This is a genomic window from Rhizobium binae, from assembly GCF_017357225.1.
GTDB lineage: Bacteria > Pseudomonadota > Alphaproteobacteria > Rhizobiales > Rhizobiaceae > Rhizobium > Rhizobium binae.
The window spans coordinates 114880-230222 of the sequence record NZ_CP071607.1 but is presented as its reverse complement, the minus strand read 5'-3'; the positions used below and the strand labels follow the sequence as shown (position 1 = coordinate 230222).

The window sequence follows — 115343 nt, the reverse complement described above, 5'->3', positions numbered from 1 at the left end:
ACAACGAATTGTTTAAAAAGCGCAAGACCATGCTATGGGTGTTGCTGTTGAACGAGAGAAATGGCGATGACCAATCCACCGCAGTTTACCTGGGACGATCTGCAGTTCTTCCTCGCCGTCGCCCGCACCGGGCAGCTGTCGACGGCCGCCCGGCAGCTGCGCTCCAGCCATGCCACCGTTTCGCGGCGCATCGACAGGTTGGAATTCACCCTCAAGGTCAAGCTGTTCGAGCGCAATCCGCGCGGCTATGTGCTGACCGCCATGGGCACGCGCTTCGTTGAGACGGCCGAGCGGATGGAGCAGGAGACCGAGCGCCTGCGCACCGACCTCGCCGACGGCTCGATGGCGCAGCGCGGCCTGGTGCGCCTGAGCGCCCCGGAAGGTTTTGCCAATTTCTTCTTCGCCACCGTGCTGCCGCGATTTGCCGCCCGGCATCCGCATCTGGCGCTCGAGCTGGTGACGATCCAGCAGATCATGTCGCTGTCGCGCAAGGAGGCCGATCTGTCCGTCGTGCTCGACGAGCCGAAGGGCGGGCCCTATTTCGCCGAGAAGCTGACCGACTATCATCTGCAGATCTACGGCTCGCGCGACTATCTTGCCAAGGCGCCTGGTATCACCAGCCGCGACGACCTGCTTGAGCACCCCTTCGTCAGCTACATCGAGGAGATGATTTTCGCGCCGGGCCTGGATTATCTCAGCGATGTGCATCCGCGCATCAAGCCGCAGTTCCAGAGCTCCAGCATCTTCGCGCAGCTCACCGCCACCCGAAACGGCCTCGGCCTCTGCATCCTGCCCTATTTCTTCGCCAGCCGTTATCCCGAGCTTGTGCGGGTGCTGCCCGAGGAGATCGACCTCAAGCGCCAGTACTGGATCACCTGCCATCGCGACCTGAAACAGGCGCCGCGCGTGCGCGCTGTCATCGATTTCCTGCGTGAGGCCGTGCGCGGCGAGGACGCGCGTTTCGTGCCGCCCTATATCACTGCCGCCGGCCCGCAGCGCCGATCGGACGCAGAAACGTGATTATTTGAGGAACTCGGCCCGGTGCGGCGTGAACGTATCGATCAACCGGCCGTTTTCCAGTGCCTTGACGCCATGGACGAGATTGGGCGGCACGATGAAACTGCCGCCCTGCTCGAGCACCTCGGTCCGCCCGTCGATCGTCACTTCGAAGCTGCCCTCGGCGACATAGCTCGCCTGGATATGTGGATGCGAATGGGCCGCACCGATGGCGCCGGTTTCGAAGGCCACCTCCACCATCATCATCTCGGGCAGATAGGTCATGATGCGCCTGGTAACGCCGGGCTCGGGATTGACCCATTCGGCGCCTTCGGCCGATACGAACAGATCGCTTGACGACATTTCCGTCTCCTCGTTCCAAAATCGATGGCGGGCAAAGTGGAGCATGCCGGCGCATTTGAAAAGGTGGCGCGCCCTGTCTTTCGACACGGCCGCCGTCTGTTGACGCGGTCGGCTGGCGGGTCTATGCGACCTTCAGCGAGGCAAGCCTGAATCGTGGGTGAGGAGACGCCGCCATGCAGCATACGCGCGAGGTTTTCGACTGGGCCGATCCGTTCCGCCTGGTGGAGCAGCTGACCAACGAGGAGCGCATGGTGCAGGACACCGCCCATGCCTATGCGCAGCAAAAGCTCGCGCCCCGCGTGCTCGACGCCTTCCGCAATGAAAAGACCGATCCCGCAATCTTCCGCGAAATGGGCGAACTCGGTCTGCTCGGCCCGACGATCTCTCCCGAATACGGTGGCGCCGGCCTCGGTTACACTGCCTACGGGCTGATCGCCCGCGAGGTCGAGCGGGTCGATAGCGGCTATCGTTCGATGATGAGCGTGCAGTCCTCGCTGGTGATGGTGCCGATCGACACCTTCGGGTCGGAGGCGCAGAAGCTGAAATACCTGCCGAAACTGGCCGCCGGCGAATGGATCGGCTGCTTCGGCCTGACCGAGCCCGATCACGGCTCCGATCCCGGCTCGATGGCGACACGCGCCAAGAAGGTCGACGGCGGCTACAGCCTCACCGGCTCGAAGACCTGGATCTCGAATGCGCCGATCGCCGATGTCTTCGTCGTCTGGGCCAAGACCGAGGACGGCCTCATCCGCGGCTTCATCCTCGAAAAGGGCTGGAAGGGGCTTTCTGCCCCCGCCATCCACGGCAAGGTCGGCCTGCGCGCCTCGATAACAGGCGAAGTGGTGATGGATGGGGTCTTCGTGCCCGAGGAAAATCTGCTGCCCGGCGTCACCGGCCTCAAGGGGCCGTTCACCTGTCTCAATTCGGCCCGTTTCGGCATCGCCTGGGGCGCGCTCGGGGCTGCTGAGGATTGTTATGCCAGAGCACGGCAATACACGCTCGAGCGCAAGCAGTTCGGCCGGCCGCTCGCCGCCAACCAGCTGATCCAGAAGAAGCTCGCCGACATGGCGGCGGAAATCTCGCTCGGCCTGCAGGGCTGCCTGCGGCTCGGCCGCATGAAGGAGGAAGGCCATCCGCCGGTGGAGCTGACCTCGATCCTCAAGCGCAACAGCTGCGGCAAGGCGCTGGAGATCGCGCGCGCGGCCCGCGACATGCTCGGCGGCAACGGCATCTCCGACGAATTCGGCATCGCCCGCCACCTCGTCAACCTCGAAGTGGTCAACACCTATGAGGGCACGCACGACATCCACGCGCTGATCATCGGCCGGGCAATCACCGGCATCGCCGCCTTTGCGAACTAAAGCCCCGGCGCGGCAAGGCGAATTGCCACGCGCCTGACAATATGCAACCTTCCCTCTCGCGGCACGACGCCGGCAATGAGGGGGATCGCGCATGTTTCTGCTTCTTGCATTGCTGATCGGTGTCATCTCCGGCCTTCGCACCATGACGGCGCCGGCCGCCGTCGCCTGGGGCGCGGCGCGCGGCTGGCTCGATGTCTCGCAGACGCCGCTTGCCTTCATGGGTTACCGCTGGACGCCGTGGATCTTCACGATCCTCGCCGTTGTCGAACTGGTCGCAGACCAGCTGCCGTCGACGCCGTCGCGCAAGGTGCCCATGCAGTTTGCCGCCCGCATCGTCTCCGGGGCGCTTGTTGGTGCGACGATCGGGGCCGCCAGCGGCCTGCTCTTCGGCGGGCTGATCGCCGGCGTGATCGGCGCCGTCATCGGCACCTATGGTGGCGCCGCCATACGCGCCAGGCTTGCCGCTTCCTTCGGGAGAGATCTGCCGGCCGCCTTGATCGAGGATGCCGTCGCCGTCATCGGTGCGGCGCTGATTGTGGGGGTCATGTCATGAAAAACTTCGACGCCATCGTCATCGGCGCCGGCCAGGCCGGCCCCTTTCTTGCCGCCCGCATGGTCGAGAAGGGCATGAAGGTGGCGTTGATCGAGCGCAAATTCCTCGGCGGCACCTGCGTCAATGCCGGCTGCATGCCGACGAAGACGCTGGTCGCCAGCGCCCGTGCCGCCCATGTCGCCAGAAGTGCTGCCGCCTACGGCGTCAATATCGGCGGCGAGATCGCCATCGACATGAAGGTGGTCAGAGCCCGCGCCGAAACGGTGACGATGAATGCCCGCAACGGCCTGATCGGTTGGTTTGCCGGGATGGACGGTATCAGCGTGATCTATGGTCATGCGCGCTTCGAGGGACCGAAGACCGTCAGCGTCAACGGCGAGACCCTGACCGCGCCGCGCATCTTCCTCAATGTCGGCGCGCGACCTGTCATTCCCGAGCTGCCTGGCATCGATGACATCGACTACCTCACCAGCACCTCGATCATTCAACTCGACACGCTGCCGCGGCATCTGGCAGTCATCGGCGGCAGCTATATCGGGCTGGAATTCGCGCAGATGTATCGCCGCTTCGGCGCCGAAGTCAGTGTCATCGAGCACGGCCCGAAGCTCGCTTCGCGCGAGGACGAGGATATATCCGATGCGATCGCCGAGATCCTGCGTTCAGAAGGCATCGGCGTCCATACCGACTCCGGCAACATCGCCTTTGCTGGAAACGGCAAGGGGGTGAGCGTCATCGCCGGCTCGGCGGAGATCGATGCGAGCCATGTGCTGATCGCCACCGGCCGAAAGCCGAATACCGACGATCTCGGCCTCGATGCCGCCGGCGTTGCCACCGACAAGCGCGGCTACATCACGGTCGACGACAAGCTTGCCACCAATGTCGAGGGCATCTTTGCGCTCGGCGACTGCAACGGCCACGGCGCCTTCACTCACACGTCCTACAATGATTTCGAGATCGCCGCCGCCAATCTTCTGGACGGCGACAACCGCAAGCTGTCGAGCCGCATCCCCGCCTATGCCCTCTACATCGACCCGCCGCTCGGCCGCGTCGGCATGACCGAGAAACAGGCGCGCGGGTCTGGACGCCGGATCATGGTCTCGACCCGGCCGATGAGCCGCGTCGGCCGCGCCAATGAGCGCGGCGAGACCAAGGGCTTCATGAAGGTGATCGCCGACGCCGAGACCAAGGAAATTCTCGGCGCGGCGATTTTGGGCATCGAGGGAGACGAGGTGATCCACGGCCTGATCGACGCGATGAATGCCGGCACGCCCTATCCGACGCTGAAATGGTCGGTGCCGATCCACCCGACGGTGTCGGAACTGATCCCGACACTGCTCGGCGATTTGAAGCCCGTTTGACGGTTACCTGACGCTTCGGGAACAGGTGGGGGCGAGCCGTCATGTCTATTGAACTGCTGATCGAGAATTACGGCCTGCTGGCGATCTTCCTGGGTGCGGCCATTGAAGGCGAAACGGCCGCCTTCCTCGGCGGCGTCGTTGCCCATCGCGGGCTGCTGAGCTATTGGGCGGCGGCATCCGCGGCCGTGGCGGGATCCTTCGTCGGCGATCAGTTCTGGTTCTTCGCCGGCCGTTACGCCACTCGATGGGGCTTCGTCCGCCGGCTGATGGAGAAGCCGGCGCTCACCCGCGCAACCCGGCTTCTCGAGAAATATCCGACCGGATTCATTCTTGCGTTTCGTTTCCTGGTGGGATTGCGGACGATCAGCCCTGTCGTCATCGGGACCACACGAATACCGGGCGGCAAATTCGTCGTCCTCAATGCCGTGGCCGCCCTGGCATGGGGGCTGCTCTTTACGGGGCTCGGCTACCTCTTCGGGCACGGCGTCCAGCAGATCTTGGGCCATCTTCCCCTCCACCGCCATCTGCTGATTGCTGCCGGAGCGGCGGCTGTCGTTGCAGCCGCCGCCTTTGCCTTTCGCAAAATGAGACCAAGTGCGCGCCACTCGTAGAGGCGGGCACTTACTCCATGACGATCTGCAGCTTCACGTCGCTCGGCCGGGCCTCGACGGCGCGATCGAAGGCCTTGATCGAATCCTCGAATGTGAAGGTCTCCGATATCAGCGGCTTCAGGTCGACGCGGCCCGAGGCGAGCAGCGCGATCGAGCGCTCATATTGATGCGCGTAACGGAACACCGTCTCGATGCGGATCTCCTTGGTCGTTGCCGTCGAGACGTCGAAACCAACAGGGTTGACCGGCAGGCCGACGGCGACGATGACGCCGCCCGGGCGCGGCAGCGCCATGATCGTCTCCCAGGCCCTCGGCGATCCGGAGCATTCGAAGACGACGTCCGCACCCCAGCCGTCGGTCAGTCGGGCGACTTCCTCGATCAGGTTCTTCTCGCGAATGTTGACCGGGATGACACCCTGGTACTGCGCGGCAATATCGAGCTTCGGCTGGGCGAGATCGGCGACGATCGCCCGGGCACAGCCGCCGGCAAGCGCCGCGATCGCCACCATCGTGCCGATCGGGCCGGCCCCGAGGACGATGGCGGTGTCGCCTGGCGCAATCTTTGCCTTGCTCGCCGCCTGCATGCCGACGGCGAAGGGCTCGACCATGGCGCCTTCGGCGAAGCTGACATTGTCGGGCAGCTTGAACGTATAATTGGCGGGATGCACGACCTCCGGCGTCAGCACGCCATGGATCGGCGGCGTCGCCCAGAAGGTGACGGCGGGATCGATATTGTACAGACCGAGCCGGCTCGCCTTAGAATTCGGATCGGGAATGCCGGGTTCCATGCAGACGCGATCGCCGACTTTCAGATGTGTGACGCCACCCCCGACCTCGACCACCGTGCCAGCCGCCTCATGGCCGAGCACCATCGGCGCGTTGACGACGAAGGGACCGATCTTGCCATGGGTATAATAATGCACATCCGAACCGCAGACGCCGACGGTATGAATCCTGATCTTGACCTGCCCGGGCCCTGTCTCGAGCGGCAGATCGATATCGCGAAGCGCAAGCTCATGCTGGTGCTCCAGCACCAGCGCACGGACTTTGGTCATGATCGGTTTCCTTCCCTTTTGCCCCGCGATTCAGCGGGTGCCGTCGATACGGACTATAAGACCGTAAGCGGCGGCAATTCAATCGCACCAGACAAGCTTTTGCTCAACATGTGATGAAATGCCCATTTTCTATAATCCGAAAGAGTCGCGTTTCCAGACCTCCGCATGATTCCGGCCGGAACCGTTGGGGAGTACAGTCTCAGTTCCAGATCCCCGCAATCAGGACAGGCAAAGAGATGAAGAGCGGCACGACGATATCGAGGTCATTGCGACAATTCTGGCAGCGTCTTGTGGATCTGATCGCCGCGCTGCCGAAAGGCCGTCAGCCGCGGCCGGTGCGCGTTATCGCAAAAACTAGGGATCGAAATCATCCTCCACAGCGTTAAAGTGATGCGTCGGCATGGCGTCGCGGAAGCATGACGGCTCCGGGCACATGCGGATCGGCACGATAAGGAAGACCATCATGAAGTCGATTGTGTCATTCTGTCTGTTTGCCTGCCTTTTCTTCACCGCGGGTGAGGCGTCTGCGGCCCTGGAGCAGGCATCCCTCCCGCCGCCGCAGGAGGAAGAAAGACTGGCGCCGGCCAACCTCGAACTCACCTTCACCGGCCCGGTCGATCTTGCCCGTTCCACGGCCGTGCTGCTCGACGCCGAGGGTACGGTGCTTCCCACAGGCAAGCCGTTTCTCTCCGGCCCCGAGGAATCGATCTTCAAGATTCCGCTCGATCCTGCCATGGCGCCCGGCCTCTATACGGTCGACTGGCGCGTGCTCTCGATGGACGGCCGCAGCGCCGAAGGCAAATACCAGTTCCGGGTCGATCCTTAGCTCGCTTGCGGAAAAGCATTTATAAGATTTTTATATTGATGGCCCTTCGGCCGTCTCGAACCTTTATGCCCTCCGGCTCCATATTCACAGCTGAGAGATCGAACGATCATCTCCACGCCAGAAAGCATGAAAGGCGGCCCTTCCAAAGAGAAGGGCGCCCTTTGTCTTGTCTGACTCCAAGAAAGCAACAGGAGTCACGATCATGATGGATATCATTCTGCTTGGCACCGCGATCATATTCTTCGCGCTGTGCTTTGCCTACACCAGAGCCTGCGACAGGCTGTAACCGGAGAAACGACGATGACCCTCGATTATGTCTTGAGCGGTGCCGTAACCGTGTTTCTTACCGTTTACCTCACCTACGCTCTCCTTCGCCCAGAACGCTTTTGAAGAGAACCGGCGCTTCTGAGATCGCTCATGCGCGACCGGGAGCCAGCCAGGTATTGAAAGTTTACCTCCATGACCCTCAACGGATGGCTTCAGATCCTGCTTTATTGCGGGATCGTCCTCGTGCTCGTCAAACCGCTCGGCGGTTACATGACCCGTGTCTACAACGGCGAGCGCACATTCCTGTCACCCGTCCTCGTTCCGATCGAACGGGGGCTTTACCGCGTTGCCGGCACCAGCGAACGCGAGGAGCAGCATTGGACCTCCTACGCCTTTGCGATGCTGCTATTCAACTTGCTCGGCGTCCTCTTCCTCTACGCGCTCCTGCGCCTGCAGGACATCCTGCCCTATAATCCAGCCGGCATGGCCGCCGTCCCGACGGACCTTTCCTTCAACACCGCCGTCAGCTTTACCACAAATACGAACTGGCAGAATTACGGCGGTGAAAGCACCATGTCGTATCTGGCCCAGATGGCCGGCTTCACGGTGCAGAACTTCCTCTCCGCTGCCACCGGCATGGCCATCGCCGTCGCCTTCATCCGGGCCTTCGCACGGGCGTCCGGCAAGGCGATCGGCAATTTCTGGGTCGATATGATCCGCAGCACGCTTTATATCCTGCTTCCCACCTGCATCGTACTGACGCTCGTCTATGTCTATCTCGGCGTGCCCCAGACACTCGGACCCTATGTCAATGCGACGACGCTCGAAGGCGCGCAGCAGACAATCGCCGTCGGCCCAGTCGCCTCGCAGCTCGCGATCAAAATGCTCGGCACCAATGGCGGCGGCTTCTTCAACGCCAATTCCGCCCATCCGTTCGAAAACCCCGATGCGATATCCAACCTTATCCAGATGGTCTCGATCTTCGCGATCGGCGCGGCGCTGACCAATGTCTTCGGCCGCATGGTCGGTAATCAGCGTCAGGGCTGGGCGATTCTTGCCACGATGGGCGTGCTGTTCGTCGCCGGCGTTATCGTCACCTATTGGGCTGAAGCAGCGGGCAACCCGCTGATGCACGCCTTTGGTCTCGGCGGCGGCAACATGGAGGGCAAGGAAGTCCGCTTCGGCATTGCCCTGTCCTCGCTGTTCGCCGTCATTACCACGTCCGCCTCCTGCGGCGCGGTCAATGCGATGCACGGCAGCTTTACTGCGCTCGGCGGCCTTATCCCGCTGATCAACATGCAGCTCGGCGAGATCATCGTCGGCGGTGTCGGTGCGGGCTTTTACGGTATTCTGCTGTTTATCATCGTCGCCGTCTTCGTCGCCGGCCTGATGGTCGGCCGCACGCCGGAATATCTCGGCAAGAAGATCGAGGCGAAGGAAATGAAGATGGCCGTTCTCGCCATCCTCTGCCTGCCGCTCGCCATGCTGGTCTTCACCGCAATCGCTTCGGTTCTGCCGAGCGCCGTCGCCTCCGTCGGCACGGCCGGCCCGCACGGCTTCTCCGAAATCCTCTATGCCTATACCTCGGCTGCGGCCAATAACGGCTCGGCTTTCGGCGGCCTGACCGGCAACACGCCCTGGTACAACGTGACACTAGGCATCGGCATGCTGATGGGCCGCTTCCTGGTGATCATCCCGGCCCTTGCCATCGCCGGCTCGCTGATCGCCAAGAAGACGGTTCCGGCCTCGGCCGGCACCTTCCCGACCGACGGTCCGCTCTTTGTCGGCCTGCTCGTCGGCACGATCCTGATCGTCGGCGGCCTGACCTTCTTTCCGGCCTTGGCGCTCGGCCCCGTCGTCGAACACCTGGTCGCGATCGCCGGCCAAACCTTCTGAGGCGATGCCGTGATCATCCGCCACAGGCTTCGCCACGCTTCTCTTCCACGTCCCGGCGCGCCGGGACGTGGAGACAGCCCGAGGCTACAGGCCTCCGACATCATTCTGCTGATGACGGCAGGCCTGCTCGTCGCCGCGGCGACCTTCAAGATCTTACAGGGCTAACCGACATCGGTCTGCCATCCTCGTTTCAAAGCTGGAGTCTCTTATGAGCCAGGCAAAATCCGCGAGTATCGTCGATTCTCGCATCCTAATTCCGGCCGTCGGCGCCGCCTTCAAAAAGCTCGACCCGCGCGCACTCGCCAGAAACCCGGTGATGTTCGTCGTGGCCACGGTCTCGGTGCTCACCACCGTGCTTTTCCTGCGCGACCTCGCGGCCGGCAACGGCAATCTCGGCTTCTCCTTCCAGATCAATCTCTGGCTCTGGTTCACCGTGCTCTTTGCCAACTTCGCCGAAGCCGTCGCCGAAGGCCGCGGCAAGGCGCAGGCCGATTCCCTGCGCAAGGCGCGCACTGAAACCCAGGCGAAGCTGCTCACCGGCAACAACGGCAGCGACTATCGTATCGTGCCGGGCACCAGCCTCAAGGTCGGCGACGTCGTTCTCGTCGAGGCGGGCGACATCATCCCGTCGGACGGCGAGGTCATTGAGGGTGTCGCCTCTGTCAATGAAGCAGCGATCACGGGCGAATCCGCCCCCGTCATCCGCGAATCCGGCGGCGACCGCTCGGCAGTGACCGGCGGCACGCAGGTGCTGTCCGACTGGATCCGCGTGCGCATCACCGCGGCGGCCGGCTCCACCTTTCTCGACCGGATGATCTCGCTGGTTGAAGGTGCTCAACGCCAGAAGACGCCGAACGAGATCGCACTCAACATCCTGCTTGCCGGGATGACGCTGATCTTCGTGCTCGCCACCGCGACGATCCCGAGCTTTGCCATCTATGCCGGCGGCTCGATCCCGATCATCGTGCTCGTCGCCCTCTTCGTCACCCTGATTCCGACGACGATCGGCGCGCTGCTGTCGGCGATCGGCATTGCCGGCATGGACCGTCTCGTCCGCTTCAACGTGCTCGCCATGTCCGGCCGTGCCGTCGAAGCTGCCGGCGACGTCGATACGCTGTTGCTCGACAAGACCGGCACGATCACGCTGGGCAATCGCCAGGCGACCAGCTTCCGCCCGGTCCGCGGCGTTTCCGAACAGGAACTTGCCGATGCCGCCCAGCTTGCCTCACTGGCCGACGAAACGCCGGAAGGCCGCTCCATCGTCGTGCTCGCCAAGGAAAAATATGCGATCCGCGGCCGCGACATGGCGAGCCTCAAGGCGACGTTCGTTGCCTTCACCGCCCAAAGCCGCATGAGCGGCGTCGATCTCGAAGGTGCTTCGATCCGCAAGGGTGCGGTCGATGCTGTGCTCGCCTATGTCAACGGCGACACACCCTCGAAGAACGGCAGCGAAGTGATGCGCGATCTGCAGTCGATCGCCGACGAGATCGCCAAATCGGGCGGCACGCCGCTCGCCGTTGCCCGCGACGGCCGGCTGCTCGGTGTCATCCAGCTGAAGGACATCGTCAAGGGCGGCATCCGCGAGCGTTTCACGGAGCTGCGCCGTATGGGCATCCGCACCGTGATGATCACGGGCGACAATCCGCTGACGGCAGCCGCCATCGCCGCCGAGGCCGGCGTCGACGATTTCCTCGCCCAGGCAACGCCGGAGATGAAGCTGGCGCTGATGCGCGAGGAACAGGCCAAGGGCAAGCTCGTCGCCATGTGCGGCGACGGTACCAACGATGCGCCGGCACTCGCCCAGGCCGATGTCGGCGTCGCCATGAACACCGGCACGGTCGCCGCCCGCGAGGCTGGCAACATGGTCGACCTCGACAGCGATCCGACCAAGCTGATCGAGATCGTCGAGATCGGCAAGCAGCTGCTGATGACACGCGGCGCGCTGACGACCTTTTCGATCGCCAACGACATCGCCAAGTATTTCGCCATTATCCCGGCGATGTTCCTGACCTTCTATCCGCAGCTCGGTGTGCTCAACATCATGGGACTGTCGACGCCGCAAAGCGCCATCCTCTCGGCGATTATCTTCAACGCCCTGATCATCATCGCGCTGATCCCGCTATCCTTGAAGGGCGTGCGCTATCGTCCGATCGGCGCCGGGGCGCTTCTGTCACGCAACCTGCTGATCTACGGCCTCGGCGGCATCCTCGTGCCCTTCGTCTTCATCAAGGCCATCGACTTGGCCGTCGCCGCCCTCGGCCTCGCCTGACATCAAGGAGTTGACAACAATGTTGAAAGAATTTCGCCCGGCGATCGTCATGATCGTCGCCACCACCGCCATAACAGGCCTTCTCTACCCGCTTGCCATGACCGGTGCGGCCCAGGCGCTCTTCCCCACCCAGGCGAATGGCAGCCTGATCGAGAAGAATGGCCAGGTGATCGGCTCGGCGCTGATCGGCCAGGCCTTCACGACAGACAAATATTTCCACGGCCGCCCGTCGGCTGCCGGCGACGGCTACGATGCCGCTGCCTCCAGCGGCTCGAACCTCGGCCCGACCAGCCAGAAGCTGATCGACCGCGTCAAGGGTGACTATCAGGCCGCGAAAGCCACGAACCCGGACGCGGAGGTGCCCGCCGATCTCGTTACGGCCTCCGGCAGTGGCCTCGATCCCGATATTTCGCCCGAAGCCGCCTACTTCCAGGTGGCCCGCGTCGCCAAGGCACGAAACCTTGACGAAGCCAAGGTCAAAGCGCTGGTCGACGGCGCCGTCCAGGCCCGCGAACTGGGAATTCTCGGCGAACCCACCGTCAATGTTCTGGCGTTGAATCGGAGCCTTGATGCTTCTATGACTGAGTGAGTTTGGCAGCTTCACTACGGGCTTGGCGAAAAGGCCAACTCCACTCTCCGTCATCCTCGGGCTTGACCCGAGGATCCATGCCGCAGCTACCAGTGGATGCGGCTGTGGATGCTCGGCTCAAGGCCGAGCATGACGGAGGGTGGGGCGGGCGTATGCACCATTTACGGCGCGGACTCCCGTGTCAGGGCACGCCATCCACCAATTGAACCAAACAATGCCGGGATCTCGGCTGCACTGAGTTGATGAGGGATACGGAGACGTAGCGCATTCTCGGTAGCCGTTCGCAGAAAGACCACACGCATGCCAGACGACAATCGCGACCAGGCCGGCAGGCCCTCGCCCGACGCGCTTCTCGAAAAAGCCCGGGCGGAGATGCGCGGCCGTCTGAAGATCTTCCTTGGCGCCGCTCCCGGCGTCGGCAAGACCTATGAGATGCTGATCTCCGGCCGCGCCAAGCTCGCCGACGGGCTCGACGTCGTCATCGGCGTCGTCGAAACCCATGGCCGCAAAGAGACCGAGGCGCTGGTCGCCGGCTTCGAGATCATCCCGCGCGTCCAGATCGATTATAAGGGCCGGGCGCTCGAGGAGATGGACCTTGACGGCATCCTTGCCCGCAGACCGGATCTCGTGCTGGTCGACGAACTCGCACATACCAACGCCGAGGGCAGCCGCCATCCGAAGCGTTACCTCGACGTCAAGGAATTGCTCGATCGCGGCATCGACGTCTATACGACGCTGAACATTCAGCATGTCGAGAGCCTGAACGACGTCGTCTCGCAGATCACCCGTATCCGAGTGCGCGAGACGGTGCCGGACTCGATCATCGATCTCGCCGACGATGTCGAGATCATCGATCTGACCCCGGATGATCTGATCAAGCGTCTGCATGACGGCAAGGTCTACATGCCGCGCACCGCCGAGCGGGCACTGACCAATTATTTCACCCCGGGCAATCTGACGGCGTTGCGGGAACTGGCGCTGCGCAAGACCGCCCAGCGCGTCGACGACCAACTGCTGACCCATATGCAGGCCCACGCCATCTCCGGCCCCTGGGCGGCGGGCGAACGCGTCCTCGTCTCGGTCGATCATCACCCGCGCTCGGCCTCGCTGGTGCGCTACGCCGCCCGCATGGCCTCGCGCCTGCGCGCACCCTGGGCCGCCGTCTATATCGAGACCAACCGCTCGATCAACCTCAGCGAAGCCGAGCGCGATACGATCGCCTCGACGCTGCGACTTGCCGAACAGCTAGGCGGCGAGGCGATCACCATTCCCGGCCGCGAGGTGGCGGAGGAACTCGTCCGCCATGCCACCGCCAACAACGTCACCCACATCGTCATCGGGGCGCCGAAGAAGCCGACATGGCGCGACTGGTGGAACCGCTCGATTACCGACGAACTGATCCGCAAGACCGGCGAGATCAGCGTCCATGTCATCTCGGGCAACGAGAGGGACGGCACCACCGCGCGCGGCATCAAGGCCGCCGCCACTGCACCGAAGCTGGATTTCAGAGCCTATCTGCTGGCGACCGTCTATGTCGCCGTCGCGCTCGGCGTCAGTATCGTGCTCGACCAGGTGCTTGACGTGCGCAACCTCGCGCTGGTCTTCCTGATGGCGGTGCTGAGCTCCGCCGTCCTGCATGGGTTGCGGCCGGCGCTCTACAGCTGCATTCTCGGCGCGCTGTCCTTCAACTTCTTCTTCCTGCCCCCGCGCTACACGCTGACAATCAGCGATCCGGAAAGCGTGCTCGCCTTGTTCTTCTTCCTGGGCGTTGCCATCATCGCCAGTAACCTGACCGCGACCGTGCAGCGTCAGGCCGCCGCCGCCCGGCAGCGGGCGCGCACGACCGAAGATCTCTATCTCTTCTCGAAGAAGCTCGCCGGCACCGGCACGCTCGACGACGTGCTCTGGGCGACCGCCTTTCAGCTTGCCTCGATGCTGAAGGTCCGCGTCGTGCTGCTGCTGCCCGAGGAAGGCAGCATCGCCGTCAAGGCCGGTTATCCCCCTGACGACACGCTCGACGAGGCCGATATCGCCGCCGCCCGCTGGGCCTGGGAGCACAATCACGCCGCCGGCCGCGGCGCCGATACCCTGCCCGGCGCCAAACGCCTCTACGTGCCGCTCAGAACCGGGCGCGCTGCCGTCGGCGTCATCGGCCTCGACAGCGACCGCCGCGACGGGCCGCTTCTGACGCCCGAGCAGCAGCGCCTCCTCGACGCGCTGGCCGACCAGGCGGCCCTTGCCATCGAACGCGTCCAGCTCGTCGCCGATGTCGACCGGGCAAGGCTGGCGGCCGAAGCCGACCGGCTGCGTTCGGCCCTGCTCACCTCGATCTCGCACGACCTGAAGACACCGCTTGCCGCAATCCTCGGCGCCGCCGGCACGCTGCGCGATTATTTCGCCTCGATGCCGGAGGAAGATCGCAGCGACCTGCTGTCCACCGTTGTCGACGAATCGGAGCGCCTCAACCGTTTCATCGCCAATCTGCTCGACATGACCAAGATCGAATCCGGCGCAATGGAGCCGAATTCTGCGCCGCACTATGCCGGCGACATCGTCGGCACGGCGCTGGCCCGCGCCGCCAAGATCCTCGAACACCACAAGACCGAGATGAGCATTCCCGCCGACCTGCCGATGGTGCGGGTCGACCCGGTGCTGTTCGAGCAGGTGATCTTCAACCTGCTCGACAATGCCGCCAAATACGCGCCCGAGGGATCTGTCATCCACATCGAAGGCTGGGCCGATGCCGACAATGTCGTTGTGCAGGTTTCGGACGAGGGCCCCGGCATCCCGCCGGCCGACCTTGCCCGCGTCTTCGACACCTTCTACCGGGTGCGCAAGGGCGATCAGGTGCGCGCCGGCACCGGCCTCGGCCTGTCCATCTGCCGCGGGTTCACAGAGGCGATGGGTGGCACGATCACCGCCGGCAACCGGAGGGGCCGCACGGGCGCCGTCTTCACTATCCGGCTGCCGATACCCAACGACATTCCGAAACTGGATGAACTCAAATGACCGGTTCAGCCGTCAAAATTCTCGTCGTCGACGACGAGCCGCCGATCCGCAAGCTGCTCCGCGTCGGCCTGACCGCGCAGGGCTATGAGGTGCAGGAGGCGCCGAACGCCGAAAGCGCCCGCCAGTCGGTCGCCGATCACATTCCCGACCTCGTCGTGCTCGACCTTGGCCTGCCCGACACACCGGGCTATGACCTCTTGCAGCAGTGGCGCGACGGCGGGCTTTCAATGCCCGTCGTAATCCTCTCCAGCCGCACCGACGAGGCCGGGATCGTCAAGGCGCTGGAAAGCGGCGCCGACGACTACGTCACCAAGCCTTTCGGTATCAATGAGCTCGGCGCCCGCATCCGCGTGGCGCTGCGTCACCGGCTGCAGCAGCGAGGCGAAAAGGCGATCTTCCAGACCGGCGGGCTTTCGATTGACCTTGTCAAGCGTATCGTCAAGGTCGACGGCGAGGAACTCAAACTGTCGCCGAAGGAATACGACATCCTGCGCGTGCTAGCCCAGCATGCGGGCAAGGTGCTGACACACCAGTTTCTTTTGAAGCAGGTATGGGGGCCGGCAGCCGACGTGCAATATCTGCGCGTCTACATCAGACAAATCAGGCAAAAAATCGAGAAGATACCGGATCAGCCGCACTATATAACCACCGAGACCGGCGTCGGCTACCGGCTCCGGGAACCGGACTGATATCCCCCTCCCCCGTTGCCGACCTTCGAGCCGATTATATCGAGAATGACATGAACCTTCCCAACATCATCCGGCCGGAACACACTTTCGTTGGCGTGTCGGCTCCGACGAAATGGCGGGCGCTGCAGACCATTGCGGACAAGGCGGCCATCGCCTTTTCGGTCGACGCGCAGATCATCCTGAAGGCGCTCGAAGCCCGCGAGAAGCTCGGCTCCACCGGGATCGGCAACGGCATCGCCATTCCGCATGCGGCGATCGACGGCATGAGCAGCCCGCGCGGTCTGCTCCTCCGCTTTTCCCGGCCGCTGGATTTCGAGGCAATCGACGATATCCCCGCCGACATCGCCGTGGTGCTGCTTTTCGGGGAGAACAACCGCGGCGAATATCTGAACGTGTTGTCGGCCATCGCGCGGCGGCTGCAATCGGACGGCGTGCTTGCCGCCATGCGCAAGGCAAGGACGGCCGACGAATTCTATTCCGATTTCATCGCCGATTCCCGGGTATGAAAAAGGCGCGGCCGAAGGTCGCGCCCGCTCGTCTGCGATCAGACGATCTTAGAAATCGCGCTGGAAGCGCAGGAAGCCGAACACTTCGTCGTCGCCTTCATCCTCATCGTGATACTGCACGCTGAGCTTCGAGCGCAGGTCGTCGACGATCCGGTAGTCGATCGTGACGCCTGTGGTGTAGGCGCTGCCGCCGGTGAAGCCGTTGCCGTCGTCCTCAAGGGCGATGTTTTCGAAGTACTGGAAGCCGGGGGTGACCGACCACTTGTCGTTGATCTTCAAGGCGTATTCCGCTGCGATCGTCCACTCGGACTCTTCGTAGTAGTAGTTGGCGCCGCTTGCCCAGACGCCGGCGATGCCGAGCGTGCCCGGGCCGATATCGGCGTAGACGATACCACGCACCGCGACTTCGCTGGTGTCGGTGTCGTAACCGGCAAGCAGGTAAGCGCTGATGGCGCCGGCCTTGTAGGAGACCTGGCCCGCGACACCGAAGTTATTCGGGCCTTCGCCGGGTTTGGTGGCGTAGTCGTCTTCCAGTTCGTCGACCGAGAGACCGGCGGCGAAAGCGCCGTTCTCGTACTGGTAACGGATCGAGTTGTGGGTCGTTTCGTTGCTGGCGAGCGTATCGGTCTCGCCGCTCATGTCGTCATCCCACCAGCTGTAGAGCTTACCGACGCGGAAACCGGCGACGTCGATGTAGCCTTCATCCAGCAGCGCCTCCTGATCGGAAGCATTGTCGACGTTGTAGCGCAGCGTGATGACGCCGGTCAGCGTGCCGTATTCGGTGTCGTTCTTGGCCTGGAAGGTGACCTGGCCGCGAGTCCAGAAGTCTACGTCGGAATCGCCGGAGATATGGTCACCGAACCGCACTTCCGTACGGATGTAACCGCCGATCGAAAGGCATGTTTCCGTTCCCGGAATATAAAAATAGCCGGTGCCGTAGGCGTCGCAAACGCGAACATATTCCACGGGCTCGGGTTCCGCCGCCACGATGGCGTCGGCCGCACGTGCTCCGGTGGCCGCGGCAAGGGCGGCAACGGAGGCAAAAAGGATAGTTCTGATATTCATTTGAATGGCCCTAACAGGTTGGAATGCGAGGCGCATTTCAAGGGATGCCCCCACGTAGCGGTCGGCAAATACGACCGCACCGGCGCCATATAGGAATCCGCAAGTGTCATCGCGGCAAAATGCGGGCAAAAATCAGCATCGCTGGCGTTGCTTGAGAGGGAACTGTGGCCAAAAAAACACGGTTGTGCGGCAGGACGGCGGCGGCCGGGCGATTGGCCGCGGCCAACTTCGGCACGTCTATTTCAAAATTTCTCCCTAAATGGAATGATATTCCAACCACCCGGCAGAAGGCGGAAGATGTTTCGTTTCATTATGCGACTAACTTGATAGAGTTAAGACAGTAAACAGGAGGGTCCCCATGCAGACACAAAGGTTCACCCGGCTCCTCGCGGCCGCGGTCGTGGCAGGCAGCTTCGTCGTCGGGAGCATTGCTCCTGTATTGGCAGATCAGGCGCTGCTCAACGTCTCCTATGATCCGACCCGCGAATTGTATAAGGATTTCAATGCCGCCTTTGCCGCCAAGTGGCAGAAGGACACCGGCGAAGCCGTGACGATCAAGGCCTCGCATGGCGGTTCCGGCGCCCAGGCCCGTTCGGTCATCGACGGCCTCGACGCCGACGTCGTCACGCTGGCGCTCGAGGGCGACATCGACGCGATCTCCAAGGCGACCGGCAAGATCCCCGCCGACTGGAAGACGAAGTTTCCGAACAATTCGACGCCCTACACCTCGACCATCGTCTTCCTGGTCCGCAAGGGTAACCCGAAGGGCATCGAGGATTGGGCCGACCTGGTGAAGGACGATGTCCAGGTGATCACGCCGAACCCGAAGACCTCGGGCGGCGCCCGCTGGAATTTCCTCGCCGCCTGGGCATGGGCCAAGCAGGCCAATGGCGGCGATGACGCCAGGGCGCAGGATTACGTGACGAAGCTGCTGCAGCATGTGCCGGTTCTCGACACCGGCGCACGCGGCGCAACGACCACCTTCGTTCAGCGCGGTCTCGGCGACGTCCTGCTTGCCTGGGAAAACGAAGCCTATCTCTCGCTCGAAGAGCTTGGTCCCGACCAGTTCGAGATCGTAACGCCGAGCTTCTCCATTCGCGCCGACCCGCCGGTCGCCGTCGTCGACGGCAATGTCGACAAGAAGGGGACGCGCAAGGTCGCCGAAGCCTATCTCAGCTACCTCTATTCGGACGAAGGCCAGAAGATCGCCGCCAAGCACTATTACCGGCCGATCAAGCCTGATGCCGCCGATCCGGCCGACATCGCCCGCTTTCCGAAGCTGACCCTCGCCACTATCGATGACTTCGGCGGCTGGAAGGAAGCGCAGCCGAAATTCTTCGGCGATGGCGGGGTATTTGACCAAATCTACAAGCCGGCCCAATAATAGATTTCATGAGAGCACATAGCCCCACTCGGTGGCGGTTCAGGCGGCCGAGCGTCATTCCGGGTTTCGGAATGACGCTCGGCCTTACCTTGACCTGGCTTACCCTTCTGATCCTCATTCCGCTCTCCGGCCTTGCCGTCCGGTCGAGCGCGCTCGGCTGGGAGAAATTCTGGTCGATCGCGCTCGATCCGCGCACGCTGAACGCACTGCGCATGAGCTTCGGCACCGCCTTCATCGCCGCGGTCGTCAATGCCGTGTTCGGCATCATCCTCGCCTGGGTGCTGGTGCGTTACCGCTTTCCGGGCAAGCGCGTCATCGATGCGATGGTAGACCTGCCCTTCGCACTGCCGACCGCGGTCGCCGGCATCGCGCTGACGACGCTTTATGCGCCGAACGGCTGGATCGGCCAGTTCCTGACTCCGCTCGGCATCAAGATCGCCTTCACGCCGGCCGGCATTGTCGTGGCTCTGATCTTCGTCGGCCTGCCCTTCGTGGTGCGCACGGTGCAGCCGGTCATGGAGGAGATCGACAAGGAAGTCGAGGAGGCCGCCGCGACACTCGGCGCGAACCGCTTCCAGACGATTTTCCGCGTGCTGCTGCCGGGGCTGGCGCCGGCGGTGCTCACCGGTTTTGCGCTCGCCTTTGCCCGCGGCGTCGGGGAATATGGTTCGGTCATCTTCATCGCCGGCAACCTGCCGTTCAAATCGGAGATCGCACCGCTGCTGATCGTCATCAAACTCGAAGAATATAATTACGCGGCGGCGACCGGCATTGCGGCTATCATGCTGATCCTTTCCTTCGCCATGCTGCTCGTCATTAACCTCATCCAGAGCTGGAGCAGGCGGAGGTACGGCTATGGCGCTTGATACGAACGCGCGACCCATCAAGCTGCGTTCGGTGACCACGGAACACCGGATCGCGCGCTACAGCCTGATCATCCTGTCGCTGGTCTTCCTGCTACTGATCCTGCTGCTGCCGCTTGCCGCCGTCTTCGTGGAAGCCTTCCGCAAGGGCGCCGGTCCCTTCATCGAAGCGCTGCAGGATGCAGAGACCTTCTCGGCGATCCGCCTGACGCTGATCGTCGCCGGCATCAGCGTGCCGCTCAATCTCGTCTTCGGAGTTACCGCCGCCTGGGCGATCGCCAAGTTCGAGTTCAAGGGCAAGGCCTTCCTGACCACGCTGATCGACCTGCCGTTCTCGGTCTCCCCCGTCATCTCCGGCCTGGTCTTCGTGCTCCTCTTCGGCGCCAATACCTGGCTCGGCCAGTGGCTCAGCGCCAACGACATCAAAATCCTGTTCGCCGTTCCGGGGCTTGTCCTGGCCACCATGTTCGTCACCTTCCCCTTCGTCGCCCGCGAATTGATCCCGCTGATGCAGGAACAGGGAACGGCCGACGAGGAGGCAGCGCTGTCGCTCGGCGCCAGCGGCTGGCAGACCTTCTGGCATGTGACGCTGCCGAACATCAAATGGGGCCTGCTCTATGGCGTGCTGCTCTGCAACGCCCGCGCCATGGGCGAGTTCGGCGCCGTCTCGGTGGTCTCGGGCCATATTCGCGGCCTGACCAACACCATGCCGCTGCAGGTCGAGATTCTCTATAACGAGTACAATTTTACCGGCGCTTTCGCCGTGGCCACGCTTCTGGCCCTGCTGGCGCTCGTCACCCTGGTTTTGAAGACGCTCCTGGAAATGCGTTACAGCGCGGAGATTTCCGCCAGCCGGCGGCACTGAAGGATTTGCAATGGAAGTACGCGTTCAAAACATTCGCAAGGAATTCGAGCGGTTTCCGGCGCTGCACGATGTCTCGCTCGACATCCGCTCCGGCGAGCTGATCGCCCTGCTCGGCCCTTCGGGTTCCGGCAAGACGACATTGCTGCGCCTGATCGCCGGCCTGGAAAGCCCGACGGAAGGGCAGATCTTCTTCGGCGACGAGGATGCCTCGAAAAAGACCGTGCAGCAGCGCAATATCGGCTTCGTCTTCCAGCACTATGCCCTCTTCCGCTACATGACGGTGCTCGACAACGTCACCTTCGGGTTGAGGGTCAGAAAAGGTGCGCGGCGTCCTGCCAAGGCCGACATCCGCCGGCGGGCGCTGGAACTGCTCGACCTTGTGCAGCTTTCCGGCCTCGAGGCGCGTTATCCGGCACAGCTTTCCGGCGGCCAGCGTCAGCGCGTGGCGCTTGCCCGCGCCATGGCGGTCGAACCGAACGTGCTGCTGCTTGATGAACCCTTCGGCGCGCTGGACGCTCAGGTGCGCAAGGACCTGCGCAAATGGCTGCGAGAGATCCACGACCGCACCGGCCACACCACCGTCTTCGTCACCCACGACCAGGACGAGGCTCTGGAACTCGCCGACCGCGTCGTCGTCATGAGCCAGGGTGCGATCGAGCAGGTCGGTACACCCGATGAAGTCTACGATTACCCGAATTCTCCCTTCGTCTTCGGCTTCATCGGTCAATCGAACTGCCTGCAGGTCGAAATCGCCGACGGCGACATCCGCTTCGACGGCCGGTCGCTCGGCCTGAATGCCGAGGGCGAGCCGGACGGTCCCGCTCAGCTTTATTTCCGCCCGCACGATGTCAGGCTCTGCGAATCAGCGGAAAATTGTATTGCCGGCCAGCCGGTCTCCAGCCGCCGCGTCGCCGGCACGCGCCATATCGAGCTGGATATAGGCAGTGACCGACCAAATATCGAAATCGAGCTGCCGCCGAGCGAGGCCGACAGGCTCGACCGCAACCGCGTCGCGTTCAAGCCGACTCGGTGGAAGCTGTTTCGCACCTGATCTCGATTGCGCGCGTCTGCTGACGCAAGCACCGGCCCGGCTTAATAATTCGTTAACCCTCCGGATTTATGCAGCACGTGGTCGCACGGATCAGCCGGAATCACCCTTGGCGGGAGTCCATCTGGCTTATTGTGATCTGAGGTTGTTTGTATTTCAGTCATGTGACGAGTAAAAGATTGTGCGCGTTAATCATAAAGGGCTGGACTAATCCCATAGGAGGCACCTGGCGTTGAGGGCGGAGATTTCCTTTGGAAAATCCCTGATCGGGATTTTATTCGTAGGACTGGCAGCCGCAGGCTGCACCACAACACCGAAGCCGGCGACGACGCCGGCAAAGACCAAGACGACACAGGCTAAACCGGCGAAAGTCACTTTCAATTATACCGCTAAGGATCGCGACTGCCTGAAGCGCGCGATGTATTTCGAGTCGCAGCATTCCGACGAGGATGGCTATCTGGCCGTCGGCACCGTCGTCATGAACAGACTGACGTCAGGTGCCTATCCTCAATCCATCTGCGGCGTCGTCGCCCAGGAAAGGCAGTTTGCGCCCGGTGTCATGACGCGCGAAGTCAAGCCACAGGCCGAGCCCGAGCTTGCCACCGCGGCCGATGCGATCTTGCTGAAGGGTGCGCGCCATCCGGCAGTGAAGGATGCGATGTTCTTCCACACCGACGGGCTGAAATTTCCCTACGACAACATGCACTATGTGGCGGTCGCCGGCGGCAATGCCTTCTACGAGAAGCGCGACTCCAACGGCATGCTCGAAACGCCACCGCCGCTGCCCTCCTACGAAGTGGCGATGAATTACGTGCCCGGCGAAAGCATGCTGCCACCTCAATTCGAGGCGCTGATCCCGTCGGCCGTTCCCGTTCCTCTGCCGGCGCCCGATCCCATGGCCACGGCGAGCACGGCGCCGATGCGGATAACCGCGCCGGTGACCGCACCGGTGACGCCGCCGGAACCCTCGATCGCGCCCGAACCGGGAATGCCGATCGCCATCCCCACGCCCCGCCCCGCCTATGACAGCGTCATGCTGCGCGGAAGCATCGCGACAAACGGCGGCTAGGCCCGCCGTTCCCCAGAACCGACCTCGGTCGCGCTTGAATGTATTGCAGCCGTCCTGGCGGCGACGCGACCGCCGAGGCCTCCCTGCTTTCCCTGGACGGGTTGATCGGGGATGAACCGCCAGTACTTGCCCCTGAGAAACGCGTCGGGCTGCGGATCGAGCGCTTATCCGATTCAGACGCCTCTTAAGCGCGCTCTTCCCAGACCCTCGCAAGCTCAACGATCGTTTTGACGGCCTTTTCCATGTCCTGGCGGCTGACCCATTCGAGCGGTGAGTGGAAGGCATGGCCGCCGGCGAATATGTTCGGGCATGGCAGCCCCATGAAGGAGAGGCGCGAACCGTCGGTACCACCGCGGATGCTGCCGCGCACCGGTGTCATGCCGGCTCGGCGCACGGCTTCAAGCGCGTTTTCGACGATCTCCGGGTGACGGTCGAGCACCGTCTTCATGTTGCGGTACTGCTCCGTCACTTGGAAATGAGAGGTCGAGCCGGGATAGGCAGCCATCACCTCCTTGACGATGGCTTGGAGCATGGCCTCCTTTTCAGCCAGCCCCTCCTCGGAGAAATCGCGGATGATAAAGCTCAGCGATGCCTTTTCCATCGAGCCGGTCACGCCGACCGGATGAATGAAGCCCTGCTTGCCTTCGGTGGTCTCCGGCGCCACCTCCTTCGGCAGCCGATCGATGATAGCGCCGGCGATCCTTATGGCGTTCTCCATCCGGTCCTTGGCAAAGCCCGGATGGATCGCCACGCCTGAAATGCTGATCTCGACGCCATCGGCCGAAAAGGTCTCGTCCTCGATATGGCCGGCCGTCTCGCCGTCCATCGTATAGGCGAAGTCGGCGCCGAGTTTCTTCAAGTCGACCTTGTTGACGCCGCGGCCGACCTCCTCGTCGGGCGTGAACAGGATCTTGATCGTCCCGTGCCGGATATCGGGATTATCGACGAGAATCTGGGCCGCGGTCATGATTTCTGCCAGCCCGGCCTTGTCGTCGGCGCCGAGCAATGTCGTTCCGTCGGTCGTGACGATGTCGTTGCCGATCTGGTTGTTAAGCTCGGGATGCTCGGCGACACGGATGACCCGGCTCGGATCACCGATAAGCTCGATATCGCCGCCGGCGTAGTTCCGCACGATCTGCGGCTTGACGCCCGTGCCGGTAAAATCGGGCGCCGTATCCATATGCGAGCAGAAACAGATGACTGGCACCGCCTTCTCGCTATTTCCGGGAATAGTCGCATAGACATAACCATGTTCATCGAGATGCGCATCTGCAAGGCCGATCGTCAGCAGTTCGTCGACCAGAAGCCGGCCAAGATCCTTCTGCTTTTCGGTGGTCGGCTGCATCGACGAGGCGGGATCGGATTGGGTGTCGATAACGACATAACGGAGAAAGCGGTCGAGAACAGTGTCGGTCATGGCATCCAGTCCAGTACAATCATCTGACGATATAGCCCTCGCGGGCGAAGCGGCAAAAGTTTTTTCCGCTCGGCGAATGCTTCTAGCGCCGCAGCCGTTGATAGGCGATCATATTTGGCGGGGACGGACAGTCCCCGTCCGTGCCGGCTGGCGGCAAGCGCCCCTGCCTTTTCAGGGATTTGGCCATCGCTCGGCATTGGAACAACGATGACCGCTATTTCGTTTGAGGACCGAATATCCGGGAACAGCCATGGCCAGCGACAAGCTATCGAGCTACCGATCGAAACGCGATTTTCAGAAGACTGCTGAGCCCAGCGGTGAGCGGCGCATCAAAAAGAGCAACCGCCGCCGCTTTGTCATTCAGAAGCACGATGCGACACGTCTGCACTACGACCTGCGGCTCGAGCTCGACGGCGTGTTCAAGAGCTGGGCTGTCACCAAGGGCCCGTCGCTCGATCCGCACGACAAGCGGCTGGCGGTCGAGGTCGAGGACCATCCACTCGATTATGGCGATTTCGAAGGCACGATTCCGAAAGGTCAGTATGGCGGCGGCACAGTCATGCTGTGGGATCGCGGCTATTGGGAGCCGGAGGGAAGGATGAGCCCTGAGCAAGCCCTTCGCAAGGGCGATTTCAAGTTCACGCTTGACGGCGAGCGCTTGCACGGGAGCTTCGTGCTAGTGCGCATGCGTAGCGATCGCGAGCGCAGCAAGCGCACCAACTGGCTGTTGATCAAGCATCATGACGAGTTCTCGGTGGAAGAGGACGGTGCCGCTATTCTGGAGGACAACCTCACCTCGGTGGCCTCGGGCCGCAGCATGGAAACGATCGCAGCCGGCAAGGGGAGCAAACCGCAACCCTTCATGGTGGAGGGCGGCAAGGTCGAGGCCGACGCCATCTGGGACAGCAATCACGGACTGGCCGCCGACGGGCGGGAGGCGAGTGGCGGGAAGCGCACCAGCGCTGCGACGGCGGTTGATCTTCCGAGTTTCATCGCGCCGCAGCTTTGCGAGAAGCGGGAGCGGCCGCCTGGCGGGGACGGTTGGATTCATGAGATCAAATTCGATGGATATCGCATCCAGATGCGCGTGCTCGGCGGCGAAGCGACGTTGAAAACCAGGAAAGGTCTCGACTGGACGGCCAAGTACCCCGAAATCGCCCGGGCGGCGTCAGCCCTTCCGGATTGTATCCTCGATGGCGAGATCTGCGCTCTCGACAGGCACGGTGCGCCGGACTTCGCCGCGCTGCAGGCCGCGCTGTCGGAGGGCAAGACCGGCGACCTCGTCTACTTCGGCTTCGACCTGCTCTATGACGGCGGCGAGGATTTTCGCCTCAAGCCCCTTATCGAGCGAAAGACGCGGTTGCAGGAGCTCCTCACGGAGGCCGACAATGATCCCCGTATCCGCTTCGTCGAACATTTTACCGGCGGCGGCGACGCCGTCCTCAGGTCGGCATGCAAGCTCTCGCTGGAAGGCATCGTGTCAAAAAAGGCCGATGCCGCCTACCAGTCCGGTCGAACGGAAAGCTGGGCGAAGTCCAAATGCCGTGCCGGGCACGAGGTGGTCATCGGCGCCTATGCCAAGACCAACGGCAAGTTCCGTTCCCTTCTCGTCGGCGTTTTCAGCGACGATAACTTTGTTTATGTCGGCCGCGTCGGGACCGGCTACGGCGCCAAGAAGGTCGATACGCTGCTTCCGAAACTAAAGGCGCTGGAAACGGCGAAGTCGCCGTTCACTGGAACCGGCGCTCCGAAGAAGCAGGCTGAAGTCGTCTGGGTGAAGCCCGAGCTCGTCGCCGAGATCGAATTCGAGGGCTGGACCGCCGACGGTCTTGTCCGGCAAGCGGCCTTCAAAGGATTGCGCGAAGATAAGCCGGCCAGGGAAGTTGAGGCGGAACGTCCGCCAAGGTCCTCTAAAGCCGAGGTTGCGGCGCCGGCTCCGGGAGCCGAACAGAGATCAACGCGCCGGAAGGGTCAGAGGGCCGATGTCATGGGCGTGCTCATTTCCAACCCCGACAAACCATTGTGGCCGGATGCCAACGACGGTGAGCCGGTAACAAAGGAAGAATTGGCCCGCTATTACGAGGCGGTCGGCGACTGGATGATCGACCACATCAGGGGCAGGCCCTGCTCTATCATCCGTGCCCCCGATGGAATTGGTGGCGAGCAGTTTTTCCAGCGTCATGCGATGCCGGGGCAATCCAAACTGCTCGAGTTGGTCAAGGTGTTCGGCGACAAGAAGCCATACCTGCAGATCGATCGCATCGAAGGGCTTGCCGCGGTCGCCCAGATCGCGGCGGTCGAGCTTCATCCATGGAACTGCGAACCCGGTCAACCGGAAGTGCCTGGTCGTCTGGTCTTCGATCTGGATCCCGGACCCGATGTTCCCTTTTCCACGGTTGTCGCGGCTGCCCGGGAAATGCGCGACCGGCTGGAGGACCTCGGATTGATCAGCTTCTGCAAGACGACCGGCGGCAAGGGCCTGCATGTCGTGACCCCACTTGCCATCCATAAGCGCAAGCCGTTGTCCTGGCCTGAAGCAAAGGCCTTCGCGCACGACGTCTGCCAGCAGATGGCCCGGAGCAACCCCGATCTCTACCTTATCAAAATGACGAAGAGCCTGCGGGGCGGTCGCATTTTCCTTGATTATCTGCGCAACGACCGCATGGCGACAGCAGTGGCTCCGCTCTCCCCTCGAGCCCGCCCAGGCGCGACCGTGTCCATGCCTCTGACGTGGACGCAGGTGAAGTCAGACCTCGACCCCAAAAGGTTCACGGTCCGAACCGTGCCTGCCTTGTTATCGAAGTCGTCCGCCTGGAAGGATTATTGTGACGGGCAGCGTCCCCTGGAGCAGGCCATCAAGAGGCTCGGCCGCACCGGCAAACATGCCGCCTGACACCGCCAGGAACAGAGGCCTCAGTTGGTGTGTGCGAGATCTTAGAGCCTTTCCGGGCTAGATTGAATCATTCTGTTGGCTCAAGCGGAGTCGGATGGTCGACCGGCCGGCGCGTGTCGTAGCCCAGCCCTACGGCCAAGCCGGCCGGTCGATCAGCCGGCCCGTTTCAGCCAACCCTCCCGCAGATTTGCTCGGCAAATCTGCAAGACTCCAGAATCGCCGGACGCACTTATCGCTTAGCCACGGCGAAGCGGTGCGGCCGGTGGGCCGGGCATGTTTCCGCCAGGATCAGAGGCGATTGGCTCGGACGTACCTGGGGGTATGCCCATCGCCAATCGCCTTTGCCCTGACGAAAACCTGCTCCGGCAGAATGCTTCAATCTAACCCGGAAAGGCTCTAATCGCCCGCGGAACTTCCTGTGGTCGCAGGGGCGTCAGTCAGATCAATGACGGCAGCATTATCCTGGATCTCGCGAAGGCCCTTATATGAGGGGTGGCGGAGGCTGCCCTCGCGCGTCCAGCCGCGAAACTCGATTTCGGCGATGAGGGTCGGCTGGGAAAAGACAAGCCGCTTTCCTTTCAGCGGCACGACAGGTTTTTTCGTTTGGAGACGATTCAACGTCTTGCGCAAATACTCCGCCTCCGTTCGATCGAACCCCGTGCCGACCGCTCCGACATAGATCCAATCTTGACCCTTGCGACCCGCAAGCAAAAGACTGCCGAGCCCGCCGCGGGTGGTGGCGGATTCCTCGTAACCGACGATCATGAAACTGTCGCTCTGAACGCACTTGATCTTCTGCCAGTCCCCGAGGCGACCACTCCGATAAGGGCTGTTACTGCGCTTCGCAATGATGCCTTCCAGGCCAAGATGGCAGGCGTGCTCAAGCAGTTCCTCGCCGCCCAGATCCAGGTCTTGCGAGAACCGAACGGCGCCATCGTCGGTGCCGGGAATCAGATCTTGCAGAAGATGACGGCGGACCGAGAGCTCGGTGCGCGTCAGGTCGTGGCCGTCGAGGTACAGCAGATCGAAGGCGTAGAAGACGGATTCGGTCGAGATCCGCTTGCCGCCCCTGCCGCCGAGCGAGCGCTGCAACGCTCCAAAGTCGGAGCGACCCTCTTCATCGACGACGACGGCTTCTCCGTCGAGAATGCAGCTCGATACACCGAGCTCTCTTGCCCCCGCGGCGATAGTTGGGAATCGGTGGGTCCAGTCATGGCCGCCGCGGGTGAGGATGCGGATGCTCTTTGGCTCGATGTGGATCGCCAATCGGTAGCCGTCCCACTTCACCTCATAAATCCAATCCGGCCCTTGCGGCACCGTTTGCTTCAGCAGCGCCAGGCAGGGCTCCACTCTGGACGGCATTGCATCGAACGGCAGGCTTGGCTGGTCGGGATCACGCCGGCGGACAGGTCGAGATTGTATCGAAGAACTGGACTCGCGAAGGAGGGGGGCCGAGCGCTGCCGTGGTCTGGTCATTGCTCAATTCCTGCCGGATCGGTTCTCGGCATCGACGGATTTGCGCAGCGCTTCCATGATGTTGATGACGTTGCTGGGGGCCGGCTCTGCCTTTTCCCTGCCCTTCGATTTTACCCTGGCCGGCTTCTTCATCAGTTTCTTCTTGGACTCGATGATGTCGAGCAGCCTATCCTGCACGGTGTCGGAGGCCATCTTCGGGTTCCAATGCTGCGTCTGCTTCTTGATGAGCTGCTGAACCAGCGGCATCATCTGGCTGTCCGCCGGTTGATCGTCCACCCGTTCGAAGTAGCTCTCCGCGTCGCGCACTTCGTCACCGTATCGCAGCGTCCAAAGGACGATGCCCTTACCGCGCGGCTCCAGCATGACGGCGCGCTCGCGGCGTGCAATCACCAGCCGCGAGATGCCGACCATGTCCTCAGCCGCCATCGCATCGCGAATCACCGAGAATGCCTCCTGGCCGACCGGATCGTCGGGAGAAAGATAGTAGGGCGTGTCGAGCCAGATCCATTCGACGCTGTTGCGCGGCGCAAATACTCCGATATCGATCGTCTTGGTGCTTTCGAGCGCAACGTTCTCCAGTTCCTCGTCTTCGAGCATGACATATTCGTCCTCGCCACGCTGATAGGCCTTCACTTCGTCTTCATCTTTCACGTCCTTGCCGGTGACGGCATCGACATAGTGGCTGATGACGCGGTTTTGCGTTGCGCGATTGAGCGTGTGAAAACGTACCTTCTCGTTTTCGGAGGTGGCCGGCATCATCTGCACCGGGCAGGTGACGAGCGATAATTTCAGATACCCTTTCCAGTATGGCCGGATCGCCACGGCAACCTCCGATCACCCGGCGCGGCGCTGATGAGCGCCGCCGGGGCTGCGAGATTTCGGCGCCGACGCGCGTGCGGACTTCTGCCTGACCTTGCCGGCATTGGCATTTGCAGCGGTACGCTTCGTCTTCGCCGCGGTCGCCATGCCGGCGCTTTCGCGCAGTGCCTGTAACAGGTCGTTCGGTTTCGCAGCCGGCGCGGCCTTTTTCTTCGGAAGGGTGCGGCCTTCGATCTTGGCCTTCACCAGTTCGGCGACGGCCGCTTCGTAACGGTCGTCGAATTCCTTCGGATCGAACTCGCCCTTCTTGGTGTTGATGATGTGCTTGGCGAGCTCCAACATCTCGCCCTCGATCTTGAGATCCGGCATCTCCTCGAAAGCCTTGTCGGAGGAACGGACTTCATAGTCGAAGTTCAAAGTGGAGCCCACCAGCCCTTTGCCAAGGGGTCGGATGAGAAGCGTCCGCAGGCGCCGGAACAGCACCGTGCGGGCGATGGCCGCAACCTTGGCCTTCTTCATGCCATCCCTCAGGAGCTTGAAAGCGTCGCTGCCCATCGTGTCGGGGGCCAGATAATAAGGCTTGTCGAAATAGACGTCGTCGATCTCGTCACAAGGAATAAACGCCTCCACCTTCAGCGTTTTGTCGCTTTCGGGGATGGCGGCGGCGACCTCCTCGGGCTCGAGGACAACGTAGCGACCATCTTCGATCTCGAAACCCTTGACCTGGTCCTCGCGTTCGACCGGATCGCCGGTCTCGCCGTCCACGAATTCTCGGCGCACCCGATTGCCGGTCTTCCTGTTCAGCGTGTGAAACGCAATCCGCTCGGATGTGGAGGCGGCGGTATAGAGCGCCACGGGAAAAGCCACCTCCCCGAACTTGATAAAGCCTTTCCAATTCGCTCTCGGGGCAACCATTTCGTACGCGCTCCTGCCGCAACCAGTGCGAGTCAACCGAATCACTTTACGATTGGTTCCGAATCAAAACGAATCAAATTTCAATAGCTTAGCCAAAATGATTCACGCGTTTTCCGAGTCTCGATCATCCCCTTGAATCTGATCGATCTTTTTCACGCCGGGTGCTTTCTACGATTGTAACAACCAGGAGACGGGGCCGCCTGAGGAGTGGTTTTGGTCCTCGACGGCTCAATCGATCCGTTGTCCTTCGCCATCGAAAACATGCAGATATTGCGGCGGAAAGGCGACGTCGACGTTCGGCCCCGCCTTCAGCGCATCGCGGTCGAGCGTAAAGATCTTGAACGGCAGGCCGTGAAGGGCGAGGTGCAGGATGATGCCGAAGCCGGTGGGTTCGACGAGCTCGACGTCGGTTGCAAGCCCGGTTCCGTCATTCGTCATTAGCACATGCTCGGGCCGGATGCCGAGCGTCACCCTCGCGCCGTCTTCAAGCGGCAGCGGCTTTGCCAGCGGCACGATGGTGCCGTCCTTCAACTTCACGCCGCCCGCGACATAGCTGGCCTCGAGGAAGTTCATCCCCGGCGAGCCGATGAAACCGGCGACGAAAAGATTGGCGGGGCGGTCATAGAGTTCCAGCGGGCTGCCGACCTGCTGAACGACGCCGCCATGCATGGCAACAATCCGGTCGGCCAGCGTCATCGCCTCGATCTGGTCATGGGTGACGTAGATCGAGGTCGCTTTCAGCTCGCCATGCAGTTTCTTGATTTCGGCGCGCATCTGTTCGCGCAGGCGTGCATCGAGATTGGACAGCGGCTCGTCGAACAGAAAGGCCTTCGGCTGGCGCACGATGGCGCGGCCCATGGCGACGCGCTGGCGCTGGCCGCCGGAAAGCGCCTTCGGCCTGCGTTCGAGCAGCGGATCGAGGCCGAGCTTGGCAGCGGCAGCCGAGACGGCGCTCGCGATCTTCTCCTTGGCCGTTTTCCGGAGTTTCAGGCTGTAGCTCATATTGCCGGCGACATTCATATGCGGATAGAGGGCATAGGACTGAAACACCATGGCAATGTCGCGATCCTTGGGATGCCGCTCGTTCACTCTGGCGCCGGCAATCCGGATTTCGCCCGATGTGACATCCTCCAGCCCGGCAATCATGCGCAGTAGCGTGGACTTGCCGCAGCCGGAGGGGCCGACCAGCACGACGAATTCACCGTCCCGGATTTCGAGGTCGACGCCGTGCAGCACCTGCACATGGCCATAGGCTTTGCGGATATTCTGGATATCGATCGATGCCATTTGTTTAACCTTTGACCGCGCCGGCCGTCAGGCCCTGGACGAGATAACGCTGGATGAGCAGGAAGAAGAGGCCGGCCGGAATGAGCGCCATGACGCCCGCCGCCATCATCTGCCCGAAATCCACCGAGAATTTCGAAACGAAGGTAAGAAGCCCGACCGGGAAGGTCGCTGCATCATTGCCGTTGATCAGCATCAGCGCGAAGAGCAGCTCGCTCCAGGCCGCCGTGAAGACGAAGCCGAGTGTCGCGGCAATTCCCGGCAGGGTCAGCGGCAGGATGATCTGCCGGAAGGCCGTGAACTGCGTCGCCCCGTCGATCATCGCCGCCTCCTCCAAATCCTTGGGGATGCCGTCGAAGAAGGACTGCATCAGGAAGGTGGCGAAGGGCACATTGAAGGCGGTGTAGACGATGACGAGGCCGGTCAGGCTGTTGGTCAGGTGCAAGGGCGACAGGATCTTGAAGATCGGCGCGACCAGCATGACGAGCGGGAACATCTGGGTCAGCAGCATCAAGGCGACGATCCAGTATTTTGCCCTGAAATTGAAGCGCGACAGCGCGTAGCCGGAGAGCGAGGCGCAGATCGTCACGGTCACCGCCGTCGAGACCGAGACGATCAGGCTGTTCTTGAAGAAGGTCGGAAAGGCGCTGTGCTGCAGCACGAAGGCATAATGATCCCAGGTCGTGCGCGACGGCCACATGCGCACGCCTTCGCTATAGAGCAGATCGTTCGGCGTCACCGAGACCTTGAGCAGCCAGAACAGCGGGAAGAGCGCGAAGGCGATATAGCAGAGGATTGCCAGGCGGTGCGCAATGGTGGGAACGGCGGATCGTCTCATCGTCTCAATCCTTGTTCAGCAGCGTCTGCCGCAGCAGGATGATCAGCATCGAATAGGCGAGTAGCAGGGCCAGCAGCACCAGCGCGATCGCCGAGGCATAACCGAAATCGAGCCGCTTGAACGCCGTCGTGAAGATGTAGCTCGCGACGATCTGCGTGCGGTCGGCAGGCCCGCCATTGGTCATGACGACGATCAGATCGGCGAAATTGGAGATCCAGACGGTTCGCAACAGCACGGTGATGGCGATGGTCGGTGCCAGAAACGGCAGGGTGATCGAGCGGAAGCGCTGGAACCAGCCAGCACCGTCGATCGACGCCGCTTCATAAAGATCGCGCGGGATCGCCTGCAGGGCGGCCAGCAGCGTGATGGCGAAGAAGGGAATGCCCCACCAGACATTGGCAACGATCGGCCCCCACATCGCATAATTGGGATCGGAAAGGATATTGCCCGGCTCATGCATCAGCCCGAGGGCGAAAAGCCAGTGCGGGATCGGCCCGATAACAGGATTGAACAGCCAGGCCCAGTTGAGGCCGGCGAGAAAGGAGGGCACCGCCCAGGGCAGGAAGACCAGCGCCTGCGCGATCGCCCGGCCCGGGAACGGTTTGTCGAGCAGCAGCGCCAGGATGAGCCCGAAGACGAACTGCAGGACGACGGAGGCGCCAGTCCACCAGAGCGTGTTTCTCAGCGCCCCGTAGAAGGCGGCATCCGTAGAAAGCTCGCGGAAGTGATCGAGCCCGATGAAACCGCCGGAAAACGGGTTGAGCAGCTGGATGTCGCGGAAGGCGTAGGAAACGCCCAATGTCAGCGGCACCAGCATGACAGCGATGATCAGGATCAGGGCCGGGGCGCTGTAGAGATAGGGCTCCGAAGCGTCGGCAAGACGACGCAGCCACGGCCTGCGGTCGCGACGCATGTCGAGCATATCGGCGGAAATGGTCATCGGATTGCGGTTTCCAAATGTGCGAGTCAAGGCTTCGAATGCGCGTGCGGCCCCCTCCTCCGACCCTACGGGCTACCTTCTCCCCGCTGGGGAGAAGGGAACGGAGACGTTGCGGCATATTCCCTTCTCCACCACGGGGGTCCGAAGGACGGGTCGAGACCAGTGGCTCGACCCAGGTAGAGGTGGCGGCAGCCGGATGAGGGGGCCTCCAGCTCGAAGCCCCCTTCTTCCATTTACTTCTTGCTCAGAAACTTCTGCTGCGCCTTGGTCAGATAGTCCGCCCACTGGTCGGCCAGATCCTTGGCCGAGATATCGCCGAGCAAGGCCTGCTGCGAGGTTTTGATCGCCAGCGAATCCTTGAAGTAGGCGAATTCCTCGAGGTAGGTCGGCATGACCGTCGGCACCGTGTTCGAGTCCGCCAGTTCCTCAAACCAGCCCTTGAACTGGTCACCGGCATAGAACGGGTCCTTCTCGGCCGCGGTATAGGCCGGCAGGGCGCCGATGCGCTTGTTCCACTCGATATTGCCTTCCGGCCCTTCGAGCGTGGCGATCAGCTTCCAGGAGAGATCCTTGTTGGCGCTCGTCGAGAACATCGACCAGCCGCCGTAGCCGATGGTCGGGAAGGACTTGCCATCAGGCCCCTTCGGCAGCGGCATGACGCCGAAATCTTCCTTTTTCATCCGTTCGGCAATGGCGATCAGCGCATCCGGGTCCTGATCGAGGAAGGCGCAGGTGCCGGAATAGAAGCCGGCGACGACTTCGTTGAAGCCCCAGTTGACGCTGTCCTTCGGCGCATAGCCCTTCTTGTAGAGATCGACCATCCATTGGATGCCCTTGGCCCAGCCGGGGCTGTTCATCGTCGAGGTGCCGTCCTCGTTGAAGTATTTGTTCGAGCCGGCCATCGAGGCGGCGAAGATCATCCAGCCGTTGAGGCTGCCCGGCCCGCCGCGCATGCAGTAGCCGTATTTGCCCGGCAGCTTGGACACCTTCTCGGAGGCCGCGGTGAACTCATCCAGAGTCTTCGGCGGTGCCGCAACACCGGCCTCCGAGAGCAGCTTCTTGTTGTAGAACATCGCCCTGAGGTAGAAGCCGTAGGGCAGCATATAGGCGGTGTTCTTGACGTCGCGGCCGAGTTCCAGCGCACGCGGCGTCAGCTCCTTCGTGTGCTCCCACTTTGCGAGATAGGGCTCGAGGCTTTCGAGCATGCCATTATTGGCATAGAGCGACAGCCAGGTATCGGGCATCTCCATCACGTCGGGCACGTCGCCGGCCGACACCATGGTGGCGAACTTCTGGAAGGCTTCGTTCCACGGCAGCGAGATGATGTCGACCTTGGTGCCGGGATTGGCGGCCTCGAACTTGCCGACGATCGATTTCAGTGTTTCGGTGCGCTCCGGGCTGGTGATGACTTCGACAAGTTTCAGCGTCGTATCGGCAAAGGCCGTGCCTGCCATCATCGAAGCAAAGAGCGTCGAGATTATTAGTTTTTTCATGCTCAGTTCCCCCTTTTCGGTTTCTCTCGGGTTTCAGGATAATGAGGCGGCGGCGAGCGCCTCCTCGATGTCTCTCCACAGGGCCTCGGTTCCTTCGAGGCCGACATGGAGGCGTACGGATCGCGCGTGGATGCCGAAGGTTTGCGCGGAGTTCGGCTGTGCCTTCTGCTGCAGCACCACCTCGCCTGGTACGATCAGGCTTTCGTGCCCACCCCAGCTTACACCCAGTTTGAAGAGCTTGAGGTGGTCGGCGAAGGCGCGGATATCGACGCCCTCGCGAAAGATGAAGGAAAACAGGCCCGACGTGCCGTTGAGCCCGGCGGGCAGTCGGTTGGCGAGGCCGGGATGGCAGACCGTCTCCACCATTTCGAGCCGCTGCAGGCGCCTCGCAATCTCGAGCGCGGACGCCTCATGGGCCTTCATGCGCAGCGGCAGCGTACGCAGGCCGCGGATCAGCAGCCATGCGTCGAAAGGCGAAAGCTTGCCGCCGAGATAGGGATAGGCTTCGGCCTTGATGCGCGCGATCATCTCTTTCGAGCCGGCAACGATGCCCGCCACCACATCGCTATGGCCGCCGAGATATTTCGAGGCCGAATGGATGACGAGATCGACACCGAGCGTCAGCGGCCGCTGGAAGAACGGGCTCGCCCAGCTGTTGTCGATCATCGAGACTGCGCCGTGGCGCTTGGCGAGCGCTGCGAGCGCGCCGACATCATGGGCCTCCATCACCCAGCTCGTCGGGCTTTCCAGGTAGAGCAGCTTGGCGCCGGGCAGCGCTTTGGCGACCGACTCCTCGTCGCGCCCGTCGACATAGGTCACCTCGATCTTCATCCGCTTCAGGATGGTGCCGAACAGGCGGAAGGCATCGGGATAGACATGTTTGACTGCGACGATGCGGTCGCCCGGCTCGACGAAGCTCAAAACACTCGACGAGATCGCCGCCATGCCGCTGGCAAAACCCAGCGCATCCTCCGCGCCTTCGAGCTTGGCCAGCATTTCCTCGAAGGCGCGCACCGTCGGGTTCAGCCCGCGCGTATAGGTCGGCCGCACCTTTTCACCGCGATAGACGGTGATCATTTCATCATAATCGGAAAAGGTGAAAAGCGAGGTCTGGAAGATCGGCGGCACGACGGCATCGGCGAAGTTGCCGTCGTCATGGGCGGTGATGATGGAAGCAAGATCGAACGGATCTGCGCCGCTGCTCATTTGGACATCTCCTTGATGTCTTCCTCGACGATATCGAGAATTTTCAACGTTTCGGCGCGCGCCGCCTCGGCATCTCCGGCAGCGATCGCGTTGAAAAGGGTGCGGTGAAAGGGAAAGGACCGGCGGGCGAAATCCTGCCGGTCGAAGGGATGCTCCCAGAAGCGCTCGAAAGTCTCGCGCATCTGTTCGAGCAGCTGGCGAAACAGCGGATTGTGGGTGGCGTCGTAGACGGCGAGATGGAAGGCCAGATCCTCCGGCCCGGATGTACCCTTCTCCAGATGCACCCGCTCCATCTCGTTGAGTTTCTCCTCGATGACGACGAGATCCTTCGCCGTGCGCCGCCGCGCCGCCACCATGCCTGCCTCGCATTCGATGCCGCGGCGAACCTCGAGCGTCTGCAACAGTGCGTCGCGCAGATGCGCCGCATCGAACGACAGCGGCATATGAATCGTCGCCCGGGACACCGGCTTCAGCAGATAGGTGCCGCTGCCCTTGCGCGTCTCGATGACGCCGAGCGCCTGAAAATGGCGGATCGCCTCGCGAATGGTCGAACGCCCGACGGCAAGGGCTGCCATCAGCTCGCGCTCCGCCGGCAGCCGGTCCCCTGCCTGCAGACGGGCGTCTTCGACATAATCCGCCAGCGCATCGGTCACCTGACGGGCGCGGTCGATCGCGGGAAGCGGCCGAATCACCGGCCTGTCGCTGCTGTTTGCCTTCATGGTTCCCCATTTTCTTGTCAGGCAGTCAGGACCCGAAATTGGTCTGACATCTTAGCATTTCTCAAAGATCGGGAGGCGTCAAGGACTGTTTGCGATTACGAATGCGAATCGCCCACAAGGCGGTTCTTCCCAAGGTCAGGCATTGTGCCTTCGATCAGGCCGTGACATGCTCCGAAAGGTTGTAGCCAAAGCATAGGCTCGGAAGCATGCGCGACTACGTGAAAAGCAAGGACTTTCATCGGCACATGCGGTCGCTGCTGGCTTCGCGATTTCAGGAGCTTGGCTGGGAATCGCAAGCGGCCGGCAAATGCAGCTTTGTCCGAGGTGGGCGGGTCTTCTGGTTACAGGTATCCCGATATTCGAATGGCGTGATCGGCGGCAAATTCACGCTCAACATGACCGAAGGTTCCGGCTCCGCCGGTGACACACGCATATTGCGTCGCCTGAGCGAGGCCGATCGAACCGTTGGCAAGGCTTTGGAAGAGCGCATCATCGCTCGCCTGCCGAGGCCCGATCCCGATCCGGAGATCGAAGTTGTCGGAGACAATGGCGGAACTGTCCTTGTAAAACTCGGCGATCTGGCGAAGGCAAATCCCCGACAATGGGACGGTCCGTCCGACGTTTGGTTGCCTTACTTCGGCAAGAACGATCTCGACGACTGGGCCGCATTTCTCGTGCCGCGTCTTGACCGGCTGGTCGCGAGGTCCTCGCCTGAAGTGACCGACCCGCGGTTGTGGGTTCAGCGGCTTCGCGATCTCACGGGTTTGTTTCGCTCGAAATGAGCGATGCCGTTTCAGTCGCGCGAATAAATGCTTCCATTGATCAAGAGCTTCTGCGCCCCATCCCAGGGCGCGGACAGCAGTTGCATACCGATTGGATGTCGCGAAATGTCGATCGCACGCAAGACGCGGAATTCATCCGATCTTGCCGGTCAGAGACCACAGGTGCGCAGGTTTCTACGCGGCTGCCGGTTTCAGGTCGACCAGCGCCTTGATCGGCAGATGGTCCGAGGCAATGCGCGCCAGCGGTGTGTCATGCGCTTCCACTTCGGTGATGATCCCCTTGCGGTTGGCGATGATGCGGTCGAGCGCCAGAAGCGGCAGGCCGGCGGGGAAGCTCGGGACGGCGGGCGGCAACTCTCCGAAGGCGGACTGGAACGTGGTCAGCGAGGAGCGGTCGCCGAGGCGCCACTCATTGAGGTCGCCAAGCAGGATGGTCGGCATCTCGCGCCGGTCCCTTATCAGTTCCACCAAAGTGCGGGCCTGCTGGGCTCTGTTGTGGCGCAACAGGCCGAAATGCGCGGCGATGATGCGCAGCACGCCGCCCTCTTCGATCTCGATCTCGGCGACGAGGGCGCCGCGCGGCTCCAGCCCCGGCAGCTTGATCTGATGCACGTCATGCACCAGCCCCTTCTTGAACAGCACGACATTGCCGTGCCAGCCATGCGCCTTGGCCATGCCGGCGACCGGCACCGGGATCAGGCCCGTCTCGCGCTCCAGTCGGCCGAGGTCGAGAATGCCGGTGCGCTCGCCGAAGCGCGTATCGGCCTCCTGCAGCGCGATCACGTCGGCGCCGATTTCATGGATCACCCGGCTGGTGCGCTCTGGGTCGAAGCGGCGGTCGGTGCCGACGCATTTGTGCACATTGTAGGAGGCAATCAGCGTTCCGGCGCTGCGCGGCCTTGCCTCCATATGGGCCGCGTCGAGCCGCTTCTTCCGGCTCCTGATCGAGGCGAGAATGCTGGCGGGAAGGCTGTCTTTTCTGGCGTGCATCGCAACAGCGCACTTATTCGGTTGATCACAAAGGGCTTCACCCGGCAGTATAGGCGGGCAAGCCGAACTTGCCATGTCCGACGATAAAAAATCGCTCAAAGATAGGGCGATCCCAACCACAGCACCTTCTCGAGCAGCCGCACCGGAAAGGGCCGCGCGCGCAAGCCCTCCAGCGTCACCAGCGTCGCCGATTTCAGGGTTTCGTCGATATGCTCGTCGATCTCGGCGGCAAAGCCCTCGTTCAGCACTTCGAGATCAACCTCGAAATTCAGCCTGAGCGAGCGTGGATCGAGATTGGAAGAACCGACATAGGACCAGGTCCCGTCGATCGTCAGCAGCTTCGAGTGGCTGAAGCTGCCGGTCGAGCGCCAGATGCGGCAATAGTTCTTGAGGATCTGATCGAATTGCGCCGTCATCGCCCGGTCGACCAGCATGAGATTGTTGACGTCAGGCACGATGATATCGACTTCGACGCCGCGGCGCGCCGCCGTCACCAGGGCGCTGATCAGTTCGCGGTCCGGCAGGAAATAGGGCGACATGATGCGGATTGATTGGCGCGCGACGGAAAAGGCGCCCATCAGCATCTTGTGGTTGGTTTCAACGCTTCGATCCGGCCCGGAAGCGACGACGCGCATCAGGATGGGATCGCCGGGGTTGCGCTGCGGCGGTTCGATGCGCCAGGCTTCGCCGTTCAACAGCTCTGCGGTGGTGAAGCGCCAGTCTTCGGCGGCAAGGTCGAAGAGGTCGGCGACGACAGGGCCGGTGACGCTGAAATGCGTATCGTGCGCGAAGCTCTCGCCCGTCTCCTGCTCGCTGAAGCCCGCCCTGATATTCATCCCGCCGGTCAGGGCAATGCGGCCGTCGACGATCAGGATCTTGCGGTGGGTGCGCAGATTGGCATAGGGCAGCCGCAGACCGATGATGACGTTGCCGTTGAAGACGGCGACGGTGACGCCACCCTCCTTGAGATAGCCGAGAATGCTCGGCACCGAATAACGCGCGCCGACGGCATCGATCAGCACCCGCACCGCCACGCCGCGCTTGACCGCCGCAATCAGCGCATCGGCGATGCGAAGACCGATGGCGTCGCGGTCGAAAATATAGGTTTCGAGCAGGATGCTGCGGCTCGCCTCGTCGATGGCGGATCTCATCGCCGCATAGGCCTCGTCACCGGTCTCCAGCATGTCGATCGCATTGCCCGAGGTCAGCGGGTTGCGGGTGACCCGGTCGCCGAGCGTCTGCAGCGCCGCGAAGCGGCGGCCGAACTGGCTGATGACGGTCTCGGCCTCGGCGTCGAACCTCTCCAGCTCGTCGATGCCGGGCGCAAGCAGCAGGGCGTCGCGGCGAATGCTCAGCGATTTGCGGCGGATGCGGTTGATGCCGGCAATCGCATAGAGCAGCGCGCCGACGATCGGAGACAGGATGATGACGCCGACCCAGCCGATCGCGGCGCGTACTTCCTCCTTGGTCATGGCGGCATGGATCGCCGCCGCGGCTCCCATGGCGATCGAAACGACAAAGAGGATATGCGGCCAGTAGGTCGATAGGAGATAGAACATCGCCCGCCAATATAGCCGCGAAACGGCCGCGTTCAATTGCTCTCCCATGACGGGAATTTTTTCGCCGCAATCCGTCAGCCTCGCCGGATCGACCGGGGAACAATCCCGGTGGAGAGCGATTGATCCCGAAGAGATGAGGATCACGATCATGAACATCGCCGCAAACATCGGTCCCGCTTTGACCCTCGACGTCGCGGATGCCGAAAGCATTGCGGAACTCCGGCGTCATGCCGAAGGCTGCACCCGCTGTGATCTCTACAGAAACGCCACGCAGCTCGTCTTCGGCGAAGGCCCCGACAAGGCCGAGATCGCGCTTGTCGGCGAGCAGCCGGGCGACCGGGAAGATATCACCGGCAGGCCTTTCGTTGGTCCCGCCGGCCATCTCCTCGATCATTGTCTCGAAGAAGCCGGTCTCGACTGCCAGCGCTGCTATGTCACCAATGCCGTCAAGCACTTCAAGTTCACGCCGCGCGGCAAGCGGCGACTGCACGCAAAGCCGAATGCCGGCGAGATCCGGCGTTGCGCCTGGTGGCTCGGGGCGGAGCTCAACCTCTTGCAGCCGAAACTCGTCGTGGCGCTCGGCGCAACGGCGCTCTACGCGCTGCTCGGGCCGAAAGTGAAACTGACGCCGGAACGCGGCCATATCCTGCAGCCGACGAACCGTCCGCCCGTTCTGGTCACCATCCATCCTTCCTACCTGCTGCGCATCCGTGACGAGGCCGAGCAGCACCGGCAGCGCCGTCAGTTCGTGTCAGATCTGCACAAGGCGGCGGCATTTCAGCTGCGATGAAGGATGATTCTCAACCCTGATATGCTGCGACGCGAAATATTTAGGGTTGCGGCTCGATTTCGCTTGAAACAGCGGCCCTCCTCTGGAACCATCCCAGCAGTATCGCGTTCGAACGACGGCATTCATGTGACTGGAGATCAGCGATGGCAGAAACTCGGGAAGAGTGGATCAAAAAACGTGCATATGCCCTCTGGGAAGAAGAGGGTTATCCGACAGGGCGAGATTCCATCCACTGGGAACAGGCACGGCACGAGCGCGAAGCGCTTGAAGGTTCTGCTGCCGTGTCCAACGGCAAGGAAACCAGGCCCAAAGCCAAGCGCGCCGCAACGGCCACGAAGGGTGCTACAACTGGCGCCAAGACCAATGGCGTCGTCACGCCAGCGCCCAAGCGGAGTGCGAGCCGCAAGACGGCGTCGTGAACACTGGCATACCGAACACTTCAATCAAAGGGCGTCGTCGCGACGCCCTTCGGCCTTTCTTTGTCATATGCCTGAATTAGTTGTGTTTTATGAAGGTTCGGAGGTGGGCTATTTCACGCGGGGGCGAACAGAGGCCGGATGACGCTGCAAGCTTTGAGGCTTTCCAAAAAAGTTGATCCCTCGCCCGATCGCCGGGAACAAGACCAGACCGAGGCTGTTTATGGCGAAACCGGGGAATACGCCATGAACGACAACCTAACCGAGGCTCTCTCCCTTGCCCTTTTCGCGGGCGGCTGCGCCTTTACCGCGGTCGTGTGAGATATGGAGATGTCGCTCCTGCTCGTCGACGCGCTGCTCTATCTCGGTCTCGCCCTCGGATTGATCCTTGTCGTCGACAGGCTCGTCGGACTGGTTTTCCGCGACCCCCGCGCGTCGCCGCAACCGCCTTCCTTCGACATTGGTCGCGCCCTCGCAGCGTCGCAAAAATTATATCGAAAATAACGGCTCGAAGATGACTCGCATTGTCCGTGCAGAGGGTTGAACGCGCAGCGATTCATGATATTTCGAAAGCGCCCTTTCCCTACCCTTGCAAGCGGCCGCCACGATGGTTGGCACCATCGTGATGGTTGGCACCATCGTGATAAACGGGAATGCGCGCGCCGCGCCGGCTGGCCACCACCGCGTCACGGTTGAAACCCCTCTGCAGCAGCCAGTCGCGCGGCACCATCAGCCGGATATCGGCTTCATAGGAATGGCCCGTTCCCACGGTATAGGTGACCGGTGATACCTCCATTCACGTCGATCAGGCCGTTTCCATCCGCTTTGACGAGGTATTTTTCCGCGTTCTCGGCTCCTTGCAATACCAGGCTCATGCAGGCTTACTCTTCGAAAATCTGACAAAACCGGCTTTTGATCCGAAATCCGGGGCAATGACCTTCGAGGGAACTTTTGCGTTCCGCGCCGGTTGGATTCTCCTGCAAACGCATTGCATCCCTTTGCAAACAACAGGAGGCGAAGATGCCGCGAGGAGACAAATCCGACTATACCGACAAGCAGAAGCGCAAGGCCGAGCACATCGAGGAAAGCTACGAGGATCGCGGCGTTTCCGAGAAGGAGGCCGAACGGCGTGCCTGGGCGACGGTCAACAAGGAGAGCGGCGGCGGCAACAAATCAGGGTCTGGCCGCGGCAAGAAGGATACGCATGAATCCTCCAAGAAGGGCGGCCGGGCCGGCGGCGCTGCATCCGCGGCACGCTCGAAGGAGGAACGCTCGGCTTCGGCCAAGAAGGCGGCCGCCACGCGCAAGCGCCACGAACACCACAGTAACCACTAAGTCGATCTCAACGATCCCGAGGTAATTTGGCGATGACGTAACAGGCGGCAGCTCGCCGCCTTCCAGCGTCGCCAGAATTCTATCGAAAATGACGAAGAGGATGAATAGCGGGCGATCAACAATACCTCGATACATAATTTCCTTACTTTCCTGCCATCATCGGCCTTTCTTCGAGAAAAAACTAGCTTGGCCGACTGATTATTTGTCTGGTAAACTGCAATTGTGGCGTGTTCTTAAATCAAATAGGAATCAGGTCAGTAGTAGTTGCTTGCGCTTGCGGGAATGACGGCCGTGACAGTCTGCACCCATGTTCACATGCGGCTTATCTATGCTGCAGATGGCGCGAATCTGTGGTTCCGCCGGTTGACTTCACCTTTTCAGAAAAGGCCACAGGCCTTGTTGGCTTGTCGAGGTCGAAACCTTTGAGCGGCTGGACGGCGTGATGATCATGTCGAACACCGACATAGCCTTTGTGCAGACGTCCCGGTTCGCAATGCGAGGCTCCGGCCGCCGCCCCGGGCGCATCGTCCTTGGAAAGAGCATGTGAGCCGATGGCATCAATTCCGAGCGATATCAGGACTACGGCCGCCGAAGATGGCGGATTGAATCTGTTGGCACCGGAAGCGTGGAAGGCGCTGCTGTCGCGCTATTCCCATATCGTGCTTGTGGCGAATAGCGAAGCGGTCGATCTTGAGCGGCTGCGAAGCGAGTTGCCGGAGACGGCGCTCTATGTCTTCTTCAACAAGGTTTACAAGGTGCTCGACGAGCCCTTCGCCGGCCATGCGGTGCTGGTTGCCCGCAGCGGCGTGATGGGCGCCAATATCGTCCACCGGCGCGAGGTGGGCGATGTTCTGCGCTTCTTTGCCGGCGATGACTTCCTGGGTGTGATCAATATTCGCGTCTCCCCGGAGGAAAACTTCAGCGAGGAAAGCCGCTTCAAGGACGCCAAGGCCCGCCACCTCGACTTGACGCAAATGCTTGGCGATCTCTACCCGACGGGCAGGATCGCCACCAGCGGCTTTGCGATGGCGCTCTGGCTCGCCGATCTGAAGCTGCCGGGCAAGATCCTGCTTGCCGGCTTTTCGGCCAAGAGAAGCGAGAAGTGGAAGGTCTTCGACGTGCACGATTGGACGTTCGAACAGATCTTCCTGCGACTTTTTGCCAGAATGGGCTCGATCTCGATGATGGGCGGCGTCGATGCCAGCCCCTATTCGGCGCTGGCCAAAAGGTTTCCTGACGTCCCGCCGATCGAGATCGCGATGACGGCGGCCGAAGTCTTGTCCGAACGGCTCCACAATGCCAACGGCCAGATCGACAGGCTGATGTCGGTCACCAAATCCATTCGCGCCGTTGAAAACTTCTTCCGGCGCTTCAAGCCGAAAACCCGTAAAGAGCGCTTCCTCGAAAAGTCGAAGGGATGATTGTCGCAAGCCGCGGACAAAGAACGCTGCCTCTATTTTCAACTTAATAATCGGGATACGAGATGAAACTACCAAGCATCCGGATCTTTGTGGGATTCGACTCCAAGGAAGTTGTTGCTTATCACGTCCTAGTGCAGAGCATCATCGAGAAATCCTCGATGCCTGTCGAATTCACACCCATCGTGCTCTCAAATCTGGGTGGAATATTCACGCGCGAGCGCCATGCGCTGCAGTCGACTGAATTCTCCTTCTCGCGCTTCCTGACACCTTATCTCAGCGGTTATCAGGGCTGGAGCATCTTCATGGATTGCGACATGCTGATGCGGGCCGATATTGCAGAGGTTTGGGCCCTGCGCAACGATCGCTATGCCGTCATGTGCGTCAAGCATGACTACCGGCCGAAGATCGAGACGAAATTCCTCGGCCAGATCCAGACCAAGTACGAAAAGAAGAACTGGTCGAGCTTCGTCCTGTTCAACAACAGCAAGTGCCGGGCACTGACGCCCGACTACGTGAACACGGCGACCGGCCTGCAACTGCATCAGTTCAAGTGGCTAGAGAATGACGATCTAATCGGCGAATTACCGCTGACGTGGAACTATCTCGTCAACGAATACGACTACCGCGAAGACGCCAAAAACGTCCATTTCACCAACGGTGGACCGTATTTCGAGAAATATAGGAACGATGATTATGCCGAGGAGTGGTTCGCAGCTCGCGAACGCCTGCTCTTCGTACAGCAGGGCGCCTGAGCCCTCCTGGAGCGGTCGTCGCCACCACCCGCTGTCAAGACGACTCGGAGCGAGAAGCGCGCAAGCGTCTTATGAGGATGTCAGGCGATCGCAAGTCAAACCTATCCTTTGCTTCAACCATCCTGGCCATTGCCCTGCCAAAGCGGTAGGCCGACGTCCTCAGCCACTTGCGGATCGGCCGTGTAGATGGGGTAGCCGCGCCGGACAAGCCTAGCCAAGGTTTCGCTGTCCGTTCGGACATGCTTACGCTCCAGATTGGCGCTATTGTAGACATGCCCGATGGAATGCGGGTTTATTCCAGAGATTATAACGGCCTTCGACCCATTGTAGAGCGCAAAAAGGACTGCGACGATACCATTTGAACACTTGGTTTCGGCGTCGAGCTCCAGGTTCAGGTGCCCGCTGACCTTGTGCACTAGAGCGATCCTCTGATAGCGATCGATGATGTGGGCCTCGGTACAGCGATAGCCGAATGCTTCGAGACCTGCTTCCAAGCGTTCGCGGCCATGGCGCCAGGCCAGCACATAAAGGGAGCCGGTCCTCTTTCCGCCAAGAACGCGCCGCGTTTCCACTGCACTCTTATTGGTGCCTTCGATTTCGTTATAACCCATCAACGTGATGTCGGGCGCGGCGATGCCCCAGGACTGAAGCGCGAGTTGTGATGCGTTCACGGAAATGATGCGATATGTTGCGTCGAGACCTATCGGTTTGTGAGATGCCGGCGCCGACCCCAGCACCACGACCGGCCCAGCAAAAGGCGTAGGGCTCGTTGGCGGCGTGGGGTTCCGCAATAGATATTTGATCCGGCGGAAGATGTATTTTTTTGCGGCCGCGAATGTAGTCAGCATCGCCAATACCACTTTGAGAATTTGCGCGGGTGTAACACAACGCGTTCGAGGAACGCAAGGCGAACACCTGCGGGACTATCGGAAGACTGCGCCACCCTGCATGCTTTGCTCGAGAAGCCCTCATGGTAAACCGAGGAACCTTTGCGCTCCGCCCCAGTTGATTATTTTGCGAACCGGTACGGTGCCCGATTGATCAAGCATTCCGCCGAGAAGACAGGATCACTGCAATTCAAGCCATTTCGCGGCGCCACTTCAATGCTGCCTTTTTTACTTCAATCGCGCCGGCGAGCAGCTGAAAAAATGCGGCGCGTCACCCTTGGGCAAGGGCGCATTGCGGAAGGAGGAGTTGAGCGTGGCATATCAGCTTTATTATTGGGACGGCATTCAGGGACGTGGTGAATTCGTCCGGCTTGCGTTGGAAGAGGCTGGCGCCGACTACGTCGACATTGCCCGTGAACCCGGCCGCGGCACCGGCGCCATGTTCGACATCATCGAAAGCGAAAGCGAAGCGCATATCCCCTTCGCGCCACCCTTCCTGAAGGATGGCGATCTGATTATCCCGCATGTCGCCAACATCCTGTTTTATCTCGGCCCGAGGCTGGGACTTGCGCCCAGGGATGAAGGCCTTCGTCATGTCGCCAACGGCCTGCAACTGACCGTCACCGATCTCGTCGCCGAGGTGCACGACACGCATCACCCGATCGACATGGGACGATATTACGAAGAGCAGAAGCAGGAGGCGAAGGCCCGCTCGGCGGCCTTTATCGGCCAGCGCATTCCGAAGTACCTTGGCTATTTCGAGCGTGTGCTGCGGCAAAACCCCGATGGTTCCGGCCATATCGTCGGCGACGCGCTGACCTATGTCGACCTTTCGCTGTTCCAGGTGATCGAAGGCCTGACCTATGCCTTTCCGAAGGCCATGGCCAGACGCGAGGCCGATTACCCCGCCCTTCTGGCCCTGCATGCTGCGGTGGAAAAGCGGCCGAACATCGCCCGCTATCTCGCCTCCCCTCGCCGCCTCGCCTTCAACGAGGAGGGAATTTTCAGGCATTATCCCGAGCTCGACAGCACGGAATGAGTGCGCCATTCATGGGAGCGGCACGGCCGCATCGAAGAAATCGCCCCAGGGATCGCGCGGCCGGGTTTCCAGCCGCTGCGGCACATTGGCGAGGGTGAATGCGGCCGGACCGCCGAGCTCGTTCAGATCGGACCAGTCGAGCGGCATCGACACCGGGGCACCCGTCCGCGCCCGCGTCGAATAGGGTGCGACCGTCGTGCTGCCGCGGCCGTTGCGGAGATAATCGATATAAATATGCCCGCCGCGTTTTGCCTTCGTCGCCGTTGCCAGATATTTCTCCGGCGCGTCGGCCGACATGCTTTCGGCAAGCGAATGGGCGAAATCCTTGGCCTCGGCCCAGCCGGCCTTCGGCGCAAGCGGCGCCACCACATGCAGCCCCTTGCCGCCTGAGGTCTTGACGAAGGCTGCAAGGCGGCGGGCTTCCAGCCGCGCCTTGACCTCAAGCGCTGCCGCTATCACCGCGCTCCAGACGACATCCTCGCCGGGGTCGAGGTCCATGATGATCATATCGGGTGTTTCCCAATGGTCGGTCGTCGTGCCCCAGAGATGAATTTCAAGGGCCGCCGATTGCACCAGCGCAACAAGCCCGTCGAAATCGGAAATGCGCAGCAGTTTCTCGCTCTGCGCGTCCTGGGGGTCGGCGATCTCCTCGATGCGAGAATTCATGCCCTTCCAGCCATGTTTCTGGAAAAACCGCTGGTGGCTTTTTATCCCGTCCGGCAGGCGCAAAAGCGCCAGCGGCCGATCGACGAGATAGGGCGCCATGAAATGCCAGACGGCGGCGTAATAATCCGCCAGCGTCTGCTTGGTCACGCCCTCGTCCGGCCAGAAAAGCCGGTCGGGATGGGTCAGGGATACGTCCGATGCTGGCGGGGAGCTCATTCCTCGATCTCGCGTGTCAGGAAATCAAGTAGCCTGTTTTCTTCCGCCCGCAAGCCCCGCAGCGGCTCGTTGCCGCCTTCGATCAAAGCATGGTCATTGCCGGCGAGCCCGATGATCGCCGGATGGATGTAGCTCGAGCGTGAGATCGCCGGTGTGTTGTGCAGCGCCTCGGCCGCAGCCTCCGACATTTCCTTGACGGTCGGCCGGCCGCCGCCGGCGATCCGTTCGCGGGCGACACCGAAGGCCGCCAGCGATCCGGCCCAGGTGCGGAACGTCTTGGCGGAAATGGGAATGCCAGATATCTCCGCCAGGTAGGCGTTCAGCCGGCCGGAATCGACCGGTTTCAGCGCACCGCTTTCATCCTTCCAGACGAAGAGCTGGCGCCCGGGCAAGTCCGAAATCTCTTCCAGGATTTTCTGCAGCCTGGGATGCTTGAGACTGCGCTGGACGCGCTTGCCGCCCTTGGCGCGGAACTTCAGCTCGATCCGCCCGTCGACGATTTTCAGATGCCGCTTCAGCAGCGTCGTTGCGCCATAAGTGCCGTTCTCCCGGACATAGGCTTGATTGCCGACCCGCAGATGCGCCTCGTCGAGCAGCGTCGTCAGAGCCGCCAACACGCCGTTGACATCCTCGGCACCGGTGTCGAGATGGCGCAGCACGGTGCGGCGGATCTTCGGCAGTGCCTGACCGAATTCGATCAGCTGGTAGAACTTCCCGGCGCTGCGGAACGATTGCCAGTCCTTGTGATAGCGATATTGTTTGCGCCCGCGCGCATCGATGCCGGTCGCCTGCAGATGACCGTTCTCGTAGAGACATATCCAGACATTCTCATAGGCCGGCGGCAGACCGAGGGCGCCGATGCGCGCCCGCTGCAACTCATCGGAAAGCGTCGTGCCGTCAGGCATGACATAGCTGAAGCCCTTGCCTTTCCTTCGCCTGCGGATGCCCGGTTCGGAATCGCTGACATAGATGAGGCCAAGTTCGGTGATGACTTCGGCATTCATGCTGTTGACGACCTGCTATTTGCCACGGCGCCCGAACTGGAACCATCGGCGACGCTGGGCCTTGCTCGAGCCTTCGGGCGGCCGGGTCTGGCCTGTCGGCGCGAAGACGGCCAGGCTCTGGGTGTAGACCATGACGGGATTGTCCTGAACGTGCACGTCGAAGGCGCCGGTCTCCGCGCCGGTGTCGAGAACCCGGGACCACTCTTTCAGTCCGTTCACGACAGGCAGATGAACCTCGCAGTCACCGCCGGCATTGAAGACGAGGAAGAGGTCGTCCATCGTCTCGGTATCGGGGGCATGCGCGCTTTTCGAGAGATAGACGCCGAGCACTTGCAATCCATTGTCGTTCCAGGCGCCCTCATCCATGAAACTGCCGTCCGGCTTGTACCAGGCGATCTCGATGCGACCATCGTCGCTGGTCTCGCCGGTCAGGAACCGCTCCTGCCTGAGAACCGGATGAGCCTTACGGAAGGCAACGGCCTGCCGGCAGAAATCGAGGAAGGGATCGTCGAGCCCCTCCCACCCCGTCCAGCCGATCTCGTTGTCCTGGCAATAGGCATTGTTGTTGCCGCCCTGGCTGTTGCCGAGTTCGTCGCCAGCCAGGATCATCGGCACACCCTGGGATAGCATCAGCGTCGCCATCATGTTGCGCCGCCGCCGTGCGCGCGCCGCATTGATATCGGGATTATCTGTGGCGCCCTCGACGCCCATATTGTCGGAATGATTTTCCGAATGGCCGTCGCGGTTGTCCTCGCCATTCGCCTCGTTGTGCTTGCCGTCGAAAGAGACGGTGTCCATCAGGGTGAAGCCGTCATGGGCCGACAGCAGATTGATCGAGGAGGTCGCCCCCCGGTCCGAATGGTTGAATTGCAGCGCCGAGCCGGTGATGCGCGCCGCCAGCTCCGACACCATGCCGCCGTCGCCTTTCCAGAAACGGCGCACGTCGTCCCGGAACTTGTCGTTCCACTCGCGGAACGGGTGCGGGAACCCGCCGACCTGATATCCGCCTTCGCCAATATCCCAGGGTTCGGCAATCAGCTTGACGCCGGCCAGGATTGGATCCTGGCGGATCGCGCCGAAGAACAGCCCCTGACGGTCGAACTCCAGATCCTGCCGGCCGAGCGTGCTAGCGAGATCGAAGCGGAAACCGTCGATATGCATGACTCCCACCCAGTAGCGCAGGCTGTCGAGCACCATGCGCATCACCATGGGATGGGCAACGTTCAACGTATTGCCGGTGCCTGTGGTGTCGAATGTGTGGCGGGGATCGTCGGGGGAAAGGATGTAATAGCTTGCATTGTCGAGCCCGCGAAAGGACAGAGTCGGCCCCTTCTCGCTGCCTTCGGCAGTGTGGTTGTAGACCACATCCATGATGACCTCGATGCCGGCGGCATGAAACTTCTTCACCATGGTCTTGATCTCGGTGATCTTGTCGCCGGACATGTAGCGCGATTGCGGCGCAAAGAAGCCGAGGGTCTGGTAACCCCAGTAGTTGCTGAGGTTCTTTTCCAGCAGATAGCGATCGTCGAGGAAATACTGGATCGGCAGGAGTTCGATCGCCGAGATGCCGAGCTTGACCAGATGGTCGATGATCGGATCGCTGCACATGCCGAGAAAGGTGCCGCGCAGCCGGTCGGGCACTTTCGGATGCGTCATCGTCAGGCCGCGCACATGCGCCTCGTAGATGATGGTATCGGGCCAGGGCCGGCGGATTGCCTCTTCACCCGCCCAGTCGAAATCAGGATCCTGCACCACGCTCTTGACCATGAAGGGCGCACTGTCGCGCTCATCGTAGGACAGATCGTCCTCGCCGATCCGGTAGCCGAACAGCCCGTCGTGCCAGTCAAGGTCGCCCGTCACCTGCTTGGCATAGGGATCGAGCAGGAGCTTGTTCGGGTTGAAGCGATGGCCGGCCTGCGGATCATATGGGCCGTGGGCGCGATAGCCGTAGACCGTGCCGGGACCGACCCCGGCAATATAGCCCGACCAGATATCGCCCTCGCGTTTGGGCAGCGGCAGCCGCGCGATCTCTTCCTTTCCGTCGGGCGAGAAGAGGCAAAGTTCGATCTGTTCCGCATGGGCCGAGAAGATGGCGAAGTGGGTGCCTGAACCAATATATTCCGCCCCGAGCTCCGGTTTGAGGAAGTCGAGTTCCGAAAATGAAAAGCTCATGGTGCCCCGCTTGAAAATATGGTCAAGCAGGAAACGTGACGGTGGTTCGAAAGTTCCCTCGGGCGGGCGAAAGGACGAGATCGCCCCGGAGAGAATGGCTTATGGCATCAACTGACCGCCATTGACCTCGATAATCTGACCGGTGATGTAACCCGACAGCGTCGGCGAGGCGAGAAAGAGATAGGCGCCGACGCAATCCTCGGGGGTGCCGACGAAACCCATCGGGATCGACTTGCGCTGCAGCTCCATCTGCTCGTCGTTGGTATAACGCTCGTGAAAAGGTGTCGCGATGACGCCCGGCGCCACGGCGTTGACGCGAATCCTGTCGGCGACGAATTCCTTGGCATGGCCGCGCGTGATCGTCGAGACGAAGCCCTTGGAGGCCGCATAGAGGATCGCGCCACTGCCGCCGCCGTTGCGGGCGGCGATCGAGGTGGTGTTGATGATGAAGCCGCCCTGCTTCTTCAGCCAGGGATGGGCCGCACGCGTCGCCGCCAGCACCGAGCGGGCGTTGAGATCCATGACCGCGGCATAATGCGCGTCGGTATATTCCGATGTCGGCTTGCGCCCCAGCATACCGCCGGCATTGTTGATGAGCCCGTCGAGATGACCGAAGGTCTTCGCCGTCTCTTCGACCACACGCTCCGTCTCACCTTCCCGCGACACGTCGCCCTGGATCAGGTGCACGGTGCCGCCGGCCGCCCGGATCTCCTCGCCGAGCTTTTCCGCCGGCTCGCGGCTGGCATTGTAATGCACGCCGACCTTGGCGCCCTGCGCCGCAAAGGCGCGGGCGAGCGCGGCGCCGATGCCGGTCGAGGCGCCGGTGATCAGCACGGCCTTGCCGGCGAGGTCCGGCAGTTTGATCGATGCGAGCAATTGAGCAAGTTCTGTCATGGCTAAGACAGCCTCCGTAAAACCAAGGACATAGGTGATGAAACAGACAGGGGAAGTCTATCAGCCGAAATCCGAGAAGGGCAATGCACGAAAAGGCGAGAATTGCGTGGTGGGATTGCCGTCGAAAGCGGGAAAGCTTCATGCCGGAAGGCGACAAAGATCAAGGCAGGAGCCAGAATGCCGCCTGCGGCGGCCGCACTTGGCAGGACGCGCCTCCTCCACGTCGAGAACTGGCCGTCGGGCATCTCGCGCTTAATCTAGACCGACCAACTGGAAGAAGATCGCCAGATGCCTTAATGAGCGAGAAGGCACGGAGATCACTCGGCACATCGTCGGTTCAAGCTCATCGAGGCGGAGCCGCTGCGAACGAGCTTCGGCGAGGATCTCTACAGAGATATTTTCGCAACGTCAGCCGGAGGCGCCCGGCAATCGGCCGGCTGACATTGAACGATCCGGCGCCGCCGGCGGCGTTGCGAGCCATGCGACGCGCGAGTACAATGAAGTTCTGTGGACCAGGAGCGATGGAAGCATCGTGGAAGGAGGTCCGACATGAACAATCCGCTCTCGAATGGCAGTCCGCGGAAACCGCCGCCGCGACAGGCTGGCGTCATCTTCGCCGACCATGTGCATGAAGTCACCGTCCATGCCGATGTCCTCGCCTTGCTCCCTGACCCCGCAACTGTACGGTCTTGCCTCGAGATCGCCGAGGATGCCGCAGGTTCCGTCGATGGCACCATGGCTGCCGCCCATGTCGGTGCGGACCCCGAAAAGATGATCGCCGCGCCTGAGGAAATCGACCTGCAGATGCTGAGAGAGCATGATGAAGGCTCGCCGCGTGAGCGGCTGGAGCGAGTCACCCGCGCCTTCGAGGAGTGGAAGCAGGAAAGGCCCGGCCGAAACAGCCTGCTCCTGGACGACTGCCGCGGCGACCTCAATCGCTGCGTGACGACCGAATGCCATGAGACGGCGCTCGTCGTCGCCCCGTGCCATGGCAATTTGGATGCCCGCGACGCGTTTCACGACCTTCTGTTCAACGAACACAAGCTCGTCCTGGCGCCGCCTCGCGGTCCTTACGCGGGAGATCTGCTGGGCCATGTCGTGATCGGCTGGAAACCCCACGAGCATGCGCAGCGCGCCGTCGTCGCGTCGAGACGCTGGCTGGCGGCAGCCGATCGCGTCACCGTTCTCTGCGTCAACGACAAACCCGACGGACGTTATCAATTCACGGCGCGGGAACTGCTCACGCAGCTCGGGCTGGACGGCCACGTTATCGCGGTCAGCTCAGGTAGCCGGTCTGTGGGCGAAACGATCCTCGATTTCGCGACATCCGCGAAGGCTACCTGCCTGCTGATCGGCGCCTTCAAGCACGGGTATTTCCTGGAGCTGTTGCTCGGTCGCGTCACCCGCTATTTGCTGTCGCATAGCGCGCTTCCGATGATGATGAAGCATTAGCCGTTGACTGCACCTCACTTGACGACCAGGACATGGCAGGGCGCGACTTCAGCTGCAGTCCGATTGTGTTGCCCGCGACAGCGCCCATCATGATCTCGACCAGCGCGACGGACATGGCCACGCGGATCGAGATGATTGAGGCAAGCAGGGCCAGCCCAAGCCACATTGCGGAATTCACCAAACGTTTTCCATCGCACGTCTCCATCCGGCGTCGAGCCGGTACCGGTTGTGCGGCGGAGGGCTACGGAAAGCGGGCGGCGCGTTAGCCCCTCCCCTTGTGTGGAGGGGTTGGGTAGGGGTAAAGCGGCAGGAACGAATTTCGCTCATTTCTTCGTCCGAATAGGTCCATTACGGAGCCATGCCGAAAACCGGCTGCGGCTTCTGGCGAGCGAGAGGCGGGAAGGCGAGCGCGATTGCCGCCGCACCCAGCCCGACCATTGCGGAGCCGATGAACAGCCAGGAATAATTGGCGAAGGTGTCGAAGATCCAGCCGCCGATCAGGGGGCCGAAGGCCATGCCGAGGCTGGAGAGCATCGTCGCCGCGCCGAGCACGGTGCCGATGATGCGCTGGCCGAAATATTCCCGCGCTAGGACCGCATAGAGCGGCATCACGCCGCCATAGGCGCTGCCGAAGACGATGGCGAGCGCATAGAACTCCGTCAGCTCGCTGACCAGGAGATAGGTCGCGAGCGCCGCCGCCTGCACGAGGAGGCCGGCAACGAGGACCGGCTTCACGCCGAGCCTGTCGGCGAGGCTGCCATAGAGCAGCCGGCCGCCCAGCCCCGCCAGGCCTTCGACACTGTAGATGCTGACGGCCGCCATCGGGGCGATGCCGCAGATCGTCGCATAGTTCACCATGTGGAAAATCGGTCCGGAATGCGCCGCGCAGCAGGCAAAAAAGGTCAGGCCGAGCACGATGAACTGCGGCGACCGGAAGACTTTCGACAGCTGTGGCCGGGCGCCATCGACCGCAAAACCGGTATCGGTTTCGGCGGCAACAGAGGGCGGACGCCTGACCAGCAAGGCGGCCGGCAGCAGCAGCACCCATACGGCAACGCCGATGATCAGCATCGCCGGACGCCATTCATAGGCGGAAATGAGCCAGCGCGCGAAAGGCGAGATGGTCATCGGCGCCACGCCCATGCCGGCGGAGACGAGCGACACGGCAAGTCCGCGATTTTCGTCGAACCAGGCGGTCGTCGCCGCGATCATCGGCGCGAAAAAAGCGCTGGCGGCCAATCCGACGAGCATCCCGTAGGTCAGCTGGAACTGCGTGAGCGTCTCGGCGCGGCTGGCGAACACCACCGCCAGACCGAGCAGCACGGATCCGATCATCACCACGATCCGCGGACCAAAGCGGTCGCTGGCAGCACCCCAGAGGAAGCCGCCGATACCCATGACGATGAAGTTCAGCGTCATCGCGCTGGCGATCCCGACATGCGACCAGCCGGTCGCGCTGGCGATCGGTTCCTGAAAAATCGCCAGCGAGAACATCGCGCCGATTGCCACGCACGACATCAATGCGCCCACGGCGACAATGACCCAACGATAGGAAACACCCATGGCTTCAAACCTCCTTGCCGACGGAGTGATCGCGAAGCATGCGGCCGGCCGCATCTCGCCTACGATCAAAGACGTTCGAACCGCTGTGATTTCGACAGCGCCGTCACATCTTTTTTCCGTAAGGTGCTACAAGGTGCGAAACATCACCAGTGCGTCGACATAACCTTCGGCTGGATGGAGGAAGACGCCGGGAAGCCGGCCGACAATCTCGAAGCCGAGCGATTGCCAGAGCTCAGCGGCGCGGCGATTGCTGCTGACGACAAAATTGAACTGCATGGCCCGGAAGCCCCTGGCGCGGGCATGATCCAGCGAATGTTCGTGCATGCGGCGGGCGACGCCACGCCCGCTCGCGGCAGAATCGGTCATATAGCCGCAATTGCAGACATGGCGCCCGCCGCCCGCCTGATTGGCCTTGATATAATAGGTGCCGAGGATCACGCCATTCTCTTCGGCGACGAAGGTCTCGCGGTCCGTTCCCAGCCAGTAGGCAAGCGCATCGGTCTCGGAGAGATCGCGATCGAGCGCATAGGTCTCGCCGGCGCGGATCGTCGGACCGATGATCTGCCAAATGGCGGGCCGATCGTCGTTTTTGGCGGGTCGGATCAGCATGCCCGGTTTCTACAGAAGCAGGGCGCGGCGCGCAACCGACCAGGATATGGCTGCACATGGCGGAAGCCCTAGGCTTAACTGGCCTCAGACCTCTTCGAGTGGGCGAGCGCGATGCTATCCCCCGCCCGACGCAGATGAACCCCGCTGCCGGGATGCTGGCCCGACATGGACAGCGGACGAATCAGGCGCACAAAACTCCGCAATCAGGATCAAGTGCCGAAATAGACGCTATGGCAGAACAGGCGAACTGGCTTTCGACCACAGGAGTTTGTCATGAACGCCACAATCCTTTCCGCCCAATGCGAGCACGATGAGGGCGGCCAGCATCGCACGTTTCAATACTATACGAAGCATTCACCCTTCAGCGCGCCGGGCCGTCATTCCGCGCTCCTCGATATGCTGCCGTCCGATCCGTCGGGCGTCGCCCGCACCGTGCAGGCTTTGCTGATCTATGAACATGCCGCAGAAGCACTCTATGGTTACAAGATTCCCGAAGCACGCCGCGCCGAGAGCCATATCCGCCCTATCGAGGAGATGGTTGATGCGTTGCTGGCGCTTGACGATCGCCCGCTCTCCTGCGCCCGGGCGCCCGCGAAGCGCCTGGTCGGGATTTGTCGCCACTACATGTTACTGTCCATCGCAATCCTTCGCCACCACGGCGTTCCCGCTCGCGGCCGGGGAGGGTTCGGCGCCTACTTTAACCCTGGCAAATTCGAAGATCACTGGGTCTGCGAATACTGGAACACGAGTGATGGACGCTGGGCGCTGCTGGACAGCCAGCTCGACGAGGTTTTCATCCGCTACCTTGGAATTGGCTTCGACATTCAAGACGTCCCACGCAACCAGTTCTTGACCGCGTCCGACGCCTGGCGCACATGCCGCCGCGGAGAACTCAATCCGAACTTGTTCGGCATCGAGTTCGCGCAGCTTCGTGGTCTGTGGTTCATCGCCGGTAACCTGATCCGCGACCTCGCCACCCTCAACGGTCACGAAGTCCTCCCGTGGGACGTTTGGGGTGCACAACCCGCACCAAATTCAACGCTTTCAGACTCCGAACTGGATTTCTTTGACGAGATCGCCTTGCTTACGGCGGATCCGGACGCAGACTTCGACGCGTTGAGCCGGCGTTTCTCTGAGGATGACAAACTACGGCTCCCCCAAACCGTCTTTAACTCATTGCGACGGCGTCAGGAAAGCGTGTTCGGGGGCTGAGGCGCGACACCTTCATCTGGAGATGCGGCGCCCTCAAACCCTTTCGAGCGCGATCGCGATCCCCTGCCCGACGCCGATGCACATGGTCGACAGCGAAAATTTTCCGCCGGACTCTCGAAGCTCGAGCGCCGCCGTGCCGGTGATCCGGGCGCCGGACATGCCCAGGGGATGGCCGAGTGCGATCGCGCCGCCATTGCGGTTGACCCGCTGATCGTCGTCGGCAATGCCGAGCGCGCGCAACACCGCCAACCCCTGGCTGGCAAAGGCCTCGTTGAGTTCGATCACGTCGAACTGTTCCTGTTCCATGCCGAGCCTGGCCATCAGCTTGCGCGAGGCCGGGATCGGCCCGACGCCCATCACCCGTGGCGGAACGGCGGCAGATGCGCCGCCGAGGATGCGGGCGATCGGCGTCAGGCCGAATTTTCGCGCCGCCGCTTCGGAAGCGATGATCAATGCGGCAGCCCCGTCATTGACGCCGGAGGCATTGCCTGCCGTCACCGTGCCGCCCTCCTTCTTGAAAGGTGTGGCGAGTTTCGCCAGCGCCTCGATCGTCGTCGCGCGCGGATGCTCGTCCTTGTCGACGACGACGGGATCGCCCTTGCGCTGCGGAATGGTCACCGGGGTGATCTCCTTCGCCAGCCGTCCGTTCGCCTGCGCGGCCGCCGCCTTCGCCTGGCTGCGCACCGCAAAGGCGTCCTGGTCCTCACGGCTGACATGATAATCCTCGGCGACGTTCTCGCCGGTTTCCGGCATGGAATCGACGCCATATTGCTTCTTCATCACAGGATTGACGAAACGCCAGCCGATTGTCGTATCGTGAATCTCGGCCGCCCGCGAAAAGGCGGTCTCGGCCTTCGGCATGACGAAGGGCGCGCGCGACATGCTTTCGACGCCGCCCGCGATCATCAGCTCGGCCTCGCCGGCGCGGATGGCGCGTGCGGCAGTGATCACCGCATCCATGCCGGAGCCGCAGAGCCGATTGATCGTCGTGCCGGGGACGGCGATCGGCAGGCCGGCCAAGAGCGCCGACATGCGCGCCACATTGCGGTTGTCTTCGCCCGCCTGATTGGCGCAGCCGAAAATCACGTCGTCGACGGCTTCCCAGTCGACGGCGCCGTTGCGCCCCATCAGCGCCTTCAGCGGGACGGCGCCGAGATCATCGGCGCGCACCTGGGAAAGCGCGCCGGCAAAACGGCCGATCGGCGTCCTGATATAATCGCAGATAAAGGCTTCGGTCATGGCTTTCCCTTTAGAGCTTCGGAACGATGAGGTCGGCAACCGGCCCCTCGACATGCAGCCGCGCGCCGGTCATGGCCTGCAATTCCTCCTCGGACATCGCAGCCAGCTTCTCGCGCAGGACGAAACGGCCGTTGACGATGTCGATGACGGCGTGGCTCGTGTAGACGCGAGTGATGCAGGCCACACCCGTCAGCGGGAAGCTGCACTTTTCCACCAGCTTCGGCTCGCCGGTCTTGGTGACGTGCTCGGTGATGACGCAGACCTGCTTGGCGCCGTGCACGAGATCCATGGCGCCGCCGACCGCGGGCACGCCCTTGGTGCCCACCCGCCAGTTGGCGAGGTCGCCGTTCTCGGCGACCTGATAGGCGCCGAGGATGGCGACGTCGAGATGGCCGCCACGCACCATGGCGAAGCTGTCTGCGTGATGGAAGAAGGCCGCGCCCGGCTTCAGCGTCACCGCCTTCTTGCCGGCGTTGATCAGATCCCAGTCCTCCTCGCCCTCGGCCGGCGGCTCGCCGAAATTCAGGATGCCGTTTTCGGTATGAAAGATCGCCTGGCGGCCGGGCGGCTGATAGCGCGCGACCATTTCGGGAAAGCCGATGCCGAGATTGACATAGGCGCCGTCGGCGATGTCCTGGGCAGCGCGCCAGGCGATCTGCGCATTGGAGAGCTTGATGTCATCGCGAGTGTTGATGGTCATGCGTAGGCCACTCCGGCTCGGATGAGCTCTTCTTCCTGCTGGGGATCGGGGACGGCGACGACACGGTCGACGAAGATGCCGGGCGTCACCACATGCTCGGGATCGATGCCGCCGGCCGGCACAATCGAAGAGACCTGGGCAATGGTCCTGGCCGCCGCCATGCACATCAGCGGATTAAAATTGCGGCCGGCCTTGTTGTAGGTGAGGTTGCCCTGGATATCGCCAACGGCGGCCTTGACGATCGCGAAATCGGCCTTCAGCCAGCGCTCCTGCACGTAACGGCGGCCGTCGAACTCGGCGATGACCTTGCCCTCGGCCAGTTCGGTGCCGTAGCCGGTCGGGGTGTAGAAGGCCGGAATGCCGGCGCCGCCGGCGCGGATGCGCTCGGCGAGCGTGCCCTGCGGCACCAGCTCGAGCTCGATTTCGCCGGCCAGGTATTTGTCGGTGAAAGCGCGCGGATCGGAGGAGCGCGGGAACGAGCAGATCATTTTCCGGACCAGGCCGGCATCGATCATCGCGGCGATGCCGATGCGGCCGTTGCCGGCATTGTTGTTGACGACGGTCAGGTCCTTGGGGCCCTTGTCGATCAAAGCGTGGATCAATTCGATCGGCGCGCCCGAACCGCCGAAACCGCCGATCATGACGGTCGCGCCGTCACCGATCTCGGAGACGGCCTCGGCCGTGCTCCCGACTGTCTTGTCCATGTGGGCTCTCCTCGCTCGTTCTAGGGTCAGGGATAAAACGCGGTTGCCGCCGCGGCAAGATATTTTGTGCGTTATTTGACATTTGTTCGTATATCGCACAGACTGATGCGTCTGATGGGGACTTGAATCATGCGAGAAACGGATTTTGTCAGCGGCTTTGCCCGCGGCCTGAAGGTCATCGAGTCCTTCGGAGAGACGCGGCAGCGGCTTTCCATCGCCGAGGCCGCGAAGCTGACGGAGCTCGATCGCGCCACGGTGCGCCGTTCGCTGCTGACGCTCGCCGAACTCGGATATGCTGATTATGACGGCAAGTTCTTCACATTGACGCCGAAGATCCTGCGCCTCGGCCATGCCTATCTCTCAGCGACGCCACTGCCGGCGCTGTTGCAGCCGCATCTCGATCATCTCTCGGAACGCGCCGGCCAGAGCGCCTCGGCCTCGGTGCTCGACGGCACCGAAATCGTCTATATCGCCCGCGCCTCGCAGCGCCGGGTGATGTCGATCAATCTCACACCGGGCAGCCGCCTGCCGGCCTATTGCGCCTCGATGGGCCGGGTGCTGCTCGCCGCCCTTCCCGAAAGCGAGGCCTGCGCCGTGCTTGCCCGCAGCGAATTGAAGCGGAACACCGCCAATACCAAGACCGACCCCGAGGAACTCATCGCCGAATTCCGCCGTGTCCGCGCCGAGGGGTATGCCATCATCGATCAGGAGCTGGAAATCGGCCTCTGCTCGATCGCCGTGCCTGTTGAAAACGATCGCGGCGAAACCGTCGCGGCGATCAACATCGGCGCGCCGGCCGCCCTCGTTCCGGCTGCCGACATGAAGGAGCGCTATCTCAAGCTGCTGCAGGAGACGCAGGTCGCATTGCGGCCGCTCCTGCGTCGGTGACGGCAAGTCTTTAGGCGGAGGCCCGGTTCGTGCCGGAGCCGCTCGCAGCCGTCAATGCGTCAGATCGAGCGCGGCGGTGAGGTCGCCCATCGCAGGATGGCCATTGTCGGTCAGCGCCTTGTCGCGGGCGACGAGACCCGGCAGCACCGGGAGATCGTAGCGCTGGGTGATCAGCCGGAGGATCGAGGTCGTGTCGTACTGAGTATGATCGACCGTGCCGCCCTTGGCGAAGGGCGAGATGATGAAGGCCGGAATGCGGTTGCCCGGACCCCAGCGGTCGGCCTTCGGCGGCGCGACATGATCCCAGAAGCCGCCATTCTCGTCATAGGTGACGATGACGAGCATATGGCCCCATTGCGGGCTCTTCTCGAGATGCGAGACGATATCGGCAAGATGCTGGTCGCCGCTCGAAACATCGGCATAACCGCCATGTTCGTTGAGATTGCCCTGCGGCTTGTAGAAAGAAACGGCCGGCAGCTTGCCCGCGTCGATATCCTTCAGGAAGGCTTCGCCGGCAAGGCCGCCGTCCTTCAGATGTTCGGCGCGCGCCGGCGTGCCGGGCGCGAAATTGGCGAAATAGTTGAAGGGCTGATGGTGGAACTGGAAGTTCGGCACCGGTGTGGTGTTCTTGCCGTCCAGCGCCGCCTGCCAGGCGCCGCTATACCAGGCCCAGCTGACGCCTTTCAGCGACAGCAGATCGCCGATGGTGATCGCATGCTGCGGCGGCAGCGTCGTCGCGGCCGCCGGATCGGCCAAGGCCGGATCGCCGTCCTTGGCCGGCGGATTGGCGCTCGGCTGATAGGGCGGCTGCATGGTGTTGACGGCGTAGAAGTCGGGCGTCAGGTTGCCGTCGGAGACGAATTTCGGAGCGCCGTCCAGCGCCGACTTCGGGGCGTTGTCGGCCACTACAAGCGAGGTGCCGCCTGGATCGACCTTGGCAATGGTCGGCTTGGCCGGGCTCTTGTCGGCGTCGGGGTAATAGGGCGCGCAGGCGCAGACCAGCGCGAAGTGGTTGAGGAACGAACCGCCGAAGGCGCCCTGGAAGAAATTGTCGGCGAGGACGTATTTCTTGGCGACCTGCCACATCGGCAGGATCGAGCCGTCATAATGGCCCATGACGAGGCCGCCGGAATCGGCCCAGGCGACGAACTTGTCGTTCTTTCCGCCATCGATCTGCATCTGCTCCTGGTAGAAGCGATGCCACAGGTCGCGGGTGATCACCGAAGGCGCCTGCGCGAAGCCCTTGGGATCGTCGATCGCGAAGCTGGCATTGGCAAGATGAGCCGACTGCGCCTCGGTGATGGCAGGCGTTACGCCCTTGGCAGTCAGGCCGCCCCAGGCCGGCGGCAGTTCGGGGAGCGGCTGGCCATTGCGGTCGAGCTGCCGCGCCTGCTCGGCGCTGACATTGGCAAGGCCGTCGGCACCGGGAAAGCTGCCATAGAGATTATCGAAGCTGCGGTTTTCGGCTTAGATGACGACGATATTGTCGATCTTGTCGTAACCGGCAGGCGCCGCCTGGGCTGATGCCGCCATGGCGAGCGGCACGATCGCCGGTCCGGCGAGACAGATCGAGTTGAGGAGCTTCAGTCTTTTCACGGGCGTGACCTCATGGCTAGGGGCGTTGGCTAGAGGGAGCGGGAGACCTCTCGGGACGCATCGACGCTAGTCCCGCCGTCTATCAACTTTGTGACGCCGGGCTTGCCGCCATGTCGCAGCAGACTCCGTCATCAATTTGTTGCAGCGAGGTTCGATCATGGTGGCAACCAGTGCTAAACTATTGGAATCCCTATCATGACGACAAAGACGTTCAGGCTCCTGCGCCCCCGTCTGGCGATCGGCATCGGTGCGGCGGCGCTTTGTCTGGCCATTCTGCCGCTGCGGCAAAGCAGCGCGGCAGCCGGTGTGCATCCCGGCCCGATGTCGCGCGCCGAAGCCTTTGCCCGGGCCGAAACGCTGGCCGCGCTCGGCCGCAAGATATTCTTCGACCCGTCGCTGTCGGCCTCGGGGCTGCAGGCCTGCGCCTCCTGCCACGACCCGGCGCATGCCTTCGGCTCGGCATCGGCCATGCCGGTCGAGATGGGCGGCGACCAGATGGATCGGCCGGGCCTGCGCGCCGTGCCGACGCTGCGTTATCTGCAGGCGGTGCCGTCCTTCAGCGAGCATTTTTACGATTCCGAGGACGAGGGCGACGAAAGCGTCGACAATGGCCCGACCGGCGGGTTGACCTGGGACGGCCGGGTCGATCACGGCGCCGACCAGGCGAAGATCCCGCTGCTCTCCCCCTTCGAGATGGGCAACAAGGACGCCGCCGAGGTCGCGGCCAAGCTGCGCAGGGCGCCCTACGCCGGCGACATCAAGACGGCCTTCGGCGAGACGGTGTTCGACAACCCGGAAGATTCATTCGACGCCGCCGTCGAGTCGCTCGCCACCTTCGAGCAAAGCGGCCCGGACTTCTATCCCTATTCCAGCCGCTACGACGCCTTCCTTGCCGGCAAGGCGACGCTGAGTGCGCAGGAATTGCGCGGACGCCAGCTGTTCGAGGATCCCGCAAAGGGCAACTGTTCGAGCTGCCATCTCAGCGAACCCGCCAATGACGGCGAGCCGCCGCAGTTTTCCGATTTCGGCTTCCTCGGCCTTGCCGCGCCCCGCAACATGGCAATCCCGGCCAACGCTGATTCCAGCTATCACGATCTCGGCCTCTGCGGCCCTCAGCGTACAGATTTTGCCGGACACAGCGAATATTGCGGCCTCTTCCGCACGCCGACCCTGCGCAATGTCGTGCTGAAGAAGAGCTTCTTCCACAACGGTTATTTCCACTCACTGCGCGACGTCGTCTCTTTCTATGCAACCCGCTACAGCGATCCCGGCCGCTGGTACCCCAAAAATCCCGACGGCACGATCCGCAAGTATGACGACCTGCCGCAGGCTTATTGGGCCAACCTCAACCAGGACCCGCCCTTCGGCAGGAAGCCGGGCGACTCGCCTGTCCTGACCGATCCGGAGATCGACGATATCGTCGCCTTCCTGGGGACGCTGACGGATGCGGATCTGCTGCCGGAGGCGGACTTGCACTAAGGAGATGGGCAAATTTCAAAAGAAATGCCAACCCCGCCGCCTGCGATGGCTTGATGCATCATAATTTCCGATATACATCATTACTTCGGAAACTCTGGGGAAGTGATGGAACGTTCGTTTTTAACGATTGCCGCCGGCGAGAATAGCGAGGCCATTCGGGCGCTTTCGGCGCCGGCGCGCATCGAGATGTTGAAGCTGCTGTGCGCCAAGGGGCCGCTCAACATCAACGATATCGCCCAGGCGCTTTCTCTTCCCCAGTCGACCGTCGCGACCGGTATCCAGATCCTGGAAGATGCGGGGCTGGTGGATTCCAGGCTGGCCAAGGCGCGCAAGGGCAACCAGAAGATCTGCTCGGCCGTCTACAGCGAAATCCTGATCAGCTTCGAGGAAAGCGCGGCGCAAAGGGCCAACAACATCATCGAGGTCGAGATGCCGGTCGGGCTCTATACGAGCTGCGATGTGCACGCGCCCTGTGGCCTGTGCTCGACCGAAAGCGTCATCGGGCCGCTCGATGTGCCGGACTATTTCCTCGATCCGCAACGCATGCAGGCCGGGCTCGTATGGTTCGGCCGCGGTTATGTCGAATATAAATTTCCCAACAATGCCAAGGTGTTGAACAAGGACATCCGGGCGATCGAATTTTCGCTGGAGCTGTCGTCCGAAGTGCCCGGCACCAATCCGGACTGGCCGTCCGACATCACGCTCTGGGTCAACGGCATGGCGATCGGCACCTGGACGTCGCCGGGCGACTACGGCGACAAGCGCGGCGCCTTCACACCGGCCTGGTGGAAGCTCGAGGGCTCGCAATACGGGACGATGAAGACCTGGCGGATCTCGACGCGCGGCACCTTCATCGACGGTATCGCCGCATCGAATGTCACGCTCAGCGATCTGGCGCTTGGCCAGCATTCCTCCATCCGGCTGCGCGTCGGCATCGCCGAGAATGCCGGCCATACCGGCGGGGTGAATATCTTCGGCCGCGGCTTCGGGAATCACGGCCGGGACATCATCATGCGGCTGCATGTCTGATTTATAATATCGCATATCCTGATTTGAAAACTGCATTTATTTCGAGTTTCAGCAGCTGCTAAATTGAACCATATGATTGTAATATATGCATTTTATCGCCGTACTCCATTAGTATGACTAAACCCGCCTTTTTGTTGACATTACGACATTCCTGATATCAAGTTAGATGCACGAAAACAAAAATCCTGATACATAAACGGGGAGGATCCGTTGAAGACGAATGTCGTTGCCCACCGCGATTTTCGCATCGCGACTATTGACGCCAGGCTCTACAGCTCGTTTCTCGAGCATCTCGGCAGAGCGATCTACGGCGGCATCTACGAGCCCGGACATCCCACCGCCGATGAAGACGGCTTCCGCCGCGACGTACTCGATCTGGTGCGTGAGCTCGATACGCCCTACTGCCGTTATCCCGGCGGCAATTTCGTCTCGGCCTATAATTGGGAAGACGGCGTCGGCCCGCGCTCGGAGCGCCCGGTTCGCCTCGACCTTGCTTGGCGCACCCGCGAAGGCAACCAGATCGGCGTCAACGAATTCGTCGACTGGTGCAAGAAGGCCAATACCAAGCCGATGCTTGCCGTCAACCTCGGCTCGCGCGGCCTCGACGCCGCCCGCAACTTCCTCGAATATTGCAATCATCCCGGCGGCACCTATTGGTCGGATCTGCGCCGCAAGCACGGCTGGTCCAATCCGCACGACGTCAAATTGTGGTGCCTCGGCAACGAGATGGACGGGCCCTGGCAGGTCGGTCACAAATCGGCCTATGAATATGGCCGGCTGGCGGACGAGACGGCGAAAGCCATGCGCGGCTTCGACAAGTCGCTCGAGCTCGTCGTGTGCGGCTCGTCGAATTCCGACATGAAGACCTATCCGCAGTGGGAGGCCGAGGTTCTCGACCAGTGCTATGACAGCGCCGACTACATCTCGCTGCATATGTATTTCGCCAATCGCGAGAAGAACACGCTGAACTATCTCGCCCGGGCGACCAAGCTCGACCGCTACATCACCACGATCGGCGGCGTGATCGATTACATCAAGGCGAAGAAGCGCTCGAAGAAGACGATCGGCATCTCCTTCGACGAATGGAACGTCTGGTATCATTCCAACCAGCAGGACAAGGAGATCCTGGCGCGCGACGAGTGGCCGGATGCGCCGCATCTGCTCGAGGACATCTATAATTTCGAGGACGTGCTGCAGGTCGGCGGCATCCTCAACACCTTCATCCGCCGCTCCGACCGGGTGCGCATCGCCTGCATCGCCCAGCTCGTCAACGTCATCGCGCCGATCATGACCGAGGACGGTGGTGCGGCCTGGCGCCAGACGATCTATTATCCCTTCTATTACGCCTCGCGATATGGCCGCGGATCGGCGCTGCAACTCGTCGTCGACGGCCCGACCTATGACAGCGACGAAGAGAACGAGGTTCCCTATCTCGATGTCTCGGCGGTGCATTCCGAGGATGGCCGGTCGCTGACCTTCTTTGCCGTCAACCGCCATCCGGACAAGGCGCTCGATCTCGACGTGCGGCTCGAAGGTTTCGGCGGCGCCCGGCTGATCGAGCAGGTGGAGATGACCCATGGCGATCTCGAAGCCGTCAACACGGCGCGGCGGCCGGAGACGGTCGTGCCCACGCAGGTCGAGAGCGCCAAGATCGAGGACGGACGGGTGCGGGCGGCGCTGAAGCCGCTGTCCTATAACGTCATCCGGCTGTCGGTGTGACAGCCGCCGCCGGGTTAAGCCCCGGCTGAGAAATCGGCCCCCTGCGAGGAGGCAGGCGGCCGGAGGATGGTTCGCCGAAGACTAGGGCTCGCAAGTCCTGCTTCTGCGAACCGAAACCGCGACATGCCCATGCGTGCCTTGGGGCCGCCGCATCGTCGCTTACAAGGGAGGAGTTCATGCAAAAGTGGAAGAGGTTTGCATTCGGCTTCGTGCTGGCGACACTCGGTCTGACCGGTCTGGCCACGGCCGAAGACTACACCTCCTTGCCGCGCAAGGAGACGCTCATCGTTGAAAATCCGGAAGGGACCATCAAGAATCCCGGCTGGTTCAACATCTGGGTCAATGGCGGCGGCGGTGTTTCCACCGGCCTGCAGCAGCTGACCATGGATACGCTCTGGTATATCGACCCCGAACAGGGGCTTGGCGGCGCGGCCTGGGACAATTCGCTCGCCGCCGACAAGCCGCAATATAATGCCGACTTCACCGAAATGACCGTGAAACTGCGCAAGGGGCTCTACTGGAGCGACGGCGTGGAATTCACCGCCGACGACGTCGTCTATACCGTCAAGACGCAGATGGACCATCCCGGCATGGTCTGGAGCGCGGCCTTCTCGGTGCAGGTGGCAAGTGTCGAGGCGACCGATCCGCAGACGGTCGTCTTCAAGCTGAGGAAGCCGAATTCGCGCTTCCATGCGATCTTCACCGTGCGCTGGAACGGCGCCTGGATCATGCCGAAGCACGTCTTCGAGAAGGTCGAAGATCCGCTGCGCTATGATTTCGCCAATCCCGTCTCGCTCGGCGCCTACAAGCTGAAGGCCTACGATCCGCAGGGCAAATGGTATACCTGGGAGAAGCGCGACGACTGGCAGCGCACCTCGCTTGCCCGCTTCGGCGAGCCGGCCCCGAAATATGTGACCTATACCGATCCCGGCCCGCCGGATAAGCGCACCATCGCCCAGCTCGAGCACAATCTCGATATCATCCACGACAATACGCCTGAGGGCATGTTCACCCTCAAGGAGAAGTCGAAGACCATCGACACCTGGTTCCCGGGCTTCCCCTTCGCCCATCCGGATCCGACGCTGCCGGCGGTCATTTTCAACACCCAGGAAGCGCCGTTCGACAAGGCCGACGTGCGCTGGGCGCTCGCCCTCCTGATCGACATCAAGGCGGTCGACATGGCGAGCTATCGCGGGGCGGCGACGCTTTCGGCACTCGGCGTGCCGCCGACGGCGGCGACGATGAAAGACTATCAGGCGCCGATGCAGGACTGGCTGAAGGATTTCGAGATCGATACCGGCAAGAGCAAGATCAAGCCCTATGACCCGACGGTCGGGCAACAGATCGCCGATATCCTGCGCAAGCAGCCGAAGTTCAAGGACCAGATCCCGACCGATCCGGAAGCGATCAGCGGCGCCTTCGGTTACGGCTGGTGGAAGCCGAACCCGAAAGCGGCCGGCGAACTGCTGGAGAAGGCAGGCTTCAAGAAATCAGGCGGCAAATGGCTGACCCCTGACGGCAAGCCCTTCAAGATCCGGATGACGGTCGAAGGCGACACGCGTTCGGTCTTCACCCGCGCCGGCACGCTGATCGCGCAGCAATGGGCGGCCTTCGGCATCGACGCCAAAGCCGTGCCGGCCGCAAAACTGTGGCAGACGGCGCTGCAGCCCGGCGATTTCCAGGTGGCGATCGCCTGGAGCGTCGAAACCTGGGGCGGCGATCCCGACCTCTCCTTCTTCCTCGACAGCTGGCACTCGCAGTTCGTCGCCAAGAAGGGCGAGGTTCAGCCGCCGCGCAACTGGCAGCGCTGGTCCAATCCGGAGCTCGACAAGATCATCGAGAGCATCCGCGGCATCAGCGCCGACGACCCCAAGGGCATGGAGCTCGGCAAGGATTATCTGAAGCTGGTCGCCCGCGAAATGCCGACGATCCCGCTGATGTCCTATAACGTCTTCACCTCGATGGATACGACCTATTGGACCGGTTATCCCACCATCAAGGACCCCTATACCGATCCGGTGCCGAACTGGGCGAATTCGCGGCTGATGATGGTCAAGCTGAAGCCGGCTCAACCGCAATAACCCTCCCAACGCCGGCGCGTAAGCCATCGCGCCGGCCCCTTATCGGCGGGCATGTGCCTCGGTTGCCATGCTCGTCGATCCTTTCAAGAAGGGAAGCAGAGAGGAACCACTGCCTTATGACGCCCTATCTGATCTTTGTGCTGAAGCGGTTCGGTCAGTTTCTGCTCGTCGTCTTTCTCGGCGTGACGATCACCTTCTTCGTCACCCACCTGACCCCGATCGACCCGGTCGAAGAAAGCATAGGCGCCATCACCCAGATGGGCCAGTCCGATCCCAATGCGATCGAACTGATGCGCCAGTCGCTGCGCGAGCTTTACGGCATGCAGGGCTCGATCTGGGAACAATATCTGCATTTCTGGCTGCGGCTGGCGACCGGCGATCTCGGCCCCTCGCTCTCGGCCTTTCCGACCCCCGTCTCCACCATCATCTTGCGCTCGCTGCCCTGGACGATCGGGCTGATGACGGTGTCGACGCTGATCACCTTCGTGCTCGGCAATGCGATCGGCGCGCTCGCCGGCTATTATCGCAAGGACATGGTGCTGAAGGCCGTCAGCCTCGTCTTCATCGCGATGCTGCCCATTCCCTATTACATCCTCGCCTTCGTGCTGCTCATCGTCTTCGGCTTCATCTGGCCGGTGCTGCCGATCAATGGCGGCTATGAGATGAACGCCAATCTCGACCTCTCCTTTGCCCTCGTCCTCGATATCCTCAAACACTCCATCCTGCCGGCTTTGTCACTCATCCTGGTCGGCGCCGGCAGCTGGCTGATCGGCATGCGGGCGCTGGTTTCCAACATCATCACCGACGACTATGTCGTCTTTGCCGAGCTCGGCGGCGTTCCCAAGGGCAAGATCCTGCGCTCCTACATCGCCCGCAACGCCATGGTGCCGCAGTTCACCGGGCTTGCCATGTCGCTCGGCGCGATCTTCAACGGCACCGTCATCACCGAAATCGTCTTCGGCTATCCCGGCATCGGCAATCTCTTGATCGAAGCGGTGCATGCCGGCGACTACAGCCTGGTGCTCGGCCTCAGCGCATTGTCGATCGTCGGCGTCGCCGCCGCCGTCTTCATCATCGACGTGCTGAGCCCGCTGATCGATCCGCGCATCAAGGTGGAATAGCCATGTTTACCATCATCCGCGACCTCGCCCGCCAGAACATGGAATTCCTCTGCGGCCTGCTGCTCTTTGCCGTCATCGTCGGCCTGGTGATCCTGTCTTACTTCTCGCCCTATGGCGCGACCGACATCTATCTCCTGCCGCCCGACATGCCGCCGGACGGCGAATATTGGCTCGGCACGACCTCGCGCGGCCAGGACGTTTTCTGGCAGCTGACGACCGGCCTCCGCAACACCCTCTATTTCGGCATCGGCGTCGCCTTTCTCTCGCGCATCATCTCGCTCGTTGTCGGCCTCGTCGCCGGTTACGCCGGCGGCGCGGTCGACCGGGTGCTGATGGCGATCAACGACAGCGTCATGGTCATCCCGCAATTTCCGCTGCTGATCCTTTTCTATTTCGTGCTGAAGGACAACATGACCTGGGTGGCGCTGATCGTCATCATGGCCTCGCTCGGCTGGTCCTATGATGCGCGGCTGATCCGCTCGGTGGCGCTCGGCCTGAAGAGCCGGCCGTTTACCACCCAGAGCGTCTATTCCGGCATGACGATGCGCAAGATCCTCGTCGAAGAGCACCTGCCCTATGTGCTGCCGATCGTCTTTGCCACGACGATGAACAACATGATCTGGTCGATCGGCATGGAGATCACGCTTTCGGTGCTTGGGTTCACCGATATCGAGACGCCGACCATGGGCATGATGATCTACTGGGCCAATGCGCATTCGGCGCTGATCTCGGGCATCTGGTGGTGGGTGGCCGCCCCCGTTGCCGTCATCGTCATTCTCTTCCTGGCGCTGTTCCTGCTCTCCATGTCGATGAACGAATACAATGATCCGCGCAGCCGGCTGAACCGGATGGGAAGTTAGCATGGAGAACCTGGTCGAAATCGACAACTTGAAAGCCTATTACCGCGCCTTCCTCTATGGCGTCGATCGCGAGGTGCGCGCCGTCGACGACATCAGCCTGACGATCCGCCGCGGCGAGGTCTATGGCGTCGCCGGCGAATCGAGCAGCGGCAAGACGACGCTGATCAAGACCATTGCCGGCGCCATCCGGCCGCCGCTCCGGGTCGTCTCCGGCAGCGTCAAATTCCACTTCGGCGGCGGCACCCAGGATCTCTACGCGATGACGCCGGAGGAGCGCGTGGCGCTGCGCTGGAAGCATCTCTCCTATATCATGCAGGGCTCGATGAATGTGCTCAATCCGGTGCGCCGGATCCGCCATTCCTTCACCGATTTCGCCTTCCGCCACATGAAGGTGAGCAAAGCGATCTTCTTCGAAAAGGTCGCCAACCACCTGCAGCGGCTGAAGCTCGATCCGCAGCTGCTCGACGCCTATCCGCACGAACTCTCCGGCGGCATGCGCCAGCGCATGACCATTGCGCTCGCCACCATCCTGACGCCTGAGTTCATCATCGCCGACGAGCCGACGACGGCGCTCGACGTGATCGTGCAGCGTGACGTCCTGTCGATGATCCGCGACATCCAGCGCGAGATGGGCTCGTCCTTCCTGTTCGTCACCCATGATATGGGCGTGCATGCGACGGTCTCCGACCGCATCGGCATCGTCTATGCCGGCCGGCTGGTCGAGGAAGCGCCGACATCAAAACTCTTCAGCGCGCCGCTCCACCCTTATACCCAGCATCTCGTCGGCAGCCTGCCGAAGATCGGCGACCCCACCACCCGGCCCTCGCTGGAGGGGCGGCCGCCGAACCTCGCCATGCCGCCGGAGGGCTGCCGCTTTCACCCGCGCTGCCCGAAGCGCATGGAAATCTGCTCACAGAAGGTTCCGCCCTTGGTCACCGTCGCGCCGGAGCGGCGGGTGGCGTGTTTTGCGGTTACGGGGGATCAGGTGTGACTCTGCTTAGCCTCTCGCATGTGACGAAAATCTACCGCCAGGGCGGCATGCTCGGCCGGCGGCTGATCACCGCCGTCAAGGATGTCAGCTTCGAGATCGGCGACGAGCCGGAGATCCTCTCGATCGTCGGCGAATCCGGCTCGGGTAAGTCGACGGTGGCGGCGATGATCCTCGGCCAGGCCGAACCGACCAAAGGCGAGCTGCAATTTGCCGGCAAGACCGTGGCGATCCACAGCAGGGCCGAACGCAAGGCCTTCATGAAGGAGGTGCAGCCGGTGCTGCAGAACCCCTTCGAAGCCTTCAACCCGCTGAAGCGGGTGGACCGCTACCTCTTCGAGACCGCCCGCAACTTCTCCGCCTCCGGCAAGCGGCCGGACCGGCGGGAGGTGGAGAAGATGGCCGATACCGCCCTCCACCACGTCGGCCTGACGCTGGAAGAGGTGAAGGGCCGCTTCCCCCACGAACTCTCCGGCGGCCAGCTGCAGCGCGTCGCCATCGCCCGGGCGCTGATCCCTGAGCCGCGCCTGCTGGTGGCCGACGAACCGGTCTCGATGGTCGACGCGTCGCTCCGCATGGCGATCGTCAACCTCTTCGGCCGGCTGAAAAACGAGCTGGGACTTTCGATCATCTACATCACCCATGATCTGGCGACGGCGTATTACGTCAGCGACAATATTATCATCATGCGCAAGGGTGAGATTGTTGAACGCGGGCGGGCGCGGACGGTGCTGGATGATCCGCAGCATGCGTATTCAAGGGCGCTGAAGGATGCGGTGTTGGCGGCGGAGTTTGGTGAGGTGGTTTAGTTCGCTATGAGCGCCGACACCGGCTTGGCTGGAATGACTGGTTTAGGGCTCGGAAGCGGGCTCGCAATTTCAGGGCTATGCTCGTGACCTGACCCCGTCACTTTCGGAACGAGCGCGTCTTGCAGCCGGAAGGCCGACAGAGCCGTCATTGCATGGCGCTGCAACGTCGGCTGCGTCCAGCTCGATCGCAACCGGGATCGCTGTAAGCAGCGGCCGAATGTTCTTTCTTGCCCTCTGCCTCCCTGCTATTCTGGCAGCGAGGAGACGGCGCCATGAGCGAGATCCGAAAGCTGGCTGCAATCCTGGCCGCGGACGTGGTTGGGTACAGCCGGCTTGCGGGCGCCGACGAGGAACGCATCCTGGCGAGGCTACGGGCACTGCGCAGCGATCTCATCGATCCGACGATCGCCGTGCACCATGGCCGGGTGGTGAAGCGAACCGGCGATGGTGCGCTGGTCGAGTTCCGCAGTGTGGTGGACGCCGTGCGCTGCGCCATCGAGGTGCAGAACGGTATGGTCGAGCGCAATGACGGCGTGCCGCAGGACCGTCGCATCGAGTTCCGGATCGGCATCCATTTGGGCGATGTCGTCGAGGAAAGCGACGGCGATCTGATGGGCGACGGCGTCAACATCGCCTCGCGATTGGAGGGCGTCGCCGCGGCGGGCGCGATCTGCCTGTCCGAGGATGCCTATCGCCAGGTCAAGGCGAGGCTCGACCTTTCGGTCAGCGATCTCGGCAACAAGCAACTCAAGAACATTGCCGAGCCGATCCGGATTTATTCGCTGCAGGTTGGCAGCGCCGAGACCAAGGCAGCCGCGACCTCGCAAATCGCGACAAGCCAGCCGGCGACAGCACCGTCGCCGAAGCAGTCGATCGCCGTCCTGCCCTTCGCCAACATGAGCGGTGACGCCGAACAGGACTACTTCGCCGACGGCATCTCGGAAGACATCATCACGGCGCTATCGAAGTTGAGGCAGCTCTTCGTCATCGCCCGCAATTCGTCGTTTACCTTCAAGGGCAGGAACGTCCATGTGCAGGAGGTGGGCACGAATCTTGGCGTGCGGTATGTTCTTGAGGGCAGCGTCCGCAAATCGGGAAACAGGGTGCGCATCACCGCGCAGCTCATCGACGCGACCACAGGCGGACATATATGGGCGGAGCGGTTCGATCGCGACCTGACGGACATATTCGCGGTTCAGGACGATGTCACCCAGCAGATCGTCGACGCGCTGGCGGTCAACCTGACAGAGGGCGATCGGAAAAGGCTGGTGCCAGGGCAGACCGGGCACCCCGAGGCCTATGACTGTTTCCTGCGCGGCCGGGAGCTGTGGCACCGGCTGACGAAGCAAACCAACAGCGACGCCCGCGAGCTTTTGCAGCATGCCGTCGAACTAGACCCGAACTTCGCCTCGGCGCACGCCTTTCTCGCCCTGACCCACGGGCTCGATTACCTGAACCGGTGGAGCGCGTCGCCGCAGCGCTCGCTCCAGCAGGCCGAAGAGGCTGCGATGCTGGCGGTGGCGCGGGATGAGAGCGACCCGGTCGCGCACTGGGCACTGAGTGTGGTCAGGCTGTACTCGCGGCAGCACGATAGAGCCATCGGCGAGGCCGAGCGGGCGATAAGCCTCAACCCGAACTTCGCCGAAGGGCAGGTCAGCCTCGGCGAGGCACTTCTCTATTCGGGCAGATCCCACGAGGCACTCGCCTGTTTCGATCGGGCGATAATCCTGAACCCGTACTTTCCGGATATCGTTCTCCACTTTCAGGCCTGGGCCTGGTTTCAGCTGCGACGATACGACGAGGCCGTTGAATTGCTGGTGAAACGCGTGAGCCGCAATCCCGTCACCGACGTCTCGCGCGCGCTTCTGGCCGCCTGTTACGGACACCTCGGCCGGTTTGAAGAGGCTCGGGCGACGTGGCAAGAGGTGCTGCGCGTCAATCCCGACTTCTCCCTGGAATACCGCCGCAAAGTCTTGCCCTTCAAGAACCCCGCCGATTTCGACCTCGCCATGGAGGGGCTGTGCAAGGCCGGTATCGCACAATGACGGGTGTCTACGGTTAGGCGTCGGCGGGCATCTATCCTGTTGGACAATTTGATTATCTCATCTCACGCTTAAATACGCTCCCTGTTTGTTCTAGTTTTGGGATTGTCTAGGCATAATACTATAAGTTCGTGTGCTAGTCTCGTATGCAGAGCAAGGCTGGGCAAGAGCTCACAAAGATCCTCGAGGAGTTCTGCTTGAATATCAAAAGCAAATCTCCGCCTGTATTCTGAGCCATCCAAAATCGCGCTGGCATTGATGCCGAAATTTGCCGTCAAAGTGCTTTCGTTTGGTGAACTGCCCGCTCACTTGTCCTCACCGGCGAGCCTCGTTACTGCTTGAAGCAATTTTGGCGATGCCACTGGAGAAAATGAGGATGAGGCCGCTCGAACGATCGCGAAGGCACGATCGCCGTTCCAGATTTGTTGATCAGGCCTCGGATGCTTTCCGGATCGTTGGCTTGCCGCGAGATCAGAATATCAAGCTCATCCGAGAGGCTGATCAGCCCGCGGTCGAACATCCAATGCGCGGTGCCAGACAGAGCGATGCCGTTGGTGAGGATATCGGGTCCGTTTGCCTCCACGGGGCGAATATGCGCAGCATCGACTTCCGCACGTCCGCCACCGTTTATCAGCTTCAGGCCAGTGATTGCGCACCGTTTGTCATAAGCCTGCAGAACGAGCCGGCGAAACAGCCGATTGCGAACAATCCGCGACGAGAGCTGTGTAATCCGATCGCGCTCTTGCGCAAACAGAAACGGCGCCTGCGCTCCTTCTTCAAATCCGTCGGCAGGACGAGTTGCTGCCGGCTCACCCAGTCGAGGAAGCTCGGGCTCATGCTCGTCCAAGCCAATCGACACGATGCGGTTGAAATCCGCTGCGGATATTGGCCGCACAGCTGCCTGCGCTCTGCCGGATATTCGCCTCTCCTCATTCAGCACGCTTCGCTCGATAACACCGTCTGGCCCACTGAAGGGAACGGCATTGATGAAATCGAGGTAGCTGCCTGGCTCGATGAGTGCCAGATACATGCCCGATACCTCCGGATCCGGAATGACTTGGGCTACCTTGGCGACAGCAAAATAGCCGCGGGTCGCGGCCATCTTGCGCGGCTGGTAGTAAATGATCCAATCTCCGAGGCAGGCTTGCACGCGACCGAGATACTGGCGCGGGAACTGATATTGTTCCGCCGGCCTATCGTTGTAGATCGAATCTGAACGGTGGATGAAAACCCCGAATCCCATGGCCGATGCGTAGCACGGCGAGGCCGATTCAGATACGGCGCTTGTATCCTCCATCCGAAGAGAATTGAATGACACAGCATCAAGATGGATCCCGCGGCTTTACCTCACGGGGAACCTAATCGTGGGCTTATGGTGGCGCCGAAACGACCTTCGCCTAGCGTAGACAGCACAAGCAAACGCCGAGAAAACGCCCGTCACTCCCCTCAATGGGCGATCAGCGCATAATCCTCGTCGGCAAGCTCGAATCTCGGCAGCGTCTGCGGCAGATCCTTGATCCCATAGAACTCCGTGATGATCGGGCTTTCGCCGATGATTACCGAGCCGCAGGGTGGGCCGTCGGGCTGGAAGATGGTGATGACATCGGTCAGTTGCCAGCGCAGCACCAGGCAGGCCTGATCGGTATAGGGATTGGTCAGCTCGTCGGCGAAATAGGCGGTGTTCTGCTCGCTCACGGTCACCTGCTGGAAAGAGCGCGAGGTCATGCTCAGGCTCGACGACACGCTTGCCGAGAACGGGCCGAAACCGACGTTCGCGTTCATGCCGAGGCTCGCTGCCAAGGTGCTTTCGTGGGTGGAAGTCTCCTGCCGGCCTGTCGTCACCGTGGTGGTGATCGTCTTTTTCTCGCCGGGCGCCAGGGTGCAGGAATCCCCCTGCCGATCCCAGAATTGTTCGCGCAGGACGGTCTTGCCGTCTGCAAGCGTGGAGCATCCCACCAGCACACGCGGGGAATCGGGCGGCACGAGCATGCTTGCTGTGGGCTGCGGCACCGGGCCAATGTCATTAGGCGAAGTCAGCAGCATGTAGTTGGCGGGGACGATCTCGCCGTCAGTTTGCATTATGATCGAGCACATATAGGAGCCCGTCTGCGCCGCCTGCAGGATGCAGACGTCATCCTGAATGAAGGCCAGTTGCCCGGGATCCCCCGGAGCGACGTAGCTCTTGCTTGCGGGCGAGAGCATGGAGCTGAGATAGATGGGGATGTCGAAGCCGTTGAGGATCGTGAACACTCCGACCGGCGGCGGCGGGGCGTCCGAGGTTGCGTCCGAATGCAGGTTGGCCGGCAAGGGCCAGCTGCTGTACAGCGTTTTCCGATAAAGCGAGCGCATGCATCACCTCCGTTGCCTTTTCAGATAAACAACCATATATTGCATTTTATTTCAACACTACCTGAGTTGGCAACGATGAGGATCGTCGGCATCAATATGCAGGGCTCGAACGTGGGGACGGGCCAGAGCAAGTTCGTGGGGGTGATTTCGCAATTCTTCCTCGACCGCAGGGTGGCAGCCGACATCGTCTGCATTCAGGAAGCCGGGCCGTCTCCGCCGACCGGCGGCTCCTTTACCGCATACAATCCCGCCAACTATCCGCCCTGGCTCGCAGGGGTGGCGCCGCCGCCTGCGGCGCTGATGTTCATCGGCAGCTGGGCAGTCGGGAGGGAGCCTCTGATCGTCAAAGTGTTCTGGCTGCAGACCGATCCGGGCGGCAATCGCTGCAATCTCTGCATCTGCATCCGCGACAGCATCGAAACTCCGCATCTGATCTACATCCCCGCGGCCGGCGCCGCGGCATCACGCGGCGCGATCGGATTTGAAGTCAGGCTGACGGGCGGCGCAATTCGCCGCATCTATACGCTGCATGCTTTGAGCGGCGGCGGGGCCGACGCCCCCGCTCTTATGGCCGGCATATCAGTCGCCCCCTTGGTCCCGGGGGCTGCGGCGGCACCGCCCTGGATTGCCGTCGGCGACTACAACCGCGCTCCGTCGGCGGCAGCATGGCCCGTGCCGCCGCCGGGCACTATTTGCCCGCCCAACGCAGCGACCTTGCCTTCTCATGATTCGAAGCTGGATTATGCCATCTGCTCGCCGGGGCTGGGCCCCGCCACGGTCATCGTCCAGCCCGCCGGAAGCGTCTCCGATCATCAATATATCGTCTGCGATGTTTAGGGGCGCGGCTGAGTTCGGAGCCCGCGGACCTGAACCAGCATCAGCGCCCTACGCCGCCCGCACCCTGTCCCTTCCGCTCATCTTCGCATCATAAAGCGCCTGATCGGCGCGCCGATAAAGCTCCGACGCGCTGTCTGTCGGCACACACGCGGCGATGCCGGCGGAGCAGGTGTAGCTGAAGTCCGGCGAGTCCGGCAGCGGCCGGGAAAAGCGGATCACCGTCAGCATGCGCTCGACCATGGCAAGCGCGTCTTCCGAGCCGGTGGCCGGCATGACCAGCAGGAATTCCTCGCCGCCGACGCGGCCGAAACAGTCGTTGCGGCGGACATTCTGGTGGATGCGGTGGGCGAAATCGCGCAGCACCAGATCGCCGGCGTGGTGGCCGAGCCGGTCGTTGATGCGTTTGAAATTGTCGATGTCGAAGACAGCGAGGCAGCCGCTGCTGCCATGCCGGGCGGCTTCAAGCATGTCTTCGACGCGCGCCATGACGAAGCGGCGGTTGGCGACGCCGGTGAGTTCGTCGGTGTAGGAGGCCTTGATCGCCTGGTCGCGATCCTGCCGGACGGTGCGGCCATGAACCTTGAGACGGGTGATGTCGCTGGCGATGCAGAGCATCCAGCCGTTCTTCTGCACCGCCTCGGTCATCCACAGCCAGCGGCCGTCGGCAAGATCGGTCTCGAAGGCGCGATAGCCAATCTTGCCGCGGCGCGACTGGGTCGAGCGCAGCCATTCCTCGAAATTCTCCGTGCGGATGACGGTGCCGCGGCCGAGCTCGAAATTACGCCGCATCAGATCCGGCCAGAGCGGCGTCTCCTCCGGCTCGATGAAATAGGCCGAGCGGAAGGCGCTGTTGGCATAGCGCAGCCGGTCATCGCCATCATAGACCGCCATCAGCGTTTCCGTCTGTGCGGAAAGATGGAGAAGCTGTTCGATTGTCTCGTCCATACAGCACCCTGTCTGGTTGCCCCGGCAAGAGATGGCGCAGAAATCCTATGAGAAAAGAGCCGCCCGGCAAAGCAAAGGCGCTTGCCGTGATTACGGAAGCGTCAACATTCCCGCTGGTGATCGGATATCGGCTGCCGCGGGATCGGGCGAAGGGTATCCGTGCCTGATGTGCGCAGGCTCGCGCGGGCGCAACCCTTCGCCCTCTCCCTCGCGCTGCTGGCGCTGGCGGTCGCGGCGCGCTTTTTGCTGTCGCCCGCCGGAGGACGCGTCATTACGCCGGCCGCGCCGGGGATGCGGCACCATGGCCCGGAAAGCCTCCCTGGAAATATTGTCCGGGAGAGACACCGAAGGCCGTCCGGAACACCGCAATGAAGGCGCTGGGACCGGAGTAGCCGAGCGAGAAGGCGATATCGCCGACGCTTCGGCCGGCGGCGAGCCACTCCACCGCTTTGAGGAGTTTCGCCTGCTGACGCCAGGCGCGGAAACTCATGCCTGTCTCGGTTTGGAAATGGCGCTGAAAGCTGCGGGGGGACATGGCCGCACGCGAGGCAAGTTCATCGAGTGGCCAATCGGCACCCGGTTCGCTGCGGATGTCCGAAGCGATGCTGCGGAGGCGTTCGGATGCCGGCGAGGGAAGCGACAGCGGCGCGACCGTACTCGTCTGAAGCTGGTCGAGAATGACGGCGACGAGCCGTTCGGCAGGGGCACTCCCGGCATCCGCGCGCGGTATTTCCAGGAAGGCCAGGATAAGTTCGCGCAGGAGCGGCGTCGTACCGATCACTGAGACCTCGGAGGGCAGGTTAACGACCGCGTCGGGCCGGAAGAAGAGGTAGCTGCGCTCCGTTTCCTGCAGGTATGTCACCTCGTGGAGGACGCCTGATGGCACGAATACGGCACGTTCAGGCGGAACGATGAAGTAGCCCCGCTCGGTCTCGAGCCGCAGCGAACCGCGCACGATCTGGAAGAGCTGAGCGCGGTGGTGCACGTGGAAAGAATAGGTTCGCCCGGCGGGCTCTGCGCCACCCTGGGCGACGGCGGTGTGCGGATAATCTCCAAATGCGTCTTCCGGCAGATGAACGTTGGTCAGGTTGTCGCGGGCAATCATGGCGTCTCACAGACATAATTTGACAGACTGCCGATAACACGTCGGATCGCATTTCGCTAGATTGATATCACCGCAACACAACTTGGACGTAGGTTATGACATTCGAACTCCGGCACATTGAAATTTCGGATCGTTTTGCTCCCAGCCTTCTGACGAAGATGGCAGCTTTGCGGTTTGCAGCGCCCGCCCTCCTCCTCTGGTGGCAAAGGCGCGAAACGGAACAGGCACTGCAGTGGCTGTCGGACCGCGATCTGGAAGACATTGGCGTCGCCCGCCACGAGATTGGCGAGCTGGCGCGATCGCTAGGACCAATTGACGCGTTGCCCGCGAAGCGGCGGGCAAGGTGATCGCCACCACCGGTCCTCCGCTATCAGAGAGGTAAGCAAGATGCATGACGACGGTTTTTTTGACGATGAGGTCGCGGCTACCTACGATGACGCTGACGGGATCTCGGCCCCGGAGGTCGTCGATCCGGCGGTCGATCTCCTGGCCGAGTTCGCAGGCGGCGGGCGCGTGCTGGAATTCGCGATCGGTACCGGGCGCCTGGCGCTCCCCCTCGCGCGCAAAGGGGTGGAGGTAGAAGGCATCGAGCTCTCGCGAGCGATGGTGTCGCGCCTTAGCGCCAAAGAGGGCGGCGCCGACATTCCGGTGGTGATCGGCGACATGGCGACAACCCGTGTCGACAGGCGCTTCTCCCTCGTTTATCTGGCTTTCAACACGATCAACAATCTGACGTCGCAGGAAGCCCAGGTCGCCTGCTTTCAGAATGCGGCCGCGCACCTTGAAACTGGCGGGCACTTCCTGATCGAGGTGGGCGTCCCGCCGCTTCAGCGGCTTCCGCTCGGCGAGACGATCCTGGCGTTCGACCGCAGCGACACGCATTGGGGCGTCGACGAGTACGATGTAGTAAGCCAGAACTTCACGTCCCATCACATCCGGATGCGGGACGGAAACTACAGGCGCTTCGCGGTCCCGTTTCGTTATGCATGGCCAGCGGAATTCGATCTCATGGCGCGGTTGGCCGGCCTGAAACTCAAAGCCCGATGGGGCGGCTGGAAAAAGGAGCCGTTCACAAAGGTCAGCGATCGACATGTCTCCGTCTGGCAGAAGATCGCAGCTTAGGTCAGGGAGATGAACGGCGAGGTCGCTCGCCATCATGCCAAGATCGGCCAGACCGATCCCGCCTTTTACTCAGGCCGGTGAGCGGTCGCCGCGGGCTTCATCCAGCTCAGCAACTCCGTCAGGCCGGCTCCCAACTCCTCAAAGGCTTCCGTGGCGAAACTCGGCACGGCGCCTGTCCAGCGCAGCTCGCCATCCGAATTGGAATGGCCGCCGCCGTCGAGCTTGTAGATGCTCTCGACGATATACTGGCCGTCATCATTGAGGCCCTTGATCTCGGAAATTTCGATGACCCGTCGCCGCCCGGTGCGCTTGAACCGGGCAATCTGGACACTCGCCGACGATGATGCGGTCCGGCCGCATTCGCAAGGAAGAGCGAAACAGCTCGCGAATGCTGGCGCAGCGCGATCGAACCTGTCGGGCTTGGTGACTTCGAGATAGACGACGTGCTCCTTGCGGATCTGCAGTTCCGAGGTGTCCTCGATGACGATGACCAGCTCGTGATCGGCGAAGGCTTCCGACAGCGCGTTCAGCATCGTCGTCTTGCCGGTGCCGGTGCCGCCGGAGATGATGACATTCTTCTGCAGCCCGACCGCAACGGTCAAATATCTGACGATCTTCACAGCGCTGACGGCGCTGCTCTACCTGCCGCGCATTCCCTTGCCGGTGCGGCTGGGCCGTCTGGTGACGCTGATCGCCATTTCCGCCTTTCCGACCTGCCTGCTGCACCGCTTCGTGCCGGAACTGCTGCTGCCCCGAGGCGGCGGGTGCGCTGCCGGCTCCGCTCTTCCATCTGCTGGCGATATCAGGCGGCCTGGCGCTCGGCGTCATCGCCAGCAGGGCGGCATAATGATGGCCCGCGGCATGGCCGGGCGCGCCATGGCGGCGGAGACGGCCTGAGCCGTTTTCGATGCGTCTTCGGCCGGGCTGCTGCAGATCAGGCGAAATAGCGGATATATTAGCGCGACCGCACGAAAAGCTTGCATGCAAGCACTAAATCGGATGTGCTGAACAAGGCTTCTGTGGTGTTGGGCGACCGCAAATGAAAACCCTCGACGCACGAATTCGGTTCACAGGTGAGAGGCGACAGGTCACTGCCCTTTTCTATGACATCGTCGGCTCTACCGAACTGCTGTTGCGGAGCGAGCCGGAGAAATTCTTCCGATCGGTTTCGGCGTTACATCAGAATGCCGAAACGATCATAAGAAAACACGGAGGGTTTCTTCATCAGCGGCTCGGCGATGGCGGATGCTGCTTCTTCGGATATCCCGAGCAATCCGAAGATGCCGCCGAAAGCGCGGTGCAGGCCTCCCTGGAACTGCTGCACATCGCCGCCGGGAGCAAGACCAGAGCGCGCACGCCCTTCCAGCTGCGGATCGGGGTCGCCACCGGTCTCGTGGTCTTCTCGACGGAAGGTGATGAGATTGTCGGCACGGCGCCGGTACTGGCAGCGCGCCTGCAGGCGGAGGCCGAGCCCAACTCCGTGCTGGTGGCTGATTCCACGGTTCGGCTCACCCGGCACAAATTCGACTATAAGCTGGTTCGCGAAGCACGACTGAAGGGCTTCGAAGATCCGGTTGCGCTCTGGCGGCCGCAGGAGCGTGACCGGTCAGCGCCCGAAGCATCGCCGTCCGAGGAGCGCGACAGGCCGATCCGCGGCCGGGAAAAGGAGCTTGCCGCCCTTTCCGGCGCTTGGCATTCTGCGCTCGAAGGCAAGGGAAGCCTGATCGCCATCGTCGGCGAGGCAGGCATCGGCAAATCGAGACTGGTTGGCGAATTCGCCGAGCGGCTGCGGCAGACCGCCCATGAGACGGTGGTCTTTCAGTGCGGCAGGCGCCTGGAGAGCCAGCCCCTGCATCCCTTCGTTTCCTTTCTCGAGAGGCTGGTCGAGCCTTCGGTTCTGAGGGATGGCAACGCCCGCGCCTTCATGCAGGCGCTTCAGGCATCCGGCCGCGAGGTGGACGCAGCCGTCGTCGAGACGATCCTCGCATTCACCGCCGACCGATCCGCGGCGACGTCGCGCAACATTCGCATCTCCGATCTGTCGGGCCGCGCCTTCCGGCGCAAGGTCATCGAAGCGGCCGCCGACATTCTGGCATCCAAGGCGCCCGGCATTCCGACGCTGCTCATCTTCGAGGATGTGCACTGGGCCGACGACATGACGCTGGAGCTGATCGACCGGCTGGGGGCGCTGGCGGCCGGGCTGCCGATCCTTGTCGTGCAGACATCGCGGATCAGACGATCTCTCGCGGTCGCAACGGAGATCGAATTGTCAGGCCTGACCGCCGCCGCGGTTCGCGATCTCGTCGCCTCGATCTGGCGCGAGCATCCCCCGCCCGGCCTGTCGGATTTCGTTCTCGATCAATGCGATGGCATGCCGCTTTACGCCGAAGAGCTGACCAATTTCCTGCGCGAACGGCGGCCGCTCGGCAAGTCGTTGTCGGCGTGGAAAGAGCTGCTCAGGGAAGGCGGCGTCTCCTCCCTCAATGATCTGCTTTCCGCCCGGCTGGCGGCAACCGGCTCGGCGCGGCGGGCGGCGCAATTTGCCAGCGTCATCGGTCGCGAATTCGGCATCTCGCTGCTCGCCTACCTTCTCGAAGGCGTCAGCCGCGAAACGGTCGACGCCGACATCGACCGGCTCCTCTCTCAGGGCATCATCGAGCGTTCCTCTGTCACGCGTGGCGCCTTTCAGTTCCGGCATGTGCTGGCGCAGGAGGCTGCCTATGGCAGCCTTTTGAAGAGCGACCGGCGTCGCATCCACAGGCGGATCGCCGATCGCCTGATCGCGGAGACGAAGCCGAGCCTGCCGGCAGCGATCGCCGCCTGGCAATGTGCCGAGGCGGGCCTGCATGATGCGGCCGCCCGATTTGCCCTGGCGGCGGCGGAGGCAAGCGTGTTGCGCTTTGCCATGCGCGAGGCGAACGTCTCGCTGGAACTTTGCGAGCGGGAGGTCGACAGCCTTTCCCGGCGCCACCCCGACCGCACCGAGCTCGCCTTAAGCCTGTTCGAGCTCCGGGGCGTCGTGGCGGCGGCCCTCGAGGGCGAGGGTTCGCAGAGCGCGCGCCGGGTCTATGCCCGCGCCATGCAACTCCTGAAGAAGCAGCCGCCGGCCCTTCGGATGAAACACTTCCCGGTTTATTGGGGATGGTGGTTCACCGCGCCGAATATTCTGACGCAGCAGTCCCGCGCGCGGGTTGTCGTCGGCGATATGCAGGCTGTCGAGGATCGGGAAACGCGATTGCAATCCTACCATTGCGGCTGGGCGACGAGCTTCCATGCCGGCGAGCACGCCTTCTGTCTCGATTGTGTCGCCAAGGGCCTTGATCTTTACGAGGCCGACAGCGCGGTGCGCAATCGCGCCTTCTTCGGCGGGCATGACGCCAAGGTCTGCGGGCTGGGCGAGAGCGCGCTTTCCTACCTGCTGCTCAACGAAACCGGCGCCAGCGAGGATGCGATCCGGGAATGCCTGGAATGGGGGACGGCGACCGATCACGCCGGCAGCATGGTGCATGCGCTCTACTACGCCATGGTGCTTGCCCGCTGCCAGAGCCGATATGCCGACGTCCATGCGCTGGGCGAACAGATGCTGTCGCTCGCCGAGCGGCACGGACTGGCGGCAAGCCAGGCGCGCGCCAACATGTATTGCGGCTGGGCGGAGCTGATGACGTCACCGGCGGGGCGCGGCGCGGCGCGTTTCGAGGCCGGCCTGCTGCTGCAGCAGCAATTGGGCACCGACGATAATTTGTCCATGCACAGCGACATGCATGCGCAGGTGCTGCAACGGCTCGGCAAGCCTGCCGAAGCGCTGGCAATCGTCCAGAATGCGATCAGCGTCGGCCGCGGCAGCGGCCAGTGGTTCTGGCTCGCCGAACTCTATCGCCGCAGCGCGAAACTGAGGCGCCATCTGAACGATCGCCCCTCATCGATCAGAAGAGACCTGACGAAAGCCGTGCAGATTGCCGAGGGACAAAAGGCCGCCTGGCTGGCCGAAAGGGCAAAGCGCAGCCTGGACGGACTGCAAGGGAATGGCTCGCGATAGAGGGGATGGACATAGGGATGCTCGATAACATCGCCGATATCCTCTCCGATACCGAGCTCCCCTCGCCTCCCGATCCCCGGCAGACGCTGCAGCGCATCCTCGCGCGCCGACAGGAATACGGCATCACTAGGCTCGGTTCGATCACCGGGCTCGACTGGATCGGTATTCCGGTTGTCCAGGTCGTGCGGCCGCGCTCACGCTCCGTCGCCGTCAGCCAGGGCAAGGGGCTGACCTTTCCGCTGGCGGCGATCTCAGGCGTGATGGAATCCCTGGAAGGCTGGGCCTCGGAGCGGATCGCCCCGGAGCGCATCTTCACCGCAAGCCTGCGCGCCATGAACGCAGGGGGAGACTGGTCGCACCTCGGCGTCGGCCGAGACGAGGCGATGCTCTCCTGGATTGCCGGGCTCGATCTCCTTTCGGGGCGGCAAATGGCCGTTCCGCTTGCCCTCGTCGATACCGCCTATATTGTCCCGTCGCCGCATCCCCATTGGATCGCCCGCGACACCACGGGCCTCGCCGCAGGCACGAGCCTGCAAGGCGCCGTCATGCATGCCTGCCTGGAAATCCTCGAGCGGCAGGCGCGCTGCACGGCGATGAAGACGCCGCATTTTTTCGACCGCTTCCAGATCGACGCTCGCTCCGTGCGATCGGGAAGCGCCGGCGACATCCTCCAGCTTCTCACCAAGGCGGGTTTTGTCGTCGGCATCTGGCAGATCCCGGCGCCGCACGCGCTGCCGGTCTACTGGTGCCACGTCATGGAAGATGCGAGCCGCGCGCCCTTTGCGCCGCTGCCGGCAGAGGGCTTCGGTTGTGATTTCAGCCACAACGGGGCGCTGACCAGCGCATTGCTGGAAGCCTGCCAGTCTCGCCTCGGCGTCATTTCGGCGGCGCGCGACGATATCAGGACGGAGCTTTACGGCCATGCCGACGCCATGGAATTGGCTGCCTGGCGCGGACAACTCGCCAGGGGAAGCCGCCCCTTCCCCACGGATCGTTCTGCGGCCGAAGAGCGGTCCCTTCGCCCGGTCTTCGATGCGATGAGGCTGGCTGGCGCCAAAGCGGCCGCTCTTGTGGTTCTCCATTCGGATGACCGCATCCCGCTTCACGTCGTTCGTGTGGCAGCGCCGCCGCTGGAAACCAATCCGGAGGCCGATCTTGCGCGATGACATCGTGGTTTTTCTCGGCCCTACCCTCTCCGAGACGGAAGCCCGGACCTATCTGGATGCGATCTATCACCCTCCCGTCGGCTGCGCCGATGTCGTGCGGGCCGTGGCCAAATATGCGCCCGCGGCAATCGTGCTGATCGATGGCGTCTTCGGCCAGCTTCCGGCGGTTCGCCACCAGGAAATCCTGTGGGCGATGTCCCGCGGCGTGCGCATCTACGGCGCCGCCAGCATCGGCGCGCTGCGCGCCGCCGAACTCACGCCCGAGGGCATGATCGGTCACGGGCTGATCTACCGCTGGTACCGGAGGCACCCACTCGCCGACGATGCCGACGTGACGGTGCCGATGGCGCCCGCCGCACTCGGATCGCGCGCATTGGGCGACGCCCTCGTCGACATCAGGCTGACGCTGAAGAAAGCCGAGCGCGCCGGCGTCATCGAAAGAAGGCTGCGATGCGATCTCGAAACGCTGGCGCGCGGACTTCACTTCAGCGAAAGATCATTCTCCAGGCTTTTGACAGTGGCCGAAAACAACCATGGCCCCGCCGGCCAGCTTCAAGCACTAAAATCCTGGCTGAAAACCGGTATCACAAGCGGGAAGCGGACGGATGCTGTAAATTTCCTGAAATATCTGGCAGAACAAAAGATCAACTGGCCGAAGAATTGCCTTCTCGCCGAGTTTGAACTTACGGAAGCATTCGCCAACGACATGGAGTACTACAACATCCTCGATAGACTATTGTCGAAAGGCACGTAGTACTGGTATAGTCGACGATCGCTTGACGTTGGGCAACGAGCGGTGGGGGCAGCATTGGATGCCATCACGCATAACGAGGGCGCAGGCCACGGGGCAGCTCCGGAGCGGCCGCTCGGGACACGTTTCCTCGTCTTTCCCCAGCCATCCTTCATTCCCGGTTACGAGAAACCCGAAGTGGTGTGGATCGGGCCTTCGGCAGGACCGATCCTGGCCGGGCCATCCGACAGCCGCATCTATGTGGCAAATCCGGTCGAGGCGAAATCGCCCTATGCCGCGCCGTATATCCCGCCCTATCCCGGCCTGCTGCAGCCGCCGGCCGAGCCCGGCCCCGACGGCCATTTCGATCACATCGGGCCGGGCTCGCCGGCCTTCCTTTCGACCCACAGCTATGCCTGCACCCGTCGCGTTCTCGACATCTGCGAGGGCTATCTCGGCCGCTCGATCGTCTGGTTCTTCCAGCCGACGCTGGAACGGCTGGAAATCGTTCCCCGCATCCCGCATTGGCAAAACGCCCAGTCCGGCTTCGGCTTTCTCGAGCTCGGCGAAAACGAGGAGCACGGCCGAGCATCCTGTTTCGCGTTGAATTTCGACGCGATCGCCCATGAAATGGGCCACCTCATTCTCTTGAGCGAACTCGGCATTCTCGAAGGCGACGGCGCCGGCAGCGATTTCTTTGCCTATCATGAGGCGATCGCCGATTTCATCTCGCTGCTCGGACTGCTGCAGTTCGACACGGCGCTTGACCGGCTGCTGCGCCGCACCGACGGAAATCTGCTCTTGCACAACGAACTCGACAAATTTGCCGAGCTCAGCGACGAGAAGCAGCTGCGGCTGCTCAACAATTCGCTGCGCATCGGCGATGTCAGCCGCGAGGTGCACGACCGGTCAAAACCCTTTGCTGCGGGCCTGTTCGACTGCCTCGTCGAGGTCTACCAGTCGCTGCTGTTCGACCGGGGCTTATCGGACATCGATCCGAGGCGGTTCAGCGATCTGCGCCAGCAGATGGCGCCGGCGCTGATCGAAGAAGGGCTTCAGACCTCGGCGGCATCCTATGAATTGCGCCATTTCGCGGTGAAGGCCGCCCTGCAGGAAGCGCGCGACATCGTCGGCGAAGCGCTCCTGCGTTCCTGGAAGTATCTCGACCCCGACAGCCTGACCTTTGAAGCGGCGGCCCTGGCCCTCCTCGAGGCGGCGAGCCGCGGGCGCGGGGTCGCTTATCTCGACCAGCTTGAAGATTGCATGAGGTGGCGCGGCATTTTTTAACCAACGACGGGAGGCATCGATGACAGACGACAGCGTTCCAGCACCTTCTTTACCCCGCTATGTAGCGGACGAGATCATACTTTACGGAGTTGATTTGAATGACAGAAGCGGCATTGCCCACCTGGAAGTCGGGATGGCGGGAGCGACCGAACTCCAGATCAGATTGAGACCCGGAACAATAACCGGCTCCACAGTGCTTGCCTATGGCTACGCTTTCGAGGGTCACTGCTACAGGCTGGATTCAACCCGCATCTTTATTGTGACAGGCCCAATTGCCGAAGCTGCAGTCGGCTGCGGCTTTGATGATCTGGGTTACCAAATGTGGCGGATCACCGCGTCTGAACAAATCCTCGAAATCTCAACGGCCTTTGGCGATGCCAGGAGCCTTATCCTGGATTCGCAGCTGCCTGGAAAGAGATCCCCGAGTTCCTACGCCATCACCTTGAGGATGGCGCATCGCAATGGCCGCCTGCATAACGACTAGCTCGCAGCAACGGGAGGACAATCATGGCCTATAAAGTTCAAATTTACGTCACGAAATCCTATACGATCACCGTGAAAGACTGGCTTAGCGGCAGCCCCTGCGTCGACGCAAAAACGGGCGAAGAGATCAAAGATGTTGCAATAACTGCACCGGCGACTTTGGAGACAGCGGTCGGGCTTAGAAACGGCGTAGGCGGTGTCGTTATAGAGGAAAAGACAACGGGTACTACCATGTACGATATACCCCGTGAGCTTGATTCAGGTGGAAAGATTACTTTCCCTAAAGGAGAGGCGGTATCGCAAAACGATCTCGACCAACTTGCCGAAAGGGTCGAGGTTTTAAAACAGGAGGTCGGGGATTTAAGGCAGGAGATCGAACGCCTGAAATAGCGGGTTGGAAGACGCCCTAGGGCGTCTTCGTCAAATCCGCCTCGTCGGCAACAATGGCGGCGGCCTCGTCGAGCAGGACGTCCTTGGCCTTCTTGCGGGCGTTTTCCATGGCGATATCGGCGCTCAGGCTGCGCTCGTCCGACTGCAGGCCGTCATCGCCGGTGGAATATTCGCCGTCGCTCGCCTCGGCCCGATCCTTGAACCGCTTCTCGCGGGCCGCCGCTTCCTTGCGGCGTTCGGCTTCATTCAGCGACACGATGCCTTTTTCGCGCTGCGCCTTCAACTCGGCAATGTCCTCGATCAGGCGCTGGAAATCCGGATCCGTCTTCACCCGCGCGTCATGACGGCTCTGCAGGGCCGGCAGCAACGCCGCAACATCGCCTTCGGGCGTATATTTCGCCGGCTTGATCTCTGCCCAGGGCAGGGCATTGTCATAACTCGTCTCGCCGAAGCTCGTCGGATCGGAGAGGCCGGGCAGGCTGATATCGGGGGTGACGCCGCGCAGCTGCGTCGTGCCGCCATTCACCCGGAAGAACTGCGAAATCGTCACCTTCAGCTCGCCGAGCTCCGGTTTGCTGTTGTGAACCACCTCGTCGAGATCGACGACCGTCTGCACCGTGCCCTTGCCGAAGCTCGGTTCGCCGATGATGACGCCGCGCCCGTAATCCTGGATGGCCGCGGCAAAAATTTCCGAAGCCGAGGCGGAGCCACGATTGATCAGGACGCCCATCGGCCCTGTCCAGGCGGGTGCCGAAAAATCCGAGCCCTTCACCGCGATCTTGCCGTTGCTGGCGCGCTGCTGGACGACCGGACCCTTGCCGATGAAGAGGCCGGTGAGATCGATCGCCTCGTCCAGCGAGCCGCCGCCATTGTTGCGCAGATCGATGAGAACGCCGTCGACATTCTCTTGGCGGAGCTCGTCGAGCAGCTTGGCGACATCGCGGCTGGCGCTCTTATAGTCCTTGTCGCCCTTGTTCTTGGCTTCGAAATCCTCGTAGAAAACCGGCAGGGTGATGACGCCGATCTTGCGCGTGGCGTCACCCGCCTTGACCGACAGCACCGTCTTCTTGGCGGCCTGCTTGTCGAGGCTGATCTTGTCGCGCACCAGGCTGACAACGCGATGCGTGGCATCGGCGCCGGCATCCGCCGGCAGGATATCCAGGCGCACGACGGTGCCCTTCTTGCCGCGGATCATCTGCACGACCTCGTCAAGACGCGTGCCCACCACTTCCTTGATCGGCCCGTCCTTGCCCTGGCCGACGCCAGTGATGCGATCGCCGACGGCAAGCTTGCCGGAGAGCTGCGCCGGCCCGCCGGGCACGAGCTCACGGATCGTCGTGTAATCGTCGCGCTCCTGCAGCACCGCGCCGATGCCGAACAGCGACAGCTTCATCGAGACATTGAAATCGGCCGAAGCGGCCGCGCCGAAATAATCCGTGTGCGGATCGATCGCGTTTGAATAGGCATCCATGAACGACTGGAAAACATCGTCGCTCTTGAACTCGTAGGCCCGCTCGAGCGTGTTTTCATAACGCTTGTCGAGCGTGTCGCGAATGGCCGCGTCGTCTTTGCCTCCGAGCTTCAGCCGCAGCCAGTCGCTCTTGACGCGCTTGCGCCAAAGCTCATTGCTCTCGGCCTCCGACTGCGGCCAGGGGGCCTTCTCGCGCAGCACCGCATAATCTTCCTTCACGCTGAAATCGAAACCCTGCTTCAGCAGGCTGCGCGCATAGCTCATGCGGTCGGCAACGCGCTGCTCGTAGATGTTGAAGATCGCAAACGGAATCTTCAGATCCTTCCGCTCGATCGCATCGTCGATCTTGCTGCGGTCCGCCATGAACTGGTCGATATCGGCCTGCAGGAAGAGCATGCGGTCGGGATCCAGCGACTTGATGAACCCATCCATCACCCTCGCCGACAAGGCGTCATCGAGCGCCACCGGCTTGTAGCTATAGCGCGACAGAAACTGCGCGCTCAACAAAGCCGCATCCGCCTGCCGCTCCAGCGGCTTCAAAACAGGCGGCGGTGCAACTTCAGCATATGCGGACGGCGCAATTGCAAGAAATGCACCAAGAAAAACGTAGGCTATGCGCATGCAGCGTGGATCCAATTCTTATGCGTGCTCTGTCGATGGGTGATTTAGGTGGCGCAATTATGGTTTTTTGGCAAGCAGGTGGGAAATGACTCTAGGACACGCCGCAAAACTATCCGGCAGGATCGGCGGGAGGCAATGAAGTATATGGGAAGAAAATTGCTCCGCCAGGAGGGTTCGCCCCGTATTGGGTGGGATTCCGCGCCCCCGGTCCCGAGCACTCACGAACGCGCTCCCTGCATCTGATTTCATCCCTCTCCGGAATTCGCCGAGCGGCGTGATGACGGGCTCGGGCTTATAACTCGTGACAATCGCCAGGGCCGCGGCTTTGGCCGTCGTGAGGGAGCGTATGCCAAGGAACAAGCGCTACGCCGATAAAGAGGACGGCAGCGCTCGAACTACCAGGGCAAGCGAGCAGTTCAAGATCAACTCCTCGATCATCCATGGGATTGATGCGAGCATGTCTGCTGTCTTGGAGACAGCAAGAAGTCGACGTCGAACGGAGGAGCATGGCCTGCCAAGCGGAAGCCGGCTTTCGTATCGCGTTTCACCGCATACATGAGCTGGTCAGCCTGGCGCATCAGCTCGTGCAGCGAGGCATCGTTACTGGAGAGGGCCACCACTGCCCCCATGCTGCATGTGACCCTGTGGCCGGTGCTCTCCAATGCCGCGGTGAATCCCAGATGCAACTGCGCCGTCACTTCCAGGGCGCGCTCGGTCTTTGTCAGCTCCATCAACACCGCAAACTCGTCGCCGCCCATCCGCCCAAAACAATCCGCCGGGCCGATCAAGGACTTCCCCTTTTCTGCAAGGCATTGCAAGAGCCGGTCTCCCGCATGGTGGCCGAACTGATCATTGACAGCCTTGAAGCCATCGAGATCGAAATAAACAAGTAGCAAAGAGTGATGACGCGTCGTTGCCGATGCCAGCATCGCTTCAGCCTGGCGTTGGAACTCATGCCTGTTTAAAATTCCGGTCATCCAATCGCGCCGCGCAAGAAGGCGTTCCCGATCGAAACCTTGCCGGAAGCGCGACACGACAGCAGCCGTACAACCGAACTTGATAAGCTGCATGACCAGCTCGACCATCGCGCTCGTGTCCAGATGACCGGAAGCACTCAGGAAGGTTGCAGCCGACAATGCGATTTCCGCTACCGCGATGCCCATCGCAATTTTGAAACCGAAACGCCAGCACGCAACGCAAATCGGCAGCATGTAGAACAGACCGACATTGTTGATGCCGTTGGCTTGGAAAAGCCAATTCGAGCTTGCGATACAGATCAAGCCGAGGATCAGCAGGCGCCAAGCAGCGACTGGCGTCAGTGAGTCGAGCCACTCTTCCGGAGAAAACAATGGGGCCTCGAGATGGCCACTCCGCTGCCTTCGATGGTCTTCCCGCAATGCTGTCATCTCTCCGTACACACCGTCCCGCCGCCCGTCACCCGGTCGTCGCGGCATTATGCCTAACCTTGCGGGGGGGGGCCATGCCCCGGCTCGCGCACGAGCTATCGGAAGAAATAGCTGAAGATCCTTAATATTTCGGGAGCGCAACCTGCATCCAGCCCGACCGGAAGCGGTGACCACGGCCGGCCGAGGATGGCTCCCTTCATTGACCGAGTGCGATCGTCCAGCACCAGATCCTCCAGGTGGACGAGCTCGCCGTCGATCCACAGTGAGGCGCAGGCATCGGCGATGTGCGCGCGCTCGATCCTAAAGTTTGAGTTGACCGCTTCCGACGACAAGGCAACACTTGTCCCAGCAGCAAGGCAGGAGGAAAATCGATGGATGACGCAGATCGCTGGCGCCAGATGGCAAGCGCACCGAAGGACGGCAGCCGGATCCTGGTGACGATCCGCGCGTCCGAGCAGGGGCCGGCGGAAGTTGACCTCGCCTACTGGTCGCATGGCGATCAATTCGCAGGAGAAGGCTGGCGCGCCTCGGATTCCTCGCCCGGGCACATCATCGAATATGCCGAGCCGGAGCTGAAGTGTTGGATGCCGATGCCCTCGGCCAATCGCACTTCGATGCCCTCGCCCTGGGAAGGCGATGACGACGAGGAGCTCGATGGGTCGGGGATTTGAGGAGCCGCCCAAGGGGTCAGAACCGACATAGCAAAGTTTGGGCAGATGCGGTTCAGGTGTCGCAGCCTCACCAATTTTGAACCCTTAGACCTGCGACTCAAGTTCGCGGTGAGAGTCAGTTGTCGGCTCTTAGCTAGCGATTCTTGATTAATTGCACCCCATCGTAAACCGCTCTATTTTCACTACCAGGGCGCCTCGACTAGACGGAACGTCGTCGGCTTCGCAGCGCCGTCGGACCACTTCGGTTACCCCACCAATCCCAGGTGCCGTTCGACGTCACGTTCAACGAGGAGACGAACGATGGGCGTAACGACGCCGGACAACATCATGCAGCTTGGCCTGGGGTTCTGGGCCTCCAAAGTCATGCTCAGCGCGGTCGAACTCGGCGTCTTCACCGAGCTCGCAGCCGGCGCGGCCGACCTGCCCGACCTGCAGGCCAGGCTGAAACTGCACCCCCGCTCGGCCCGCGACTTCCTCGACGCCCTGGTGGCCCTCAAGCTGCTCGAACGCGAGGACGGCCGCTATCGCAATGCCACCGATACGGACCTCTTCCTCGACAAGGCGAAGCCATCCTATATCGGCGGCATCCTCGAAATGGCCAATGCCCGGCTCTACGGTTTCTGGGGCTCACTAACCGAAGCCCTGCACACGGGCGAGCCGCAGAACGAAGCCAAGCGCAACGAGGACTTCTTTGCTGCGCTGTATGCGGAGCCGGCACGGTTGCGCGGATTCCTCGAGGCGATGAGCGGGATCAGTGCCGGTGCGGCGCAGGCGATTGCCGCCAAGTTCGACTGGTCGAAATACACGACCTTCGCCGATGTGGGCGCGGCGCAAGGCATGGTACCGGTGGTGATCGCCCGAGCCCATCCGCATCTCCAGGCCCTCGGCTTCGACCTGCCTGCCGTGCAGCCGATATTTGACGAGTTCGTCGCGCGGCACGGCCTTGCCGACCGCATCCGCTTTCAAAGCGGCAACTTCTTCGACAGTCCGATGCCGAATACGGATGTGATCGTGATGGGACATATCCTCCACGACTGGGATCTTGCCGAGAAGAGAATACTGCTGGAAAAGGCCTTCGCCGCGCTGCCGAACGGCGGCGCCCTGATCGTCTACGACGCCGTCATCGACGATGAGCGCCGCAGCAACGCCTTCGGCCTGCTGATGAGCTTGAACATGCTGATCGAGACCCGCGGGGGGTTCGACTACACCGGCGCGGACTGCCAGACCTGGATGCGCGACGCCGGCTTCGTGTCGACGCGCGTCGAGCCGTTGCTGGGGCCGGACTCGATGGTGATCGGATTCAAGCCCCACTGAGCGGAAACGGCGACTTCGGCCGGTGTTGCGCAAGATCGACAATCGAGCGATGTCGATCGCCGCAAAGGGTTTTCCGCAAAAGCCCCGCGGTTGTTGCGACCGCGGGGCTTCCTGATGCCTGACCAGGGAGAGGCGGTCAGGCGGCCTGGACTTTCCTGGATGTGCGCGCCCATTCGGGTAGCCAGTCGCCGTGGGTAGCGAGCAGGTCGTCGACCAGCGACCAGATCTGGTCGAGGTCGAGTTCGGCGGCGGTGTGCGGGTCCATCATGGCGGCGTGGTAGATGTGCTCGCGATTTTCCGTCATCAGCGCCTGCACCGTCAGTTCCTGCACGTTGATATTGGTGCGGATCAGCGCCGTCAGCTGCGGCGGCAGGTCGCCGATGAAGGTCGGCTGGATGCCGGAGGCGTCGACGAGGCACGGCACTTCGGCGGCGCAGTTTTCCGGCAGCGAGGTGATGCAGCCATTGTTGCGGACATTGCCGTAGATCACCGAGGGCTCGCCGGTCCAGACAGAGTTGATGATCGAGGAGGCATATTCCTTCGACGGCTTCACCTCGATCTTGTCGGCGGTCCGATAGGCTTCCGCCTGGCCCTTCCAGCGCTCGATCTGCTCGATGCAGCGCTTCGGATATTCATCGAGCGGAATGCCGAATTTCTCGATCAGGTCCTCCCGGCCCTCCTTGATGAAATAGGGTGTGTATTCGGCGAAATGTTCCGAGCTTTCGGTGACGAAATAGCCGAGCCGCGTCAGCATCTCGTAGCGCACCTTGTTCGGGCAGCGCGGGTTCCAGCCGGGCTTCGGCGCCCTGCCCTCGCGATAGGCGCGCAGGAGGTCGGGATAGAGGTTGCGGTATGAGCCGTCGGCCTGGCGATGCTCGAATTTGAGATAGAAGGCCATGTGGTTGATGCCGGCGGCACGATAACGGATTTCCTCGTAGGGAATATCGAGATCGTGCGCCAGCTCCATCGCCGTGCCCTGCACCGAATGGCAGAGGCCGACCTGACGGATGGTCGGGTATTTCTCCGATATCGCCCAGGTGTTGATCGCCATCGGGTTGACATATTGCAGCATGATCGCCTCGGGGCAGACGGCGAGCATGTCCTCGCAAACCTTCCAGAGATGCGGCACGGTGCGAAGCCCGCGCATGATGCCGCCGACGCCGAGCGTGTCGGCGATCGTCTGGCGCAGGCCGTATTTCTTCGGCACCTCGAAATCGGTGACGGTGCAAGGCTCATAGCCGCCGATCTGGAAGGCGACGACGACGAAATCGGCGCCTGCAAGCGCCTTGCGCTGATCGGAATAGGTCTCGGCCCTGGCCTTGACGCCGAGCGTCGAGATCAGCTTGTTGACGACGATGGCGCTTTCCTCAAGCCGCTGAGGGTTGAGGTCCATCAGCGCGATCGTTGCGCCCGAGAGCGCCGGACGCTGCAGCACGTCGCCGATGATGTTCTTCATGAAGACGGTGGAGCCTGCTCCGATGAATGTAATTTTGGGATTTGCAGCCATTATAACCTCCGGCATGCGGGTCAATCATGCTACCTCGAAAGCGGCTTTGACGAGCCGTTCGGTGTAGGCGGTCTTGGGATTGGTGAGAACTTCGTCGACAGGCCCCTCTTCCATGATCTTGCCATGCTGCATGACGATGACGCGATGGCACAGTGCCCGCACGACCTTGAGATCGTGCGAGATGAAGAGGTAACTCAGGCCCCGCTCGTCCTGCAGCTTGCGCAGGAGTTCGATGATCTGCGCCTGGACGGAGAGGTCGAGGGCGGATGTCGGCTCGTCGAGCAGGATGAATTCCGGCTCCAGCGCGATGGCGCGGGCAATGGCGATGCGCTGGCGCTGGCCGCCGGAAAATTCATGCGGGAAACGCGACAGGATATTGCCGGGCATGCCGGCGGCAACAAGCGCCTCGCGCACCCGGTCCTGCCGTTCGGCCCTCGTAGCGCCCAGCCTGTTGACGACGAGCCCTTCCTCGATGATCTGGCCAATCGTCATGCGCGGATTGAGCGAGGAGAACGGATCCTGGAAAACCACCTGCATGCGGGCCCGCAGCGGCCGCATCTCGGCCCTGGAAAGGCCGTGGATCGGCTGACGGTCGAAATGGATCTCGCCAGCCTGCGGCGTGTTCAGCCGCAGGATTGCCTGGCCAAAGGTGGTCTTGCCGGAGCCGGATTCGCCGACGAGGCCGAGCGTCTCGTGACGGCGCAGCGTCAGGCTGAGGCTATCGACGGCGACGAGCTCGCGCATCTCCGGCTTCAGGAAGGTGCCGTGGCGCAGCATGAAACCAACCCGCACGCCCTTGGCATCGAGAATGACATCCGATCCCTCCGGCAGCGGATTGGCCTGCCCACGCGGCTCGGAAGCGAGCAGATGCCGGGTGTACGGGTGCTGCGGATTGGCAAAGAGCGCCTCGGTGACGTTGTGCTCGCGCACTTCGCCGTGCTGCATTACGTAGACATAGTCGGAGAACTGCCGCACCACCGTCAGATCATGGGTGATGAGGATGACGGCCATCCCCAGCTCTTTCTGCAGGTTGCGGATGAGGTTCAGGATCTGCGCCTGCACGGTGACGTCGAGCGCCGTCGTCGGCTCGTCGGCGATCAGGACATCGGGATCGTTGGCGAGCGCCATGGCGATCATCACGCGCTGGCGCTGGCCGCCGGAAAGCTGATGCGGATATTGCCGGAGTCTCGCGGCCGGATCGGGGATCTGCACATGTTCGAGCAGCTCGAGCGCCCGCCTTTCCGCATCTTTCCGGCTCATCCGACGATGGGCGCGGATCGCCTCGACGATCTGGCTACCGATCGTATAGATCGGGTTCAACGAACTCATCGGCTCCTGGAAGATCATCGAGATGCGATCGCCGCGCAGCTTGCGGCGGGCCCGCTCGGAAAACTTCAGGATGTTGCTGCCGTCATAGGAAACCGTCGATTTATCGGATACGACGGCACGCTTCGACAGCAGCCCCATCACCGTGCGCGCCGTCACCGATTTGCCGGAGCCGGATTCGCCGACGATCGCGATCGTCTCGCCGCGATAGAGCTGGAAGGAGACGTCCTTGACGGCTTCGACCATGCCGTCCTCGACCTTGAAATTCACCGCAACGTTGCGGGCGTCGATAATCGGCGTGTCCGAGCGGCCATTATGGTCGTGGCGGACGGGCGGTGCGAAGGAATTGACCAGTGCAAGAGCCATATCGATCACCTCAATAAGGATCGACTGCGTCGCGCAGTCCGTCGCCAAGCGCATTGAAAGCGAAGACGGTGACGAGCACGAAGCCGACGGGAGAGAGAATCCATGGATAAGAGCCGATGACCGAATAGGTCGCCGTGTCCTGCAGCATCAGCCCCCAGGAGATCAGCGGCGGCTTGACGGCAAAGCCGAGGAAACCGAGGAAGGATTCCAATAGCACGACACTCGGTATGTGCAGCGTCACCGCGACGATGACGTGGCTCATCACGTTGGGGAAGATATGCTGGATGATGATGCGCCGGTCGGTTGCGCCAACCGCCATCGCCGCCCGGACATAATCGATGCGGGCAAGCGCCAGGGTCTTGCCGCGCACCTCGCGCGACATCTGCGCCCAACCGAGCGCCGACATCACGACGATGACGAAGGCGAGAAAGACATTGGTTGGCGCCGTCACCGGGATCAGCGAGGTCAATGCGAGATAGAGCGGCAGCTGCGGGAAGGCGAGCACCAGTTCGACGAATCGCTGCAGCCAGATATCGAAAGTGCCGCCGAAATATCCGGAAACCATCCCGACCGTCGTGCCTATCAGCGTGACGATGAAGACCACTGTCAGCGCAATCATCAGCGAGATGCGCGAGCCGATGATGGCGCGCGACAGCACGTCGCGGCCGAACTTGTCGGTGCCGAGGAAATGTACGGGCTGGCCGTCGGTCGAGCCGAAGAAGTGCCGGTCGGCCGGGATCAGGCCGAACAGCTTGTATTCCGCGCCCTTGACGAAGAAGCCGAGCAGTCGCGGATTGTCGTAGTCCATACCGACGATCGGTTGGAAGGTGACGGGATCGAGCTCCTCGGAATCCGACAACGCATAGACGCGCGGCTGGAAGACGAAGTTTCCGTCCTTGTCGTGGAAGCTCATCACCTGCGGCGGCGCGAAGCCGACATCGGTCGCCTTCGGGTCCATCGGCGCGAAGAAATCGGCAAAGACCGCCATGATGATCAAAAGCCCGACGAGCACGAGTCCGGCCATGCCGGTCCAGGAGCGCCGCAACCGGCGCCAGACGAGCGCAAGGTAACTTTCGTTACCGTGTGAAGGCTTCCTGATCGCAGGTTCGGTTGTCGGTGGCGTTTCGGAAGAATCGAAAGCAAGCATCTCAGGCTCCTCCGAACTGGCGTACGCGCGGATCGAGCAGAGCGAGCAGCATGTCGGCGATAATGTTGCCAACGATCAGCGTTGCCGACAGCACCATCATGAAGGTCGCCGTGACATAGACGTCACCGATCGCCATCGAGCCGACGATGGCCGGGCCGACGGTCGGCAGGGCGAAGATGATCGCGGTTTCGATCTCGCCGGTCAGCATGTAGGGCAGCACCACCCCCTGATACATGACGAGCGGATGCAGCGCGTTCGGCACCGCATGGCGCATCACCACCGCGCCGCCGGAAAGACCCTTGGCCTTTGCCGTCTCGACATATTGCGCATTCAGCGTGTCGAGCAGATTGCCACGCATGACGCGCATGTTGTAGGCGAGCCCGCCAAAAGTGGCGATCGCGACAACCGGCCAGACATGGCTGACGAGATCAACGAATTTCGCCCAGGACCACGGCGCCCCTCCATATTGCGGCGAGAAGAAGCTGCCGATCTCAGTCACGTTGAACTGGAAAACCAGGAGATAGACGATGATCAGCGCCATCAGGAAGCGCGGCACCGTCATGCCGAGGAAGGAGACTGCCGACAGCGTGCTGTCGATCCAGCTATATTGGCGCGTTGCCGCCCAGATGCCGAAGCCGATTCCGAGCACCGAAGCGAAGATGTGGCAGACGAGCGCCAACAACAAGGTCCGCGGCAGGCGCTCGCCGACGACGTCGGCAACCGGCTTGTTGTAGAACATGCTGTAGCCGAAATCGCCGCGCGTCACGATGCCGCCGATCCAGTTGACGTATTGGACGACCATCGGCTTGTCGAGGCCGTGCTCGATGCGGTAGGCCTGCGCCTGCGCTTCGGCCTGGGCGTAGGATGCGCCGCCCTGGTTGATCAACTGGGATCTTATATAATCGGCATAATCGCCGGGCGGGGCCTGGATAATCGCGAAAGTCACCACGCTCAGGATCAAGAGAACGGGGATCGCGGAGGCTATGCGCACGAGCAGGAATCGTAACATCGAACGGTTCGCTTCTCTCTGCCGCCAGTCGCTCCTTGTCAGCGCGGCCGGCTCGTTGGTCATATCAGGCCGCGCGCGGCACGCGCGGCCCGAAGCTCACTTCAGCTGGGAGGGAACCTTCTAGCGCATCGAGTCAGGTGCGGCGCGCTTCAGCCCTTCATCTCCGGGCGATGGGCCTCAGTTGATCGGGCCCTTGTCGCCGGGCTTGCCGGGCAGCTGCTCGGGGAACAGCTCATATTTGCCCTGCTTGTCGGCAGCCACCCACAGGCGTTCGCGGATCACCGAGTCTTCAGCCCAGTTGAACATCATGATCGGCGTTCCCTGGGGCACATTCGAGAAGCGCTTATTGATGATCAGGGCACCGGGATATTCCGTCAGGCCGACCGTGTTGACGTGTTCCGTCGAGATCTTCTGATATTGCTTCATCAGATCGACGCGCTCGTCATTGTCCTGGCTCGTCCTGAACTTGTTGACGACATCGACAAGCTCCGTTTCGAACGGCATCAGATCGAGCTGGTCATCCTTGCCGGCGCGATGATGCCAGCTGGTGCGCGGACCGACAGGAGCGAGCTGCTCGGTATTCTGCACCACCGACGACAGCTCGGTCGTGTTGCGCTGGATCAGCCAGTCGAAGCGGCCGGCATAATGGGCATCGTCACGCTTGGCGCCGTCGAGCGCATTGATGACGATCTTCAGGCCGAGCTTCTCCATCTGGCCGACGACACCTTCGGCAAGGCTCTTGTCGGTCGTATACTGATTGTTGATCAGCATGACGATTTCGACATCCTTGCCGCCCGCCGTGCCGGCCGGGAAGTTCACGATGCCGTTGCCATCGGTATCCTTGAGACCGGCCTTGGCGAGTTCCGCCTTGGCGCCCTTCAGATCGAAGGGATAGTAGACGGTGGAGTTGCGGTCGTAGAAGCTGGTGCCGGAGGAAAGCCCGCCCGGGTAAATCGCCGTGAACGGCCCCTTGACCAGCGAGTCGCCGATCGCCTTGCGATCCAGCGCCATGGTGACGGCCTTGCGGAAGTCCTCGTTGCGGTTGAGCTCGCGGATTGCCTGACCGCGCTCGTCCGGGTTGCCCCAGCCATTGGCGGAGAAGTTCATCCGCAGGTTATAGCCGATCAGGCGCGGGCCGAAGGCAAGGCGGGCGGGCGCGGTCTTTTCCGCAGCGCGCTTCAGCGAGGCGACGAAGTTTTCCGGCTGCTCGAGGTTGGAGAAATCCGCGGATCCGGCCACCGCCTGAACGTCACGGTCGGCCCACGTCGAGAGCTTGTAGTGCAGCTCATTGAGGTAGGGCAGCTGATTGCCCTTCTCGTCGACCTTCCAGTAGTAGGGATTGCGGCGCAGGACGATGATGTCGTCGGGGCGATATTCCACAGGCACCCAGGCGCCCATGACAGGCATGTTCATGAACTCCGGCGGAAAGGCGTTCTTGAACTGGTCGTAGGTGTTCTTCGAATATTTCGGATGCTGGGGTTTCAGGATATGCGACGGACCCGGGCAAAAGTTCGGGTAGGACATCGTGTAGAGATATTGCTTCGGGAAGGCTTCCTTGAAGGTCCATTCGACCGTGTAGTCGTCAATCTTTTTCAGCGTCGTGCCGACGCCGAAGGCTTCCGGCGAAGCGCCGCCGCCGAGCGGCGAGACGTTCGGATCGATGACCTCGTCTTCCCAGTAGAACATGATGTCGTCGGCGTTGAACGGCGCGCCGTCCGACCATTTGGCGCCCTCGACCAGGTGCATGGTCAACTTATGACCATCTTCCGACCAGTCCCAGCTCTTGGCAAGGTTCGGCAGCGGTTCGGTATCCTTGGCTTCCACCTGGAAGAGCGGCGCGGTGCGCGTCAGGCATTCGGACAGGCCGATATCGATGCCGCCCCAGCCCTGCGTCTGGCCGGCGCCGTAGTTCCAGCCTTCCGGCCGGCCACCGATGACGTGGCGCATCGTATCGCCGTAGATGCCGGTACCGTCCGGCATATTGCCTGTCTTGAAGACCAACGGCTCCTTCGGCAGCCGGTCCTTGACCGGCGGCAGCTTGCCCGTGGCGACGAAGCCCTTCGTGACCCAGTCGGGCTCGTGATATTCGGGCAGCGCCTTGAACTCCAGGATGGAGTCGCGCGCCACATATTTGATCTTGCCTTCGGCAGGGAAGTTCGGCGGCACCGGCGGAACGGTCGCCTCGGAGGCATAGGCATTCAGCGCCATGACCGAGACGCCGAGCGCCAGTCCGGCGAGAATGCTTGTTTTGCGGAAATTCATCATCGTTTCTCCCTCTGTTTCGGAGCGCGGTTCACGCCACCCCTTTTCCTCGCACGATGTGAAAGCGGGCCTGATGTCATGGGTTTCCCTCCCGGAAACCCGTGACGAGCCATCCTCCACGAATTTACACGGCCTGTTTCAGCGCCGCCTTTTCGGCACGCAGTTCCTCGATCGAGCGGACGTTGCGGCGTGCGGCGCCGGCCCAGTCGCGGGTCTGCACCTTCGATTTCGACAGCCGCTCCTTGGCGGCCGGCACGGCATCGGCATATTGCGGCAGCCAGCGCGCCTGGGCAACGACCATCTCGTCGACCATCTGCCAGACCTCCTCCGGCGTCGAGACGGCGCCGACAAGCGGATCGTGCAGGACGGCGAGCTTCAAGAGGTCGATATCGCCGGAGATCGCGGCATGCACCGACATGCGCTGGACGTTGATCGAGGCGATGCAGGTGGCGGCGCAGGCTTCCGGCAGGGTGACGCCGGAGACCATGTTGATGCCGAAGCGGTCGACGAAACCGGGCGATTCGATGATCGCATCGGTCGGCAGGTTGGTGATGACGCCGTTGTTCTTGACGTTGAAATGGCCGCGATAGACTCGGTTGGTCTCCAGCGCCTCGAGAATATGGCTCGCATGCTCGTTCGAGCGCTTGGCCGGATCGATCGGCTTGGCGGCGGATTCCAGGAATTGCGGGAATTCCGTCTCGAACCAGTTGCGGGTTTCGGTGGAATAGCGGAGATAGCCGCCGGTCTCGCCGTGGATCCAGTCGGACATGTCGATCCAGCGGATAATTTCCTCCGGTCGCTTGCGGTACCAGGGCAGGTATTCCGAAAGGTGGCCGTTGCTCTCCGTCGAATAGACGCCGAAACGCTTCAACACGTCGATGCGCAGTTTCTCCTGCTGCGAATAAACAGGATGCGCCTCGAAGGCGGCGATGAGCTCATCCTTGCCGATCTTGCGGCCGTTGAGGCGCAGGTCAATGAACCAGGTCTGGTGGTTGATGCCGGAGCAGATATAGTCGAGCTCGCTCAGCGATTTGGCGCCGAGCACCTCGGCGATCTGTTCGGCGCCGTGCTGGACGCCGTGGCAGAGGCCGACGGTGTCGACCTTGCCGTATTCGATCGCCGCCCAGGTGTTCATCGCCATCGGATTGGCATAGTTCAGGAATTTCGCGCCCGGCTCGGCGACCTCCCTTATATCCTTGCAGAAATCAAGGATAACAGGGATGTTGCGCTGGCCGTAGAGAATGCCGCCGGCGCAGATCGTATCGCCGACGCACTGGTCGATGCCGTATTTCAGCGGAATTCTGATGTCGTCGGCATAGGCCTCGAGCCCGCCTACCCGCACACAGCTGATGATGTAGCGCGCGCCTTCCAGGGCCTGGCGCCGGTTGGTGGTCGCCGTCACCTTGGTCGGCAATCCGTTCGACTCGACGATGCGGTCGAGGATCGCCTTGATCATTTCGAGATTGTGTTCGCTGAGATCGGTCAGCGCGAATTCGACGTCGCGGAACTCCGGAACGCACAAGATGTCGGTGAACAGCTTCTTGGTGAAGCCGACGCTGCCCGCACCGATGATAGCGATTTTGAAACTCATGATCTTCACCTCGACCCGATCGAATGCTAGAGAAAATATGGTTGTGAAGGATCAGGCCGCATGCCGGCGCATGTGGTTCAAAGAGCCGAAAAAGCTGCCTGTTTTCCTCCCGGCCGCTGTATCGGCCGCGTTCTCCTCGTTTTGTCGAGCGGGATTATGCCCGAATCCGGCGGGCCGACCAGAGAAGGATTATGCTTTCAGGGGTAATTTTGTGCTGCAGGATTTGATCGCCAACGGACAGTCGATGAGGACGGTTTCCCTGCCCCGCGGACGCCAGCGATTGCACGCCATGCCGACCAGCGCCGGCTATGAAGTGCGGGAGAACGAGACCTATGACTGGGATGGCCGAAAACGCGGGCAAACGCCGTTCACCGTCCTGCAGCACACGATCAGCGGCACCGGCCGGCTGCGCTACCAGAACCGCAACTATCGCCTCCAGGGCGGCGACACACTCTTGGTGCTCGTGCCGCACAATCACCGCTACTGGCTGGAGAAAGGCGAGCGCTGGGAGTATTTCTGGATCTCGATGAATGGCGAGGAGACGCTGCGCATCCATCAGCTGGTGCTCTCCACCGCCGGCCCGGTCCTGAAGCTGCAGCCTTCGACCATCGATCATCTCGCCGCTTGCAGCCTGCGCCTCGTCAAGGGCGCGACCTCGCCGGGCGCGGCCTCGGCAATCGCCTATGAAGCGGCGATGGCGCTCTACGACGACGTCTTCAATTCCCCGGCCTTTGCCGCCGAACTCAGCCTGATGCAGCCGGTGATCGACCATATCAACGCCAATCTCGACAAGCCGCTGCCGGTCAATGAACTCGCGGCGATCGTCGGCCTCAGCCGCGCGCATTTCTCGCGCAGCTTCGCCGAGAGCGAAGGCGTGCCGCCGGCCGAATTCGTGCTGCAGCAGCGGCTGCAGCGCGCCGTCAAGCTGCTGACCAAGGCGGACTTCCTGCCGGTCAAGGAAGTCGCCATCATGTGCGGCTTCGAGGACGCCAATTATTTCTCGAAGGTCTTCCGCCGCGTCTATGGCACCAATCCCACCGAATTCCGCACGACCGGCATGTATGCCAGCATCGGCCGGCCGAAATAGCACCGGCCGCCGCGCCGCCCGCTTCTCAGGCCCGGACTTCGAATACCATGTTGAAGGGAGTTTCGGTCGCCCGGCGGAAATGCGTGAAGCCGGCGTCGAGCGCCACCTTGCGCAGCTTCCTTTCTCCCGCCTGCGCCCCGAGCCCGAGCCCCACCTCCTGCGAGAGCGATGCCGGCGTGCAGATCATCGTCGAGGCGCCGTAATAGACGCGTCCGACCGGATTGAGATTGTCCTTGAGATGATCATGGGCAAAGGGCTCGACGATCAGCCAGGTGCCGTTCGGCGCCAGCGTCTCCTTGACATGCCGGCCGGCGCCGACCGGATCACCCATGTCGTGCAGGCAGTCGAACATGGCGACCATATCATAATCGCGGCCCGGAAATTCGGCCGCCTTGCCCTGCTCGAAGGTGACGCGATCGGCGACGCCAGCCTCTTTGGCAGCGGCCTTGGCTCTTTCGATCGACGGGCCGTGATAGTCGAAGCCGGTAAAATGCGATGCGGGGTAGGCCTGCGCCATCAGGATGGTCGAAGCGCCGTGACCGCAGCCGACATCGGCGACATTGGCGCCGGCCTTGAGTTTGTCTTCCATGCCGGCCAGAGCCGGAATCCACTCATTGACCAGATGGCTGTTGTAGCCCGGGCGAAAGAACCGCTCGGTGCCGCGGAACAGGCAGGTGCTGTGTTCATGCCAGCCGAGACCCTTGCCGGTGCGGAACGCTTCGGCGATCTTCGGCTCGTCCATCCACATGGATTGCACCACCTCGAAGGCGCCGACGAAGAAGGCCGGGCTGTTATCCTCGGCAAAGACCATCGCCTGTTCTGGCGTCAGGCTGAAACGATCGGTCTTTTCATCGTAAACGATATAATCCGCGGCCGCTTGGGCGCTCAGCCATTCCCTGAGATAGCGCTCCTTGATCCCGGTCTTTGCGGCAAGCTGCTCAACGCTCATCGGCTTCCCGTCGGCCATCGCCTTGAACAGCCCGACCTTGTCGCCAAGCACGACCAGGGCCCCTGATATCGCCGCGCCTACATCGCCGACAAGGCGGCCGACGAGTGCATCGAGTTTCTGGATATCCGGCTCACGCATTGTTACCTCCCGGGCGTGGCAAAGAAGCTTAAATTAGGCCCTGCTGATATGCAGTCAATCAACCCTGCCACTCGCCCAATCGGGGTAGGCATGAAAGGTGGCAGGAATTTCATGGGCTTGCTTTCTTCGGGCGCGCTTACATCTTCACAGGTGCTGCCCAGAGCCAGATCAGAGTCTCAATGTCAGGTGGATATTCATGCTGTCTCCAGCCCAGTGCCGTGCCGCGCGTGCTCTCATCGCCTGGTCCAAGCGGGATCTGTCCGCAGCCTCCGAGATCGCCAAGGCGACGATTGCCGGTTTCGAGGCCGGCAAGCTCTCCCCTGACGAGGCAACGCTGCAGCCGATCAAGCGCGCCCTGCAAGACGCCGGCGTGCTTTTCATCCCGGAGAATGGCGGCGGCGCCGGCGTTCGCTTGGCAAAATCGACATCGGCTTCTATAGACACGGACGAGACCAGGACGGTTCAATACGAAGAATATCTCAAAAACGACGCCCCTCCCGGCGCTGGCGGCTGAATGACGAAGAAGCAGAAGATTGAGCACTCCGAATTGGCCGGAGAATTCACCGACGACGGCGTCACCGTGCTCGTCGATATTTTCCGAACCGCCGGCAGCAACGAGGACTGGACGATGGAAGTCGTCACCCAGTCGGAAGACCTGATCCGCTGGGACGAGCCCTTTGCGACCGACCGGGAGGCCTTCGACGAATTCCTGGCGGTGGTGGCGCGCGACGGCATCCGGTCCTTTCTCGAAGACGAAGAACCTTCCGTGCATTGAGGGTAGCCCCGTGAAAAGCATCAATGATCTCGTCGCCTCGGCGAATACCGTCTGCGACCGATACCGGGCCGGGCGGATGGAGCGCGAAACCGTGCGCGAATGGGTCCTCGGACTGGGTACCTATCCATCGCCGTATGGAGAGCGCGTGCGCGAAGCGATGGAATGGTTCCGCCTGCACAATCGCGAGCCTGTTTCGGAGGATATCGTGCTGGTGGATATCGACCGGCTTACGGCGATTTCGGCGCCGTGACGAGGAAGCGCTTTGCTTCACCGGCGATCCGGACTAGCGCAATTGCGCCGTTACTCGGCGGCGTAGGACCAATGGCGGTCATGAGCCTTAGGCATAATGCCCTCATCGCAGCTTACATGCGAAGAAGGCCGGGAGTTCTGCAGCTTCGTTAAACGTGACACGCTTACGAAGGCTGATATGAGATCCTGATCTCCTGCGTGAAGCGCAAACCAAGCGCGGCTGGGTCAAATTTAGTTCGTGCGATATGTAGAAGGAACAGCACGTGGCAGCATTTCCGGAAAAGGCAAAGGTCGTCATCATCGGGCTCGGCGGCATCGTCGGCGCCTCCATCGCTCACCATCTCGTCGAGCGCGGATGGGACGATATCGTCGGCATCGACAAGTCGGGCATCCCGACCGATATCGGCTCGACAGCCCATGCCTCGGACTTCTGTTACACCACCAGCCACGACTATCTGTCGGTCTGGACCACGCAATATTCGATCGATTTCTACGAGAAGATGGGCCACTACGCCCGCATCGGCGGCCTCGAAGTGGCCCGCGCAGGCGACGATGCCTGGATGGAGGAAATCAAGCGCAAGCTCACCTCGGCCCGCGCTTTCGGCACGCGCGCCCATTATGTCAGCCCTTCCGAGATCAAGGAAAAGTTCCCGCTGATCGAGGAAGATCAGGTGATGGGCGGTCTGTTCGATCCGGACGCCGGCCTCGTCATCCCGCGCTCGCAGACCGTCGCCGGCAAGCTGGTCGATGCCGCCGAAAAGGCCGGCAAGCTGCAGGTGTTCGGCAATACGCCGGCGAAATCGCTGATCGTCGAAGGCGGCCGGATCAAGGGCGTCGTCACCCATCGCGGCACGATCATGGCCGACCACGTCATCGTCTGCGCCGGCCTCTGGGGACGCCTGATCGCCGAGATGGTCGGCGAAGACCTGCCGGTCATGCCGGTCGATCACCCGCTCACCTTCTTCGGTCCCTATAACGAGTTCGAAGGCACCGGCAAGGAAATCGGCTTCCCGCTGCTGCGTGACCAGGGCAACTCCGCCTATATGCGCGATACCGGCGACCCGGCGACGACCGAAGGCGGCCAGATCGAGTGGGGCTATTACGAAGCCAACAATCCGCGCATGTGCCATCCGCGCGAGCTTCTCGAAAAACACGAAGCCCGCCTTTCGCCGTCGCAGCGCGATCTCGAGATGGAACAGATCATCGAGCCGCTCGAGCGCGCCATGGAACTGACGCCGATCCTCGGCGAACTCGGTTATAACGAAGGTCATTCCTTCAACGGTCTGCTGCAGGTTTCCGCCGCCGGCGGTCCATCCTGCGGCGAGAGCCAGAAGGTGCGCGGCCTCTGGTATTGCGTCGCCATCTGGGTCAAGGATGGCCCGGGCTATGGCAAGCTGATCGCCGACTGGATGACCGACGGCCGTACCGAAATCGACCACAACAGCATCGATTACGCCCGCTTCTATCCGCATCAGCTGACGGAAGAGTTCATCGAGGGCCGTTGCTTTGAAGCCGCCCAGAAGATCTATTTCCCGGCTGTCCACACCCGCGAACCCTATGCCTCCGGCCGCAACGTCAAGCGCTCGCCCTTCTACGAGCGCGAAAAGGAACTCGGCGGCTACTTCATGGAGCTCGGCGGCTGGGAACGTGCCCACGGCTACGCCGCCAACGAGCACCTTCTGGAAAAATACGGCGACCGCGTGCCGGTTCGCGAGAACGAATGGGACAGCCGCCATTTCTGGCGCGTCTCGAATGCCGAGCATCTGGCGATGAGCGAGGATTGCGGCATCGTCAATCTCAGCCACTTCCACATGGTCGATATCGAGGGACCCGACCATGTCGAGCTGATGGAATGGCTGTGCGCCGCCAAGATCGGCGGCGATGCCAACATCGGCAAGGGCGTCTACACCCACTTCCTCGACGACGAAGGCATGGTCCGCGCCGACTTCACCGTCTTCCGCATGGCCGACCGCTGCCGTCTCGTCAACGGCGCCGATGCCGGCCCGCGCGACCTGCACTACATGAAGCGCGTCGCCCAGGATCGCGGCCTTGATGTTACCATCACCGACGTCTCGGAGAAATACATCACCATCGGCATCTGGGGTCCGAATGCCCGCGAGACGTTGAAGAAGGTTGTTGCCGATCCGGCCGGTCTCGATCAGGAAAACTTCGCCTTTGCAGCGATCAAGCCGATTGAAATCGCCGGCAAGACGGTCACCGCCTTCCGCATCTCCTATGTCGGCGAGCAGGGCTGGGAACTGCACATGAAGTACGAGGACGGCCTCGCCGTCTGGGACGCGCTGCGCTCGACCGGCGTGATGGCCTTCGGCGTCGAGACCTATGCAAACTCGCGCCGCATGGAAAAGAGCCTGCGTCTGCAGAACGCCGACCTGCTGACCCAGTACAATCTGATCGAGGCCGATCTCGCCCGTCCGAAGGTCAAGGAAGCCGATTTCCGCGGCAAGGCAAAACATCTGGAATACAAGGCGCGTGAGCACCAGCCGGCCATGCTCTGCACGCTCGTGATGACCGAGAATACCGACAAATCGGGCGTCAAGCGTTATCCGGTCGGCAACCTGCCGGTCGTCGATCCCGCCACCGGCGAGGTCCTGGTCGACGAACTCGGCCGCCGCTCCTACACGACCTCGATCGCCTACGGCCCGACGGTCGGCAAGAATATTGCGCTGGCCTATCTGCCCTGGTCGCACTGCCAGGTCGGGCGCAAGCTAAATATCGAGTATTTTGCCGAGACCTATCCGGTGGAGGTTGTCGGCGTCGGATACAAGCCGATCTACGACCCCGAAAATCTGAAGCCGCGCACCTGAAACGTGATGCCGAAAAGGGTGAGCGGTTTCGACGAGATCATGCTCTAACACTTTGATCGAAAACAGGCATTTGTGGCGCCGCAGGGATGCGGCGCCACAAGCGCGAGGGTTGATCACCGGCGCAAGTCTGACCCGTCCTTCCGCGGCGATCGGGCTGAAGCCTGTTGCGCCGCATCCGACGAAGCCCCGCGCGACCGGCACGATCCTGCTGATCGGCGTCGGCCTGCTCGGGACACTGCGGACAGATGATCCGACGGCCTTGCAGGCCAGCGCTCTTGCGACCGTGCTCGGCAAGCTGCTCGCCTATCTCATCCTGCAGGCGGCGGTGCTGCCCTTCTATATTATCGTCCTGCCCTATCGCTATGATCTTCCGCGGCTCGGAAGCCCGCTCGTCGTCCTCGTCTTCGCGCTGCCCTTCGTGCTTGCGGTGAGCGCCCTCGGCATGGTCGTCGCGGCATTGTTCCGCAGTCCGCTCACCGTCCGGCTGGCGTTTGCAGCAATCGGCTTGCCCTTCTTCTTCCTCGCGGGCTTCTCCTGGCCGACCGCGGCGATGCCGAAGGTCCTGCATTATCTGGCGCCGTTGGTGCCCAGCAGCGCCGCCATCAACGGCATTGTGTCCGTCTCGCAGTTCGGAGCGCCGCTGAGCGATGTCCGAAGCCCGTTCCTGACGCTTTGGGCGCTGGCGTCTATTTTATGGTTGCCTTGCGATTGGATTAGAAATCAGGATGCGGCGAACCGGAGGATGATGTCGAGAACCCCCGTGACCTCGGACAACGCCCTGCCTTGCTTCATTGAAGGCGGCTCTCGAATGAATTGGTATTTCGATGCTTGACGAACTTACATGGTCCGGAATGCTTGCCGATCCTGTCGTCCAGGCCGGCACTCTGGCCGTGATCGGCGCGGTCGTCACCCGAATTGCCCTTCGCCCCTTCCCGAGCTGGAAGCTCGCCGGCCAGTTGTTCTTCTTCGCCGCGCTGACCATCTTACTGCTCTACCATGATATCGTGCCCTACCAAGTCGGCCCTCCGACGGCCACGACCTACGAACGCATCTTCATCGCTCTTGCCAAGGTGATCTGGTGGATCAACGCCGCCTGGGCGCTGATCGGTTTTGTCCGCGTCTTCCTGATCTTCGAGCGCCAGCCCCGCGAGGGGCGCCTCATCCAGGACCTTGTCATCGGCCTGATCTATCTCGGGGCGACCCTCTCTGTGGTTGCCTATGTCTTCAGCTTTCCCGTCGGCACGCTTATCGCCACTTCGGGCGTCTTCGCCATCATCCTCGGCCTTGCCCTGCAGAGTACCCTGAACGATGTCTTTTCCGGTATCGCCCTCAATCTCGGCCGACCATATTCGATCGGTGACTGGATCGTCCTCAACGACGGCGTCGAAGGACGTGTGGTCGAAACGAACTGGCGCTCCACACATCTCCTGAACGGCTCGAACGACCTCGTTATCCTGCCCAACAGCTTCCTTGCCAAAGTGGGGCTAACGAACCTCAGCAGCCCCGACCGTAGCCACGGAGCGACGCTGACGGTCCGCGTCGTGCCGACGACCGGACCGTCCGTCATCGTTGACCTCATGCACACCGTGCTCCTGAACAGCAGCTTGATCCTTCCCGAACCGAAGCCGGGCGCGCAGGTCAAATCCCTGAATGCCGATGCAGTGGAGGTGGAACTGTCCTTCCGCGTCAGGGATATCGGACAGGCCGGGCCGGCGAAGAACGAGATATTCGATCTCGTTTACCGCCATATCAAGGCTGCCGGCCTCACGCTGGCGCGGCCGATCGATGCCGCAGCCCCCCTCCCCGACCGGGTGCAACCCGACGAAGTGGCAAAGACGCACCGTCCCACGCCGCTGAGGCTTCTCGATGCCATCCCGCTGTTTTCCTCGCTGACCGAGGACGAGAAGGAGGCCCTGGCGACATCGATGACGCGGCGGACCTACAAGAAGGATGCGATTCTCGTCAAGCAGGGCGAGATCGTGACGTCGCTGATGATCGTGCGCAGCGGCGCCCTCCTCGCGACACGAAAGGAAGGCCACAAGGAAATCGAACTCGGACGGCTCGCGCCGGGCGATTATTTCGGCGAGAGCGGGCTGCTGATCGGCGTCGGCGAAACGGCAAGCCTGCGCGCGCTCACCTTCGTCGTCATTTACGAAATTGCCCAAGCCAGCCTGACACCACTGCTGCATGACAGGCCCGGCATTGCCGATGACCTTGCCGCCACGCTGTCTCGCCGCGTCGAGACGAGCCAGCATTCCTTTGCGGTCGAAGGCACGACGCTGAACGGTGGCTCGATGAACTCGCTGGTGATGCGGATCCGCCACTTGTTCCAGATGCCGCAATAGCTATTCCGATCCACGCTCGGGAGCGGCATCGGGAGCGCGGCTCGGGACGAAGCGCTTCGAGATCAGCCAGCAGCCGAGCGCCCACAGCGCCCCGGCACACCACCCGGCGAGAACGTCGGTCGGATAATGAACCCCGAGATAGATCCGGCTGAGCCCGATGATGACGGCCAGGAAGACGCCGGCGCCGATCACGAAGATCCGCGTTGCGCGATAACGCTGGGTGCGCGCCAGCAAGGCGCCGAGGGTCAGATAGGTTACCGCCGAGACCATGGCATGCCCGGAGGGAAAGCTGAGATCGCTGACCTCGACGAGATGCGGCACGATATCAGGGCGCGGCCGGGCAATGAGGATCTTCAGAAACGTGCTCGCCAGCCATCCGGTCAGTACCGAGGAAAAGACGAAGATCGCGATCGGCCAGCGCCGGTCGAGCAGCAGATAGACGGTGACGAGAACGGTCATCAGCGTCAGCACGGTGACGCCGCCGAGGCTGGTGATATCGCTGACGGCATGGGTCAGCCAGGCGGGACCGATCGGCACGCCAAGTTTGCCCTGATGTCTGAGCGCCAGCAGGATGGCCTTATCGAAACCAAAGGTCTCGCCCTCGAGCACCTCGCTCGTCAGCCGCTGCAGCACGAACAATCCGCCAGCAACCGATGCCAGCGTGATCAGTGTCAGCGGCTCATACGCTGTGAGCCTCGCCAAAAACCCGCGTCGTTGAACCTCGCTCATGCCTGGCGTCGAACTCCCTTCTGATCATGCCGTTCCCCGCCAGATCGGCAAGGTGAGCCGCAAATTCAAGACCTTTCGACATTTGAGAGCCGTTCATGAAAGCATTCGTCGCCCATCCCGGCGGCTCGGTAGCAAAAGCTCAACCTTCTTTTGCTATGGCTGGAGCGATTGACCTGGAGAGGTTTCGGCGATGAAAATTCTGACCGCGATGGTTCTGATGGCGGCCGTCCTGCCGCCGGTCTCGGCCTTGGGCGAGACCGAATGGATGGGCGGCGCGAGACAGTGGTCTGTCGGCTTTGCCAGCGAACACCCTGCCTATTGCCGGCTGCTGTGGGACAGCGAACTGGGCAAGACCATGGAATTCCGCCAGAGCGCCGCCGAAACGTTCTGGTTGGTGGGAAAGAATACATGGGACATTCCTTCCGGCACCAAGACCGAGGTGACGCTGACCGATCGGGCGATCACGAAGGTGGTAGCCGCCGAATTCTTCGACAAGAACACGCTTCGCCTCTGGCCCAAAGGCAGCAAGGGAAGCGCCGGACTGAAGAAGATCATCAAGAATTCCTTTGCCGGAACGCCTGACGTGCAGTTGACCTTTGTCGGCGACGAGGGCGACTGGACGCTGCCGCTTTCCCGGGTGGACCAGCTCTATCCAACCTTCGCCCAGTGCCTCAAACGACTCGAGGCCGGCGAGCCGGCCAAGCAGGATTCGTCGACCAGCAAACCTTTCTGACAGCCCTCGCTTAGACGGCCGGCGGCGCGGTCTCGCGGATCAGACTACGCGCGGCCTCGATATCGCCGCTCAGCGGCCGCTCGTCGCCATAATGGGAGATGCGCTGTCGCACGACCTGATAGACGAGATCCGTGCCTACCGCCCGCGGCGCCGTCGCCGCCAGGAAATCATGCGCCTGGGTCGCGGCCATCAGTTCGATCGCCAGGATATATTCGGCATTGTCGATGACGGCGAGCAGCTTGCCGGCGGCCGCCGTCGGATGGGCGAGGAAATCCTCCTGCAGGCCGGAAGTCAGGCCCCCGTCCATGGCCGCGGGTGCGGCAAGCCGGCGGTTCTCGTTGCTGAGCGCGGCTGCGGTATATTGCGCGATCATGAAGCCGGAATGGCTGCCGGCATCGCTCGCCAGAAACGGCGGCAGGCCGCTGACCAGCGGATTGACCAGCCGGTCCATGCGCCGCTCGCTGATCGCGCCGATCTGCGCCAGCGCAATCGCCAAGCTGTCGGCCGCCTGCCCGAGCGCCGGGGCGACGGCATGGGCCTCGGAGGCGACGATCGGCTGCTCCGGCGTGCCTGAGACGGCCGGATTGTCCGTGACCGAGGCAAGTTCCTGATCGGCGATGCGGGCGGAATTGTCGAAAACGTCACGGCCGGCGCCATGGGCATGCGGCACCGAGCGAAGGCTGAGCGCATCCTGCGTGCGCCGGCCGAAGGCGGCGGCGACGAGGCCGCTGCCCTGGAGCCGACCGCGCAGGCTGGCTCCGACCTTTTCGATCCCGGCAGACGGGCGCAGCGCCAGCACCGCCGCATCAAAGGCGGCGATCTGGCAGCCTGCCGCTTCCAGCGTCAGCGCTGCGATGGCATCGGCCCAGTCGAGCAGCCGTTCGGCGCGCAAAAGCGCCGTGGCGATCAGCCCCGTGGCGCAGGCCGTGCCGTTGACGAGGCTCAGACCCTCCTTGGCGCCGAGCACCAGCGGCTGCAGGCCGATCGCCGCCAGCGCCTCGCGGCCGCTCATGCGCCGACCGGCCACAGTGGCGCTGCCTTCGCCGATCAGGACGAGCGCGGTATGGGCATTGTGGGTGAGATAACCGGCCGAGCCTTTCGACGGCACGTCGGGGATGCAATCATGTTCCAGCAAGGCTGTGAGATGCTGGACAATCTCGCGCCGCACGCCGGAATGGCCATGGGCGAAATTGGCGATCTGGGCGGCGATGATGGCGCGCACATCGCGGCCGGCCAGCAGCGGCCCGACGCCGCAGGCATGGCTGAGCACGATGCTGCGTGACAGCAGGCTTTGCGAAGCCCGGTCGACCACGGTATCGGCAAGCGCGCCGACGCCGGTGTTGACGCCATAGGCGCGCACGCCGGTCTCGACGATGCTGGCGACGATGCGGCTTGCCTGCTCGACCCGCGCCCAGGCGGCCGGCGACAGCGCAAGCGCTTCCCCTGCCCCGACGCGCGCGACGTCGCGCCAGGTCAGCACGGTCTCGATGGTGATCGTCATTGCCCTGTTCCGAAATGGCCGATGAATTGGCGGAAGGCGGGGGTCGCGCCTGTTGTGAACATCTCGTCCGGCTTGCCGCTGCTTTCGATCAGCCCCTCGCGCATGAAGACGACGCGGTTCGAGACGTTGCGGGCAAAGCTCATCTCATGGGTGACGACGAGCATGGTCATGCCTTCCTCGGCAAGCGCCCGCATGACGCGCAGCACTTCGCCGACAAGTTCCGGATCGAGCGCCGAGGTCGGCTCGTCGAAAAGCATGACCTTCGGTTTCATCGCGAGCGCGCGGGCGATTGCGGCGCGCTGCTGCTGGCCGCCGGAGAGATGGGCGGGATAGGCATGGCGTTTGTCTGCGATGCCGACCTTTTCGAGCAGCGCTTCGGCCTCGGCGATGCAGTCGGCGCGCGGCCGCTTCAGCACATGGATCGGCCCTTCGATGACGTTCTGCAGGATCGTCATATGGGACCAGAGATTGAAGGACTGGAACACCATGCCGAGTTCGGAGCGGATATGGTCGACCTGCTTCTGGCTGGCCGGCCTTGTCTTGCCGTTCTTGTGAACCATCTCGATGTGCTCGCCATCGACCCAGATCTCACCGTCGCTTGCGGTTTCGAGCAGATTGATGCAGCGCAGAAAGGTCGATTTGCCGGAGCCGGAGGCGCCGAGCAGCGAAATCACGTCGCCGTCCTCAGCATCGAGGGAAATGCCGCGCAGCACCTCGTGCGTGCCGAAGCTCTTGCGGATATTGCGGACCGAAAGTCGGGTTACGCCTGGCATGGTTGCTCCAATCGATTCAGGTTCCGCCTAGGCCTTCAGCGCCTGCGGGATCGCACGGCGGTGTCGGGACAGCGAATATTCGAGCAGAGCCATGCCCTGCAGGATGATGAAGTTCAAAACGAGATAGATGATCGCCGCGCAGAGGAAGACTTCCATCGTGCGGTAGGTCTGCGAGATCAGCCGCTGGGCCACACCGGTGACCTCCCAGACGGTGACGAGGCTGGCGAGCGCCGTCGATTTCATCATCAGCACGATCTCGGTGGAATAGGCCGGCAGCGCGTGGCGGAAGGCAATCGGCGCCAGGATGCGGCGCACCATCAGGAAGCCGGACATGCCGATCGAACGGGCCGCCTCGATCTCCTTCGGCGAAACCGCGCGGATGCCGCCGCGAAAGATCTCCGCCGTGTAGCCGGCGGTGCAGAGCGCCAGCGACAGCACGGCGC

Annotated in this window: 102 protein-coding genes and 4 pseudogenes (1 of these 106 running past the window's edge); 60 read left to right on the top strand and 46 right to left on the bottom strand. The window is 62.1% G+C overall.

Features of this window, described 5'->3' with window-relative positions; translation table 11 throughout:
• Window positions 1-66: 66 nt before the first annotated feature.
• On the top strand, window positions 67-1020 hold the full coding sequence (locus J2J99_RS27955) for a LysR family transcriptional regulator (RefSeq protein ID WP_168300514.1): 954 nt from the start codon (window positions 67-69) through the stop codon (window positions 1018-1020).
• On the opposite strand, the gene J2J99_RS27950 is transcribed toward J2J99_RS27955, so the two are convergent.
• Window positions 1021-1359, bottom strand: a complete 339-nt coding sequence (locus tag J2J99_RS27950; RefSeq protein ID WP_168300513.1) for a cupin domain-containing protein — start codon at window positions 1357-1359, stop codon at window positions 1021-1023.
• Between the two features lie 173 nt (window positions 1360-1532).
• Between J2J99_RS27950 and J2J99_RS27945 the strand changes: the two genes are divergently transcribed.
• The 4 genes from J2J99_RS27945 (at window position 1533) to J2J99_RS27930 (ending at window position 5242) form a co-directional block, all read left to right on the top strand.
• Entirely contained in the window at window positions 1533-2720 is a 1188-nt protein-coding gene (locus tag J2J99_RS27945) for an acyl-CoA dehydrogenase (RefSeq protein WP_168300512.1), read from the top strand.
• Between the two features lie 91 nt (window positions 2721-2811).
• Complete coding sequence (locus J2J99_RS27940; protein ID WP_168300511.1) at window positions 2812-3273, top strand: DUF4126 family protein; 462 nt, start codon at window positions 2812-2814, stop codon at window positions 3271-3273.
• Window positions 3270-4631 carry an FAD-containing oxidoreductase gene (locus J2J99_RS27935; protein WP_168300510.1) on the top strand — a complete coding sequence of 454 codons (1362 nt, stop codon included), beginning with the start codon at window positions 3270-3272 and terminating at the stop codon, window positions 4629-4631. Before J2J99_RS27940 ends, J2J99_RS27935 begins: the two co-directional genes overlap by 4 nt.
• Window positions 4632-4672: 41 nt before the next feature.
• A complete protein-coding gene (locus J2J99_RS27930; RefSeq protein ID WP_168300509.1) occupies window positions 4673-5242 on the top strand; it encodes a DedA family protein in 570 nt (189 codons plus the stop codon).
• A 10-nt stretch (window positions 5243-5252) separates the two neighbouring features.
• Here J2J99_RS27930 and J2J99_RS27925 read toward each other — a convergent pair whose 3' ends face one another.
• A complete protein-coding gene (locus J2J99_RS27925) occupies window positions 5253-6296 on the bottom strand; it encodes an NAD(P)-dependent alcohol dehydrogenase (RefSeq protein ID WP_168300508.1) in 1044 nt (347 codons plus the stop codon).
• A gap of 463 nt (window positions 6297-6759) precedes the next feature.
• Between J2J99_RS27925 and J2J99_RS27920 the strand changes: the two genes are divergently transcribed.
• The 8 genes from J2J99_RS27920 to J2J99_RS27885 all read left to right on the top strand — a co-directional run bounded on the left by J2J99_RS27920 (window position 6760) and on the right by J2J99_RS27885 (window position 16347).
• Window positions 6760-7122 carry a copper resistance CopC family protein gene (locus J2J99_RS27920; RefSeq protein ID WP_168300507.1) on the top strand — a complete coding sequence of 121 codons (363 nt, stop codon included), beginning with the start codon at window positions 6760-6762 and terminating at the stop codon, window positions 7120-7122.
• Window positions 7123-7422: 300 nt separating this feature from the next.
• Window positions 7423-7512, top strand: coding sequence for a K(+)-transporting ATPase subunit F (locus J2J99_RS27915; protein ID WP_003547774.1), 90 nt, complete (start codon window positions 7423-7425; stop codon window positions 7510-7512).
• A gap of 69 nt (window positions 7513-7581) precedes the next feature.
• Window positions 7582-9285, top strand: a complete 1704-nt coding sequence (gene kdpA, locus J2J99_RS27910; protein ID WP_168300506.1) for a potassium-transporting ATPase subunit KdpA — start codon at window positions 7582-7584, stop codon at window positions 9283-9285.
• 208 nt (window positions 9286-9493) lie between these two features.
• Window positions 9494-11554 (top strand): potassium-transporting ATPase subunit KdpB, encoded by a 2061-nt coding sequence (gene kdpB, locus J2J99_RS27905; protein WP_168300505.1) that lies wholly within the window; start codon window positions 9494-9496, stop codon window positions 11552-11554.
• Between the two features lie 19 nt (window positions 11555-11573).
• Window positions 11574-12143 carry a potassium-transporting ATPase subunit KdpC gene (gene kdpC / locus J2J99_RS27900; RefSeq protein ID WP_168300504.1) on the top strand — a complete coding sequence of 190 codons (570 nt, stop codon included), beginning with the start codon at window positions 11574-11576 and terminating at the stop codon, window positions 12141-12143.
• Window positions 12144-12443: 300 nt separating this feature from the next.
• A complete protein-coding gene (locus J2J99_RS27895; RefSeq protein WP_168300503.1) occupies window positions 12444-15152 on the top strand; it encodes a sensor histidine kinase in 2709 nt (902 codons plus the stop codon).
• Window positions 15149-15841: a response regulator transcription factor gene (locus J2J99_RS27890; protein ID WP_168300502.1), complete on the top strand. Its 693-nt coding sequence runs from the start codon at window positions 15149-15151 to the stop codon at window positions 15839-15841. The genes J2J99_RS27895 and J2J99_RS27890 overlap by 4 nt, the downstream gene beginning before the upstream one ends.
• Before the next feature lie 50 nt (window positions 15842-15891).
• Window positions 15892-16347, top strand: coding sequence for a PTS sugar transporter subunit IIA (locus tag J2J99_RS27885; RefSeq protein WP_168300501.1), 456 nt, complete (start codon window positions 15892-15894; stop codon window positions 16345-16347).
• Between the two features lie 48 nt (window positions 16348-16395).
• On the opposite strand, the gene J2J99_RS27880 is transcribed toward J2J99_RS27885, so the two are convergent.
• A complete protein-coding gene (locus J2J99_RS27880) occupies window positions 16396-17412 on the bottom strand; it encodes a porin (RefSeq protein WP_168300500.1) in 1017 nt (338 codons plus the stop codon).
• 358 nt (window positions 17413-17770) lie between these two features.
• On the opposite strand from J2J99_RS27880, the gene J2J99_RS27875 reads away from it, so the two are divergent.
• The 5 genes from J2J99_RS27875 to J2J99_RS27855 all read left to right on the top strand — a co-directional run bounded on the left by J2J99_RS27875 (window position 17771) and on the right by J2J99_RS27855 (window position 22641).
• Complete coding sequence (locus J2J99_RS27875) at window positions 17771-18796, top strand: sulfate ABC transporter substrate-binding protein (RefSeq protein WP_168300499.1); 1026 nt, start codon at window positions 17771-17773, stop codon at window positions 18794-18796.
• Window positions 18797-18804: 8 nt separating this feature from the next.
• Window positions 18805-19662 carry a sulfate ABC transporter permease subunit CysT gene (cysT, locus tag J2J99_RS27870; protein WP_168300498.1) on the top strand — a complete coding sequence of 286 codons (858 nt, stop codon included), beginning with the start codon at window positions 18805-18807 and terminating at the stop codon, window positions 19660-19662.
• Entirely contained in the window at window positions 19652-20524 is an 873-nt protein-coding gene (gene cysW / locus J2J99_RS27865) for a sulfate ABC transporter permease subunit CysW (protein WP_168300497.1), read from the top strand. Before cysT ends, cysW begins: the two co-directional genes overlap by 11 nt.
• 10 nt (window positions 20525-20534) lie before the next feature.
• Window positions 20535-21575, top strand: a complete 1041-nt coding sequence (locus tag J2J99_RS27860; protein ID WP_168300496.1) for a sulfate/molybdate ABC transporter ATP-binding protein — start codon at window positions 20535-20537, stop codon at window positions 21573-21575.
• Window positions 21576-21804: 229 nt separating this feature from the next.
• Complete coding sequence (locus J2J99_RS27855; protein ID WP_207600997.1) at window positions 21805-22641, top strand: cell wall hydrolase; 837 nt, start codon at window positions 21805-21807, stop codon at window positions 22639-22641.
• 184 nt (window positions 22642-22825) lie between these two features.
• Here J2J99_RS27855 and pepT read toward each other — a convergent pair whose 3' ends face one another.
• Window positions 22826-24058, bottom strand: a complete 1233-nt coding sequence (pepT, locus tag J2J99_RS27850; protein ID WP_168296563.1) for a peptidase T — start codon at window positions 24056-24058, stop codon at window positions 22826-22828.
• Between the two features lie 250 nt (window positions 24059-24308).
• Here pepT and ligD (J2J99_RS27845) point away from each other — a divergent pair, with 250 nt between their 5' ends.
• A complete protein-coding gene (ligD, locus tag J2J99_RS27845; RefSeq protein ID WP_168296562.1) occupies window positions 24309-26951 on the top strand; it encodes a DNA ligase D in 2643 nt (880 codons plus the stop codon).
• Between the two features lie 396 nt (window positions 26952-27347).
• Here the strand turns inward: ligD (J2J99_RS27845) and ligD (J2J99_RS27840) are convergent, their stop codons facing one another.
• The 9 genes from ligD (J2J99_RS27840) to J2J99_RS27800 form a co-directional block, all read right to left on the bottom strand.
• Window positions 27348-28427: a non-homologous end-joining DNA ligase gene (gene ligD / locus J2J99_RS27840; RefSeq protein WP_168296561.1), complete on the bottom strand. Its 1080-nt coding sequence runs from the start codon at window positions 28425-28427 to the stop codon at window positions 27348-27350.
• 3 nt (window positions 28428-28430) lie between these two features.
• Entirely contained in the window at window positions 28431-29249 is an 819-nt protein-coding gene (gene ku, locus J2J99_RS27835; RefSeq protein ID WP_168296560.1) for a non-homologous end joining protein Ku, read from the bottom strand.
• A gap of 12 nt (window positions 29250-29261) precedes the next feature.
• Window positions 29262-30161, bottom strand: coding sequence for a non-homologous end joining protein Ku (ku, locus tag J2J99_RS27830; RefSeq protein WP_168296559.1), 900 nt, complete (start codon window positions 30159-30161; stop codon window positions 29262-29264).
• 228 nt (window positions 30162-30389) lie between these two features.
• Entirely contained in the window at window positions 30390-31448 is a 1059-nt protein-coding gene (locus tag J2J99_RS27825) for an ABC transporter ATP-binding protein (protein ID WP_168296558.1), read from the bottom strand.
• A gap of 4 nt (window positions 31449-31452) precedes the next feature.
• Window positions 31453-32283, bottom strand: coding sequence for a carbohydrate ABC transporter permease (locus J2J99_RS27820; protein ID WP_168296557.1), 831 nt, complete (start codon window positions 32281-32283; stop codon window positions 31453-31455).
• Between the two features lie 4 nt (window positions 32284-32287).
• Window positions 32288-33223 carry a carbohydrate ABC transporter permease gene (locus J2J99_RS27815; protein ID WP_168296556.1) on the bottom strand — a complete coding sequence of 312 codons (936 nt, stop codon included), beginning with the start codon at window positions 33221-33223 and terminating at the stop codon, window positions 32288-32290.
• A gap of 233 nt (window positions 33224-33456) precedes the next feature.
• Entirely contained in the window at window positions 33457-34716 is a 1260-nt protein-coding gene (locus J2J99_RS27810) for an ABC transporter substrate-binding protein (RefSeq protein ID WP_168296555.1), read from the bottom strand.
• 33 nt (window positions 34717-34749) lie between these two features.
• Window positions 34750-35922 carry a PLP-dependent transferase gene (locus J2J99_RS27805; protein ID WP_168296554.1) on the bottom strand — a complete coding sequence of 391 codons (1173 nt, stop codon included), beginning with the start codon at window positions 35920-35922 and terminating at the stop codon, window positions 34750-34752.
• Window positions 35919-36641: a FadR/GntR family transcriptional regulator gene (locus J2J99_RS27800; protein WP_168296553.1), complete on the bottom strand. Its 723-nt coding sequence runs from the start codon at window positions 36639-36641 to the stop codon at window positions 35919-35921. The genes J2J99_RS27805 and J2J99_RS27800 overlap by 4 nt, the downstream gene beginning before the upstream one ends.
• Window positions 36642-36847: 206 nt before the next feature.
• Here J2J99_RS27800 and J2J99_RS27795 point away from each other — a divergent pair, with 206 nt between their 5' ends.
• Window positions 36848-37423 (top strand): hypothetical protein, encoded by a 576-nt coding sequence (locus J2J99_RS27795; protein WP_168296552.1) that lies wholly within the window; start codon window positions 36848-36850, stop codon window positions 37421-37423.
• Between the two features lie 174 nt (window positions 37424-37597).
• Here the strand turns inward: J2J99_RS27795 and J2J99_RS27790 are convergent, their stop codons facing one another.
• Together J2J99_RS27790 and J2J99_RS27785 are read right to left on the bottom strand one after the other, a co-directional pair.
• A complete protein-coding gene (locus tag J2J99_RS27790; protein ID WP_168296551.1) occupies window positions 37598-38413 on the bottom strand; it encodes an endonuclease/exonuclease/phosphatase family protein in 816 nt (271 codons plus the stop codon).
• Between the two features lie 95 nt (window positions 38414-38508).
• Window positions 38509-39972 carry a phospholipase D-like domain-containing protein gene (locus tag J2J99_RS27785; RefSeq protein ID WP_168296571.1) on the bottom strand — a complete coding sequence of 488 codons (1464 nt, stop codon included), beginning with the start codon at window positions 39970-39972 and terminating at the stop codon, window positions 38509-38511.
• Window positions 39973-40120: 148 nt separating this feature from the next.
• Between J2J99_RS27785 and J2J99_RS27780 the strand changes: the two genes are divergently transcribed.
• From J2J99_RS27780 to J2J99_RS27765, 4 genes are all read left to right on the top strand, one after another.
• Window positions 40121-40762 carry a UdgX family uracil-DNA binding protein gene (locus tag J2J99_RS27780; RefSeq protein ID WP_168296550.1) on the top strand — a complete coding sequence of 214 codons (642 nt, stop codon included), beginning with the start codon at window positions 40121-40123 and terminating at the stop codon, window positions 40760-40762.
• Window positions 40763-40905: 143 nt separating this feature from the next.
• Window positions 40906-41181, top strand: coding sequence for a DUF2934 domain-containing protein (locus J2J99_RS27775; RefSeq protein ID WP_168296549.1), 276 nt, complete (start codon window positions 40906-40908; stop codon window positions 41179-41181).
• A 138-nt stretch (window positions 41182-41319) separates the two neighbouring features.
• The gene (locus J2J99_RS27770) at window positions 41320-41499 is read left to right on the top strand and encodes a hypothetical protein (RefSeq protein ID WP_168296548.1); all 180 of its coding nucleotides are present in this window, start codon (window positions 41320-41322) and stop codon (window positions 41497-41499) included.
• A 3-nt stretch (window positions 41500-41502) separates the two neighbouring features.
• Complete coding sequence (locus J2J99_RS27765; RefSeq protein ID WP_168296547.1) at window positions 41503-41682, top strand: hypothetical protein; 180 nt, start codon at window positions 41503-41505, stop codon at window positions 41680-41682.
• A gap of 88 nt (window positions 41683-41770) precedes the next feature.
• Here J2J99_RS27765 and J2J99_RS27760 read toward each other — a convergent pair.
• Window positions 41771-42053, bottom strand: a pseudogene (locus tag J2J99_RS27760) (hypothetical protein); the annotation flags it as partial.
• A gap of 145 nt (window positions 42054-42198) precedes the next feature.
• Here J2J99_RS27760 and J2J99_RS27755 point away from each other — a divergent pair.
• The 3 genes from J2J99_RS27755 to J2J99_RS27745 all read left to right on the top strand — a co-directional run bounded on the left by J2J99_RS27755 (window position 42199) and on the right by J2J99_RS27745 (window position 44686).
• A complete protein-coding gene (locus J2J99_RS27755) occupies window positions 42199-42513 on the top strand; it encodes a plasmid stabilization protein (protein ID WP_168296546.1) in 315 nt (104 codons plus the stop codon).
• Window positions 42514-43064: 551 nt separating this feature from the next.
• On the top strand, window positions 43065-43934 hold the full coding sequence (locus J2J99_RS27750; protein WP_207600996.1) for a 3-deoxy-manno-octulosonate cytidylyltransferase: 870 nt from the start codon (window positions 43065-43067) through the stop codon (window positions 43932-43934).
• A gap of 62 nt (window positions 43935-43996) precedes the next feature.
• Window positions 43997-44686: a glycosyltransferase gene (locus J2J99_RS27745; protein ID WP_168296544.1), complete on the top strand. Its 690-nt coding sequence runs from the start codon at window positions 43997-43999 to the stop codon at window positions 44684-44686.
• A gap of 113 nt (window positions 44687-44799) precedes the next feature.
• Here J2J99_RS27745 and J2J99_RS27740 read toward each other — a convergent pair whose 3' ends face one another.
• The gene (locus J2J99_RS27740) at window positions 44800-45534 is read right to left on the bottom strand and encodes a membrane-anchored protein (protein ID WP_168296543.1); all 735 of its coding nucleotides are present in this window, start codon (window positions 45532-45534) and stop codon (window positions 44800-44802) included.
• Window positions 45535-45886: 352 nt separating this feature from the next.
• On the opposite strand from J2J99_RS27740, the gene J2J99_RS27735 reads away from it, so the two are divergent.
• On the top strand, window positions 45887-46612 hold the full coding sequence (locus J2J99_RS27735; protein WP_168296542.1) for a glutathione S-transferase: 726 nt from the start codon (window positions 45887-45889) through the stop codon (window positions 46610-46612).
• Between the two features lie 9 nt (window positions 46613-46621).
• Here J2J99_RS27735 and ligD (J2J99_RS27730) read toward each other — a convergent pair whose 3' ends face one another.
• The 5 genes and pseudogenes from ligD (J2J99_RS27730) to J2J99_RS34230 form a co-directional block, all read right to left on the bottom strand.
• Entirely contained in the window at window positions 46622-47494 is an 873-nt protein-coding gene (gene ligD / locus J2J99_RS27730; RefSeq protein WP_168296541.1) for a non-homologous end-joining DNA ligase, read from the bottom strand.
• Window positions 47491-48498 (bottom strand): DNA topoisomerase IB, encoded by a 1008-nt coding sequence (locus J2J99_RS27725; RefSeq protein WP_168296540.1) that lies wholly within the window; start codon window positions 48496-48498, stop codon window positions 47491-47493. Before J2J99_RS27725 ends, ligD (J2J99_RS27730) begins: the two co-directional genes overlap by 4 nt.
• A gap of 15 nt (window positions 48499-48513) precedes the next feature.
• Window positions 48514-50670 carry a glycogen debranching protein GlgX gene (gene glgX / locus J2J99_RS27720; protein WP_168296539.1) on the bottom strand — a complete coding sequence of 719 codons (2157 nt, stop codon included), beginning with the start codon at window positions 50668-50670 and terminating at the stop codon, window positions 48514-48516.
• Between the two features lie 99 nt (window positions 50671-50769).
• Window positions 50770-51564: an SDR family NAD(P)-dependent oxidoreductase gene (locus tag J2J99_RS27715; RefSeq protein ID WP_168296538.1), complete on the bottom strand. Its 795-nt coding sequence runs from the start codon at window positions 51562-51564 to the stop codon at window positions 50770-50772.
• A 146-nt stretch (window positions 51565-51710) separates the two neighbouring features.
• Window positions 51711-51852, bottom strand: a pseudogene (locus J2J99_RS34230) (Na+/H+ antiporter NhaA); the annotation flags it as partial.
• 261 nt (window positions 51853-52113) lie between these two features.
• On the opposite strand from J2J99_RS34230, the gene J2J99_RS27705 reads away from it, so the two are divergent.
• Window positions 52114-53016 (top strand): universal stress protein, encoded by a 903-nt coding sequence (locus tag J2J99_RS27705; protein WP_168296537.1) that lies wholly within the window; start codon window positions 52114-52116, stop codon window positions 53014-53016.
• 348 nt (window positions 53017-53364) lie between these two features.
• On the opposite strand, the gene J2J99_RS27700 is transcribed toward J2J99_RS27705, so the two are convergent.
• Both J2J99_RS27700 and J2J99_RS27695 read right to left on the bottom strand, forming a co-directional pair.
• Window positions 53365-54579, bottom strand: coding sequence for an MFS transporter (locus tag J2J99_RS27700; RefSeq protein WP_168296536.1), 1215 nt, complete (start codon window positions 54577-54579; stop codon window positions 53365-53367).
• Between the two features lie 126 nt (window positions 54580-54705).
• Window positions 54706-55188 carry a GNAT family N-acetyltransferase gene (locus J2J99_RS27695; RefSeq protein ID WP_168296535.1) on the bottom strand — a complete coding sequence of 161 codons (483 nt, stop codon included), beginning with the start codon at window positions 55186-55188 and terminating at the stop codon, window positions 54706-54708.
• A 273-nt stretch (window positions 55189-55461) separates the two neighbouring features.
• Here J2J99_RS27695 and J2J99_RS27690 point away from each other — a divergent pair, with 273 nt between their 5' ends.
• Window positions 55462-56400, top strand: a complete 939-nt coding sequence (locus J2J99_RS27690) for a transglutaminase domain-containing protein (RefSeq protein WP_168296534.1) — start codon at window positions 55462-55464, stop codon at window positions 56398-56400.
• Between the two features lie 33 nt (window positions 56401-56433).
• Here the strand turns inward: J2J99_RS27690 and pcaF are convergent, their stop codons facing one another.
• Genes pcaF through J2J99_RS27675 form a run of 3 tightly spaced genes read right to left on the bottom strand, consistent with a single transcriptional unit; the run spans window position 56434 to window position 59043 of the window.
• A complete protein-coding gene (gene pcaF / locus J2J99_RS27685) occupies window positions 56434-57639 on the bottom strand; it encodes a 3-oxoadipyl-CoA thiolase (RefSeq protein WP_168296533.1) in 1206 nt (401 codons plus the stop codon).
• Window positions 57640-57649: 10 nt separating this feature from the next.
• Complete coding sequence (locus J2J99_RS27680; protein ID WP_168296532.1) at window positions 57650-58339, bottom strand: CoA transferase subunit B; 690 nt, start codon at window positions 58337-58339, stop codon at window positions 57650-57652.
• Window positions 58336-59043 (bottom strand): 3-oxoacid CoA-transferase subunit A, encoded by a 708-nt coding sequence (locus J2J99_RS27675; protein ID WP_168296531.1) that lies wholly within the window; start codon window positions 59041-59043, stop codon window positions 58336-58338. The genes J2J99_RS27680 and J2J99_RS27675 overlap by 4 nt, the downstream gene beginning before the upstream one ends.
• A gap of 129 nt (window positions 59044-59172) precedes the next feature.
• On the opposite strand from J2J99_RS27675, the gene J2J99_RS27670 reads away from it, so the two are divergent.
• Window positions 59173-59931 carry an IclR family transcriptional regulator domain-containing protein gene (locus J2J99_RS27670; RefSeq protein WP_168296530.1) on the top strand — a complete coding sequence of 253 codons (759 nt, stop codon included), beginning with the start codon at window positions 59173-59175 and terminating at the stop codon, window positions 59929-59931.
• Window positions 59932-59982: 51 nt separating this feature from the next.
• Here J2J99_RS27670 and J2J99_RS27665 read toward each other — a convergent pair.
• Window positions 59983-61527: pseudogene (locus J2J99_RS27665) on the bottom strand (acid phosphatase).
• A gap of 195 nt (window positions 61528-61722) precedes the next feature.
• On the opposite strand from J2J99_RS27665, the gene J2J99_RS27660 reads away from it, so the two are divergent.
• The 9 genes from J2J99_RS27660 (at window position 61723) to J2J99_RS27620 (ending at window position 73658) form a co-directional block, all read left to right on the top strand.
• Complete coding sequence (locus tag J2J99_RS27660; RefSeq protein WP_168296529.1) at window positions 61723-63006, top strand: cytochrome-c peroxidase; 1284 nt, start codon at window positions 61723-61725, stop codon at window positions 63004-63006.
• A gap of 105 nt (window positions 63007-63111) precedes the next feature.
• On the top strand, window positions 63112-64035 hold the full coding sequence (locus J2J99_RS27655) for an ArsR/SmtB family transcription factor (protein ID WP_168296528.1): 924 nt from the start codon (window positions 63112-63114) through the stop codon (window positions 64033-64035).
• Between the two features lie 210 nt (window positions 64036-64245).
• Entirely contained in the window at window positions 64246-65754 is a 1509-nt protein-coding gene (gene arfA / locus J2J99_RS27650) for an arabinosylfuranosidase ArfA (protein WP_168296527.1), read from the top strand.
• A gap of 176 nt (window positions 65755-65930) precedes the next feature.
• On the top strand, window positions 65931-67835 hold the full coding sequence (locus J2J99_RS27645) for an ABC transporter substrate-binding protein (RefSeq protein ID WP_168296526.1): 1905 nt from the start codon (window positions 65931-65933) through the stop codon (window positions 67833-67835).
• A gap of 116 nt (window positions 67836-67951) precedes the next feature.
• Window positions 67952-68956 (top strand): ABC transporter permease, encoded by a 1005-nt coding sequence (locus J2J99_RS27640; protein ID WP_168296525.1) that lies wholly within the window; start codon window positions 67952-67954, stop codon window positions 68954-68956.
• 2 nt (window positions 68957-68958) lie between these two features.
• Window positions 68959-69816, top strand: a complete 858-nt coding sequence (locus J2J99_RS27635; protein ID WP_168296524.1) for an ABC transporter permease — start codon at window positions 68959-68961, stop codon at window positions 69814-69816.
• A 1-nt stretch (window position 69817) separates the two neighbouring features.
• Window positions 69818-70807: an ABC transporter ATP-binding protein gene (locus tag J2J99_RS27630; RefSeq protein WP_168296523.1), complete on the top strand. Its 990-nt coding sequence runs from the start codon at window positions 69818-69820 to the stop codon at window positions 70805-70807.
• Window positions 70808-70854: 47 nt separating this feature from the next.
• Entirely contained in the window at window positions 70855-71613 is a 759-nt protein-coding gene (locus tag J2J99_RS27625) for an ABC transporter ATP-binding protein (RefSeq protein ID WP_168296570.1), read from the top strand.
• 272 nt (window positions 71614-71885) lie between these two features.
• A complete protein-coding gene (locus tag J2J99_RS27620; RefSeq protein WP_168296522.1) occupies window positions 71886-73658 on the top strand; it encodes an adenylate/guanylate cyclase domain-containing protein in 1773 nt (590 codons plus the stop codon).
• Window positions 73659-73986: 328 nt separating this feature from the next.
• On the opposite strand, the gene J2J99_RS27615 is transcribed toward J2J99_RS27620, so the two are convergent.
• Together J2J99_RS27615 and J2J99_RS27610 are read right to left on the bottom strand one after the other, a co-directional pair.
• A complete protein-coding gene (locus tag J2J99_RS27615; protein WP_168296569.1) occupies window positions 73987-74898 on the bottom strand; it encodes an HNH endonuclease in 912 nt (303 codons plus the stop codon).
• Between the two features lie 203 nt (window positions 74899-75101).
• Window positions 75102-75962: a hypothetical protein gene (locus J2J99_RS27610; RefSeq protein ID WP_207600995.1), complete on the bottom strand. Its 861-nt coding sequence runs from the start codon at window positions 75960-75962 to the stop codon at window positions 75102-75104.
• Window positions 75963-76079: 117 nt separating this feature from the next.
• Here J2J99_RS27610 and J2J99_RS27605 point away from each other — a divergent pair, with 117 nt between their 5' ends.
• A complete protein-coding gene (locus J2J99_RS27605; RefSeq protein ID WP_168296520.1) occupies window positions 76080-76841 on the top strand; it encodes an endonuclease/exonuclease/phosphatase family protein in 762 nt (253 codons plus the stop codon).
• Window positions 76842-76889: 48 nt separating this feature from the next.
• Here the strand turns inward: J2J99_RS27605 and J2J99_RS27600 are convergent, their stop codons facing one another.
• Entirely contained in the window at window positions 76890-77786 is an 897-nt protein-coding gene (locus J2J99_RS27600) for a GGDEF domain-containing protein (RefSeq protein ID WP_168296519.1), read from the bottom strand.
• A gap of 271 nt (window positions 77787-78057) precedes the next feature.
• Window positions 78058-78891, bottom strand: coding sequence for a helix-turn-helix transcriptional regulator (locus J2J99_RS27595; protein ID WP_168296518.1), 834 nt, complete (start codon window positions 78889-78891; stop codon window positions 78058-78060).
• A 95-nt stretch (window positions 78892-78986) separates the two neighbouring features.
• Here J2J99_RS27595 and J2J99_RS34530 point away from each other — a divergent pair, with 95 nt between their 5' ends.
• Both J2J99_RS34530 and J2J99_RS27585 read left to right on the top strand, forming a co-directional pair.
• Window positions 78987-79238, top strand: a complete 252-nt coding sequence (locus J2J99_RS34530) for a DUF1127 domain-containing protein (RefSeq protein ID WP_168296517.1) — start codon at window positions 78987-78989, stop codon at window positions 79236-79238.
• A 40-nt stretch (window positions 79239-79278) separates the two neighbouring features.
• Complete coding sequence (locus tag J2J99_RS27585; RefSeq protein WP_168296516.1) at window positions 79279-80013, top strand: class I SAM-dependent DNA methyltransferase; 735 nt, start codon at window positions 79279-79281, stop codon at window positions 80011-80013.
• 65 nt (window positions 80014-80078) lie between these two features.
• On the opposite strand, the pseudogene J2J99_RS27580 reads toward J2J99_RS27585, so the two are convergent.
• Window positions 80079-80615: pseudogene (locus J2J99_RS27580) on the bottom strand (ATPase, T2SS/T4P/T4SS family); the annotation flags it as partial.
• On the opposite strand from J2J99_RS27580, the gene J2J99_RS27575 reads away from it, so the two are divergent.
• The 7 genes from J2J99_RS27575 (at window position 80578) to J2J99_RS27545 (ending at window position 88105) form a co-directional block, all read left to right on the top strand.
• On the top strand, window positions 80578-80910 hold the full coding sequence (locus tag J2J99_RS27575; RefSeq protein WP_246735350.1) for a hypothetical protein: 333 nt from the start codon (window positions 80578-80580) through the stop codon (window positions 80908-80910). The pseudogene J2J99_RS27580 and the gene J2J99_RS27575 overlap by 38 nt on opposite strands.
• Window positions 80911-81052: 142 nt before the next feature.
• Complete coding sequence (locus tag J2J99_RS27570) at window positions 81053-84049, top strand: ATP-binding protein (protein WP_168296515.1); 2997 nt, start codon at window positions 81053-81055, stop codon at window positions 84047-84049.
• 5 nt (window positions 84050-84054) lie between these two features.
• On the top strand, window positions 84055-85215 hold the full coding sequence (locus J2J99_RS27565; RefSeq protein WP_168296514.1) for a YcaO-like family protein: 1161 nt from the start codon (window positions 84055-84057) through the stop codon (window positions 85213-85215).
• The gene (locus J2J99_RS27560) at window positions 85205-85969 is read left to right on the top strand and encodes a TfuA-like protein (protein ID WP_168296513.1); all 765 of its coding nucleotides are present in this window, start codon (window positions 85205-85207) and stop codon (window positions 85967-85969) included. The genes J2J99_RS27565 and J2J99_RS27560 overlap by 11 nt, the downstream gene beginning before the upstream one ends.
• Before the next feature lie 42 nt (window positions 85970-86011).
• Window positions 86012-87232 (top strand): gluzincin family metallopeptidase, encoded by a 1221-nt coding sequence (locus tag J2J99_RS27555; protein ID WP_168296512.1) that lies wholly within the window; start codon window positions 86012-86014, stop codon window positions 87230-87232.
• A 19-nt stretch (window positions 87233-87251) separates the two neighbouring features.
• Entirely contained in the window at window positions 87252-87716 is a 465-nt protein-coding gene (locus tag J2J99_RS27550; RefSeq protein WP_168296511.1) for a hypothetical protein, read from the top strand.
• Window positions 87717-87739: 23 nt separating this feature from the next.
• The gene (locus J2J99_RS27545) at window positions 87740-88105 is read left to right on the top strand and encodes a hypothetical protein (protein WP_168296510.1); all 366 of its coding nucleotides are present in this window, start codon (window positions 87740-87742) and stop codon (window positions 88103-88105) included.
• 16 nt (window positions 88106-88121) lie between these two features.
• Here J2J99_RS27545 and J2J99_RS27540 read toward each other — a convergent pair whose 3' ends face one another.
• Window positions 88122-90197, bottom strand: a complete 2076-nt coding sequence (locus J2J99_RS27540; RefSeq protein ID WP_168296509.1) for a carboxy terminal-processing peptidase — start codon at window positions 90195-90197, stop codon at window positions 88122-88124.
• A 434-nt stretch (window positions 90198-90631) separates the two neighbouring features.
• The gene (locus tag J2J99_RS27535; protein WP_168296508.1) at window positions 90632-91546 is read right to left on the bottom strand and encodes a GGDEF domain-containing protein; all 915 of its coding nucleotides are present in this window, start codon (window positions 91544-91546) and stop codon (window positions 90632-90634) included.
• A gap of 428 nt (window positions 91547-91974) precedes the next feature.
• Here J2J99_RS27535 and J2J99_RS27530 point away from each other — a divergent pair, with 428 nt between their 5' ends.
• The gene (locus tag J2J99_RS27530; protein ID WP_168296507.1) at window positions 91975-92274 is read left to right on the top strand and encodes a hypothetical protein; all 300 of its coding nucleotides are present in this window, start codon (window positions 91975-91977) and stop codon (window positions 92272-92274) included.
• Between the two features lie 300 nt (window positions 92275-92574).
• Complete coding sequence (locus J2J99_RS27525; RefSeq protein WP_168296506.1) at window positions 92575-93588, top strand: methyltransferase; 1014 nt, start codon at window positions 92575-92577, stop codon at window positions 93586-93588.
• A 136-nt stretch (window positions 93589-93724) separates the two neighbouring features.
• Here J2J99_RS27525 and melA (J2J99_RS27520) read toward each other — a convergent pair whose 3' ends face one another.
• The 6 genes from melA (J2J99_RS27520) to melA (J2J99_RS27495) all read right to left on the bottom strand — a co-directional run bounded on the left by melA (J2J99_RS27520) (window position 93725) and on the right by melA (J2J99_RS27495) (window position 102796).
• A complete protein-coding gene (melA, locus tag J2J99_RS27520) occupies window positions 93725-95095 on the bottom strand; it encodes an alpha-glucosidase/alpha-galactosidase (protein ID WP_168296505.1) in 1371 nt (456 codons plus the stop codon).
• 24 nt (window positions 95096-95119) lie between these two features.
• Window positions 95120-96787 carry an ABC transporter ATP-binding protein gene (locus tag J2J99_RS27515; protein WP_168296504.1) on the bottom strand — a complete coding sequence of 556 codons (1668 nt, stop codon included), beginning with the start codon at window positions 96785-96787 and terminating at the stop codon, window positions 95120-95122.
• A gap of 10 nt (window positions 96788-96797) precedes the next feature.
• Window positions 96798-97934 (bottom strand): ABC transporter permease, encoded by a 1137-nt coding sequence (locus tag J2J99_RS27510; protein WP_168296503.1) that lies wholly within the window; start codon window positions 97932-97934, stop codon window positions 96798-96800.
• A gap of 1 nt (window position 97935) precedes the next feature.
• Window positions 97936-98943 (bottom strand): ABC transporter permease, encoded by a 1008-nt coding sequence (locus J2J99_RS27505; protein ID WP_168296502.1) that lies wholly within the window; start codon window positions 98941-98943, stop codon window positions 97936-97938.
• Between the two features lie 177 nt (window positions 98944-99120).
• Window positions 99121-101208 (bottom strand): ABC transporter substrate-binding protein, encoded by a 2088-nt coding sequence (locus J2J99_RS27500; protein WP_168296501.1) that lies wholly within the window; start codon window positions 101206-101208, stop codon window positions 99121-99123.
• A gap of 121 nt (window positions 101209-101329) precedes the next feature.
• On the bottom strand, window positions 101330-102796 hold the full coding sequence (melA, locus tag J2J99_RS27495; RefSeq protein ID WP_168296500.1) for an alpha-glucosidase/alpha-galactosidase: 1467 nt from the start codon (window positions 102794-102796) through the stop codon (window positions 101330-101332).
• Between the two features lie 244 nt (window positions 102797-103040).
• On the opposite strand from melA (J2J99_RS27495), the gene J2J99_RS27490 reads away from it, so the two are divergent.
• Complete coding sequence (locus J2J99_RS27490; protein WP_168296499.1) at window positions 103041-103883, top strand: AraC family transcriptional regulator; 843 nt, start codon at window positions 103041-103043, stop codon at window positions 103881-103883.
• Between the two features lie 25 nt (window positions 103884-103908).
• Here the strand turns inward: J2J99_RS27490 and J2J99_RS27485 are convergent, their stop codons facing one another.
• A complete protein-coding gene (locus J2J99_RS27485; RefSeq protein WP_168296498.1) occupies window positions 103909-104970 on the bottom strand; it encodes a class I SAM-dependent methyltransferase in 1062 nt (353 codons plus the stop codon).
• Window positions 104971-105166: 196 nt separating this feature from the next.
• Between J2J99_RS27485 and J2J99_RS27480 the strand changes: the two genes are divergently transcribed.
• The 6 genes from J2J99_RS27480 (at window position 105167) to J2J99_RS27455 (ending at window position 111164) form a co-directional block, all read left to right on the top strand.
• On the top strand, window positions 105167-105484 hold the full coding sequence (locus tag J2J99_RS27480; RefSeq protein WP_168296497.1) for a helix-turn-helix domain-containing protein: 318 nt from the start codon (window positions 105167-105169) through the stop codon (window positions 105482-105484).
• Window positions 105485-105745 carry a hypothetical protein gene (locus J2J99_RS27475; RefSeq protein WP_168296496.1) on the top strand — a complete coding sequence of 87 codons (261 nt, stop codon included), beginning with the start codon at window positions 105485-105487 and terminating at the stop codon, window positions 105743-105745.
• A 10-nt stretch (window positions 105746-105755) separates the two neighbouring features.
• On the top strand, window positions 105756-105995 hold the full coding sequence (locus J2J99_RS27470) for a hypothetical protein (RefSeq protein ID WP_168296495.1): 240 nt from the start codon (window positions 105756-105758) through the stop codon (window positions 105993-105995).
• A gap of 262 nt (window positions 105996-106257) precedes the next feature.
• Window positions 106258-108819: a GcvT family protein gene (locus J2J99_RS27465; protein ID WP_168296494.1), complete on the top strand. Its 2562-nt coding sequence runs from the start codon at window positions 106258-106260 to the stop codon at window positions 108817-108819.
• Between the two features lie 109 nt (window positions 108820-108928).
• Window positions 108929-109651 carry an ABC transporter permease gene (locus J2J99_RS27460; protein ID WP_246735349.1) on the top strand — a complete coding sequence of 241 codons (723 nt, stop codon included), beginning with the start codon at window positions 108929-108931 and terminating at the stop codon, window positions 109649-109651.
• The gene (locus J2J99_RS27455; protein WP_168296492.1) at window positions 109644-111164 is read left to right on the top strand and encodes a mechanosensitive ion channel family protein; all 1521 of its coding nucleotides are present in this window, start codon (window positions 109644-109646) and stop codon (window positions 111162-111164) included. Before J2J99_RS27460 ends, J2J99_RS27455 begins: the two co-directional genes overlap by 8 nt.
• Here the strand turns inward: J2J99_RS27455 and J2J99_RS27450 are convergent, their stop codons facing one another.
• Entirely contained in the window at window positions 111165-111893 is a 729-nt protein-coding gene (locus J2J99_RS27450) for a phosphatase PAP2 family protein (protein ID WP_168296491.1), read from the bottom strand.
• A 190-nt stretch (window positions 111894-112083) separates the two neighbouring features.
• Here J2J99_RS27450 and J2J99_RS27445 point away from each other — a divergent pair, with 190 nt between their 5' ends.
• Window positions 112084-112626, top strand: a complete 543-nt coding sequence (locus J2J99_RS27445) for a hypothetical protein (RefSeq protein ID WP_168296490.1) — start codon at window positions 112084-112086, stop codon at window positions 112624-112626.
• A 10-nt stretch (window positions 112627-112636) separates the two neighbouring features.
• On the opposite strand, the gene J2J99_RS27440 is transcribed toward J2J99_RS27445, so the two are convergent.
• The 3 genes in view from J2J99_RS27440 to J2J99_RS27430 are tightly spaced (at most 27 nt apart) and all read right to left on the bottom strand, a layout consistent with a single transcriptional unit that may run on beyond the window.
• Window positions 112637-114127 carry an HAL/PAL/TAL family ammonia-lyase gene (locus J2J99_RS27440; RefSeq protein ID WP_168296489.1) on the bottom strand — a complete coding sequence of 497 codons (1491 nt, stop codon included), beginning with the start codon at window positions 114125-114127 and terminating at the stop codon, window positions 112637-112639.
• Window positions 114124-114900, bottom strand: a complete 777-nt coding sequence (locus J2J99_RS27435; RefSeq protein WP_040111353.1) for an ABC transporter ATP-binding protein — start codon at window positions 114898-114900, stop codon at window positions 114124-114126. The genes J2J99_RS27440 and J2J99_RS27435 overlap by 4 nt, the downstream gene beginning before the upstream one ends.
• 27 nt (window positions 114901-114927) lie before the next feature.
• On the bottom strand, window positions 114928-115343 hold the 3' portion of the coding sequence (locus J2J99_RS27430; RefSeq protein WP_168296488.1) for an ABC transporter permease. 289 nt of this gene lie beyond the right edge of the window; the window shows 416 of its 705 coding nt (coding positions 290-705); its start codon lies beyond the right edge, outside the window — the gene reads right to left on this strand; it ends in the stop codon at window positions 114928-114930.

Bases quoted from the DNA above. Each gene is read 5' to 3' on its own strand.
- J2J99_RS27955 (WP_168300514.1), top strand. From the start codon at position 67: ATGACCAATCCACCGCAGTTTACCTGGGACGATCTGCAGTTCTTCCTC.
- J2J99_RS27950 (WP_168300513.1), bottom strand. From the start codon at position 1,359: ATGTCGTCAAGCGATCTGTTCGTATCGGCCGAAGGCGCCGAATGGGTC.
- J2J99_RS27945 (WP_168300512.1), top strand. From the start codon at position 1,533: ATGCAGCATACGCGCGAGGTTTTCGACTGGGCCGATCCGTTCCGCCTG.
- J2J99_RS27940 (WP_168300511.1), top strand. From the start codon at position 2,812: ATGTTTCTGCTTCTTGCATTGCTGATCGGTGTCATCTCCGGCCTTCGC.
- J2J99_RS27935 (WP_168300510.1), top strand. From the start codon at position 3,270: ATGAAAAACTTCGACGCCATCGTCATCGGCGCCGGCCAGGCCGGCCCC.
- J2J99_RS27930 (WP_168300509.1), top strand. From the start codon at position 4,673: ATGTCTATTGAACTGCTGATCGAGAATTACGGCCTGCTGGCGATCTTC.
- J2J99_RS27925 (WP_168300508.1), bottom strand. From the start codon at position 6,296: ATGACCAAAGTCCGTGCGCTGGTGCTGGAGCACCAGCATGAGCTTGCG.
- J2J99_RS27920 (WP_168300507.1), top strand. From the start codon at position 6,760: ATGAAGTCGATTGTGTCATTCTGTCTGTTTGCCTGCCTTTTCTTCACC.
- J2J99_RS27915 (WP_003547774.1), top strand. From the start codon at position 7,423: ATGACCCTCGATTATGTCTTGAGCGGTGCCGTAACCGTGTTTCTTACC.
- kdpA (WP_168300506.1), top strand. From the start codon at position 7,582: ATGACCCTCAACGGATGGCTTCAGATCCTGCTTTATTGCGGGATCGTC.
- kdpB (WP_168300505.1), top strand. From the start codon at position 9,494: ATGAGCCAGGCAAAATCCGCGAGTATCGTCGATTCTCGCATCCTAATT.
- kdpC (WP_168300504.1), top strand. From the start codon at position 11,574: ATGTTGAAAGAATTTCGCCCGGCGATCGTCATGATCGTCGCCACCACC.
- J2J99_RS27895 (WP_168300503.1), top strand. From the start codon at position 12,444: ATGCCAGACGACAATCGCGACCAGGCCGGCAGGCCCTCGCCCGACGCG.
- J2J99_RS27890 (WP_168300502.1), top strand. From the start codon at position 15,149: ATGACCGGTTCAGCCGTCAAAATTCTCGTCGTCGACGACGAGCCGCCG.
- J2J99_RS27885 (WP_168300501.1), top strand. From the start codon at position 15,892: ATGAACCTTCCCAACATCATCCGGCCGGAACACACTTTCGTTGGCGTG.
- J2J99_RS27880 (WP_168300500.1), bottom strand. From the start codon at position 17,412: ATGAATATCAGAACTATCCTTTTTGCCTCCGTTGCCGCCCTTGCCGCG.
- J2J99_RS27875 (WP_168300499.1), top strand. From the start codon at position 17,771: ATGCAGACACAAAGGTTCACCCGGCTCCTCGCGGCCGCGGTCGTGGCA.
- cysT (WP_168300498.1), top strand. From the start codon at position 18,805: ATGAGAGCACATAGCCCCACTCGGTGGCGGTTCAGGCGGCCGAGCGTC.
- cysW (WP_168300497.1), top strand. From the start codon at position 19,652: ATGGCGCTTGATACGAACGCGCGACCCATCAAGCTGCGTTCGGTGACC.
- J2J99_RS27860 (WP_168300496.1), top strand. From the start codon at position 20,535: ATGGAAGTACGCGTTCAAAACATTCGCAAGGAATTCGAGCGGTTTCCG.
- pepT (WP_168296563.1), bottom strand. From the start codon at position 24,058: ATGACCGACACTGTTCTCGACCGCTTTCTCCGTTATGTCGTTATCGAC.
- ligD (WP_168296562.1), top strand. From the start codon at position 24,309: ATGGCCAGCGACAAGCTATCGAGCTACCGATCGAAACGCGATTTTCAG.
- ligD (WP_168296561.1), bottom strand. From the start codon at position 28,427: ATGACCAGACCACGGCAGCGCTCGGCCCCCCTCCTTCGCGAGTCCAGT.
- ku (WP_168296559.1), bottom strand. From the start codon at position 30,161: ATGGTTGCCCCGAGAGCGAATTGGAAAGGCTTTATCAAGTTCGGGGAG.
- J2J99_RS27825 (WP_168296558.1), bottom strand. From the start codon at position 31,448: ATGGCATCGATCGATATCCAGAATATCCGCAAAGCCTATGGCCATGTG.
- J2J99_RS27820 (WP_168296557.1), bottom strand. From the start codon at position 32,283: ATGAGACGATCCGCCGTTCCCACCATTGCGCACCGCCTGGCAATCCTC.
- J2J99_RS27815 (WP_168296556.1), bottom strand. From the start codon at position 33,223: ATGACCATTTCCGCCGATATGCTCGACATGCGTCGCGACCGCAGGCCG.
- J2J99_RS27810 (WP_168296555.1), bottom strand. From the start codon at position 34,716: ATGAAAAAACTAATAATCTCGACGCTCTTTGCTTCGATGATGGCAGGC.
- J2J99_RS27805 (WP_168296554.1), bottom strand. From the start codon at position 35,922: ATGAGCAGCGGCGCAGATCCGTTCGATCTTGCTTCCATCATCACCGCC.
- J2J99_RS27800 (WP_168296553.1), bottom strand. From the start codon at position 36,641: ATGAAGGCAAACAGCAGCGACAGGCCGGTGATTCGGCCGCTTCCCGCG.
- J2J99_RS27795 (WP_168296552.1), top strand. From the start codon at position 36,848: ATGCGCGACTACGTGAAAAGCAAGGACTTTCATCGGCACATGCGGTCG.
- J2J99_RS27790 (WP_168296551.1), bottom strand. From the start codon at position 38,413: ATGCACGCCAGAAAAGACAGCCTTCCCGCCAGCATTCTCGCCTCGATC.
- J2J99_RS27785 (WP_168296571.1), bottom strand. From the start codon at position 39,972: ATGTTCTATCTCCTATCGACCTACTGGCCGCATATCCTCTTTGTCGTT.
- J2J99_RS27780 (WP_168296550.1), top strand. From the start codon at position 40,121: ATGAACATCGCCGCAAACATCGGTCCCGCTTTGACCCTCGACGTCGCG.
- J2J99_RS27775 (WP_168296549.1), top strand. From the start codon at position 40,906: ATGGCAGAAACTCGGGAAGAGTGGATCAAAAAACGTGCATATGCCCTC.
- J2J99_RS27770 (WP_168296548.1), top strand. From the start codon at position 41,320: ATGACGCTGCAAGCTTTGAGGCTTTCCAAAAAAGTTGATCCCTCGCCC.
- J2J99_RS27765 (WP_168296547.1), top strand. From the start codon at position 41,503: ATGGAGATGTCGCTCCTGCTCGTCGACGCGCTGCTCTATCTCGGTCTC.
- J2J99_RS27755 (WP_168296546.1), top strand. From the start codon at position 42,199: ATGCCGCGAGGAGACAAATCCGACTATACCGACAAGCAGAAGCGCAAG.
- J2J99_RS27750 (WP_207600996.1), top strand. From the start codon at position 43,065: ATGGCATCAATTCCGAGCGATATCAGGACTACGGCCGCCGAAGATGGC.
- J2J99_RS27745 (WP_168296544.1), top strand. From the start codon at position 43,997: ATGAAACTACCAAGCATCCGGATCTTTGTGGGATTCGACTCCAAGGAA.
- J2J99_RS27740 (WP_168296543.1), bottom strand. From the start codon at position 45,534: ATGCTGACTACATTCGCGGCCGCAAAAAAATACATCTTCCGCCGGATC.
- ligD (WP_168296541.1), bottom strand. From the start codon at position 47,494: ATGAGCTCCCCGCCAGCATCGGACGTATCCCTGACCCATCCCGACCGG.
- J2J99_RS27725 (WP_168296540.1), bottom strand. From the start codon at position 48,498: ATGAATGCCGAAGTCATCACCGAACTTGGCCTCATCTATGTCAGCGAT.
- glgX (WP_168296539.1), bottom strand. From the start codon at position 50,670: ATGAGCTTTTCATTTTCGGAACTCGACTTCCTCAAACCGGAGCTCGGG.
- J2J99_RS27715 (WP_168296538.1), bottom strand. From the start codon at position 51,564: ATGACAGAACTTGCTCAATTGCTCGCATCGATCAAACTGCCGGACCTC.
- J2J99_RS27705 (WP_168296537.1), top strand. From the start codon at position 52,114: ATGAACAATCCGCTCTCGAATGGCAGTCCGCGGAAACCGCCGCCGCGA.
- J2J99_RS27700 (WP_168296536.1), bottom strand. From the start codon at position 54,579: ATGGGTGTTTCCTATCGTTGGGTCATTGTCGCCGTGGGCGCATTGATG.
- J2J99_RS27695 (WP_168296535.1), bottom strand. From the start codon at position 55,188: ATGCTGATCCGACCCGCCAAAAACGACGATCGGCCCGCCATTTGGCAG.
- J2J99_RS27690 (WP_168296534.1), top strand. From the start codon at position 55,462: ATGAACGCCACAATCCTTTCCGCCCAATGCGAGCACGATGAGGGCGGC.
- pcaF (WP_168296533.1), bottom strand. From the start codon at position 57,639: ATGACCGAAGCCTTTATCTGCGATTATATCAGGACGCCGATCGGCCGT.
- J2J99_RS27680 (WP_168296532.1), bottom strand. From the start codon at position 58,339: ATGACCATCAACACTCGCGATGACATCAAGCTCTCCAATGCGCAGATC.
- J2J99_RS27675 (WP_168296531.1), bottom strand. From the start codon at position 59,043: ATGGACAAGACAGTCGGGAGCACGGCCGAGGCCGTCTCCGAGATCGGT.
- J2J99_RS27670 (WP_168296530.1), top strand. From the start codon at position 59,173: ATGCGAGAAACGGATTTTGTCAGCGGCTTTGCCCGCGGCCTGAAGGTC.
- J2J99_RS27660 (WP_168296529.1), top strand. From the start codon at position 61,723: ATGACGACAAAGACGTTCAGGCTCCTGCGCCCCCGTCTGGCGATCGGC.
- J2J99_RS27655 (WP_168296528.1), top strand. From the start codon at position 63,112: ATGGAACGTTCGTTTTTAACGATTGCCGCCGGCGAGAATAGCGAGGCC.
- J2J99_RS27645 (WP_168296526.1), top strand. From the start codon at position 65,931: ATGCAAAAGTGGAAGAGGTTTGCATTCGGCTTCGTGCTGGCGACACTC.
- J2J99_RS27640 (WP_168296525.1), top strand. From the start codon at position 67,952: ATGACGCCCTATCTGATCTTTGTGCTGAAGCGGTTCGGTCAGTTTCTG.
- J2J99_RS27635 (WP_168296524.1), top strand. From the start codon at position 68,959: ATGTTTACCATCATCCGCGACCTCGCCCGCCAGAACATGGAATTCCTC.
- J2J99_RS27630 (WP_168296523.1), top strand. From the start codon at position 69,818: ATGGAGAACCTGGTCGAAATCGACAACTTGAAAGCCTATTACCGCGCC.
- J2J99_RS27625 (WP_168296570.1), top strand. From the start codon at position 70,855: ATGCTCGGCCGGCGGCTGATCACCGCCGTCAAGGATGTCAGCTTCGAG.
- J2J99_RS27620 (WP_168296522.1), top strand. From the start codon at position 71,886: ATGAGCGAGATCCGAAAGCTGGCTGCAATCCTGGCCGCGGACGTGGTT.
- J2J99_RS27615 (WP_168296569.1), bottom strand. From the start codon at position 74,898: ATGGGATTCGGGGTTTTCATCCACCGTTCAGATTCGATCTACAACGAT.
- J2J99_RS27605 (WP_168296520.1), top strand. From the start codon at position 76,080: ATGAGGATCGTCGGCATCAATATGCAGGGCTCGAACGTGGGGACGGGC.
- J2J99_RS27600 (WP_168296519.1), bottom strand. From the start codon at position 77,786: ATGGACGAGACAATCGAACAGCTTCTCCATCTTTCCGCACAGACGGAA.
- J2J99_RS27595 (WP_168296518.1), bottom strand. From the start codon at position 78,891: ATGATTGCCCGCGACAACCTGACCAACGTTCATCTGCCGGAAGACGCA.
- J2J99_RS34530 (WP_168296517.1), top strand. From the start codon at position 78,987: ATGACATTCGAACTCCGGCACATTGAAATTTCGGATCGTTTTGCTCCC.
- J2J99_RS27585 (WP_168296516.1), top strand. From the start codon at position 79,279: ATGCATGACGACGGTTTTTTTGACGATGAGGTCGCGGCTACCTACGAT.
- J2J99_RS27575 (WP_246735350.1), top strand. From the start codon at position 80,578: ATGATGACATTCTTCTGCAGCCCGACCGCAACGGTCAAATATCTGACG.
- J2J99_RS27570 (WP_168296515.1), top strand. From the start codon at position 81,053: ATGAAAACCCTCGACGCACGAATTCGGTTCACAGGTGAGAGGCGACAG.
- J2J99_RS27565 (WP_168296514.1), top strand. From the start codon at position 84,055: ATGGACATAGGGATGCTCGATAACATCGCCGATATCCTCTCCGATACC.
- J2J99_RS27550 (WP_168296511.1), top strand. From the start codon at position 87,252: ATGACAGACGACAGCGTTCCAGCACCTTCTTTACCCCGCTATGTAGCG.
- J2J99_RS27545 (WP_168296510.1), top strand. From the start codon at position 87,740: ATGGCCTATAAAGTTCAAATTTACGTCACGAAATCCTATACGATCACC.
- J2J99_RS27540 (WP_168296509.1), bottom strand. From the start codon at position 90,197: ATGCGCATAGCCTACGTTTTTCTTGGTGCATTTCTTGCAATTGCGCCG.
- J2J99_RS27530 (WP_168296507.1), top strand. From the start codon at position 91,975: ATGGATGACGCAGATCGCTGGCGCCAGATGGCAAGCGCACCGAAGGAC.
- J2J99_RS27525 (WP_168296506.1), top strand. From the start codon at position 92,575: ATGGGCGTAACGACGCCGGACAACATCATGCAGCTTGGCCTGGGGTTC.
- melA (WP_168296505.1), bottom strand. From the start codon at position 95,095: ATGGCTGCAAATCCCAAAATTACATTCATCGGAGCAGGCTCCACCGTC.
- J2J99_RS27515 (WP_168296504.1), bottom strand. From the start codon at position 96,787: ATGGCTCTTGCACTGGTCAATTCCTTCGCACCGCCCGTCCGCCACGAC.
- J2J99_RS27510 (WP_168296503.1), bottom strand. From the start codon at position 97,934: ATGCTTGCTTTCGATTCTTCCGAAACGCCACCGACAACCGAACCTGCG.
- J2J99_RS27505 (WP_168296502.1), bottom strand. From the start codon at position 98,943: ATGTTACGATTCCTGCTCGTGCGCATAGCCTCCGCGATCCCCGTTCTC.
- J2J99_RS27500 (WP_168296501.1), bottom strand. From the start codon at position 101,208: ATGATGAATTTCCGCAAAACAAGCATTCTCGCCGGACTGGCGCTCGGC.
- melA (WP_168296500.1), bottom strand. From the start codon at position 102,796: ATGAGTTTCAAAATCGCTATCATCGGTGCGGGCAGCGTCGGCTTCACC.
- J2J99_RS27490 (WP_168296499.1), top strand. From the start codon at position 103,041: ATGAGGACGGTTTCCCTGCCCCGCGGACGCCAGCGATTGCACGCCATG.
- J2J99_RS27485 (WP_168296498.1), bottom strand. From the start codon at position 104,970: ATGCGTGAGCCGGATATCCAGAAACTCGATGCACTCGTCGGCCGCCTT.
- J2J99_RS27480 (WP_168296497.1), top strand. From the start codon at position 105,167: ATGCTGTCTCCAGCCCAGTGCCGTGCCGCGCGTGCTCTCATCGCCTGG.
- J2J99_RS27475 (WP_168296496.1), top strand. From the start codon at position 105,485: ATGACGAAGAAGCAGAAGATTGAGCACTCCGAATTGGCCGGAGAATTC.
- J2J99_RS27455 (WP_168296492.1), top strand. From the start codon at position 109,644: ATGCTTGACGAACTTACATGGTCCGGAATGCTTGCCGATCCTGTCGTC.
- J2J99_RS27450 (WP_168296491.1), bottom strand. From the start codon at position 111,893: ATGAGCGAGGTTCAACGACGCGGGTTTTTGGCGAGGCTCACAGCGTAT.
- J2J99_RS27445 (WP_168296490.1), top strand. From the start codon at position 112,084: ATGAAAATTCTGACCGCGATGGTTCTGATGGCGGCCGTCCTGCCGCCG.
- J2J99_RS27440 (WP_168296489.1), bottom strand. From the start codon at position 114,127: ATGACGATCACCATCGAGACCGTGCTGACCTGGCGCGACGTCGCGCGC.
- J2J99_RS27435 (WP_040111353.1), bottom strand. From the start codon at position 114,900: ATGCCAGGCGTAACCCGACTTTCGGTCCGCAATATCCGCAAGAGCTTC.